Source organism: Streptomyces sp. NPDC012835 (genome assembly GCF_042900885.1).
GTDB lineage: Bacteria > Actinomycetota > Actinomycetes > Streptomycetales > Streptomycetaceae > Streptomyces.
Map to the genome: position 1 here is coordinate 1 of NZ_JBIBBW010000003.1, position 115,343 is coordinate 115,343.

The window sequence follows — 115,343 nt, forward strand, 5'->3', positions numbered from 1 at the left end:
GGGCGGGGGCGGGAGAGGGCGGGGACGGGAGCGGGCGGGGACGGGCGGGGACGGGAGCGGGCGGGGACGGGAGGGGGCTCGTTCTCCGGGCCGCCCCCCCCCCCCCCCCCCACACCCCCCCCCCCCCCCCCCCCCCCCCCCCCCCCCGCCCCCCCCCCGCCCCCCCCCGCCCCAACCCCCGGGCCGCCCCCGCGCGCTCGGCGGGGGGGGCCCCCCCCCCCCGGGCCGGGGGGGGGGCGGGGGCCCCCCCCCCCCCCGGCCCCACCGCCCCGTGCGCACCGGGTCCCCGCCCGGCGGTCAGCCGAGCCGCTTGACCGCCGCCCCGATCCGCTCGTCCGTGGCCGTCAGCGCCACCCGCACGTGCCGCTCCCCCGCCGGACCGTAGAAGTCACCGGGTGCGACGAGGATTCCCAGCCCGGCGAGGTGGGCCACGGTGTCCCAGCACGGTTCGTCGCGCGTCGACCACAGGTAGAGGCTCGCCTCGCTGTGGTCGATACGGAAGCCGTGCCCCTCCAGTGCGGCGCGCAGGGCGGTGCGGCGGGCCGCGTACCGCTCCCGCTGCTCCCGTACGTGCGCGTCGTCACCGAGCGCCGCGACCGTCGCCGCCTGCACCGGCGCGGGGGTCATCATCCCGCCGTGCTTGCGGATCCGCAGCAGCTCGCCCAGGACCTCCGCGTCGCCCGCGAGGAAGGCCGCGCGGTATCCGGCCAGGTTGGAGCGCTTGGAGAGCGAGTGGACGGCGACCACGCCCTCGTACGTACCGCCGCAGACGTCCGGGTGCAGGACGGAGACGGGCTCGGCCTCCCAGCCCAGCTCCAGGTAGCACTCGTCGCTGAAGACCAGCACATCGTGCTCGCGCGCCCAGGCCACGATCCGCGCCAGCTCCTCGCGCGGCAGCACCGCTCCCGTCGGGTTCGACGGCGAGTTGAGCCACAGGAGCTTCAGCCCGGCCGGGTCCAGCTCGGTGGGGTCGGTGTACGGGACGGGCTCGGCGCCGCAGAGCCGCGCCCCCACCTCGTACGTCGGGTACGCGAGCCGGGGGAAGGCGACCCGGTCGCCCGCGCCGAGTCCCAGCTGCGTCGGCAGCCAGGCCACCAGCTCCTTGGAACCGACCACCGGCAGCACGTTGGTGTGCGCCACCCCTCGCGCGCCGAGCCGTCGCTCCACCCAGCCGGTCAGCGCGTCCCGCAGCCGCGCCGTGCCCCACACCGTCGGATACCCGGGCGAATCGGCGGCGGCCGTCAGCGCCCGCTGGATCAGCGCGGGAACGGGGTCGACGGGCGTACCGATGGACAGGTCCACGATGCCGTCCGGGTGGGCCGCCGCCGTCGCTTTGTACGGCTCCAGCTTGTCCCAGGGAAAGACGGGAAGGCGCGAGGAGACTCGCGGGGAGACTGCGGACACGTGCTCACTCTTTCTCGTACTCGTGCGGCCCCGTACTCGTGCGGGCCCCTATCCGTGCGGCCCAACCGGCCGGCCGGGAGGCCAGGGCCGTCCGGCGGGCCGGGAAACACCTCGGTCCCGCACAGCGGCGAGCCGTACGGGACCGGGGGGCGCGCTGTCAGCCGTTCTGGGGCGGCAGCGCGGCGACGAAGGGGTGGTCGCGCTCGATCAGGCCGAGCTTGGAAGCACCACCGGGCGAGCCCAGCTCGTCGAAGAACTCGACGTTCGCCTTGTAGTAGTCCTTCCACTCCTCCGGGGTGTCGTCCTCGTAGAAGATCGCCTCGACCGGGCAGACCGGCTCACAGGCTCCGCAGTCGACGCATTCGTCCGGGTGGATGTACAAGGACCGCGAGCCCTCGTAGATGCAGTCGACCGGGCACTCCTCGATGCACGCCTTGTCCTTGACGTCGACACAAGGCTGCGCGATGACGTAGGTCACGCTGTCGTTCCTCCTCGATAGGGCGCGGCGGGCCGATCTGCGGCTCCGTCCACAGGCGCGCGGGAGCGCGGCGTCGTCGATGCCCACAACTAGTATCTCCGTTCTTGGGCGCGATCCGAACAGGAGGGGCGGACAGAGCTGTGGAATTCACTACGGGCGGACGGCTTGAGGTCCGGGTGACACCCGCTGACGTGGGCAAACGGGTATCAGTCAGACAGCTGACGAGCGGTGGTCCCGGTACGGAGAAGTTCACCGACACGGTCGGCGTTCTCACATCCTGGGACAGCGGTGTGCTGCTCATCACACGGCGTACCGGTGAACGCGTCCGCGTCCCCGAGGCCGCCCTGGTCGCGGGCAAGGTGGTGCCGGCCGCCCCGGCCAGGCGCCGGGGCCCCGCCGCGACCTTCGAGGAGCTGGCGCAGGCCGGCGCGCGCGCCTGGCAGCCGGTGGAGAGCGAGCGGCTGGGCGGGTGGACGCTGCGGGCCGCTGCGGGCCCGGCGCCCGGCGGCCGGGGGCGGGTGGGCTTCACCCGCCGGGCCAACTCCGTACTGCCGCTCGGGGACCCCGGGATGGAGCTGGACGCGGCGCTGACGCGTGCCCGCCAGTGGTACGGCGTACGCGGGCTGCCCGCGTACGTCCAGGTCGCGACCGGCGCCGCGGGCACCCAGGAGCAGCTGGGCACGGAGCTGGAGCGGCGCGGCTGGCGCTCCGAGGTGACGGCGGAGGTGCGGACCGGCGCGCTCGCGCCGCTCGGGGACCGCGACGCCGACGTGGCGCGGGTCCGCCTGGACCGGGCCTTCGACGAGAGCTGGCTGCGCCGCTACCAGCGGACCGGGACGCCGGGGCCCCAGGTCCGCCAGGTGCTGGGCGCGGGACCGTCCGTCTGGTTCGCCACCATGCCCGGCGAGGGCGACGTTCCGGCGGCGATCGGCCGGTGTGTGACCGACGGCCGCTGGGCGGGGTTCATGGCCGTGGAGGTCGGCCCCGAGTACCGCCGCCGGGGTCTGGCGGGCGCCGTGATGACCGCGCTCGCCCGCCGCGCCCTGGAGGAGGGCGCGTCCGCCGCCTGGCTCCAGGTCGAGACGGACAACGACCCGGCGCGCGCCCTGTACGACGGTATGGGTTTCACGGTCCACCACCACTACCAGCACTTCCGATCGCCCTGAACGGGTACGAGGCCGGTATGCACCCCGAATCCACCGAACCGCGCCGCCGCTTCGCCGAGGAGGCCCGCGCCCGGCGCCCCGACCTGGCGGCGCTCTGCCTGCTCGTGGGCGCTGAGGGCGAGCCGTCCCTCGGCGAGGCGGGGCTCGACGAGGCCGAGGAGGAGCTGGACCGGCTGGCCGGGCTGCTGCCGCACGGGCTGTCCGGGCCGCGCGCCTGGGCGGCGGCGCTCGCCGAACTGCTCGGTGCCCGCTGCGGCTTCCACGGCGGACCCGCCGACTACGGGCGGCTGGAGTCCTCGCTGCTGCCGGAGGTGCTGCGCCACCGCCGGGGGCTGCCCATCCTGCTCTGCGTGGTGTGGATCGAGGTCGCCCGCAGGGCCGGCGGGCGGGTGTACGGGGTGGCGCTGCCGGGCCACTTCGTCGTCGGCTTCGGCGACCCGGAGGGGCCCGGCGAGCGGGTGCTCGCCGACCCGTTCGCGGCGGGCCGGCTGCTGACCGGCCAGGAGGCGGACGCGTTGGTGGCGGGGGCGCCCGGAGCCGGCGGCCCGTCGCCGGACGGACCGGGGTTCACGCCCGCGGGGCCGCTCGACATCGTCCAGCGCGTCCTGAACAACATCCGCGCCTGGGCGGCGGCCCGGCCCGAACGCACCGATGTGGCCCTCTGGGCGGTGGAGCTGGCCCTGTTGCTGCCCGCCCATCCGGCGCGGCTGCGCTACGACCGCGCGCAACTGCTCGTACAGCGCGGGGAGTTCCTGCGCGGGGCGGCGGAAATGGAGGAGTACGCGCGGGTGGTGGCGGCGGTCGAGCCGTCCACGGCGGAGGCGATCCGCCGCCGGGCGCGGGCGGCGCGGGCCCGCCTGAACTGACCGGGCCGCCGTCGAACGGCTCCCCCCCTGGAAACCGGGGGGCCCGGCATCCGGACGAGCGGCCCTACAACCAGCCCTTCTCGCGCGCGATCCCTACCGCCTCCGCCCTGTTGCGGGCCGCCAGTTTCTGGATCGCCGTCGAGAGGTAGTTGCGCACGGTGCCCGGCGAAAGGTGCAGCGCGACGGCCAGTTCCGCGTTGGTGGAGCCGTCGGCCGCCGCCCGCAGGACCTCGCGCTCCCGCTCGGTGAGCGGATTGGCGCCCTCGGCGAGCGCGGCGGCGGCCAGGGTGGGGTCGATGACCCGCTCACCGGAGAGGACCCGCCGCACCGCGTCCGCGAGCTGCGCGGCCGGGGCGTCCTTCACCAGGAAGGCGGCGGCCCCCGACTCCATGGCGCGGCGCAGATAGCCGGGGCGCCCGAAGGTGGTGAGGACGACCACCTTGAGCGCGGGAAGCGCCTCGCGCAGGGCGGCGGCGGCCTCGATGCCCGTCATGCCCGGCATCTCGATGTCGAGCAGCGCGACATCCACGTCCCCCGCCAGCGCGGCGTCCACCACCTCGTCGCCCCGCGCGACCTGGGCGACCACCTCGATATCGGGTTCGAGCCCGAGCAGCGCCGCCAGCGCCTCCCTGACCATGGACTGGTCCTCGGCGAGAAGAACCCTGATCGTGTCCCCGACCGTGCCGCTCATGCACCGGATCCTAGGTCCTGGCCGTCCGGCGCCCCGGTCACCCCGGTCGCCCCGGTCGCCCCGGTCACCCCGGTCGGCGCGCGTGCGACGAGGAGGAAGCCCTTGCGGGAGGTCCGGGTCTCCAGGGTGCCGTCCACCGCCGCGAGGCGTTCGCCCAGGCCGGTGAGGCCGTTGCCGTACGGGGTGGCGGCTCCGCCGCTCCCGTCGTCCTCCACGGTGAGTTCGAGGACCGGCCCCTTCAGGGTCTGGCGCGGGGTGAGGGCGATCACGCAGCGTCGGGCGCCGCTGTGCCGGACGACATTGGTGACGGCCTCCCGCAGCGACCAGGCGAGCGCCGCCTCGCTCTCCTCGGCGAGCCGACCGCCGGACAGCGCGGCGGGCGGGCCGGCCGGGACGTCGGCGGCGACCCCGGCCGCCGCCAGCGCCGTACGGGCACCGGCCAGTTCGCCGGGGAGCGTGGGCCTGCGGTAGCCGGTGACCGCCTCCCGTACGTCCTTCAGCGCCTGGCGGCTGACCCGTTCGATGTCCGCGACCTGTTCGGCGGCCCGGTCCGGCCGACCGGGGAGCATCCGTCCGGCGAGTTCACTCTTGAGGGTGATCAGGGACAGGGAGTGGCCGAGGAGGTCGTGCAGATCGCGTGCGAGCCGCAGCCGCTCCTCGTTGGCGGCGAGTTCGGCCACCGTCGCCCGTGCCTGGCGCAGATCGACCGACGTACGGATCAACTGCCGGATGCCCGACATGGCGAAGCCGCCGAGCAGCGCCGGGATCACCAGGCCGGTGAGGAAGTCGGTCGCGTCGTCCTGGTGCAGACCGAGCAGGGCCATCAGGCCGGTGACGGCGACGATGGTGACCCAGGCGATCGGTCCCGGCAGGGCCGCCCCCGCGGTCACCGAGACATACACGAACAGCACCAGCCACGTGGGCCCCATGGTGAGGCAGAGCAGAACCGCCAGCGCGCACAGCAGGACCAGGGTGGTGCAGACCCTGCGCGGCCGGAACGGCTTGCTGGTGTGCCGGAAGACCATGAGCAGATAGGCCGCCACGAAGACGAGCAGCCCGACCCCGCCGAGCGCGTCGGCCCACGTGGTGTGGTGCGGGCCGAGGAGATCGCTCAGCGGGGCGCCGAGGAAGGTCAGCCAGATGAGGATCCACATCAGCTTGGCGAGGGACTGACGGCGGTTCACCGGTGGCCGCCCCACGGGGACGACGGTCTCGTTGCTCACGCCTTCAGTGTGTCCTTCCGGTACAGCCAGGCCGCGCCGCCCGCGAAGACCAGGAAGTATCCGACCAGGATGGCCACGTCCTCCGGATGCGGAGCGGCGCCCAGCTCGATGGCCTGGCCCAGGCCGGCGTAGGCGTGGGTGGGCAGCCACTCCGAGATGTTCTGGAGCCACCGCGGATACGTGGTGACCGGCAGCCACAGGCCGCCGAGTATGGAGAGCCCGAAGTACGTGATCATGGTGACGGGGCGGACCGCGTCGCCGGAGACCAGATAGCCGAGCGCCACCCCGAGCGCGGCGAAGCACAGGCTGCCCGCCCAGATGACCCCGGTGAGGGCGAGCCACTGCCACAGGTCGAGCCGTACGTCCTTGGAGACGCTCGCGACGACGAACACCACGACGATCGACGGCAGGGTGACCACGGCCGCAGCGGCCATCTTGGCGAGTACGTAGCCGCGTCCGGGCAGCGTGGTGAGCCGCAGCTGGCGCACCCAGCCCTTCTCACGCTCCTTGGCGATCTTCTCGCTGTTGCCCATGAGCACGGCGGTGAGCGCGCCGAACGACGCCATCGCGACCATGTAGAAGGCCCCCATCGGCAGGCCGGTGCCCGGGACCTCGCTGTTGCCCTGCGGGCCCGCGATCATCAGGAAGAGTGCCGAGGGATAGACCACCGAGAAGAACATGAACTTCTTGTTCCGCAGGGTGCGGGCGATTTCGAGCTTGATCAGGGTGTTCACGCGGTCCTGGCCTCCTCGGCCTCGGTGATGGCGACGAAAGCCTGCTCCAGGCCGAGCCCCGCGACTTCGAGGTTGCGCGGGTAGAGCCCCAGCCCGTACAGCGCGTGGACGGTCGCGTCGGCGTCGTGCGACTGGATGCGCACGGTGCTGCCGGAGACCGACAGGGCGCTGAGGAACGGCAGGGCGCGCAGGGCGCTCTCGTCCACCGCGCCGCCGTGCGGGGGTTCGAGGTCGAAGGAGATCCTGCGCGCCCCGGCCCGCGCCTTGATCTCGGCGGCGGTGCCGTCGGCCAGCAGCCGGCCCCGGTGCAGGACCAGCACCCGGTCCGCGATCGCGTCGGCCTCCTCCAGGTAGTGGGTGGCGAACAGGACCGTGCGGCCCTCCCGCGCCCGCTCGCGCATGGTGGCCCAGAAGGCGTGGCGGGAGGTGACGTCCATACCGGTGGTCGGCTCGTCCAGGACGATCAGGTCGCCGGCGCCCGCGGTGGCGAGGGCGAAGCGCACGCGCTGCTCCTGGCCGCCGGAGAGCTTGTTGACCATGCGGTCGGCTATCTGGGTGATCCCGGCCCCGGCCATCACCTCGGAGACGGGGAACGGCCTGGGGTGGAGCGCGCAGGCGAGCGCGACGAGTTCGCGGACCCGCACGTCCTCCATCAGGCCGCCGCTCTGGAGCATCGCGCCGACCCGTCCGGCGGCGATGGCCTCGCGCGGGGTGGTACCGAAGAGGGTGACGGTCCCGGAGTCGGCCTGGCGCAGACCGAGCAGCAGATCCAGGGTGGAGGACTTGCCCGCGCCGTTCGGCCCGAGGAGCGCCACGGTCTCGCCGGGGCGGAGCGTCAGGGTGAGGCCGTCGACGGCGCGTACGTCCCCGTAGCTCTTGCTGACCTTGTCGAAGCGCACCACGTCGGTGGTGCGCACTGCCGTTGTCGTCATACGGCAAGCCTCCACCGGGGACGGCTTCCCCCGGCAGTGCCGCACATCGTGGACCCGGCATGACATCCGTCATCCGGCGGACATGACGGTGCCCCCGCCGGACGGGGCGGGGGCACCGATGCTGCCGAGAACAAGGCCGGTCCGGTCGGCCGGGGCCGGGTCGCCCGGTGCCCGGTCGGCCGCCTCGGATGAGACGGGCGTCGGATCAGCCGGGCGCCCGATCAGCCGGACGCCGGATCAGCCGGACGCCCGATCAGCCGGACGCCGGATCAGCTGGGGTCGAGATCGATCGTCTGCGTGCGCTCGACGGGGGTCTTGCCCCGCAGCGCCTTCTGCATCGCCTGCGCCACGTCGGCGGAGGAGACGGGGTACTGCTTGCCGTCGCCCTTGGTGATGGTGATGCCGTCGAAGACGCCTTCGAGGAGCTGGTCGATGGCGTTCCTGTCGTAGACCTCGACCAGTTTTCCGTCGACCGGCTTCATGGAGAGGATCTTCGGCAGGGACCGGGAAGGACCGAACTGGATCTGTTTGCCACCGGCCTGGATGGTGACCAGACCGGACATCGCGGGCTTGGCGAACTCGTTCATGGCCCGGTCCAGCTCCGCCTGGCCGACCGTCGGCTCACGGGTGGTGACGGGCAGCTCGACCGGGTTCGTCCGGCCCGTCTGGACCTGGGTGCGGTAGGCGTCCCGCGTCGAGATGATCGAGTGGTTGACGTCCAGCGCCTTGCCCGACTTGCCGGGTACGGCGACGGCCTTGTCCGGCTCGAACGTGATCGTCCCCTCGGTGGCGGACCCGGAGGTACCCGCCAGATCGGAGAGCGCGGCGCTGAGCTTCTCCTCGTCCACGAGGATCACCGGCTCGGCGACACGCGCGGCGCCGAAGAGGGAGCCGATCACCGAGACGGGGTTGTAGTCGCTGCCCGCCGCGTCGCGCACGGTGGCCTGGCTGTCGAAGCTGAGTCCGGCCCTGTCCGGGGACAGCTCCTCCGTCTTGCCGCCGATGTCGAGCCGCAGGGGCTTGGCGGCGCGCTCGCCGAGGGTGCTGTCGAGCTTGGCGACGGCCGCCTCGCGGGTACCGCCGCCGATGTCGACGCCGAGGACGGTGGTGCCCTTGGGCACTTCGGAGTGGTTCACCAGCAGGCCCGCGCCGTAGGCGCCGCCGCCGAGGACGACGACGGCCGCGCCGAGGAGGGTCAGCTTCGAGCGGCCCTTCTTCTTGGCGGGCGTGGTCGCCGGGGCCGCCGCGTCCGGGGCGGGGCCGGCGGGCGGGGTGCCCTGAGCGGAGCCGACCGGGCCGGGGAAGTCCGGCGCGGAGAAGCCCTGCTCCTGGCCCGGCCCGTCGGCGCCGGGCCGGGCGCCGGCGCGCGGAGCGCCACCCGGCCCGCCCGTTCCGGGGCCCGAGCCGGGGAAGTCCCCGTGGTGCTCCGGCGGCACCACCGGGATACCGCTGGTGAGGGTGTCACCGGAGACGTGGCCGCCGGGCACACCAGGGCCGCGCTCGGGTACGGGGGCGTGCTGCTGCGGGGTCAGTACGGCGGTGTCGTCGGACATCCGGGGCGCGCCGCCGGCGGGCGGGGTGCCCAGGGAGGCGGGCGGGGTGCCCAGCGAGAGCCCGCCGGTGACCGGCCCGGTGGTCGGACCGCTGGGTCCGCCGTCCGTGCCGGGCGGACGGGTGCCGGGCGGCGGGGTGATCGGGCCCGGTGTGAAGCCGTTGGACGCGGCGCCGGAAGCGCCCGCTTCCGAGCCGGGTCCGTCGAGCGGACCGCCGGTCCCGGACGGGCCGTCCTGGGCGGAGCCCCGGGACGGGTACGGCTCCGAGGGATACGGCGACTCCGCGCGGGCGCCGCTCCCGGAGACGGCGGCGGCTCCCGCGCCCATACCGGCGGCCGAACCGGCTCCCGTGCCGGTGCCCGTACCGGCGGCGGGGGCCGGCTTGCGGGGGGCGAACCAGTCGCTGGTGGGCGTCGCCTTCTCCTCGGCCGGCTCCTGCGGCGCGGGTTCGGGCCGCAGGGGCTCGGCGGCGTCCGCCGGCACCTCGGGCCGGGGGATGCTCGCCGTCCGCTCGGCGGCCGGGACGCCCCGGCCGTTGGTGCTCTCGCCCTCGGCCACGGGCGTACGCATCACGACGGGCGGGATCGGCCGGGATCCCGGGATGTTGATCCGGATACGCGTGGTCAGCGTGGTCTCGGTTCTGGGCTCGTCGGGCTGTGGCGCGGGCCCGGTCTCCGTCTCCTCCGGAGCGTCCTGCTGGGGATGCAGCGACGGATACTGGCGGGTGCCGTACGGCGGCGTCCCCGAGGGGTACGCGGCTCCGCCGCGCCCCTGGGGCCCGGAGGACGAACTGTCAGTTTCACGACTCAAAGCAGGTTCTCCCGGTTGGCTCCGCCGCCCGTTCTTACTGGTACTCAGCTGTTCAGGTCCCCCACCGCCGGTGGCGGAGGGGAAGGCCCGGAGCGCGCACCACCATACTGGCCTCCACCGACAGAGACCCGACGGCCGAGGCAAGCGATGCTCCGCCGACCGTACGGCCGAGGTCAATTCGGCGGCGGCCGGACGCGTCACATCCCAATACGGCCCGACTGAGTGCCCGGTTGCGGCAACCGCGACATCGTGGCACACATCACAGCCACCGCCATCCCGCCGAGCAGGTAGACGAGCGGTCCGACGCCCGCGAGGAAGTAGACCGCGTCCCCCTCGGCCCGGCCGAAGCTCAGCCGGATCACGGCGATCAGCCAGCCGGCCGCCGGGGCGCCCACGCCCATCTGGGTGCCGGTGGCCCGCAGTCCGCCGTAGAAGAGCCCGGCGGTGGCGAGCAGTGCGAGCACCAACCCGCCAGGGAACCAGCCGCCTTGGACGAGCGATCCCGCGATCGCGACGAGCACCCCGAGCACGGCGAGGCCGAAGTACGCGGCGATCCGGGCGGGTTTGACCGGTCCGGCCAGGAACGAGCCCGGCTGCTGCCCGCTCATCCGTTCGCCCCGCGGTTCCCGGCGATTCCGGCGAAGAGGTCGCTCTCACGTTCTCCCGCCGCCGCTCCGGAGGCGCCGTGGACCAACTGGTAGTACTCGGTGGCGAAGATCGGCTGCCCGAGGTCGTTGGAGAGCGCGAAGAACGGGCCGTCCACGGCGATCTGCGTGGCATGGGCGCGCATGGCGGCGGTCTTGCGCTCCCGGTGGGCCGTGCCGTCGATCGCGGCGGTGATCTCCGTGTCGGGGACCACGCCCGGGAGGTCGTCGATCTCCGCGACGCCGGGGAAATCCGCGCCCGACGCGCGCAGCCGGGCGAAGCCCTCCTCGGCGACGGAGCGCGGCACCCGGTTCCAGTAGATCTTGTCGATGGCGTGCGGGGCGCCGGAACCCGGCCGGAAGCCGCCGTCGGCCGCCAGGGCCGCGGCGCGCGTCGCGACGCGGTGGGCCTGGATGTGGTCGGGGTGGCCGTAGCCGCCGTTCGGGTCGTAGGCGACCAGGACCTGGGGGCGCACTTCGCGGATCACCTCCACGAGGTACCCGGCGGCCTCGTCGAGGTCCGCCTGCCAGAAGGCGTTCTCCCGGTCGTTCTGCGCGACGCCCATCATCCCGGAGTCCCGGAAGCGGCCGGGGCCGCCGAGGAAGCGGTGGTCGGTGACGCCCAGCTCTCCCATGGCGGCGGCGAGTTCGCCGACGCGGTGCTCGCCGAGACGGTCGTCGCGGTCGGCCGCCAGATGGGCGAGGTCGGCCACGACGACCTCGCCCTCCTCGCCGAGGGTGCAGGTCACCAGGGTGACAAGGGCGCCCTCGGCCGCGTACTTGGCCATCGTGGCGCCGTTGTTGATCGACTCGTCGTCGGGGTGCGCGTGCACGAGCAGCAGACGGCGGGCGGGTAGATCGGTCATGGGGACAGCCTACGAGGCAGGACGAGCCGGCCCCCCGGCCAGTGGGCGACGGCGTCGGCCGAGGGGCGGTGACCCGGGACGGCGCGTGGCGCTGAACCCGTCCGGGGCGTTCCGGTGCGCGAGGCGCACTAGAACTTGATGCCACCGATCATCCCCGCCACGTTCGTGGTGAGTTCGCTGATGGTGGGGGCGATGGAGGAACTGGCGATGTAGAAACCGAGCAGCATGCAGACCACCGCGTGTCCCGCTTTCAGCCCGGATTTCCGGACCAGCAGGAAGACGACGATCGCCAGCAGCACCACCACGGAGATCGAGAGTGCCACGGCGGTTCACCTCCATAGATATTCGGCCGGGAAAGCACAGCATGCATGTGCCCGGCAGATTCCTACCCACCTATCGCTACGGATCATAACTATCCGTGCGTACGCATCGATCGGTGCACGGCAGCACATGGGGGCGCACGGACCGTCGCGCTCCGGCTAGGTTCGCCCGTATGACTTCGCCGCAGCAGCTCTCGTTCCCACGTCAGCACGCCAGAACCCAGCGGTTCACCCTCGGTGCCCCGCGCTCGTTCACTGTTTCCCCGGACGGCGCGCGCGTGGTCTTCCTGCGCTCCGGATCCGGTACGGATCGCGTAAACCGCCTCTGGGTACAGAATCTCGGCGACCCGGACGGGGAGGCCCGGATCGCCGCCGATCCCGAGGTACTGCTGAGCGGCGCGCGGGAGCACCTGTCGGCCGAGGAGCAGGCGCGGCGGGAACGGTCACGAGAGGGCTCTGGAGGCATCGTCGGGTACGCGGTGGACGCGGAGGCCGAACTCGCCGCGTTCGCCCTCTCAGGGCGCCTCTACGCGGTCGGGCTGCGGGCCGGGGAGCCGCGCCGGCTCACCGTTCCCGGTCCGGTGCTCGACCCCCGGCCCTCGCCGGACGGCCGGCACATCGCGTACGTGGCCCACGGCGCGCTCCGGGTGACGGGCGCGGACGGCGAGGGGGACCGGGAGCTGGCGGGGCGCGCGGAGGGCGAGGGTGCCGATGTCGCCTACGGTCTCGCGGAGTTCATCGCGGCCGAGGAGATGAGCCGCTCGCGCGGCTTCTGGTGGTCCCCCGACTCCGACCGGCTGCTGGTCGCGCGGGTCGACACGGCGGAGGTGCGGCGGTGGTGGATCAGCGACCCCGCGCATCCGGACCGGGAGCCGGTCCGGATCGCCTACCCGGCGGCCGGCACGCCCAACGCCGATGTGCGGCTCCTCCTCGTCGGCCTGGACGGATCGCGGACGGAGGTGGTCTGGGACCGGGCCCGCCACCCGTATCTGGCGCGGGTGCACTGGTCGGCGGCGGGCGCGCCGCTGCTGCTGGTGCAGAGCCGTGACCAGCGCGAGGCCGTGTATCTGGCGGTGGACCCCGCCACCGGCGCCACCACCCCCGTGCACCGGGACGAGGACGCGGCGTGGCTGGAGCTGTTCGCCGGGGTGCCCGCCTGGGCGCCGGACGGGCGGCTGGTCCGGATCGCCGACGAGGGCGGCGCGCGGGTCCTGGTGGTCGGCGACCGGCCGCTGACCGGGGCGCGGTTGCACGTGCGCGCGGTGCTGGACATCGGCGAGCGGGATGTGCTGGTCTCGGCGTCGGCGGGTGAGGAGGCCGAGGCTCCCGAGACCGGTGAGATCCATGTGTACCGGGTGAACGAGCTGGGCGTCGAGCGGCTCTCGGCGGGTGCGGGGGTGCACACGGCCGTCCGTACGGGCGCGGTGACCGTCCTGGTGTCCGCGCGGCCGGACACCTCCGGGGCCCGCGTGCGGGTGCTCAGGGAGGGCCGGCGGCCGGTCGCGATCGACTCGTACGCCGAGACGCCGGTGCTCACGGCGCGTCCGCGACTCACCGAGGCCGGCCCCCGGCGCATCCCGTGCGCCGTCCTGCTGCCCCGCGGCCACCAGGAGTCGGACGGCCCGCTTCCGGTCCTGCTCGACCCCTACGGCGGCCCGCACGGGCAGCGGGTGGTCGCCGCGCAGAACGCCTATCTGACCTCGCAGTGGTTCGCCGACCAGGGGTTCGCGGTCCTCGTCGCGGACGGCCGGGGCACGCCGGGGCGCTCCCCCGGCTGGGAGAAGGCCGTGCACCGCAATCTGCTGCTCACGCTGGACGACCAGGTCGAGGCGGTCCAGGAGCTGGCCGGGCGGTTCCCGTTCGACACCGGCCGGGTGGCGATCCGCGGCTGGTCGTACGGCGGCTATCTCTCCGCGCTCGCGGTGCTGCGCCGCCCGGACGTCTTCCACGCGGGCGTCGCGGGCGCCCCGGTGAGCGATCTGCGGCTCTACGACACCCACTACCAGGAGCGCTATCTCGGCACCCCGCAGGACGAGCCGGAGGTGTACGCGGCCCATTCGCTGGTCACGGACGACGGCCTGTCGGCTCCGGAGAACCCGGCGCGGCCTCTGATGATCATCCATGGGCTGGCCGACGACAACGTGGTGGTGGCGCACTCGCTGAAGCTGTCGGCGGCGCTGCTCGCCGCGGGCAGGCCGCACGAGGTGCTGCCGCTGACCGGCGTGACCCATATGACGCCGCAGGAACAGATCGCGGAGAATCTGCTGCTGCTCCAGGTCGACTTCCTGAAGCGGTCGCTGGAGATGAAGTAGCGGCGACGACGCGGCGCGTACCCGGTCTCCCCGGCTCCCCGGCTCCTCGGCCGGAGGGGGCGCACGGAACGGCGGAGGTACGGGCACACGGGCAACCGGCCGGCGCTCCTGGAAGCCCCGGCCGGTTCACGGCACCCGCACGGCCGTACGTCATTCAGATTGCCGGGTCCGTATATCGGTGACGGGTCGGCGAAGTTGCCTGCGTGTTAAAGAAATTGGTGCGCTTTATCCGTCTTCGCCTCGCTCCGGGGCGGTCGGTGCGACCGGCCGCTCCGCCGCGAAATGACACGCCGAAGGGTGCGCGGCGGGACCGCCCTCACGGCGGAAGACCTCCGGCACCGCCAGCTCCGGCACCTCCACCACGCACCGCTCCCGCGCCTTCCAGCAGCGGGTACGGAACCGGCACCCGGACGGCGGGTTGGCCGGGGACGGAACATCACCCGAAAGAATGATCCGATCGCGGTGCTCGCGCGCCGTGGGATCGGGCAGCGGCACCGCCGAGAGCAGCGCCTGTGTGTAGGGATGCGTCGGATGGTCGTAGATCTCCTCGTCCGAGCCGATCTCCGCGAGCCGGCCCAGGTACATCACGCCGACCCGGTCGGAGATGTGCCGGACGATCGACAGGTCGTGGGCGATGAAGATGTAGGAGAGCCCGAACTCGCCCTGGAGCTTCTCCATCAGATTGATGACCTGCGCCTGGACGGAGACGTCGAGGGCCGAGACCGGCTCGTCCGCGACGATGATCTCGGGCTGGAGCGCGAGGCCCCGGGCGATGCCGATGCGCTGGCGCTGGCCGCCGGAGAACTGGTGCGGATAGCGGTTGATGTACTCCGGGTTGAGCCCGACGACGTCCAGCAGCTCCCGGACCTTGCGCCGCCGGTCGCCCTTGGGCGCCGCCTCGGGGTGGATCTCGTACGGCTCGCCGATGATGTCGCCCACCGTCATCCGGGGGTTGAGCGAGGTGTACGGGTCCTGGAAGACCATCTGGATGTTGCGGCGGACCGCTTTGAGCGCCCGTCCCGACAGCCGGGTGATGTCCTCGCCCTTGTAGCGGATCACCCCGGAGGTGGGCCGCTCCAGGTTCACCAGCATCTTGGCCACGGTCGACTTGCCGCAGCCGGACTCCCCCACGACGCCCAGGGTCTCGCCCGGCGCCAGATCGAAGGAGACCCCGTCGACGGCCCGGACCGCGCCGATCTGCTTGCGGTAGAGGATGCCCCGGGTCAGCGGGAAGTGCTTGACCAGGTCCCGTACCTCCAGGATGGGTTCGGCGGCGGGTGCGGCCGGTGTGGCGGCGGCCGGGGCGGGGTCAGCCATCGCGCGTCTCCTTCCAGAAGAAACAGGCGCTGCGCCGGCCCTCTCCGGCTTCGAACAGCGGCGGCACATCCGTACGGCACACGTCCTGGGCCATCGGGCAGCGGGGGTTGAAGGCGCAGCCGGGCGGGATGTTCAGCAGGCTCGGCGGCAGCCCCTTGATCGCGTACAGCTCGCGGCCCTTCTGGTCCAGCCGCGGGATCGACTCCAGCAGCCCCCGGGTGTACGGGTGGGCGGGTGCCTTGTAGATGTCGTGCACGGGGGCGGTCTCCACGATCCGGCCCGCGTACATCACGGCGATCCGGTCGGCGACATCGGCGACGACGCCCAGGTCGTGGGTGATCAGGATGAGTCCCATGTCCAGCTCGCGCCGGAGTTCGGCGAGCAGTTCCATGACCTGGGCCTGGACCGTCACGTCCAGGGCGGTGGTCGGCTCGTCCGCGATGATCAGGGCGGGTTCCAGGGCGAGCGCCATGGCGATCATGATGCGCTGGCGCATCCCGCCGGAGAACTGGTGCGGGTAGTCGTCCACCCGCTCCTCGGCGGCCGGGATACGGACCCGGTCCATCAGCTCGACGGCCTTGGCCCGCGCCCGCCTGCGGTTCATCCCCCGGTGGACGATGAACATCTCACCGAGCTGGGCGCCCACGGTGAGGACGGGGTTGAGCGAGGACAGCGCGTCCTGGAAGATCATCGCCATCTGGGCGCCGCGGATCCTGCGCCGCTGGTCCTCCTTGAGCGGGAGCAGGTCCCGGCCCTGGAAGAGCACCTCGCCGCCGGTGATCCGGCCGGGCGGCGAGTCCAGAATCCCCATGATGGCCTGGGCGGTGACGGACTTGCCGGAGCCCGACTCCCCCAGCACGGCGAGCGTCTCACCCGCCGCGACCGAGTACGTCACGCCGTTGACGGCCCTGGCGACTCCTTCGCGGGTGTGGAACTCCACCTGGAGATCGCGTACTTCGAGCAGCATGGACGCACTCCTCAGCGCAGCTTGGGGTCGAGGGCGTCGCGTACCGCGTCGCCGAGCATGATGAACGCGAGTACCGTCACGGCCAGCGCGCCGGCCGGCCAGAGCAGCATGTGCGGGGCGTTGCGGATGTACGGGGAGGCGTCCGAGATGTCGATCCCCCAGGAGACGGTCGGCGGTTTGAGGCCGACGCCGAGATACGAGAGGGTCGCCTCCAGCGCGATGAACGTGCCGAGCGCGATGGTCGCCACGACGATCACCGGCGCGATGGCGTTGGGCAGGACGTGCCGCAGCATCATCCGGGGGTTGGAGGCGCCGAGGGCCCGGGCCGCCTGGACGAAGTCGTTCTGCTTGACGGTGATGACGGAACCGCGGGCGATCCGGGAGATCTGCGGCCAGCCGAGCAGCACCATGAAGCCGATCACCGGCCAGACGGTGGAGCTGGTGACGACGGACAGCAGCACCAGCCCGCCGAGGACCACCGGGATGCCGAAGAAGATGTCGGTGATCCGGGAGAGGATCGCGTCCCAGAATCCGCCGAAGAACCCGGCGAGACCGCCGAGGACGGAGCCGACGACGGCGACGCCGAGGCTGGCCAGCACACCGACCACCACCGAGGTCCTGGCGCCGTACACGGTACGGGTGTAGACGTCGCAGCCCTGTCCGTTGAAGCCGAAGGGGTGGCCGGGCTGGGATCCCTGCTGGGCCTTGGCGAGGTCGCAGGAGAGCGGGTTGCCGTCGGCGATCAGCGAGGGCCAGATCGAGATGATCACCAGGAAGGCGATGATCAGTCCCGAGACGATGAAGACGGGGCTGCGCCGCAGGTCCCGCCAGGCGTCCGACCACAGACTGCGCGGCCGGGCCTCGGGCCCGCCGCCGCCGGGGCCTTCGGGGCCCCGCTCCAGGGTGCCCCCTTCGCTGGTGGCGAGGTCCATCGCACCGCCGGCGCCGGTCGGCGCGATGGATTCGTGGCTGCTCTCGGGGCGGGGCCCCTGCGGCTCAGGCATACCGGATCCTCGGGTCGAGCACGGCGTAGAGCAGGTCGACCAGCAGGTTCGCCAGGAGGAAGACGATGACGAGCACGGTCACGAAGCCGACGACGGTCTGGGTGTTCTGGCGCAGGATGCCCTGGTAGAGCTGGAAGCCGACGCCGTGGATGTTGAAGATCCGCTCGGTGACGATCGCCCCGCCCATCAGCGCGCCGATGTCCGTGCCGATGAAGGTGATCACCGGGATCAGCGAGTTGCGCAGCAGGTGCCGGGTGATCACCCGGTGGCGCGGCAGCCCCTTGGCGATGGCCGTACGGACATAGTCGGAGCGGACGTTCTCGGCGATCGAGGACCGGGTCAGCCGGGTGACGTACGCGAGGGAGGTCGAGGCGAGTACCAGTCCCGGCAGGATCAGTTCGTCGAGCGGCGCCGCGGCGGAGACGGACGGCTCGATGACGTGCCAGGTGACGCCGAACAGCAGCTGTGCCAGCAGGCCGGTGACGAAGGTCGGAACGGCGATGACGACCAGGGTCAGCAGCAGCACGGAGGTGTCGATCGGCCGGCCCCGGCGCAGCCCCGTGACCACGCCGAAGATGATCCCGACGATGATCTCGAAGATGATGGCGACGACGGTCAGGCGGATGGTGATCGGGAAGGCGGTGGCCATCAGGTCGATGACCTTCTGGCCGTTGAAGGCGGTGCCGAAGTCCCCGGAGAAGACATGGCCCATGTAGGTGAGGTATTGCTGCCAGACGGGCTTGTCGAGGCCGAAGTCCTTGCGCAGCTGGGCCTCGGTGGCCGGATCGCACTGGCGGTCGCCGCAGAGTCCGGCGATGGGGTCGCCCATCACATTGACCATGAGGAAGATCAGCAGGGTGGCGCCGATGAAGACGGGGATCATCTGCAGCAGGCGCCGGATCACATAACGTCCCATGAACGGCTCCAGGGGTCGTGGTGGCGGGGGCGCCGGACCGTCGGGGCCCTGTCGTCCGCCGGCGTCAGCTGACCTTGATCTCGTTGTAGACGGGAACGCTGAACGGGTTCAGTTCGACATGGGAGACCCGGTCCGAGTACCCGGCGCTGCCGTTCTGGTACCAGAGCGGGATGGCCGCCATCTGGTCCCGGACGACCCCTTCGGCCTGCTGGAACTTCTGGATCGCCGTCTTGGTGTCGGTGTCGGCGTTGGCCTCGTTGACCAGTCTGTCGAACTGGGGGTCGCTCCACTTGCCGTCGTTGGACGAGGCGTTGGTGTAGTAGAACGGCTGGAGGAAGTTCTGGATGAGCGGGTAGTCCATCTGCCAGCCCGCCCGGAACGGTCCGGTGAGCTTCTGCTGGCCGATCTGGTTGCGGAAGTCGGCGAAGGTGCCGACCGGGCTGCCCACGCACGATCTGTCGTTGCCGAGCGTGTTGTTGATGCTGTTGCAGACGGCGTCGACCCATTCCTTGTGGGAGCCGGTGTCGGCGTTGTACGTGATCTTGAGCCGGCCGCCCGGGATACCGCCGCCCTCGCTGACCAGCTTCTTCGCGGCGGCCGGGTCGTAGTCGCACGCCTTGCCGCAGAGCCCCGCCTTGTAGCCGCCGCTCGCGCCGAGGACCGGGGAGGTCCAGTCGGTGGCCGGGGTGCGGGTCTTCTGGAAGATGGTGTCGGTGATCTGCTTGCGGTTGATCGCCATGGAGAGCCCGGTGCGGACCTTGACGGCCCCCGGGGTGTTCCACGCCTTGTCGTAGTAGGGGAAGGCGAGCGTCTGGATGATGCCGGCCGGGGTGTTGATGTAACGGCCGTTCAGGTCGGCCTTCGCGTTCTTCAGCTGGGCGGCCGGAACGTCGTCGACAAGGTCCAGATTGCCCGCGACCAGGTCCGTGTACGCGGTGTTGTTGTCGGTGTAGACCTGGAGGTCCACCCCGCCGTTCCGGGCCTTGTCGGGCCCCGGGTACTCCTTCCAGGTGCGCAGCGACATCTGGGAGCCCTTGGCGTAGCTCCGCACCGTGTACGGGCCGTTGCCGATGGGCTTGGCGAGCCAGGCCGCGTGGTGGTCGTAGAAGGCCCTGGGCAGCGGCGCGAAGGCCGCGTACCCGAGGGTGTCCGGCCAGGTGGAGAAGCGCTGCGACAGCTTGACGGTGAAGGTCCGGGGGCCGGTGACCTTCAGCCCCGAGAGCGTCTGGGCGGTGGGCTGGCCCGTGTCCGGGTGGACCTTGGCGTATCCGTCGATGTACTGGAAGAAGTACGCGTTCTTCTGGTTGTTCTTGAGGTTGGCGCCGTAGTTCCACGCGTCCACGAAGGACTTCGCCGTGACCTTCTCGCCGTTGCTGAAGGTCCAGCCCTCCTTGACGGTGACGGTGAAGTCGGTCGAGTCCTTGGTGTCGATCCTCTCGGCGAGCGCGTTCTCGGCCTTGCCGGTCTTCGGGTTGTACCGCTTCAGTCCCCGGAAGATCATGTCGAGGACCTTGCCGCCCTGGACCTCGTTGGTGTTCGCCGGTTCCAGGGGGTTCTGCGGATCGCCCCACGACGAGCGCACCACACCATCGGCACCTCCACCCCCGCTGTCACCGCTCCCCCCACCACCGCAGCCGGTGGCCGCCAGAGCGACGGCCACCGCGCATGCGGCCCACTTGGCGTGCGTAGCGGCTCCGCGCATCGATGTGCCTCCTCGTCAGACGCGAGTCCTCCTGCCTCCCAAATACACCCCATACGGTGATGAACCGCACCTTTATGGCGACTGTACGAGCGGTCGAACGGCAGCCGTCCCGGTACGGCGGCCGTGCCGTCGGGCAGTACGTCAAGCGGTCCCGCCGCGCCCCGGCCGAGGTCCAGGTGGTCCCGCGCTCGACGGGACCCGCGGCCCCGGCCCGCCCTTCGTCACCCTTTCGCAGTAGACGTCCGCGCCCGTGCCGGGCCGGCCCTGTGCGCGGTCGGTGAGGGCCCCCCGGTGGCGCGCCGGATCCCCGGCCGCCTCGATGTACGGGTTCCTCCCGGCGGCGCTCCCACGAAACGGCGCACGCGAAAGGGCCCGCGCCCCGGGACATCCCCGGGCGCGGGCCCTTCTCGTACCACCGACGGATCACTCCCCGTCGGACAGCCCCTCCATCGACGCCAGCGCCGGGTCCAGGACGACGTCCTCGCGGCGCGCCTCGATCGAGGGCTCCTCCGGGAAGTGGCAGGCCGTCAGGTGCCCGCCGGCGCTGTCCGAGAGCTGGACCAGCGGCGGCTCCTCCGTCGCGCACTTGTCCTGCGCCTTCCAGCAGCGCGTACGGAACCGGCAGCCGGACGGCGGCATGATCGGCGAGGGGACGTCACCGGCGAGCCGGATCCGCTCCCGCTTGTCCCGGTCGATGTCCGTCTCGGGCACGGCCGACAGCAGGGCGTGGGTGTACGGGTGACGCGGCCGGTTGTACAGGGAGTCGCGGTCCGCGACCTCCACCACCTTGCCCAGGTACATCACGGCGACGCGCTCCGAGAAGTGCCGCACGATGGCCAGGTCGTGGGCGATGAAGACGAAGGCGATCCCCAGGTCCCGCTGGAGGCCCTGGAGCAGGTTGATGACCTGGGCCTGGATGGAGACGTCGAGCGCCGAGACCGGCTCGTCCGCCACGATCAGCTTCGGCTCCAGGGCGAGCGCGCGGGCGACCCCGATGCGCTGGCGCTGACCGCCGGAGAACTCGTGCGGGAAGCGGTTGTAGTGCTCCGGGTTGAGACCGACGATCTCCAGCAGCTCCCGCACCCGCGCCTCACGGCCGCCGGCCGGCTTGATGCCGTTGATCTCCATCGGGCTGGAGATGATCGTGCCGACCGTCTGCCTCGGGTTCAGCGAGGCGTAGGGGTCCTGGAAGATCATCTGGATCTCGGACCGGATCGGCGCCAGCTGCTTGCGGCCCGCGTGCGTGATGTCCTGGCCGTTGTACGTGATGGTGCCGCCGGTCGGCTCCATCAGCCGGGTGAGCAGCCGCCCGGTGGTCGACTTCCCGCAGCCCGACTCGCCCACCAGGCCCAGGCTCTCGCCCGGGTAGACGCTCATGGTGACGCCGTCGACGGCCTGGACCGCGCCGACCTTCCGTTTGATCGGAAAGCCGCCGTAGATGGGGAAGTGTTTGGTCAGCCCCTTCACTTCGAGCAGCGGCTCGGCCGAGGTCGAGGCGGATGCGGAGGCGGAACCGCGCTGCGGCGAAATTCCGGCGGCGGCGGTAGTGGTCTTGTTCTTCTCGCTCATGGTCATAGCCCCAGTTGCCGGTACATCAGCCCAGCCGGGGCTGAATCTTCTCGATGAATACCTGCTGCTTGCGGTCCGCGGTCAGATGGCAGGCGGAGCCGCGCCCTGCGGGCAGCAGCGGGCGCTCGTTCAGGCAGCGGCCGCCGTCGACCAGGTCGACGTAGTCGCAGCGCGGGTTGAACGCGCACCCGGTGGGCGGGTTCAGCAGGCTGGGCGGGGTGCCCGGAATGGGCCGCAGCGGCTCGTCCACATCGGAGTTGAGCCGCGGCATCGAGCCGAGCAGACCCCAGGTGTACGGGTGCTGCGGCGCCTTGAGCACCTCGCGTACGGAACCCCGCTCGACGGCCCGGCCCGCGTACATCACCAGCAGGTCGTCGGCGAAGTTGGCCACGACGCCGAGGTCATGGGTGATCAGGATGATCGCGGAGCCGAACTCCTGCTGGAGGTCCTTGAGCAGGTCGAGGATCTGCGCCTGGACGGTCACGTCGAGGGCCGTGGTCGGCTCGTCGGCGATCAGCAGCTCGGGGTTGCACACCAGCGACATGGCGATCATGGCGCGCTGGCGCATACCGCCGGAGAACTGGTGCGGGTAGTCGTCGACGCGGTTCTTGGGGTCGGGGATGCCGACCTTGCCGAGCATCTCGATGGCCCGCGCGCGGGCCTCCTTCTTGCTCGCGCCGGTGTGCTTCATGTACGGCTCGCCGATCTGGCGGCCGACGGTGTAGTACGGCGACAGGGCGGTCAGCGCGTCCTGGAAGATCATCGCCATCTTGTTGCCGCGGAGCTTCTCCAGCTCCCTGCCCGAGACGTCCGTCAGGTCCTGGCCGTCCAGCAGGATCTCGCCCTGGATGTCGGTGTTCTGCGGGTTGTGCAGACCCAGGACGGACAGGTTGGTCACGGACTTGCCCGAACCCGACTCCCCGACGATACCGAGCGTCTTGCCGCGTGCCAGGTCGAAGGAGAGCCCGTCGACGGCCTTGACGATGCCGCCCTCGGTGGAGAAGTGGACCCGCAGGTCGCGCACCGAGAGAAACGCGTCCGATCCGGTGGGGGCGGCGGCGTCCTCGGTCTTGGTGAGTGTGGTCACGGTCGTTCTCCTAGGACAGACGCACGCGCGGGTCGATGACGGCGTACATGGCGTCCACGATGACGTTGAAGAAGAGGATGAAGGCGGCGCTGACGATCATCACGCCCATGGTCAGCGGCAGGTCCTTGAGGATGACCGAGTCACGGGCGAGCCGGCCGATACCCGGCAGCCCGAAGGTGATCTCCGTGACCATGGCACCGCCGAAGAGCGCGCCGAGGTCCATGCCGAGGATGGTGACGATCGGGATCAGCGAACCGCGCCAGGCATAGCGGAAGAAGACGTAGCGGCTGCCCATGCCCTTGGCACGGGCCGCTCTGACGTGCTCCTCCTGAAGCTGTTCGATCATGGTCGACCGGGACATACGCGTGTAGTTGGCGGTGAAGATCACCGACATCACGAGCCAGGGGATCAGCAGACCCATGAACCAGCCGCTCGGGCTCTCGGTGAACGGAACCCACTTGGGCTTGTCCAGCCAGCCGGTGCTGTAGACGAAGAGGCCGAGGACGACCGGGCCGAGGAAGTAGATCTGCATCGAGCTGAGCACCAGCGAGGCGGAGCTGAACACCTTGTCGATGTAGGTGCCCTTCTTCCACGCCGCGATCATGCCCGCGCTCAGGCCGACGATCAGGAAGACGATCAGTCCGCCCACGGAGAGGGAGGCCGTCAGCGGGAAGCGGTCGACGATCGTGTCCCAGACCGGCTGCTGGTTCGCGAAGGAGACACCGAAGCAGGGGGCCGCGCAGTGGCCGACGGCGAAGTCGCGGCCGGCGAAGATGCCGACCATGAAGTTCCAGAACTGCACCGTCACGGGCTTGTCGAGGCCGAGGTTCTGGTGGATGACAGCCAGCGCGTCCGGAGTGCAGTTCTTGCCGCAAGCGAGCAGGGCCGGGTCCTGCGGGATCGCGAAGAACATGAAGAACGTGACGGCACTGATCAGAAACAGTGTCAGAACCGCGCCGAACGTCCGGCGCAGAAGGAATTGAAGCATGGCTGGTCGCTGCTCTCAGGACGGCGGCTGTGAGGGGGTCGAGAGGAGAGGATCGGCGGCCCGGGGGTGCGCACTCCGCCGTGTGCGCACCCCCGGGACCTGCCTACGCGGTGCTTACTTCTTCAGGAACAGACGCGTCACGTCGACGTAGCTGGAGTCCGACGAGTAGCGCGCGCCGCCCACGTTGGAGCCGACGAGCTGGAACACCTTGGTGTAGTAGATCGGCGCGGCCGGGTTGATGCGCTCGACGATGTCGTGGTGCAGGGCGGTCCACGCCTTCTGCGCCTCGGCCGGGTCGGTGAGCTTCAGGACGCGGGCGATCTCCTTGTTGACCTTCTCGTCGTCGATGTGCGAGTAGATCGAGGAGCCGTCCTGGAGCTGCGTGCCGTCGTACAGCGGCGGAATGACGGTGGAGGCGGACGGCCAGTCCTGGCCCCAGCCCGTCATGTAGAGGTCAAGACCGTTGTCGACCTTGCCGACCTGCTCGTACCAGGTGGCCGAGTCGATCTCCTTCTTGACGACCTCCAGGCCGATCGCCTTCAGCCGGTCGGCGATCACGACGGCCTGCTGCTGGCGGACCGGGGTGTTGGCGTACGCGTAGATGACCTTCTTGCCCTCGGCGCCGGCTTCCTTGATCAGCGCCTTGGCCTTCTCGACGTCACCGTTGGGCTTGGCCTTCTTGCCGAACGGGTCGTAGTCGTCCTCGTAGCCCGGAGTGGTCGGGGACATCAGACCGGTCGCGGTCTCGCCACCGTAGGCGCCGCCGTCGAGCTTGTAGATCTGGGCGCTCGGCATCGCGAACGCGATGGCGTCGCGGACCTTCTTGTCCTTCATCCGGTCCAGGTTGAAGTTGAGCTGCCAGACGTAGGGCGCGTAGCCCTCGACCGTGCGCTTCTTCGCCTCGGGGTCGGAGACCACGTTGCGGACCTGGTTGGTGGCGACCTGACCGGTGAACATCGTGGCGTTCTTGGCCTCGCCGCGGTCGGCCAGGATGGTCTTGGTCTGGTCGTCCTTGTCGTGGTTGAACTCGATGTTCCAGCCGTCGACGTACTGGTGGCGGACCGAGTCGGTCTTCGGGTCCCAGTTGGTGTTCTTGACGAGCGTCATCGACTTGCCGGGCTTGAAGTCGGAGATCTTGTACGGGCCGGTGGAGACCGGGGCCGTGTCGTACTTCTCCTTGGTGTCCGTCTTCTCCGGCACGACGGAGTAGCCGGGCATCGCGAGCGCCTGCGGCAGGTCGGGCTGCGGGGTCTTGAACTTGAAGACGATGGTCTTCGCGTCCGGGGTCGCCAGGACCGAGTCCGGCAGGTGCTTGCCCTTGTACGGACCGTCCGGCAGCGCCTTGCGGTACGTGGTGCCGGAGCCGGAGAGCCACTGCTGGATGTAGGTCGGGCCGTCCGTCATGAACGGCGCGTACAGCCGCTCGACGGAGTGGCGGATGTCCTTCGACGTGATCGCGGAACCGTTCTGGTCCTTCAGGCCGTCCTTGAGCGTGAAGGTCCAGGTCTTGCCGCCGTCGGACTCCTTGCCGGAGTCGGTGGCCAGGTCACCGACGACGGTCATCTTGCCGTCGTCGCCTTCCAGGTACTGGGTCAGACCGCGCTGGAGCAGTCGGTCGAGCGTCTTGGCGTCGCTGACGTAGCTCTGTCCCGGGTCCAGGTGCGAGAAGTCCGTCTCCTGGTAGACGGAGATGGTTCCGCCGGACTTCGCGCCGGTGACCTCGGCAGCCGGGCCGGTGGACGCCTTCGCGTCACCGTAGGAGACGGCCGCCGACTGCTTGGCGGCGTCGTCCTTGCTCTTGCCCGTGTCCTTGGTGCCGCTGTCGCTGTTGCCGCCGCAAGCGGTCAGCGCGAGCGAGCCGGCCGCCAGGGCGACGACGACAGCGCGTGTCTTGCGCGTGCCAAAGATGCTCATGGTGATGAGTACCTATCTGTCAGTAGTGATCCAACTGTGCTGCCGGCGCGTCCGGTCCTGTACCGGCGCCCGGGGGCAGCCATCCCGCAACTGGACGTCAGCGTCCGGACTTCGGGTCGAATGCGTCTCGGACGGAATCGCCGAGGAGGTTGAACGCCACCACGAAGATGACCATGGCGACACCCGGGAAGAGCATGTAGAAGGGGTCCTGTTCGTAGATGTCCGCGCCCGTGGCGAACATCCGGCCCCAGTCCGGGGTGGGTTCGACGAAGCCGACACCCACGAAGGAGAGGAAAGCCACCGAGAGGATGGTGGACGGCAGCAGCAGAGTGCCCTGGACCAGGATCGGGGTGACCAGGTTGGGCAGGAGTTCCTTGCGGATGATGCGCCAGGGCGAGGCGCCGGCGATCTTCGCGGCCTCCACGAACTCCCGCTCGCGCAGGGAGAGGGTAGCGGCACGGATCAGGCGCGAGAGGCCCATCCAGCCCAGGATCGACAGCACAAGGATGATCGCGGTGGCCCGGAGGGCCGTGGGGGTCTCCTCGTCGGGCCGCACGAAGGCGGCCACCACAACCGGCATGGAGGCGATGAAGAACAGCTGGCTCGGGAAGCCGAGCAGGAAGTCGGTCAGCCGGCCGAGCCAGTAGTCGACCTTGCCGCCGTAGTATCCGCCGACCAGCCCGACCAGCACCCCGACGATGACCATCAGGAGCGTCGCGGCGAGCGCGGTGTAGATCGAGGTACGCATGCCGTAGACCAGCTGCATGAAGACGTCACGGCCGAGGTTCGGCTCGATGCCGAACCAGTGGTCGCCGGTGATGCCCCCCATGCTGCCGGTCGGCATGTTGAAGTCGTCGAGCAGGTCGAGGTTGTCCTGGCCGTACAGGGTGTAGGGATCCTTGCCGTACACCATCTTGATCACGGGCGCGAGAATCGCGACCACGAAGAAGAAGATGACGACGATGGCCGAAACAACCCCAGTACGGTCCCGCTTGAAGCGGCGCCACATCAACTGGCCGGGAGAGAGTCCGGCAGGCGTCTTGGCCTCGTGGGTCCCGGCGCCCGACGCGTTCTCCGCGTCGGGCAGGGCGGACGCCTCGGCGTCCTCGGTCTGTACTGGACTTGTCACGATCGCTCTTCCCCCAGGGGGATCACAACCGCGTGCCCGACCCATTTGGCGCTTACGGCACCACGCATGGGGTCCTCCTCATGAGTCCACTGGTCACTGCGAGAGGGGCACTGTCTACGCGCGCTGACACCCCTGACAGTGCGCTGTGCCGAGTACCCCTGGTGTGCTTCTGCTCGTGAGTCGGCGCGCCCCCCACAGCGCATGACCCATTGACGCGAGCTCAATGGCCAACTATTAAGTACGACCGGGCCGTAAACCACACTTAAAGTGTCTCGTTTTGGCAACATGCCATGTCGAGCCCGCCCGAAATACGGACAAAGCGAGCGCAGACAGACACCCGCGAAACGGACCGTTAACACATGTTCCGGAGAATCATGTTCGACATCCGGACGTTTGGCCAAGGAAAACCGGTTGCGCGGAGCGCTTCACGTCGGCCGGAAGACGGCGAGCGACGGGGTACGGGACGCCCTCCGGCCGGGCGGGTCCGCCGACGACCCCCGGGCGGCCACCACGAACGGCCCGGCCCGCTCCCCCGGTGGTGCGGGCGGGGAGCGGGCCGGGCCGTGGTCCTGCGGCGTCGTGGCGACGCCGGAGGATCAGCCGTGCTTGGCGCGGGAGGCGGCGCGGCCGCGGAGCTTCTGGTCGAGGACGACCTTGCGGATACGGACGGTCTCCGGAGTCACCTCGATGCACTCGTCGTCGCGGCAGAACTCCAGGGACTGCTCCAGCGACAGCTTCCTGGCCGGCACCACGTTCTCCGTGGTGTCGGCGGAGGCCGCACGCATGTTGGTGAGCTTCTTCTCCTTGGTGATGTTCACGTCCATGTCGTCGGCGCGCGAGTTCTCACCGACGATCATGCCCTCGTAGACCTCGGTGCCGGCCTCGGTGAAGATGACACCGCGCTCCTGGAGGTTGACCATGGCGAACGGCGTCACCGAACCCGAACGGTCCGCGACGAGCGAGCCGTTGTGGCGCGTGCGCAGCTCGCCGAACCACGGCTCGTGGCCCTCGAAGATGGAGTGCGCGATGCCGGTGCCGCGGGTCTGGGTCAGGAACTCCGTACGGAAGCCGATCAGGCCGCGCGACGGAACGATCCACTCCATGCGGATCCAGCCGGAGCCGTGGTTGGTCATCGTCTCCATGCGGCCCTTGCGGGTCGCCATCAGCTGGGTGATGGCGCCGAGGTGCTCCTCGGGGGAGTCGATCGTCATGCGCTCGATCGGCTCGTGCGTCTTGCCGTCGACCTGCTTGGTGACGACCTCCGGCTTGCCGACGGTCAGCTCGAAGCCCTCGCGGCGCATCTGCTCGACGAGGATGGCCAGCGCCAGCTCACCGCGGCCCTGCACCTCCCAGGCGTCCGGGCGCTCGGTGTCCAGGACGCGCAGCGAGACGTTACCGATCAGCTCGCGGTCGAGGCGGTCCTTGACCTGGCGGGCGGTGACCTTGTGGCCCTTGCCGCCCTTGCCGACCAGCGGCGAGGTGTTGGTCCCGATGGTCATCGAGATCGCCGGCTCGTCGACCGTGATCAGCGGCAGCGCGATCGGGTTCTCCGGGTCGGCCAGGGTCTCGCCGATCATGATGTCCGGGATACCGGCGATGGCGCAGATGTCGCCGGGGCCGGCCTTCTCCGCGGGCTTGCGGGTCAGGGCCTCCGTCATCATCAGCTCGGTGATGCGGACGTTGGACATGGTGCCGTCACGCTTGATCCAGGTGACGGTCTGGCCCTTCTTCAGCTCGCCCTGCTCGACGCGGCACAGCGCGATACGGCCGAGGAAGTTGTCGGCGTCCAGGTTGGTGACGTGCGCCTGGAGCGGCGCCTCCTCGTCGTACTCCGGGGCCGGGACGTGGCCCAGGATCGTGTTGAAGAAGGGCTCCAGGTTCTCGCTGTCGGCCGGGACCGTGCCGTCCTCGGGCTTGGTCAGCGAGGCGATGCCGTCCCGCGCGCAGGCGTAGACGATCGGGAACTCGATCTGCTCCTCCGTCGCGTCCAGGTCCAGGAACAGGTCGTACGTCTCGTCGACGACCTCGGCGATCCGGGAGTCGGGGCGGTCGGTCTTGTTGATGCAGAGGATGACCGGCATCTTCGCCGAGAGAGCCTTGCGGAGCACGAAGCGGGTCTGCGGAAGCGGGCCTTCCGAGGCGTCGACCAGCAGCACGACGGCGTCCACCATCGACAGACCGCGCTCGACCTCACCACCGAAGTCGGCGTGGCCGGGGGTGTCGATGATGTTGATCGTGATCGGGTCGCCACCGGTCTTCGGGTGGTACTTCACGGCCGTGTTCTTGGCCAGGATCGTGATGCCCTTCTCACGCTCCAGGTCGTTCGAGTCCATCATCCGGTCGTCGAGCTGCTCAGCGGCGTGCGCGGCGAAGGCGCCGGCCTGCTTCAGCATGGCGTCGACCAGAGTGGTCTTGCCATGGTCGACGTGGGCGACGATGGCGACGTTACGGATGTCGTGGCGCGTGGGCATGCTGGCTGGCGCTTCTCTCGATCGTGGGTGCGGCGTTGTTTTCCTCGTACGCCCGCCGGGCGGAGCGGCCACGGCTCGTCCCATGGTACGGGGCTGAGGCACCGGGGGCTTCCCGGCCCGATCGGAGAGGGGTGCGGTGGGGTGTGCGCGGGAGCGCCGCGCGGGTGGGGTGGTGAGGAGGAGCTGCCCGGGTCGTGGACGGATACGAGCTTGCCCGCCGGACGGGCCGGCGGGCAAGTCAATTGATGGGTTTCTGAGCTTGCGAGGCGCTCTTGACCTGCCTTTTCGTCTCCGGTTACGGCTTCGGCCCCGCGACCTTCGCCTGCTCTTCGCCCGTTCTTCTCACTTCTTCTTCGGGTCCTGGAGATCCGGGCCCGAGGCGCCGGCCTTCCGGTAGCCGATGTCCTGGTAACGCGGTGTCTCGAAGCCGAAGGCGCCCGCGTTCCGCAGCGCCGGTTTCACGGCCACCAGCTGCGGGCGCTGGTAGAGGGGGATGGATCCGGCGGCGGCCCAGATACGGGCGTCGGCCTGCCTGACCAGGTCGCGGGCCTTGCCCTCGTCCAGCTCGGAGGCCGCGTGCTCGAAGAGCTGGTCGATGTGGTTGGTGCCGACGCGGGTGTAGTTCTGCTCCACCAGCAGCGATCCGTCGCTGGCGGGTACGGGCTTGGCGTAGATCGGCCGGCCGTCGGTCGCCGGGTAGGCGGTGGCGGGCCAGGAGTAGAGGGCCAGGTCGTAGTCGCCGGAGGCGATGTGGTCCTTGAAGTAGCTGTCGTCGGAGACCTTGGTGATCTCCGTGGCGATCCCGATGCGGTCCAGCATCCGTGAGATGCGCTCGCCGACGGCGCGCAGCGACTCGCCGCCCTCGCCGGCGGGCAGGACGAAGCGGAGGGTCAGCGGCTTGCCGTCCTTGCCGAGCGGTCCGCCCTGCGGGACGGCTCCCGAGGCTCCGGGGGCGGGGGCGGCCGTGCCGCGCGGGGCGTAGGCGCCCGCCATGCCGCCGGGCTTCTTGTCGTTGCTGTCCTGGGCGGCGTTCACCCTCTGGTCGCGGTCCTCGGAGTCGTCGGCGCGGACCGCCTGGTGGAGCAGCGCGACGCCTTGGACGGCGGCGTTACGGGCGGGGGCGAGGACATGGACGGCGGACTCGGGGCGCGGGCCGGACTGGCGGGGCTTGTCGTCGCCGACGATGTACGTGCCCTCGTCGGACGCGGCGTCGGAGAGGGGGTCGGAGGCGGCGGCCGAGCCGGTACCGGAAGCGGAGGATCCGCCCTTGTCCTGCGACTTCTCGTCCTTCTTCTCGTCCTTGGTCCCGTCCTCCGACTCGTCCGAGGACTCGTCCTTCTTCTTCCCGGCCTTCGTGCCCTCCCCCTCGCTGCCGGCCTTGGTGCCGTCGTCGGCCTTCTTGCCGGCCCCGCCCGGCGTCCAGCCCGCGTCCGCCAGCAGTGCCTGCGCCTCCTGGGTGTCCTGCTTGCCGAGCGCGCGGCTGCTGTCCGCGTACGCCTGCTGTCCGAGCAGCGCCAGGTGGCTGCCCGGTGGCCTGGCCGGCAGCCCGAGCGGCTTGAGCACCGTGTCGGCCAGCTCCTGTCGGTCCAGCGCGCGGGCCACGGCGCGCCGTACCCGCTCGTCGGCGAGCGGGCCGGACTCGCCGTTCAGGGCGAGCTGCGTGTAGGCGGGCTCCAGCGACTTCCGGACGGCGTAGCCGCTCAGCCCCTTCTGCTCCCGGGCGTACTTCCGCACCGCCTCGGCGCTCCGCTCCCTGGCCTCCTGGGCCGCCTCGGCCTTCTCGTCGTCCGAACCGTTGGCCTCCGCCCAGGAGCGGAGGGCGGAGGCCGGGGTGATCTCGGCGCCGGGACCGTGCGTGAGCGGTCGCGCTCCACCCGATCCCTTGTCCTCGTGCGCCAGGGCGATGCGTTTGGCCGATCCGCTGTCGATCTCCGCGATGTCGAGCCTGCCGTCGGCGAGCGCGGCCGCGCGCTTGCCCCTGGGCACGGCGCTCAGCACGACCGAGTCGAGCTTGGCGGGCTCGCCCCACCAGCGGGGATTGCGGACGAGCACGGTCTCCTTGGCCTTCCGGTCCACCTTCTTGACCTGGAAGGGGCCCGCCGTGGCCTTCAGTGCCTTGCGCGCTCCGTCGTTGAAGGCGTTGGGCGTCCCCGTCACGTCCTTGGGGTAGAGGGGGCTGAAGAGGGACTTCCAGTCCGCGTACGGCTTGGCGAAGGTGACCCGGACCTCCAGGTTGTTCGCGCCGCGCTCGATCTTCTCGATCCGCTCGTACCCGGCGTTGCGCGCCGTCCAGTACGCGGAGTCCTTGCCGCGCAGCGCGCGCCACTGGGCGACGAAGTCCGGCGCCCCGATCTCCCGGCCGTCGCTCCACACCGCCTGCTGGTTGAGCTTGTAGAGCACGACCTGCTTGGGCTCGCGCTCGACGGTCTTCGCGGACTCCAGGTAGTCCGGGTTGCTCCGGGGCCGGCCGCTGCGGTCGAGGGTGAAGAGGGACGGCAGTACGGCGTCGGCGATCCGGCCGGTCGTGCTGTCCGCGTCGGCCTGGAAGGTGTTGAGGGTGGCGGGCACGGTGTCGACCGCCCAGCGCACGGTTCCCCCCTGCTCGACCCACTTCCGCGCGGCGGGTGCGACATCGGGCGCCGCGGCGCCCTTGGCACCGTCCCCGTCGCTGTCCGAGGTGCACGCGGACAGGACGGGCAGGGCGAGGACACCGGTGGTGAGGAGCGCGACGGAGCGGAGCGTTCGGGAGCATGTCCTCCCGCGCGGGCCGACGTGGGACATGGCTGTTACCTCTTCGTCCTGTTTGTGGAATTTAGAGATGATCACACCTTTGCCCACCCACTGAAGGCGACCGAACGGGAACCGCCACGCAGACACGGCGGTACGGCCGCGAACGCCACCCGTGCGGCCCAACGCCGGCGCCGGCGCCGTGCGCGCCCGGCGCGGGACCCCCCTGACACCCCCTAAATCCGGACGCGGCCTTCACAAGGGCCGATGTGACGCGCGACACTCTGAGACAGAACAGAGAGCACCCGGGAAGTGACTCTGGGGATCCCCCGTAAGCCAGCGCCGATCGCGGAAATGAGGGCAACTCATGTCCCTGCAGGATGAAATGACAGCGGTCAGGCGTCGCCTGGACGATCTGGTCCGCACGGTGGAGCAGCTGGAGCAGAACCTCCCCCGCACCCCCGGGAGCGAGCCCCGCGTAGCCGGGAGCGAGCCGTACACCGCCGGAAGCGGGCCGCGTCCCCTCGGGGGCGAGCCGCGCGCCCGCGCCACCGCGCGCGTGGAGGACCTGGTCACCATCTCCGACACCCCGTACGACAGCGCGCTGTGGACGGACTCGGACGACGAGGGCCTGGGCGTACGCGACCGGCGCGCGCCCTGACCCCGGTCCGTCCCGGCACGCGAGGCGATCGAAGCACCCGAGGTACCCGAAGCGCCCAGGATCGTAACGGACCGAGGAGACGTCTTTGGCCACCGGAACCGAACCCCCACCGGCCCGTACGAGCGGATCACCCGGCGGTACGGGTGTGCGCGGCGCCTCGCGTGCCGCCATCGCGGCGCGCCATCTGCGGACGGACCGCTGGTGGCTGGCGCCCGCCGGGACCGCCGCCGGACTCCTCGCCTTCGTCGTCTACTCGACCTGGCGCGCCTTCGCCGGCAGCGACTACTACGCGGCGCCCTATGTCTCGCCGTTCTACTCGCCCTGTCTGGCGGAGAGCTGCGCGCCGATGCGGCACGGCCCCAACTGGGAGCTGTTCGGCGGCTGGTGGGGGCTGTCCCCCGCGCTGCTGATCCTGATCTTCCCGCTGGGCTTCCGGCTGACCTGCTACTACTACCGCAAGGCGTACTACCGGGGCTTCTGGGCCTCACCGCCCGCCTGCGCCGTCGCCGAGCCGCACCGGAAGTACACCGGCGAGACCCGCTTCCCGCTGATCCTCCAGAACGTCCACCGGTACTTCTTCTACGCGGCCCTGCTGGTCGCCGGTGTCCTGACGTACGACACCGCGCTGACCTTCCGCGACGAGGAGTACGCCTGGGGCCACCTGGGTCTCGGTTCGCTGATCTTCCTCGTCAATATCCTGCTGATCTGGGCGTACACCCTCTCCTGCCACTCCTGCCGGCACATCGTCGGCGGGCGGCTGCGGCACTTCTCGAAACACCCGGTGCGCTACCGGCTGTGGAGCTGGGCCGGGAAGCTGAACGGCCGCCACATGCAGCTCGCCTGGGCCTCGCTGATCAGCGTCGCCGCGTGCGACTTCTACGTCTATCTGCTCGCCACCGGAGCGTTCGCCGACCCGCGCCTGTTCTGACGGGACGCGTTCCCCGTCCACCCCGTACGCCGTCCGATCCGTACCCCGTCCGATCCGCGCTTCTTCAGACCACCGGGGAGAGCCTTCCGACATGACGCAACTCGAACGCCGGGCCTGGGACGTCGTGGTGGTGGGCGCGGGAGGCGCCGGGCTGCGGGCAGCCGTCGAGGCGCGCGAACGGGGCGCCCGTACGGCCGTCATCTGCAAGTCCCTCTTCGGCAAGGCCCATACGGTGATGGCCGAGGGCGGAATCGCCGCCTCCATGGGCAATGTGAACTCCGGCGACAACTGGCAGACCCACTTCCGCGACACCCTGCGCGGCGGGAAGTTCCTCAACCAGTGGCGGATGGCCGAGCTGCACGCGCGTGAGGCGCCCGACCGGGTCTGGGAGCTGGAGACCTGGGGCGCGCTCTTCGACCGCACCCCCGACGGCCGCATCTCGCAGCGCAACTTCGGCGGACACGAGTACCCGCGCCTCGCTCACGTCGGCGACCGTACCGGCCTGGAGCTGATCCGCACGCTCCAGCAGAAGATCGTCTCGCTCCAGCAGGAGGACTTCCGGGAGTACGGCGACCACGAGGCGCGGCTCAAGGTCTACCAGGAGTGCACGGTCACCCGGCTGCTGAAGGACGGCGACCGGATCGCGGGGACCTTCTGCTACGAGCGGGAGTCCGGCCGCTTCTTCGTGCTGGAGGCCCCCGCCGTGGTCCTCGCCACCGGCGGCATCGGCAAGTCCTTCAAGGTGACGTCGAACTCCTGGGAGTACACCGGCGACGGGCACGCGCTGGCGCTGCTCGCGGGAGCGCCCCTGCTGAACATGGAGTTCGTGCAGTTCCATCCGACCGGGATGGTCTGGCCGCCCTCGGTCAAGGGCATCCTCGTCACCGAATCCGTGCGCGGGGACGGCGGGGTGCTGCGCAACTCCGAGGGCAGACGCTTCATGTTCGACTACATCCCCGACGTCTTCAAGGAGAAGTACGCGGAGTCCGAGGAGGAGGGCGACCGCTGGTACGAGGACCCGGACCGCAATCGCCGCCCGCCCGAGCTGCTCCCGCGCGACGAGGTGGCCCGCGCCATCAACTCCGAGGTGAAGGCGGGCCGGGGCTCCCCGCACGGCGGGGTCTTCCTGGACGTCTCGACCCGGATGCCGGCGGAGGCGATCCGGCGCCGGCTGCCGTCGATGTACCACCAGTTCAAGGAGCTGGCGGACGTCGACATCACGGCGGAGGCGATGGAGGTCGGCCCGACCTGCCACTACGTGATGGGCGGGGTCGCCGTCGACTCGGAGACGGCCGCCACGCCGGACGTCGCGGGGCTGTACGCGGCGGGCGAGGTGGCGGGCGGGATGCACGGCTCCAACAGGCTCGGCGGGAACTCCCTCTCCGACCTGCTGGTCTTCGGACGGCGGGCCGGGCTGTACGCGGCCCGGTACGCGGGCGGACTGGCCGCGCGCCCGGTGCCGGACGAGGGAGGGATCGACGCGGCGGCGGCCGAGGCGCTGCGGCCGTTCGGCGCGGAGGGGTCCGCCCGTCACGACGCCGGGCCGGGCCCGGAGAACCCGTACAGCGTCCATCAGGAACTCCAGCGGACGATGAACGACCTGGTCGGCATCATCAGGACCGAGGACGAGATGGTCCGGGCGCTGGAGAAGCTGGCCGAGCTGCGGCTGCGGGCCGCGCGCGCCGGGGTCGAGGGGCACCGGCAGTTCAACCCCGGCTGGCACCTCGCGCTCGATCTGCGGAACATGCTGCTGGTCAGCGAGTGCGTGGCGCGCGCGGCCCTGGAGCGTACGGAGAGCCGCGGCGGTCACACCAGGGAGGACCATCCCGCGATGGCCGCCGACTGGCGCCGGATCAATCTGCACTGCCGGCTCAAGGACAGCCCGGGCGGCAGGATCGCGCTGACCCGGCGGGCCACCGAGCCCATCCGTCCGGATCTGCTCGCCCTGTTCGACAAGGACGAGCTGGTCAAGTACCTCGCCGAAGAGGAGCTTCACGAGTGAACGCGAGCGCTTCCACCTCCTACGAGGCGACGTTCCGGATCTGGCGGGGCGACACGGACGGCGGGGAGCTGACGGACTTCGCCGTCGAGGTGAACGACGGTGAGGTCGTCCTCGACATCATCCACCGCATCCAGGCGACGCAGGCGGCGGACCTGGCGGTGCGCTGGAACTGCAAGGCGGGCAAGTGCGGTTCGTGCAGCGCGGAGATCAACGGACGGCCCCGGCTGATGTGCATGACCCGGATGTCCGTCTTCTCCCGCGAGGAGCCGGTCACCGTCACCCCGCTGCGCGCCTTCCCGGTGATCCGCGATCTGGTGACGGACGTGTCCTTCAACTACGAGAAGGCCCGGGAGGTACCGGCCTTCGTCCCGCCGCCGGGGGTGGCGGCCGGTGAGTACCGGATGCGGCAGGTCGACGTGGAGCGCTCGCAGGAGTTCCGCAAGTGCATCGAGTGCTTCCTGTGCCAGGACACCTGCCATGTGGTGCGGGACCACGAGGAGAACAAGGCCGCCTTCGCCGGGCCGCGCTTCCTGATGCGGGTGGCCGAGCTGGACATGCATCCGCTGGACGCGGCCGGGGAGTCGGGGATCGACCGCGCGAGGGCCGCGCAGGACGAACACGGGCTGGGCTACTGCAACATCACCAAGTGCTGTACGGAGGTCTGTCCCGAGCACATCAGGATCACGGACAACGCGCTGATCCCGCTCAAGGAGCGGGCGGTGGACCGCAAGTACGACCCGCTGGTGTGGCTGGGCAGCAGGATCGGGCGCCGTCGCGGCTGACGGTACGGCCGGGGGCCCGCTCGTACCGTCCGGGCGACGGCGTACGGGCGGGCCCCCGCCGGGCGGGCGCGGGGCGCGTCAGCCGAGCAGCTTCAGGATCGCCTCGGTGGTGCCGGTCTCGCCGAGCGCCGGGAAGATCTTCTCGACGGAGTTGGTGTGCACGCCCTCGTCCGTGTCGGTGACCGCGTCGGTGGCGATGGTGACGTGGTAGCCGTGCTCGTGGGCGGCGCGGGCCGTGGACTCGACGCCCTTGCTGGTGGCGATGCCCACCACCACGACCTGGGTGACGCCCCTGCGGCGCAGCTGGAGGTCGAGGTCGGTGGCGTGGAAGGCGCCGTACGTGTGCTTGGTGACGACGATGTCGCTGTCCCGCTGCCCCAGTTCGGGCACGAAGTCGGCCCAGTCGGCGGCGGGGAGGCCGCCGCCGCGCGGGGCCGCCTCCGTACGGCCGGGCGCCCTTCCGGTGACCCGTACGAGCACGACGGGCAGGTCCTTCGCCCGGAAGGCGTCGGCGAGTTCGGCCGCGCGCCGCACGACCTCGGCGGCGGGGTGGACGGTGGGCAGTCCGACGATGCCCTTCTGGAGGTCGACGACGACCAGTGCGGTCCTGGGGTCGAGGGTGGTGGCGGTCATGGTGGTGCTCCTTGCGGTGAGGGGGGCGGGGGCCCGGGCGCTCAGTGACGTGCGTCCCGGTCGGGGCGCAGGGCCCGGTCGGTGAGGGTGAGGAGGACGAGGAGCACTCCGAGGAGTGCGCAGGCGCCCGCCATGAGGCGCAGACCGCCGTCGCTCGCCCGCTGGCCGTAGGCGAGGGCGATCAGCCCGGCGGCGGAGATGGCGCCGATGTACTGCGCGGTGCGCTGGAGTCCGGCGGCGGAGCCTATGGACTCGGGCGGTGCGTGGGCCTGTACGGCGGCTTGGTTGCTGGTGCCGATCAGGCCCTGGGGCACGCCGAAGCAGACGCCGGCGAGCAGCAGGACGGGGAGCGGGGTGGCGCCGCTGAAGAAGAACAGCAGGACGGCCCCGCCGGTCAGCGAGAGGCAGCCGAGGGTCAGCGGGCCGCGTATCCCCTGGGTACGGGCGCCGAGCAGTGAACAGGTCAGCGCGGCCAGCGACATCGGCAGCATGAGCAGCCCGGTGTCGCCGGAGGAGAAGCCGCGGGCCTCTTCCAGCCACTGGGTGTATCCGTACATCACGCAGTAGATCAGCAGATAGCTGGTGCCGTGCCGCAGATAGGTGCGGGCCAGCGGGCCGTTGGCGGCGATCATCCGCAGATCGATGAACGGCCGCGGTCGGCGCAGCTGCCACCAGGCGAGCAGGCAGGACAGGGCGGCGAACGGCGCGAGCAGCCACCACGCCGGATGGGCCAGGTCGAGGAGGAAGAAGACGAGGACGGTCAGCGCGGTGGCGAACAGCCCTATGCCGAGCGGATCGAGCGACCTGCCGAGCGATTCGCCACCGGGGACGGCGCCGGGTGCCTGTCCGCGAGGCGGGTCGGCGGGGATCCAGAGGACTCCGACGGCGAAGGCGATCAGCGCGACGGGCAGGTTGACGGCGAAGATGCCCCGCCAGCCGACCAGCATCACCAGCACCCCGCCGAGGGTCGGCCCGACCGCCATGCAGCCGAGCGTGGCGAAGGAGAGCCGGGCCAGCACGGGACGGGGAGCGGGCCGGCCGACCCGGCGGCCCTCGTCGCGCAGGACGGACATGGCGGCGGGATAGGCGGAGGACGTGCCGATGCCCAGGAGCACCCGGGAGACGATCAGCCAGCCGAAGGACGGCGCCGCCATGCCGATCAGCCCGGACGCGAGGACGACGACGAGCCCGGCGAGGAAGATCCGGCGCGCGCCCAGCGTGTCGGCGAGCTTGCCGAGGACGGGCTGGGCGACGGCGCTGGCGAGGTAGAGCACGGAGATCAGCCACGCGGTGTCGGCGGCGCCGACCCCGAAGTGGTGCCCGATCGCCACCAGCGCGGTGGAGATCATGGTGGTGTTGAGCGGGTTGAGTACGGAGCCGATGAGCAGCGGCGCGGTGAGCCGGGCGCTGAACCCGGGGACGGGCGCGGCACCAGGGGCGGGGCCCGGAACGGGCGTGGTGGCCGCCGATTCCGCCGGGGCCTCCGTACCCGTGCCGGGGGTGTCCGTACCCGTGCCGGGGGTGTCCGTACCCGTGCCGGGGGTGTCCGTACCCGTGCCGGCTCGCGCGGGAGCGCCCGTGGTGACGGCATCCGCGGTGGTGGCCGTCTCCGTACGGGCCCCCGCGCCCCGCACCGCGCGGCTCGTCGGACTATCGCCTGCTTCCGTCCGATTCACCCCCTTCGACCAACCGCTCCAGCAGCGCCACGGCCTCGGCCAGCGTGCGGCGTTCGGCGGTGTCCAGCTCGCGGGCCATGACCTCGGTCAGCCATCCCCGCTTGGCCGCCCGCAGTTCGGCGAGCGTGGTCAGGCCGGTCGGGGTGGCCGACACGACGGACTGGCGGCCGTCGTCGGGGTCGGGCGTCCGCTCGACCATGCCCTGCTCCTCCAGGGCGCCGAGGGTCAGCCGCATGGACTGCGGGCGTACGTACTCGGCGCGGGCCAGGGCGGCCGTGGTGGACGGTCCTTCCGCCAGCCGCGCCAGGACCGTGCGCTGGGAGGGCGTCAGCCGGCTGTCGTGGCTCGCGGCCACGCGCATGCGCCGCGCGAGTCTGCCGACCACGGCGGTGACGTCGTCGGCGAGGTCCTCGGCGCTCGGCGCCTTCACCGACTGGTCTGCGGGCGGTTCGGTCATCTGCGCACCGTAGAAGATAGGCAGGCAACCTTGCAAGTTTCCCTGCCTTTCCCCGCCGAGGGGGCTGACCGCTCGCCCCTCGCCCGCCGAACGGTCCGGTCGCGAACCCTTTTACCGGGACATAGCCTCCCGATTGTGACGACTTCCGTGCGCGCCGTCAGGACCCGGATAACCGGCCGGGTCCTGCTCGCCCCGCTGGTCCTGGTGTGGTGGACGGCCGGGCCCGGAGCGGGCGGCGCGCGGGCCGAGGAGCCGGCGGCGCTTCCTCGGCGGTACGCGTACCCGGCGGCCCTCGGCGCGGCCGGTCCGGGCGGGCACGCGGCCGAAGGGGGCGCGACGGACGCGGGCGCGGCCGTCTATCTGGTGCTGCCCGTCGCCGTGCTGCTCGCCGCGGTGGCCGTCGCCTCGTACACCTTCGTCAAGCGCAGGCGGCGGATGGCGAACCGTACGACCCCGGGCGGCGCCCCCGCCGACCGGGGCACGTCCGGCGGCTCGGGGCCGCCACCGCGCAACCCGTCGGCGGAGCCGGCCATCCGGGCGGAGCGGGCGCTGGTCGGGACGGACGACGCCGTGCGCGCCCGCCAGGAGGAGCTGGCCTTCGCGGCGGCGCGGTCCGGGGCGCCCGACGTGGCGCGCCTCACCGAGGCGGTGGCCTTCGCGGAGGGCGAGCTGACCGTGGCGTTCCGGCTGCGCCAGGAGCTGGACGACGCGCCGCCGCCGGACGACCGGGAGCGGCGCGGCGTGCTGGCGGAGATCCTCGCGCGGTGCGCGCGGGCCGACGCGCGGCTGGACGCCGAGGCCGAGGGGTTCGACCGGCTGCGGGCACCGGAGCGGAACGTCCCGGAGGCCCTCGGCTCCGTCGCGCTCATCTGCCGCGCCCTGGCCGGACGGGCCGCCACCGCACGCGAGACCCTCGGCACCCTGCGCGGGCGGTACGCGGACACGGCCGTCGCCCCCGTCGCGGCCGACGCCGACGAGGCCGGGAACCGGCTCATGTGCGCGGGCTCGGCGCTGGACGAGGCCAGGGGCCTGGTCGACGCCGGGGACACCGGCGGGGCCGCCGCGCGCGTGCGCGCCGCCGGGAGCGCGGCCGGGCAGGCGGCCGTCCTGGTCGAGGCGGTCGAGCGGCGGGCCCGGGAGCTGGCGGAGGCCGCCGGGATGCTGCCCGGCGCGCTCACCGGGACGGAGACGGACCTGGCGGAAGCCCGCGGCCTGCCGAAGGACGGCACACAGGGCGCGCCCGTCGCCGATCTCCAGGGCCGCATCGGCCGCGCGGAGGCGATGTTCGCGGACGTACGGCGGGAGGTGGCCGGCGGGCGCTACGACCCGATCGACGCGTTGCGCCGGATCGGGGAGGCGGACACGCTGCTGGACGGGGCGCTGACCGGGGCGCGCCGGCCCGACGCCGACCGTCCCAGGACCGGCGCGCTCCTCGATCAGGCGATGCTCACGGCCCGCTCGGCGACCGGCGCCGCCACCGCCTACATCACCGCGCACCGGGGCGCGGTCGGCGCCCCGGCCCGCACCCGCCTCGCGGAGTCGCGCCGCCTGCTGGAGTGGGCGCGTGGCCGCGCGGCGGCGGGCGACGCGCACACCGCGCGGTCCGAGGCGCGGCGGGCGGACGCCCTGGCCCGGCAGGCGCGGGACCTCGCGGAGCGGGACGTACGGTCGCACCGGGGCCGGTCCGAAGAGGGTACGGGCGCGATCGAAGCGGGCAGCGGGGCGGGCGGCGGCGGGGCGGGCGGCCGATCCTGACCGGGGTTCCGGTCCCGGCCGCCGCCGGTCGCTCCCGTACCGGCACAGACCTACCCGTACCCCCTGGCCGTTCTCCCGACCGCGCGCCGTCAGAACATGCTCAGCAGCTGCTCCACCGTCGGCTCCGCCGCCGCCGTCTCCCCGTCCGGCAGGGCGAGTTCGAACCAGACCGTCTTGCCGCGCGGGGTACGGCGCGAGCCCCACGCCGCGCTCAGCAGCCCGACCAGTTGCAGACCCCGGCCGCCCTCGTCGGTGTCGCGGGCCCTGCGGCGCCTGGGCTGCACCAGCCCCGCGTCCCACACCTCGCAGACCAGGGTGCGGTCGCGCAGCAGCCGCAGCCTGATCTCGCCCTCGCCGTACCGCAGCGCGTTGGTCACCAGCTCGCTGACGAGCAGTTCGACGGTGTCGACCAGCGGTTCGAGGTCCCAGGCGAGCAGTTGCGTGCGGGAGAGTTCCCGGGCCCGGCCGACCGAGCGGGGCTCGCGCGGCAGCTGCCAGTCGCCGACCGCCTCGGTGGGCAGCCCCTGGATGCGGGCCATCAGCAGGGCGATGTCGTCCTCACCGTGCCGGGTGTCCAGGGTGTTCAGCACATGGTCGCAGACGTCCTCCAGGGGCCGGCCCTGGTTGGCGAGGGCCGCCCGCAGGGCGGTGAGCCCCTCGTCCAGCGGCTGGTCCCGGGACTCGACCAGCCCGTCCGTGTAGAGCGCGAGGAGCGCGCCCTCGGCCAGGTCCACCTCGACCTGCTCGAAGGGCTCGCCGCCCACCCCGAGCGGCATGCCGGGCGGCACGTCGAGCATCAGCGCCTCCTCGCCCGGTTCGACCACGGCGGGCGGGAGATGTCCGGCGTTCGCGAACGTGCAGCGCCGGGTGACAGGGTCGTAGACCGCGTACACGCAGGTGGCGAGGTAGACCTCGGAGAGGTCGGCGTCCCGTGACTTGTGCGCGACGCGCGACGCCTGCTGGGCGCCGCTGGGGGTGCCGAGGCCACGGGCGATCTCGTCCAGCGCGGAGAGCACTTCGGCGGGCTCCAGATCGAGCAGCGCCAGGGTGCGTACGGCCGTACGGAGTTCACCCATGGCGACCGCGGCCCGCAGTCCGCGCCCCATGACGTCGCCCACGACCAGCGCGGTCCTGTGGCCCGGCAGCTCGATCACGTCGAACCAGTCGCCGCCGACCTCGGTGGCCGTGGTGCCCGGCAGATAGCGGCAGGCGATGTCCAGACCGGCCGCCTCGGGATCGCCGGGCGGCAGCAGGCTGCGTTGCAGGATCAGTGCCCGCTCGTGCTCCCTGCGGTAGAGGCGGGCGTTGTCGATACAGACGGCGGCGCGGGCGGCGAGTTCCACGGCGAGGAACCGGTCCCGCTCACCGAACGGCTCGCTGCCCTTCGTACGGGAGAACTGGACCAGCCCGATGACGGTGTCGTGCGCGACCATCGGGACGGCGAAGCTCGACTGGACCGGACTGCCCGCCTCGCCGGGGATGGTCTGCACCTGTCCGGTGCGCAGGGCGTTCGCGCTGAGCGAGCTGAAGGGGAAGCGGTGCACCACGCCGACGTCCGGCGGTACGTACCCCGCGTCGTCGGTGCCGACGGGGCCCGTCAGCGGCCCGTCCGAGACGGCGCTCGCGAAGCCGACCCGGCGCAGCCGGGCGCTGCCGCCGCCGGACTCGGCGCCGGAGGACTCCCAACGCCCCGGCGGCGTCTCCTCGCCGGTGAGCAGCGACTGGTAGAGGTCGACGGAGGCGAGGTCGCAGAAGCCGGGCACGGCGACGTCGAGCAGCTCGCGGGCGGTGGTCTCCAGATCCAGCGAGTTGCCGATCCGGGCGCTCGCCTCGTTGAGGAGCGCGAGATTGCGCCGGGCGCTGGCGGCCTCGCGGGCCGCCGCGTGCCGGTGCGTGACATCGGTGCCGACCCCGGCGATACCGAGGACGTTCCCGGAGCCGCTGTGGACGCGGTAGAGGTTCATCGACCAGTTGCGGCGCTCCTGGTCGGCCGGCCTGACGCCGACGATCGGCAGGTCGGTGACGGACTCCCCCGTCTCCAGGACCCGCTGGAGCGCGGCGGTCAGCCGGTCGGCCTCGGAGCGGGAGAGGTAGTCGTACGCCGTACGGCCCCGGTGGTCGGTGACCCCGCCGCCGAAGACCGTGGCGAAACGCTGATTGGCGCGCCGTACTTTGAGGTCCGTACCGAACAGGAGAAACCCGAAGGGAGATTGGCCGAAAATAGCCTGCGAAGAGGCCAGGTCGGTTTCGATCCGGCGCAGCGCGCGGACGTCCACGACGATGCAGAGCGCGGCCCGTTCGCCGCTCTCCGTCTCGCTGGGCATCACATAGACCTCGGCGAGCCCCGTCTCCCCGCGCCCGCCGGGCGCGCGGAAGGGGAGCAGCCCGGTCCACTCCTTGCCGTCGAGGATCTCCCGCACCTTGCGGCGTCCACGCGACCGCAGGTCGGCAGGCATGAGCACCTCGACCGGGTCCTTGCCTCTGACCTCGTGCGCGTCCATGCCGAACAGCTCGCCGGCCCGTTGGCTCCACTGATCCACCAGCCCATCGGGGCCGATCGAGAACGATGCGGCCCTGATGTAGTCATAGATCGAGCCGGGCGGACTGCTCTGCCATACGACGTCGCCCGTCGCCCCAGATATTTCGCTCACGCGACCGTCCCCTCCAGCTCACGCACCGGACCGGCCCTTGCCCGCAGTATTCAGCACTACGGCCCCGGCCGGCACGCCGTTCACGATCACAGCACAGTCTCGCTCTTTTTGAGCCGAGCGGGGCGTGATCGTTGTCCCTTCACACTTCTAACCAGAGAGGGGCAGCTCGAACCACACGGTCTTACCTGTCTTCCCACGTCGCGTCCCCCAGCGTCGTGCGGAACAGGCCACGAGGCGCAGCCCCCGGCCCCGTTCGTCGTCGGGTCCGGGGGCGCGCTCGACGGGAGGATCGGGGAGCGGGTCGGAGACCTCCACCAGCAGATCACCGTCGGGCACGGCGGCTTCCGGGACCTCGGCGGCTCCGGCTTCCGCTCCGGCCTCCGCCCCGGCCTCCGCTCCGGCGAGCGGGCCGGGGGGACGGCGCGGGGCGGGCTCGGTGCTCCCGGACGGTACGGGCGGGGGCGCGCCGCCGATCGCCAGCCGCACCCCGATCGGCCCCGAGGCGTACCGCAGGGAGTTGGTCATCAGCTCGCTGACCAGCAGAACCGCCATCTCCGCCGCAGCGACGGGCAGGCTCCAGCGGTGGAGCGTGTCGCGCACGACATGGCGGGCGGTGCGGACGGCGTCGGGTTCGGCGGGGAAGGTCCACTCGGCACACGCGCCGCTCTCCGTGTCGATCAAGCCGACCACATCCCGGAACGACGGCGGACCCGCACCTTGTGGGCGGTACGTACTTACATACCCGACAATCGGGACAATTACCGCCCCACGGTGGGGAACCGGCGGGCGGCTTCGGTCACCGCCGGGCGGTCCTGGTCGAGCCAGTCCACCGTATGGATCTCGTCGGGGCCCAGCCAGCGCAGTTCGTCGTGGTCCTCAAGCGGCCGGGGCTCACCGGAGAGCAGCCGGACCGTCCACACCCGGAGCACCAGGCCGGGTTTCAGCGGCCACTCGCCGGGAATCCGCTCCACCGGCCGCGCCTCCACGCCCAGTTCCTCCCGCAGCTCCCGCACGAGGCCCTGTTCCGGCAGCTCCCCCGGCTCCAGCTTTCCGCCCGGCAGCTCCCAGCGCCCGGCCAGCTCGGGCGGCGCGCTGCGGCGGGCGGCCAGCAGCCGCCCCCGGTCGAACACCGCGCCCGCCACCACCACACGATCAGCCATGCGCCGGAGCGTAACGCGGCGGCGGCCGGCGCGACCGGGCGGGCAGGCCGGGCGCACAGCCGGGCCGTACGGGACGCCCGGCCGGGGGGCCGCACGGACTGGATCGCGAGGGCCGCACGGCGGGGGAGGGCCGCACAGACTGGACTGCGAGGGCCGCACGGCCGGGGAGGGCCTACCGGGCCGCCGGACTCACCCGCTCCACCGAGTAGAGCTGCTGGTGACCGCGCCCGTGCAGGCTGTCGGCTATCTTCTGCGCCTCGTCCTGCGTGGCGTACCGGCCGACGCGGTAGCGCGCACCGTTGTCGTCCTGCCGTATCACCAGCCAGGGCAGCGCGGCTCCACCGTCGTTCATCGCACCCCTCCCGCCGTCGGCCCGCAACTCTCCGATGATCTCCAGGAAACCGCAATCCGCATATGCCCGAGCGTACGCCTGACCTTTACGGAGCGGATACGTGTTTTTACGAAGAGGTACGCATCCGGCCAACAAAACGCCGGAAACAGGGGGGCGGAAAACCGCTGTTCACGCCCCCCACTATGAAGGCGCTCCCCACTCAGCCGCCCCGTACGCCCCGCCAAGTCCCCACGAGCACCATGAAAACGGACATTCCGAGCCCGTCGAGAGACCGGCTCGGGGTCACCCGGGCGGACCAGAACGGCCGATATGAGTCACTTGACCGCGCGTCACTTCACGGAGAGGTGGTACGCGATGCGATAGCGGTCGGCGGGGATCACCACGTCCGCCGTCTCCACCGCCCGCCCGGAGGCGAAATACGTCCGCTCCAGGACCATCACCACATGGCCCGGCACCCCGCCCAGCGCCATCAGCTCCTCCGCCAGCCCCGGACGCGCGCCGACCTCCTCCAGGACGTTGTCCACCACGATGTCGATGGCCGCCATCCGCTCGACCACCCCGCAGCCGCCGAGCGGCCCCTCCTCCGGGAGCATCACCGGGGTGCGCCCGGTGACCGTGAGCGGCTCCCAGGAGGTGGAGAGCATCATGGGCTCGCCCCCGTCCCGGAAGACGTAGCGCGTCCGCATCACGCGCTCCCCCTCCTCGATCCCGAGCCGGTCGGCGATCTCGGCGCTCGCCTCCTCCTGCTGACTCCTCGACTCCCAGGTGCCCCGCGCGCCGGCCTCCGTCTGCTCCTGGCGGAAGGGGCTGGAGCCGGACGGCGGCCGGTAGCCGGAGCGGGCGATCCGGCGCGGCACGGGGCGCTCGCGGACATATGTGCCGGACCCGGAGCGGCCCTCGACCAGGCCCTCGGCCATCAGCACCTTGCGCGCCTCCAGCGCGACCGTGTCCGAGACGCCGTACTCCTGCCGGATCCGGGCCTGCGAGGGCAGCCGGGCGTGCGGCGGCAAGGCTCCATTGACGATCTTCTCGCGTAGATCGCTCGCAACGCGCAGATAGGCGGGCTGCTCACCGAAGGCCACGGGCCACTCCCATCAGCTTGACAGACAGCAACAGCCTGGCAACCGTCGGTTGATATTCGCAAGCATGGGCCATGGTTTCACTCGAAGTGATGATCATGGGTTTACATCCGGATCTCCCTGTACGGCTGCCATGCTGGCGGCCATGCCCATGACGTATCAATGCCCGGCGGACGGCACCCGCGCACCCGTCGAGACGGCCGACTGGTGCTGCCCCGGCTGCGGCGGCCCCTGGGATCTCGACTTCAACGCCGGTTCTGTAGAGCTGGATTCGCTGCCCCGGCGGGTCAACTCCCTCTGGCGGTACGCGGAGGCGCTGCCGCTCGCCGAGCCGTCGGCCGGCCTCGGCGAGGGCCGTACCCCGCTCGTCGCGCTGACGCCCTCCGTGACCGCCAAGCTGGACTTCCTGATGCCGACGCTGTCCTTCAAGGACCGGGGCGCCGTCATGCTCGTGGAGCTGGCGCGCCGGCTGGGGCCCGAGCGGGTGCGGCGGGTGATCGCCGACAGCAGCGGCAACGCGGGGACGGCTGTCGCGGCGTACTGCGCGCGGGCCGGGCTGCCCTGCACCGTGTACGTGCCGGAGGCCACCTCTCCTAAGAAGACCGAGCAGATCCGGGCGCACGGCGCCCGCCTGGAACGTGTCGCGGGCGACCGTGAGGCCACCGCCCTGGCCGCTCGCGCCGCCGCCGGCGAACCCCGCACCTTCTATGCGAGCCATGTCCACAACCCGTACTTCCTGCACGGCACGAAGACCTATGTATACGAACTGTGGGAGGAGTACGGCGGCCGCCTCCCCGAGACGATCGTCGTACCGGTCGGCAACGGCACGCTGCTGCTCGGCGCCGCCCTCGCCGTCGCCGAGCTGTACGGCAACGGGTCCATCGCCGAACGTCCCGCCCTGGTGGCCGTGCAGGCCGAGGCCGTCTCGCCGCTGGCGGCGGCCTTCCACGCGGGTGCCGACGAGCTTCTCCCGGCGCGGGCGGCCGGGCCCGCGCCCACCCTCGCGGAGGGCATCGCCATCCCGAACCCGCCCCGGGCCCGGCAGATCCTGCGCGCGGTCCGCGCGTCCGGCGGCACCTTCCTCACCGTGACCGAGGACCAACTGCGTTCGGCCCAGCGGGACCTGGCCGCACGCGGCCTCTTCGTGGAGTCGACGGGCGTCGCCTGCTGGGCGGCCGTGCGCGACCGGACGGACGGCGCCGCGGTGGTGCCGCTCTGCGGCGCGGGGGCGAAGACAGGGCTGAGCGCGTGAGCCGGCGCGGCCGGGGCGCGGCCTCCCGGAATCAGCCGTTCACCACGCGCGCCGCGCCCCGGTCGCCCCGGCCGCGTTCGTAGCGTCCTGTCCGTGAGCCTCTCGCGAACGCGCCTTCTCGCCCCACTCGTCGCCGGCACGCTGCTCGCCGTGGTGCCGCCGCTCACGTACGCCGACAGCCGGACGCCGGACCCGGCGCCCGCCCCCGCTCCCGCCTGCGGCACGGAGCCCGGCCCCGGCTGGACCCCCGCGGCGACCCGGATCGACCCTGCCGACAGCTATCACGCGTACACCGGCAACGGCTACCTCGGCACCCGCGTGCCCCCCACGGGCGCCGGCTACGCGGAGAGCGGCGCCGCCACCGGCTGGCCGCTGTACACCCCGCGCTACGACGGCGCCTTCGTGGCGGGCCTCTACGCGCACGAACCGGGCACGACCGCCGACCGCCAGGTCATCGCCGCGCTGCCCAGCTGGACGGCCCTGGACGTGCGGGTGGGTGACGAGACGTTCGGAAGCGGCGCCCGCCTCTCCCACTACCGCCAGAGCCTGCTGCCGCGCTGCGGCGTGGTCGTCACCAGCCTGCGCTGGACCGCGGCAGACGGGCGCGTCACCGATCTGACGTACGAGGTCCTCACCGACCGCTCCGACCCGCACACCGGCGCCGTACGGCTGCGCCTCACCCCGCGCTGGAGCGGCGAGGCCGCCGTGACGGGGGACCTCGACTGGCGCGGCGCGCGCCGGATCACCCGGACCGACCGGGCGCGTACGGGGCAGGGGGGCGGCGTCGCCACCTTCCGTACGAACGGTACGGCGACGGCCGGCGCCATCGCCTCCGTCCTGCGGCCGTCCCCGGGGAACGCGGGCGGCACCGGCGGCAGGGCGGGCAGGGTCGGCACGGTCGCCGTCCGCGCGGACCGTACGTACACGTTCGAGAAGTACGTCGGCGTCGACACCGCGCTCACCTCCCCCGATCCCCGTGCCGCCGCGCTCGACGCGTCCCGGCGCGCCGCCGCGCGCGGCTGGCGGGAGGTGTTCGCGGCCAACGCGCGCGCGTGGGCGCCCCTCTGGAACGCCGACATCGACGTGGCGGGCCGGGAGGAGGAGCAGACCGACCTGCGCGCGTGGCTGCGCGCCGCGCGGTACGGGCTGCTGACCGCCGTCCGCCCCGGCACCGCCGACAGTCTGGCGCCGACCGGGCTGAGCAGCGACAACTACGCGGGGCTGATCTTCTGGGACGCCGAGATCTTCATGTACCCGGCGCTGCTGGCCACCGGGCCGGAACTGGCGCGCGGGGTCGTCGAGTACCGCTACCGCACCCGCGGGGCGGCGGCCGAGAACGCCGCCAAGCTCGGCTTCAAGGGGCTGTTCTATCCGTGGACCAGCGGCGGCGATGGCTACCTCTGGTCGGAGTGCCAGAGCTGGAATCCGCCGCACTGCGTCACGCAGAACCACCTCCAGAGCGATATCGCACTGGCCGCCTGGCAGTACTACCTGGCCACCGGGGACCGGGACTGGCTGCGCGAGCGCGGCTGGCCGCTGATGCGCGGGATCGCGGAGTTCTGGGCCTCGCGGGTGACCGCCAACGCGGACGGCAGCTACTCGGTGAAGGAGGTCGCGGGCCCCGACGAGTACAGCAACGGCGTCACCGACGGCGTCTTCACCAACGCGGGCGCCGCGACCGTCCTGCGCGACGCGGCGCGCGCCGCCGCGCTCGTCGGGGAGGAGGCGCCCGCCGCGTGGACGCGGATCGCCGGCCGTCTGCGCATCCCGTACGACGCGCGGCGCAAGGTCTTTCTCCAGTACGCGGGGTACGACGGCTCACGGATCAAGCAGGCGGACACGGTCCTGCTGACCTATCCGCTGGAGTGGCCGATGCCCGAGGGCGCGGCAGCCGCGACGCTCGACTACTACGCGGAGCGCACCGATCCGGACGGGCCGGCGATGACGGACGCGATCCACGCGATCGACGCGGCGGCGATCGGGGAGCCGGGCTGCTCGACGTACACCTACCTCCAGCGGGCCGTCCGGCCGTTCGCGCGCGGGCCGTTCGCGCTCTTCTCGGAGGCGCGCGGCGACAAGGCGGGCGCGGACGATCCGCTCTCCGGCTCACCCGCGCAGGATTTCCTGACCGGAAAGGGCGGTTTCCTCCAGGTCTTCACGCACGGGCTGACGGGCCTGCGGCTGCGCGAGGACGGCGTACGGCTCGATCCCGCGCTGCCGCCGCAGCTGGCGCGGGGAGTGACCCTGCGGGGGCTGCGCTGGCAGGGGCGTACGTACGACGTGGCCATCGGCGCGACGGAGACGACGGTACGGCTCACCTCGGGCGCCCCCTTCACGGTGCACACGCCGCGGGGCGACCGCCTCCTGACCTCCACCCTCACGCTGCCCACCCGCCGCCCCGATCTCACCCCGACCGACAACGCGGCCCGCTGCCGCCCGGCGAGCGCCACCTCGCAGGAGCCGGGCCTGTACGCGTCCGCCGCCGTGGACGGCAGCCCGGCGACCGCCTGGGTGCCCTCGGACGCCACGGCCACGCTCACCGTCGACCTGGGCCGCCCGGTCCGGGTCGCCTCGGTCACCCCCCGCTGGACGGACCCCCGCCCGGCGTCGTACACGATCGAGACCTCCACGGACGCGACGCACTGGCAGCCCCTGAAGCCGGGTGCGGAGGCCGGCGGGGTGCGGGTGACGGTCCACGCGCCGGCGGGGCGACAGCGGGCGGGGATCAGCGAACTGACGGTACGGGAGGACGGTTGACCGGAGGGCGCGGGAACCCGGTCACAGCGGCCCTTCCCGCTGGTTGACGGCCGGGGCGGTCCGCGACTCCAGCCACTGCGTACCGCCCCACGCGCCGAGGGCCAGTGCCCCCACCACCGCCAGCGCCGCGACGCCCTCACGCCATCGGAGCGCTCCGGCGACGAGCGCCCAGACGGCCAGGCCGAGCGCGGGCATCCCGAACACCATCAGGGGCAACTCGACGCAGAGCAGACTGAAGTCCTGCCCCTCCCCCTCGAACCCGCCGGTCAGCCCCGGCGCGGCCCCCACCCCCCACACCACGAACCCCACGGCGGCCCCGCCCAACACGGCGACGGCGGCGGCCCATCCACGTGTCTCCATACCCGGGGGACGCGGTGGGTGGTGGGGGCGGTTCCGGCAGGAGAGCGCGGGCGGCGGCCCCGGCGGGGTTCGCGGACGGCGACGGAGACGGCCCGCGTGTCCGGCCGCGTGTCCGACCGTGCTGACCGCGCGTTCAGCCGGTCAGCCGGTCAGCCGTTCAGGCGTTCAGGTGGGCGAGTGCGGTGATGATGCGGTCGGCGATGTCCTCCGGCCAGGGGAACGCGGGGCTGACGGCACGCTGGTGCGCGAGTCCGTGCAGGCCCAGCCAGAGCGCGACCGCGTCGCTGGGCGGGTCGGTGCTGGCGGACTGCCCGTCGGCGGCGCAGGCGGCGAGGGCGTCGACGAGAATCCGCATGGTCTCGTCGCCGAGCGCGGCCAGATCCGCCTCGGTCAGGGAACTGCCGTCCAGGTCCGGCATCCAGAGGCCGCCGAACATCGTGCGGTAGCGCTCGGGATGAGCCCCGGCGTAATCGAGATAGGTGCCGCACACGGCGTACAGCCGCTTCCGGGGGTCGGCCCCGGCCTTCTCCACAGCGGCGCGCAGGCTGTCGCGCAACTCGGCGAACTCCCGCTGCACGACGGCGAGCATGATGGCCGGCTGGTCGGGGAAGTGCGGGTAGATCGACGGGGCGGCGATTCCGACCCGGCGCGCGACCGACCGCAGGGTGATGGCGCGTTCGTCGCCCGCTTCGTCGAGGAGTGCCACCGCCGCCGCGACGATGTCCTCGCGCAGGCGTCCGCCCTCGCCTCGGCGGTTGCGCGCGCGGGCCCGTTTCGGTGTGGCCGAGGCCGCTGTTCCGACGTTCTCCATGCCGTCACCTTACGCCGCGAAGGTTATCGCCGTATCCCTGTTGCGCACGCTCGACTTACACCTGTAGCGTTACGACTGTAAGCAAACGAGCGAAGCCCATGAGGGAGTACGCCATGACCACCAGCACCGCCACCGTCCGCGCCACCGAGATCGTCCTGCCCGGCGCGGTCGAGCCGGACGGTCTCGAAGTCCGGGTCCGTGATCTTCCGGCGCCGGCCGCGGGGCAGGTGGCGCTGCGGATGGAGGCGACCGGTGTCGCGTTCGCCGAGCAGCAGATGCGCCGGGGCAAGTACTACGACCAGCCGCCGTTCCCCTTCGTCCCCGGCTACGACGTGGTGGGTACCGTCACCGCCACGGGGCCCGGCGTGGACACCGGGCTCATCGGCAACCGGTTCGCCGCCGTCACCAAGACCGGCGCCTGGGCCAGCCATCTGCTCGTCGACGCGGCGGAGTTGCTGCCCGTGCTCGACGGTGTGGAAGCCGCCGCCGCCGAGACCGTACTCGTCAACGGGATCACCGCCTGGCAGATGCTGCACCGGACGGCCAAGGTCCGACCGGGCGGGACCGTCGTCGTGCTCGGCGCCAACGGCGGTGTCGGCTCCACCCTCGTACAGCTGGCCCGGCACGCGGGCATCACCGTGATCGGTACGGCGTCGCCGCGCCACCACACCACCGTGCGCGAACTCGGCGCGACTCCGGTCGACTACCGCGACCCCGACATGTACGCCCGGATCCGGGAGATCGCGCCGGACGGCGTGGACGCGGTCTTCGACCATGTCGGCGGCGCCGGGCTGGAGGAGTCGTGGCGGCTGCTGCGCCACGGCGGCACGCTGGTCTCGTACGGCACCGCCGCCACGAAGGACGAGGAGGGCAACTCGCAGCTGCCGGTGCTGAAGCTGTTCGCGCGGCTGACGGCGTGGAACTCCCTGCCCAACGGCAAGAGCGCGCACTTCTACAACTACTGGGCCGGCCGGCGCCGCCGGGCAGTGTGGCAGCGGCGGCTGAGCGAGGACCTCACCCAGGTGCTGCGGCTGGTGGCCGACGGCTCCCTGGTCCCGCAGATCGCCGCGGAGATCCCGCTGGCGGACGCCGCTTCCGCGCTCGCGCTCGCCGAGTCCCGCACCGTACTCGGCAAGGTCGTCCTCGTCCCCGGAACGTGACGGGATGACCCGCGCCGCCGACGCGTCCGCGCCCCATGGCGCCTTCCGGTCGCGGAACCGCTGGGGCGAGGGCGGCCACCTGCGGGCCGACATCCTGGCCGCCGCGACCGACCTGCTCGATCACGGCGACGAACGAGCCGTCACCCTCCGCGCCGTGGCCCGCCGGGCCGGGATCGCCGCTCCCTCGATCTACGCGCACTTCCCCGGCCGGCCGGCCATCATGCGCGCCGTCGCGCGCGAAGCCTTCGCCGACCTGTCGGCCCGGCTCGGGGCGGCCGTGGACGGTGCGGGCCCGGCGAGTGCCGCGGGCACGGCGGGTGTCGCAGGCACGGCGGGTGTCGCGGGCACCACGGGCACCACGGGCACCACGGGCGACAGCGCCCCGCGGCGGCTGTACGCCGCCTGCCACACCTATCTCGACTTCGCCGCCGCCCACCCCGAGCGCTACCGCGTCATGTTCGGTGCGTTCGTCCATCCCGCCGTCACCGCCGGCGAGGCGGCGGGCACCGATCCGACCTCCCTCGGCGGGGACGCCCTGCGCGTCCTCTCCGGCGCCCTCACCGACTGCGTCACCGCCGGGTACTCGACCAGCACCGACCCCTGTGCCGACGCGATCGCGCTCTGGCTCGGTCTGCACGGACTCGCGCACCAGCGGGCCTCGGCCCACGCCTTCCCCTGGCCCGGCGACCTCGCCGACCTCGTCCGCCCCTTCGTGGCCACGCTGTCGCGCCTCGGCCGGTCCCTTCCCGAACCCGCGCACCGGGCCGTGTGACGCACTCGTGAGCGCACGTCCACGAACGCATGGCCGTGAACGCACGGTCATGAACACCCGGTCATGAACCCACGGTCATGAACCCACGGTCGCGAACGCCCGGCTGTGAATTCACCCACGGAACGAAACCCCGGAGGTTTCCGCCAATGTCCGCCACCGCCACCGCTCCCGCTCCCGCGCCCGCCGCACCGTTCACCCCCGATCCCGTGGCCGCCACGCGTCCCACGGCTGAGGTCGACAACCGCGCGACCTACACGAGCTTCGGACTCGCCTACGTACTCGGTCACGGCAGCGCGGCCGTCTCGCAAGGCGCCGCCCCTCTGCTCGATCTGCCCGGCTGGCTGCCGATGACGCTCCTCGGCACCGGGCTCGCGGTCGGCACCGTCAACGCGACCATCGCCGCAGGCCGAGCCCAGCGGACCGCTACCGACCCCGCCGACATCCTCTCCGGCAAACTGCTCGGCGCCGCCTGGGTCGTCGCCTTCGCCGCCCTGTTCCTCGCCATCACCGGCCTGACGAACAGCGTCGGCGCGCCCGACCTCCAGTCCATGCTCTGGCCCACCGGTTCCGGCCTCGTCGTCGGCCTGCTGTACCTCGCCGAAGGCGCCGCACGCCGGAACCTCCTGCACTACGGCCTGGGCGGCTGGCTCGCTCTCACCTCAACGGCGGCGCTCCTCCTGGGCACCCCCGGCCTCTACTGGATGCTCACCGTCGCCGGCGGCGGTGCCTACGCCCTCGCCGCGGTCCTCGAACGCCGCCGTCTCGCCGCCCGCTGACCCAGCACCACGAAGGCGGGGGCGGAGCGCTCCGAAGCGCTCCGCCCCCGTCAACGGATCAACCGGCAACGAGCAAGGGCCACACGGACACACGAGCAGACGGGCAGACGGGCAGACGGGCAGACGGGCAGACGGGCGCACAGGCACACAGGCACACAGGCACACAGGCACACAGGCACACAGCTACCGTCGGCCGTCGACCACGCCGGATTCCCAGGCCCAGGCGGCGATCTCCACGCGGTTGCGGGCGGGCAGTTTGATCTGCACGTTGGCGAGATGCGTCTTCACCGTGCCCACCGAGATGGTCAGTTCGGTGGCGATCTCCGCGTTGGTCAGTCCTCTGGCCACCAGCCGTACGAGGTCCAGCTCCCGTGCGGAGAGCGCGGTGTGCGGCTCCCGGGGGGCGGGCACCGCGTCGTGGAGGCGCCGCAGCAACCGTACGGTGATCGCCGGACTCACCAGCGCCTCACCGGAAGCCGCCGCCCTGATGGCCTCGACCAGCAGGGCGGGGCCGGAGTCCTTGAGCAGAAAACCGGACGCACCCTCGCCCAGGGCGCGCTGGACGTACTCGTCGTCGTCGAACGTCGTGACCACGACGACCTTCGGCGGATTCACGGTGCCGGGGCGAGTCAGTATGCGCAGTGCCTCCAGCCCGTCCATGCGCGGCATACGGATGTCCATCAGCACCACGTCGGGCCGGTGGCGCCCGGCGAGTTCCACGGCGTGCACCCCGTCCGTGGCCTCCCCGACGACGTCGATGTCGTCCTCCGCCGCGAGGATCATCGCGAACCCGGCACGGACCATGGCCTGGTCATCGGCGATCAGGACGCGGATCGTCATGAGGCCATCACTCCGGCCGTGGACAGCGGGAGCGTCGCCTCGACCGCCCAGCCGCCACCCGTCACCGGGCCCGCCCGAACGCTTCCGCCGATCAGGCCCACCCGCTCGGCCAGCCCCGTCAGCCCGAAGCCACCGTGGGCGACGTGGCGCGGTTGTCCGTCGTCGCCGACCCGTACGGTGACCCGGTTTCCCGAGCGCTCCAGGCGCACCCGTACCTCGGTGCAACCGTGGGCGTGTTTACGTACGTTGGTGAGGGCCTCCATCACCACCCGGTGTGCGGTGGTGGTCACCTCCACCGGCAGGTCGTCGAAGCTCCCTTCCAGATCGAGCCGGGCCCGGGCACCGCCGACGGCCGAGAACTCCTCGACCAGCGACCGCACTTCAGCGATGCCCGCCAGCGGCGTCAGCGCCACCTCTCCGTCGGCGTCGCGCAGCATCCCCACCATGTGCCGCATGGAGGTCAGCGCCTCCGAACCCGCCTGTTCGATCCGCTGGAGCGCGGGCGGCACCAGTTCGGGCCGCCGGCCCGCCATCACCTGGGCGCCCTGGGCCTGCACGACGATGCCGGTCACGTGGTGGGCGACGAAATCGTGCAGGTCCCTGGCGAACGCCGTGCGCTGCTCCAGCCTGAGCGCCGCCGCCTGCCGCCGCCGGTCCGCCATGAGCAGGCGCATCCCGAGACCGACACTCAGCGCCGTGACCGCTCCCAGCGCGAACAGCAGCGCCATGATGATGGTGGACTGCCGCGCGTGGACCGACACCGGCCGCAGCACGATCGCCGCGCACAGCAGGGGGACGGCAAGCGCCGCCCACGACGGCTTCCCCCGCCAGGCGACGAGCAGCAGGAGCGACGCCAGTGCGGCCGGTTCGGCGAATCCCATCGCCTGCGAGCCGGCCGACATCTCCACGTGCAGGAAGACGGAGAGGCACAGCGACACGAACGCGGCGCCACCGCCGACCACCGGCAGCGCCCGGCTGCCGAACCGGGGCCACACCGCGACGAGAACGACGACCAGCACGGCACCGAGGAGCTTGGCGGGGCCGTGGTCCACGAGCCAGTAGAAACCCGCCGCCCAGTCCAGCGCGACGAGGCCGACCAGGCACGCGACCAGCAGCAGCCACCCCGCGACGGGCAGGGGCAGCGGACGCCCCTCGCCCCCGGCGGCCGGGGCTGTGGCCGCTCCGTACGCCGCCCGCGCCAGCTTCCCCACCGGCGTCCACCGCCGTCTCTCCCGCCGACCGGCCGAAAGTCGGAGCCGTCCGCGCATGATCTGCCTTTCGCCCGATCCGCCGCGGGACGCGGCCGAGGAGAGTGGTTCCACCGGGCGGCGTTCGCCGTTCATCACCTGCCGAGCATGTCATGACCACTCCCGGCGCCACCCGGGCGGTGACCCCGGAGCCACCGGAGCCCGCGCCGGCCGCCCCCGGCGGCTCTCATCCTCCTTCCCCTCTCGTTCCCCCTCTCCCTCCCCCCCTCCCCCACGCACAGGAGCCCCACATGGACCACGCGGCGACGCACCACGGAAGCGGAACGGAGTCCGCACGCCCCGCCGGCGAGTCGGCGATCGAGGCCCAAGGGCTCGGCAAGAGGTACCGGCGCGGCTGGGCCCTGCGGAACGTCTCCTTCCGGCTGCCGGCCGGGCGGGTGTGCGGCCTGGTCGGCCCCAACGGCGCCGGCAAGAGCACCCTGATGGGCCTGGCCACCCACATGATCCGGCCGACGACCGGCGCCCTGCGGGTGTTCGGCGCGGCACCGGGGTCGACGGAGGCGGTCCAGCGCACCGCGTTCCTGACCCAGGAGAAGCCGCTGTTCCGGCGCTTCACCGTGGCCGAGACCCTGCGGCTGGGCCGCGAGCTCAACCCCCGCTGGGACCAGGAGGTCGCCGAGGGCATCGTCCGCGCGGGCCAGGTGCCGCTGGAGGCGAGGATCGGGACGCTGTCGGGCGGACAGCGCACCCGCGTCGCCTTCGCCCTGGCTTTCGGAAAGCGCCCTGATCTGCTCATCCTCGACGAGCCGATGTCCGATCTGGACCCGCTGGTCCGCCGCGAGCTGATGGCCACGCTGAGGACGGAGGCCGCCCAGCACGGCACGACGGTGCTGGTGTCGTCGCACATGCTCGCCGAGCTGGAGTACATCTGCGACTACCTCCTCGTCATCGCGAACGGCGGTCTGCGCCTCGCGGGCGAGGTGAACGAACTGCGCGCCGCGCACGCCCTGTTCGCCGTCCCGGCGGACGGCTCGTCCCCCGCTGTCGCCCCGCACCGGGTCATCGAGTCCCGCGGCGGCGAGGGCCGGCCGGGCCTCCTGGTGCGTCTCGGCGTACCGATCGAGTACGGCGGGCCGGCCGAGCCGCCCACCCTGGAGGAGCTGCTGCTCGCCTATCTGCGGTCACCCGACGCGCCCGCGCTGATCGCCCCCGGCGCCCGGGTCGGCGACATCCACGACATCATCACCCACGACCGTACGAAGGCTGTGACCGCATGACCACGCTCACCCGTGAACCGGCCCACGCGACGCCCGCCGGGCACCGGAACGGACAGGGCCCCCGGCAGGCCACGCCCCGGCTCCGCGGTACGGCCTGGCTCGTCTGGCGCCAGCACCGCGCCGCGTTCTGGACCGTCATCGGCCTCACCCTCATCGGCGTGGCGGTCATGGTCTTCCTGCGCGGGCAGATGATGGACTACCTGAACGCGTACGACGGCTCCTCGCCGAAGTCCTTCAGTCTGCCGTCCGACTTCGAGACGTATTCCAGCGACCTGACCCGCGTCGGGGGCTACCTGGGCTTCGTCCCGATCCTGGCGGGCGTCTTCCTCGGCGCCCCGCTCATCGCGGGCGACCTGGAGTCCGGCACCGCCAAGCTGGTGACCTCGCAGTCCGTCAGCCGGCTGCGGTGGCTCACCACGAAGCTCGCCCTGACCGCCGCGCTGATCGCCCTGTCCACCGCCGTGCTCGCCGTCGTCTACGAGTGGTGGTGGAGCCCGATGAAGGGGCGGGTCGGCACCCAGGAGTGGACCAGCGGTGCGTTCTTCGACGTCACGAACGTCATGCCGGTGGCCTACGCCCTGCTCACCTTCACCGTGGGCGCGGCGGCCGGCCTGCTCCTGCGCCGCACGCTGGTCTCGATGGTGGTCACCCTCGGCATCGTCGTGGCGATCGAAGTCGTCTGGGACCGGTTCCGGCTGAACCTGGGGCACGTCCTGTCGGTCAGCAGCGACCAGGGCGTGGGCCCCGACGCCAGGCGCCCGGAGCTGCCCGCCCAGGGCGTGCAGCAGGGCCAGGGCACCTACTTCCTCACCAGCTCCGGAGACCGCCTGGACTGGACCACCTGCCTCGACCAGGGGGACACCGACCAGACGCGAACCGCCTGCCTGGAGTCGAAGCACGTCATCGGCTGGTCCCTGGACTACCTCCCCGTCTCCCAGATGCACCCGATGCAGTGGCTCGGAGCAGGCATCATGCTCACCATCACCGCCGCCGTCGCCGCCTTCATCATCACCTGGGGCCGCAAGCGGCTCCTGTGACCCCCGACCCACGGCCCCCGACGGCCGCACCAGGGCAAGGCCGAACCGGCAACCGCCGTACCGCTCCGCGCTCCCGCTCGCTCCGAGCGGGAGCGCGTTCCCGTGCGGACACGCACGGGCGCCGGGCGCCCAGCAGGCACGGCGCCATCCGGGCACGGCAAATGACCGGCGGCGGCCTCCCGGAAAGAGCCGATTCCATCCGGCCTGATAGTTCGCCACGTCGGGCAGCGCGGGCGTCGATTCAACCGCTCACACTTGAAGCGGGCTCCCTGTTGCAGAACTCGCACCTGCGGAAAAGCTGATTCCGCAGGGGCCATCCCAGCACCATCGGACAGGCGTCCTGTCCAGCACTATGCGGGCCAGACGGCCTTCGCACACACATGGAGATCGGGTGCCAGCGCTCCATCTCACTTCCTTCGGCGGCAGGGACGTCCCTCCCGGATGCGACCTCATGACGCGCTGTGGGGCTTCCCGGCAGCATTCCCACGCGCTGGGCAACAGATGGCTGCAGATATCGACCGTGGTTTCACCGAGTGGCGGCCCAGCCAGCGCGAGCATCGATTGCCACACACGGTTGGCCAGAGAGGTGGTGGCGAAGTAGTGCCACAGACTACGAGACTCGTGCTTGGCATTGTCGTCCAGATCGACCAGGCCGACCGACCGCATGCCTACTTCTACGGCCCGATTTCAAGGGCCAACCGGGAGGGCATTAGACCGGACCTGAACTCGCTCACCGGCGGCCGCGACGACCGGCTGTGCGCCTGGGCTACGGCGGTCAGCGCTCTCCGGTACTGAACTTCGCGAATTACCCTCGTGGCACTTTTGATCAACAGGAGGCGCCGTGCATGGACCTCACAAGGATAGAAAACGTCGAACCGTTTCGTCATCGAGAGTTTCTCGTGGCGTCCGTCGCGTTGGTCCGCTGCACCACCCTCATGCCGCAGCGCCTCCCAGAATCCCCACCACGCTGGCTTCAGCAAGACGAGCGGAGCTTCACATGCCCGCACAAAGAGTGGCGAAATCCCCGAGGATGGTGTCTGACTATCTTCACCGACCGGGACGCCGATTTCGGCAAGCGCACTGCCATCGGCGTCGGTGGCGCTTTCCCAGGGAGACGATCAGGAACCTACGACCGCTCCTTGCTCTCCAAGGGTTTCACCCCACTCACTGGGCCGCTCCCACTCGCAGAGCTTGAAATACCGATGGGAGCAAGCCGGCGCTTTCTTTAAGACGACGGCCGCATGTCGGAAGTAGCCGGCCCACGATTGCTCCATTGCGTACGTCAGCTACGGTCCGAGCTGGCCTTGACGCTTTCCACTCTGGAGCAGTCATCTGGGATGCACCTACCAGCAGGCGCCGTCGGCGAGAAACTGAACCTGGAGAAGGACTCCGTGGGCATGCTGCTCGAGGCTGCGGCGTGGAGCGTTACGTGGTCGAGTCCTGGCAGTCTCCCGTTGCGTCCGAAGTCCTGGAAACACACTCTGTTCCATTTTTCGCGGGGCTACCCGACCTCCGGCAGATCGAGGACCAACAGATCGTGCACGACTACCGCCGTTTCCCAGGGATAACAGGCATGGACGCGATCGAGGTGGGGTGCGCATCTACCGTCACAGCGGCGGACCGTCCAGCCATCGCCTCTTCGCACATAACGCCAACTGCCATAAAGTGGAGACTGTTACCCAGGGTCAACATGGTCTGCGTGAACGAGTTCACCGGGAGTGTCACCACAGTCCAGTAGAAGCGAATGCGCAGGGAGGCGGACCTCTGGACATACCGGTACGACGCGAGCGCAGAGCGCAAGCTGGAACGCGTGGCGATGGTGGACAAGGAGTGCGAACAAGTCGACGACGGCTTGGATCCTCGGCTCGTCACCGCTCCAAGCAGGCCAAGCTGTGCCGGAACTTACCCTTCCTCACGAGCTCCACCGCGCTCGTCGCCGGCATGTACCTCACCCGTCCTCACTACAAGGTGCTAATCGGCAGCCCGCTCGCTCGGGGTCCTCATGATGGCAGGCACCTTAGGGACGAAGACCTGCCCAGGTATCTGAACAACACCACGTTCGCCACGCTCCTCAAGGACGGGTGGCTTGGTATGCGAGGCGCCAGCAGCGACTAAGTCATCGACTTGATCCTCCGCGTACCTGATGGCCCGGGGTCCGTCGCGGTCGGTCCATGGGAGCTCCGTAGCTCCTGGAACCGACGCTCCCCTTCGTGACTGCGGGTCGCTCTGTAGGTAGATGGCAGCATCTGCTTCCTGGTCCTGCATGCCGCCATGGAGGTGAACCCTCGGCACACCCTCCTCCGCGCCTACGGGGTGCGCCTGTTCGGGCCGCGAAACAGGAACATCGCTTCCCGGATCGACTCCAGGCCGAGCATCACCATCAGTTCCTGCTCCCATCATGCTTCCGGGGCAATGATGCAGCTTCGATGAGCATGAGCAAGTGGGTGACAAGTTCGCAGGCCTCGACACGATCACTCAGTCGATGTGCATCTGATCTCCGCCTATTACTTCCGAAGCTCTGGCAGGAGTCGGATGCCCTGAGGCCTTGGACGCATCCCCATCCAGCGCATACGCGAGCGCGAGCGCAATCCGCTCGATCCAGTTGAGGGCGTCCGTGACATCAGCCTCGCCGATCTGGCGGCGCTGCTTGAGGTCGCCGTCGATCAGATCCGCGTCGTGTGCGATCTGGTTGCGGCGGCGCAGCAACAGGATGTACTGGCCGCGCAGCCGTTTCTCGTCGTAGGAAGTCCGTCGCTGGTTCCACCGGTTCACCCACTTTGCCGCCTCCCGCCACACCTTGACATCAGTGACGAGCGCCATCACCTTTGCGATGGCGTCGGGGTTCTGCAGGGTCTGGCGGGAGATGTCCTGGCGCACCCGCTCCGCGACCACCTCGGCGGTGGTCGTTTCGCCCCGCTGCACCTTCTCCACGCAGTGCAGCGGCAAGAGATAGTCACGGAGCTTCCGCGGCATGTCTGGGTCGTCCTTGGCAGCTTCCTCAGCGACTCGGCGCAATACCTCCTCCTGCACCCAGTGTTCGAGGGCGGCGATGGACTGCACCCAGGCAGCCCGGTAGAAATCGCCGGTGTCGATGCCCTTGGGGCTGAGTACCTCCAGCGCCTGCCCAGCTCGCACCATCTGGCGTGCGTAGGACAGGTTCGTGACGAACGACTCGAACTGACGGGTCTGAGGGTGTTCGATGGCCATGCATACCTCTGTACGGCGCGTGGGAGGACGGGGAACCTAGAGACGTGAACTCTTGCATGTTCCTTGAACCGGGCAGACTCCGGTCAAGCGGCCGCGGATCAGGGTCAGTTTGTGGCTCGATCTGATCGGTTGTCTGCGGATCAGGCCCTTCACTCGCGCGGCAGGATTCTGAGGCCCTCCGCGATACGTACGAAGTCGGCCAGGCTGACGACTAGTGCCGCGAACGTGCCCGCTGGGCGATGCGAAGGGGGCAATGCTTGCCGGGAGGGGCACTAGGCACCCACCCATGTAGCGAAGCCCGTTCGCTACCTGCCGTGTGGCCCGTGAGCGTCGCCTCAGGGCTCCGCAACAGGCGGGCGAGCTACCATGACCAGTTGCGGGGCCGCGTGTTGCCCTGTCAGCCATGAAGCCATTTCACCGCCGGAGCCAAAGATGAGGTAGCAGGATTTGCCGTCCCCAGCGAGTTCGCGGGGCTGACCGAAGGGGATCCGCCGTTGTGACTGTCCCGGCTGCTCCATAACCGGCAGGACGCGTTGTACAGACAGTTCGAAGGGAACCTTCTGCATTGCCGTCCCGGAAGAGTAGTCGGCAGCGGCCGCGCGGGAGAGCAGGAGGGCTATAACGTACTTGGCATTTGTGGCCCTCCGACGCAGTGACGACGCCCCTTCCGGCCGTCCTCATACCTCTTCCGCTTCCGGCACGTCCACATCCGCGCCCAGCGACTTCGCGATGGCCGTGAACTCGGCCAGGGCGGACTGGAGGTCGCGCACGATCTCCTCGGCGATTACCTCTGGGTCCAGGTCCCTGTCCGCGTCCTCCAGCGCGGGGTCTTTCATCCAGGTGATGTCGAGGTTGACCTTGTCGCGTCCGATCAAGTCCTCGTAGGTGTACGCCTTCCAGCGGCCGTTGTCGTCCTCGTCGGCAACGCGGGCAGTCAGCGCCTCGCCCGTCTTGTACTTGGCGACGAAGTCGTCCAGGTGGGGGCGGGTCAGCGGGCGCTGTTTCATGGTGAAGTGCTGGCCGGTGCGGAAGTCGTAGACCCAGGTGATTGTGGTGTGCGGTTTGCCATCGGCGCGCGGGGGCTTCTTGTCGAAGAAGAGGACGTTGGCCTTGACGCCACCCGCATAGAAGATGCCGGTGGGCAGGCGCAGGATCGTGTGCAGGTCGAACTCGTCGAGCAGCTTGCGGCGGACCTTCTCGCCCGCGCCGCCTTCGAAGAGGACGTTGTCCGGGAGGACGACGGCCGCCCGGCCTTTCACCGCGGTCAATGACATGATGTGCTGGAGGAAGTTGAGCTGCTTGTTAGTCGTGGTGGCGGTGAAGTCGTCACGGTCGTACTGGACGTCCTCCTTCTCCAGGTTGCCGTCCTGGCCGATCACCGTGATCGCGGACTTGCGCCCGAAGGGCGGGTTGGCGAGGACGAGTGAAGCGTGCCGCCCACTCGGCTTCTCGGCGAGCGCGTCGCGGACGTCGATCAGGCTGGGGCCGTCGCTCTTGCCGATGCCGTGGAGGAGCATGTTCATGGCTGCGAGGCGGGCAGTACCAGTGACCAGCTCGTTGCCCCAGATCTTACGGCCGCTGTCGTACGCCTTGCGGGCCTCAAGGTCCATGTCCTTGATGTGGTGCCGGGTGATGTACGCGTGCGCAGCGATCAGGAACCCGCCGGTGCCGCAAGCGGGATCAGTGATGGTGTCGTCCGGACCGGGCCGGGTCACGTCCACCATCGCGTCGATGAGCGCGCGCGGTGTGAAGTACTGGCCGGCGCCGGTCTTGGTGTCGGACGCCCCCTTGGCGAGCAGCCCCTCGTAAGCGTCACCCTTGAGGTCGGTGCCGGTGACTGTCCATTCCTCGCGACCGATCAGCTCGACGACCAGCTTTTCGAGCAGCGCGGGCTTGGTGATCCGGTTTTGCGCGTCGGCGAAGATCGTGCCAATGGTGGTATGGGGCTTACGGCCCAAGTGCTCCAGAATAGCGCGGTAGTGCGCTTCGAGTTCCGCTCCGCGCTTGCTGACGAGGGACTTCCAATTGTAGTCCTCCGGCACGATGCCGCTGAGGTCGCGCCCCTCCCACGGGTCGTTCTCGATCTCGTCGACCATCTTCAGGAAGAGCAGGTACGAGAGCTGCTCTACGTACTCGATGGTGGACATGCCGTTGTCGCGGAGGACGTTGCAGTAGTTCCAGAGCTTGGCGACCAGAGTGTTGGTCTGGGCGGCAGCTTTCTTGGACTTGGGAGTCTCGGTGAGGGGGACACCTTCGACGGGGGGGGTGGCTGCGTCGTCTGTAGCGGGGGCGGTCACTGGAAGAGCTCCTGCTGAACGGTATTGACGGGATGAGGAGTTGGGACGGGGGCGGCGGCCTCGGTCGCCTTGGCCGTGGGGGCCGTCTTGCGGGAGCGCGCGGCACGCTTGGATTTTCGGGCGGGCTTGGCGGTGTCGCGCTCGACGGCGATGCGGGCGAGGAGGGCGGCGGCGGGTTCGTCGGTGGGGTCTTGGCCCGTCAGTCGCCCCTCGAGGGCAGTACGCAGAAGGCTGACGCGAAGCTGGTGCGCCTGGCGATCGGAACGCCGGAGAACGCTCCTCACTCGCTGAACTTCCTCCGACTGCGACTCCGCCTGCTCGACGATCGACCTCTGCTCGTCGAGCGAAGGAAGCGGAATCGGAAGCTCCGCCAAACGTGAGGCGTTCAGATTGAACTGACCAGCGGAAGACGCCGCAACTCGCTCGATATGCCTCCGCCAAATCCCGCTCTGCGTCACCAGTCGGACCCATCGAGGATCCACGACTTCGAGGTTGAGTCGAAACCTAATGAGATACGAAGCGAACGCAACGTCAGTATCTTCCTCAGCTACACCGACTCGCCCGATGAGACTCGGGCTTCCATTAGTGCGAACGAAAAGAACATCTCCGGAGCGTACAAAATAATCCGAGAGATCCACGGCAGGATCCTCGGCGAATTTCATATCCTCAGGATCAATTCCCCCATTCTGCACATTTGGAATTCGCAGAACAGGAGACCCAGAACCTTCATAGGAAGACTTAACGGATGTCCCATACCCTCGATCAACGGCAAGGTCACCGAGACTGACCGTCGGCCATCGCGAAGACTCGACGAAGCCAGGAATGCTGATCGGATCCGTGGCTTTCCATTTTCTGCCAGCTGAATCTTTAGTGCTTCTGCGCACTTCGTCCAAAGCCAACGGACGAGCAAACTCACTCCTGGAATCGGCATCGGCCACCGCACGGCTGTCAAGCAACTTTCCGAGCGCCTCGGCTCGCCGTGTTGCGGCTTCGACAGACCTAGCAGCCGCATCGAGCCGAGAGAGCTGCTCTTCAAGGGCCTCGACGATGCGGTGTTGTTCGGCGAGCGGCGGCACCGCGACGCCGACATCCTCGAACTCGCCACGTGTGACATGTACCATCCCAGACCCTTGAGTCCGGGACTGAATCACCTGCATCTTGTGCTGCAAAAGGTACCGAAAGAACTTCTGGTCCACGTAGGGCTTCACTTTGAAGATGTGCTGGTTCAAAGCGCCTTCTGGGCCTGTCCACTCGTACACACCCAGCGTGGCGGCCCACGAGAGCAGCAAGTCGCCAGTCTTCACAGTGTGGCGATCTTCCAACTCACCGTCGAAGTAGTTGAATGCGCTATTTGAACCGGTCAGATTCTGGATCCGAATGATTGGCCACCCGCTCTTGGACCACTCGGCCTTCCGGAAACCCCGACCATTCACGTACTCAGCCAGATCTCCCAGCGTTGAGGGGGCCCACCCCTCCGGCAACTCGCCCATACCCATGCTCAAGCCAGTTCCTGATTCAGTTCATCCAGCAGTTCCAGCGCCCGGCCCTTGTCACCGAAGGCGGTCGCGAAGCCGCGGCCGCCGCCCTTCGCCGAGAAGGGCAGGTGGCTGAAATCCTCGCGTTCCATGCCCACGTCCACCGCGATGGCATCCTTGATGCGGTGCAGCCACCACTGTTGGTCCTCGGTGAATCCGACGCCCGCCTGGTCCTGCCGCAACAACCAGCCCTCGAAGCGCTCCTCGACCACCGTACGGTACGGACGGAGTTGGTCGTCTACGCCGAGCGTGTAACGGACCAGGTTCATGAGGTCGCCGAGACCGGCCGACTTCGACAAGGATTCCGATGCCTTGCCGAGCAGCTCGTAGTGGTCCCAGATGATCTTCGGGGTCCAGGTCCGGTTGGTGGCCTTGATGGTGGCGAGCAGCTCGCGGAGATGAGCCCGTGCCTCTTGTGGACGGACCCGGGATTCGCTGCCGAGAATAACCTGGAGGGCGATCGCCTCCGCCGCCTGCTCGTCACGCCGACGGCTGTCCAGCAGTCGTCGCCACTCGGCGAGTTCCTTCTCCGCGCGTTCTTCTCGCGGAACCTCCGTCAGCCGTATCCCGACCTCGGTCGTCGCGTCGTACGTCAAGTCGTGTTGCTGCTTTATGCCGACAATCAGCTTGCGGAGGTCCGGGTGCGTGGTCAGGACTTCGACCGCGTCCTGAACGAGGCGCCGGGCTTGGTCCGCGCCGCCCTCCCGGTACGCCCGGTCTTGGGTGTCGACATCCACCGCGTCCGAGATTCGGCGGACCAGCTCGCCGAATGGGACGCCGCCCGATGCATGCTTGATCTGCTCACGCTCCTCCTCGGTGAGCTTGCGGTCCAGGCGGGCTAGGCGACGACCGAGCGTCTCGGCCTGTTCGGCGGTGATGGAGCGGCTGCCCGCCTTGTCCATGAGCTTGTCCGTGCTGAGGGTACCGGTGTCCGGCGGCAACATCGGCCGGGTGTCGACCAGCGGCGACGCGGTGACGCCCACCGCGTCGACTAGGACGAAACGGTCCTTGGCGAGGTCGGTCGCCGCCTCCGGCGTCACTGCCTTCAGCTCGTCGGCGTCGATTGTGCGGGAGCCGCGCCCCTTCATCTGTTCGAAGAGGACTGGGCTGCGTACGGCCCGCAGGAATATCACGCACTCCAGGGCGCGGACATCCGTCCCCGTGGCGATCATGTCGACTGTGACGGCGACCCGGAGCAGCGGCGAGTTCCGCAGGTCGTTGACGAGCTGCTCAGGGTCGTCGCCCTTGTCCCGGGACCGGTAGGTGATCTTATTGGCGAAGGCGTCACCGCGTCCGAAGACCTCCTTGACCTGCTTCAGAACCTCGTCGGCGTGGTCGTCGCTCGCCGCAAAGACAAGCGTCTTGGGTAGTTCGGCACGACCTGGGAACCAGCGCTGCCAGTTGTTCTTATAGGCGGTGAGGACGGCCCTGATCTCGTCCTCAGTGATCACCGTGCGACCGATCTGGCCGACCGTGTACGCGAAGTCCTCGTCCAGCTCCTCGTACCGCTGGGTGCGGGTCTTGCGGTCGCGGATACGGACCGTGGTGCCCTTGTCGATCTTCGCACCGCCAGCCTCCCGTACCGAGGTGTCCATGGTGACCACGTCGAAGTCGACGTTGACGCCGTCGGCGACAGCCTGCTCGTACGTGTATTCGGAGACCAGGTTATTACCGAAGAAGCCCTTGGTCTGGCGGGTGGGGGTGGCGGTGAGGCCGACCAGGTGGGCGTCGAAGTAGTCGAGGACGCCGCGCCACAGGCCATAGATGGAGCGGTGGCATTCGTCAATGACGATCACGTCGAAGGACTCAATGGGAACGTCCGCGTTGTACTCGACACTGATCGGGCGGTCGGTCATGTAATTCTCGTCGAGGGTGGAGGCGTCCTCGCGATCCTCGATCTCGCCCGTGTCCTCCAGCGGCTCGCCCTTGAGGAGGGAGTACATGCGCTGGATGGTGGAGACGACGACAGCGGAGGTCTCCTGGAGTCCGGTCCCTCCGAGCGTGTCGACATTGTAGAGGTCTGTGAACTTACGGTTCTCGTCCGGGGCACGGTACTTGTCGAACTCGGCCTTGGCTTGGCGGCCAAGGTTGTTCCGGTCCACGAGGAAGAGAATGCGACCCGCGCCCGCGTGTTTGAGCAGCCGGTACGCCTCGGTAACGGCGGTGTATGTTTTGCCCGCGCCGGTGGCCATCTGGATCAAGGCGCGCGGCTTGTCCTGGCTGAGGGAGTGTTCCAGATTGGTGATCGCTTCTTCCTGGGCCGCGCGAAGGTCGTGGGTTTCCAGGACCGGGAGCCCTGTGCGCAGGGCGGCGCGGAAGGTGGGAGCCTCCGGGCGCTCAGTGGCCCGCTTCATCCAGGCGGCGAAGGTCTCGGGCCGGTGGAAGGCGAACACCAGGCGGGAACGGGCATGCGGATCGAGGAGGTTGACGAAGAACGTCTCCGAGCCGGTGGTGGCGTAGCGGAAGACGAACGGTTCCTGCTTGCGCCAGACCGCCAGCGAGTGCTCCTTGAGGACGCCGGCCGCGTACCGCTCGTTCTGGGCAAGAGCCCCGGCCAGAGCGGTGCCCTCGCGCTTGGCCTCGATGACGCCGACGATCATGCCGTCGACGTAGAGGACGTAGTCGGCGCGGCCGGTGGCCAGGGTGAACTCGCGGACCGCAACGCCCTGGGAGGCGAGCGGGTTGAGATCAGCCCTGTCTTGGACAGTCCAGCCGGCCGTGGCAAGCATTTCGTCGATACGGACGCGGCCCTGTACCTCGTTGAGCGGTTCGGGCCGCTGCGCACGGGCGACGATCGCCTCGCGGGCGGCGGCGGCGACCGGGCGGGGCTTGAGGCGCTCCTGGTCGTAGCGGCTCCGCTGCTCACTCCGGAGCCGCTCGATCTCCTCCCGGTAGCTCGCCGCCTGGGCTTCCGACTCGGCGCGGGCCTGCTCGGCGGCCGCCGTCAGTTTCTCGGCTTCCTCCCGGCCGCGCCGCGCGGCCTCCAGGCGGTCGCCCGCCTCGCCGAGGCGGGTGCGGGACTCAGCGAGAGTGCGCTGGTGGTGGCCGAGCGCCTCGCGGAGCTCTTCGAGCTCGGCGGGCCCGGCCGCCACGTCACTCGGCAGCCGCGGTGGTACGAACGCGGAGATCTCGCGGACGCCGTCGATTGCACGGGAGAAGAATTGCCCGAGCCGGAAGCAGAGTTCGACGGCCTTGAGGGCCTTGCTGGTGTCGAAGAGGTGGTTGTGCGCGGCGTCGTTCCGCCCCCGGCGGAGAGTGTCGAAGGCGTCCCGGGTACGGCCCGGCAGCAGACCGGCACGTTGGAGCCCGACGAGCCGGTCGACCTGGCGGGCGCCCTCGACCCGCACCCCTGCCCGCTGGACCAGCTCCTCGGCGAGCACCTCTCCGAACTGGCCGGACGCGACATACGAGACGTTGGGGTTGGTGAAGACCGACTGTTCGGCCTGGGAACCGTAGATCGCGAGCAGGGGCTGCATCGCATAGAGACGCCCGAAGTTGGGAGACCTTCGGGCCGCTAGCCTCAGCTGCTCCGGGACCTGCTCACGACGCCGTGCCTGCCCGCTCATACGCTGCCGCTCCTCCATACGTTGCCACTCCTCGACCAGGCCACGTATGGCCCCCACCTGTGACAAGACCTTTCACCCTACGTCTGGCCGGGCGCTCCTCTTGGACGATTGAATCGATCACGTTGTCCAGCACTCGATAGAGCCGCAAGAGGGGTCCGTCCCAGATTGACGGCCCCCTCTTGGCCTCTGAACATCTTTACAGGGGTATTTGATTGAAGGATCAATTAAACATTGAAGCGGAACTCCACCACGTCCCCGTCCTGCATCACGTACTCCTTGCCCTCCATGCGCGCCTTGCCGGCCGCGCGGGCGTCGGCAACCGAGCCGGTTTCCACCAGGTCGGCGAAGGAGATGACCTCGGCCTTGATGAAGCCCTTCTGGAAGTCGGTGTGGATCACACCGGCCGCCTCGGGGGCCGTGGCGTTCTGCTTGATCGTCCAGGCGCGGGATTCCTTGGGGCCGGCCGTGAGGTACGTCTGGAGGCCGAGGGTGCGGAAGCCGACGTGGGCGAGGGTGGCGAGGCCGGGTTCTTCCTGGCCCACCGACTGGAGGAGTTCCAGGGCCTCCTCGTCGTCCAGTTCCGCGAGGTCGGACTCCAGCTTGGCGTTGAGGAAGATCGCCTCGGCGGGGGCGACCAGGGCGCGCTGTTCGTCCTTGAAGGAGTCGTCCGTCAGCTCGTCCTCGTCCACGTTGAAGACGTAGAGGAACGGCTTGGTCGTGAGCAGGTGCAGTTCGCGCAGCGGCTCGGACTTCTCCGTGCCCTGGACGATGCCGGCCGAGAAGAGCGTCTCGCCGGTCTCCAGGATGGCCTGGGCCTCCTCGATGGCCTTGACCTGCGCCACCACGTCCTTCTTGATGCGCGACTCGCGCTGGAGGCGCGGCAGGACCTTCTCGATGGTCTGGAGGTCGGCGAGGATCAGTTCGGTGTTGATCGTCTCGATGTCGTCCTTGGGCGAGACCTTGCCGTCGACGTGCACGACGTTCTCGTCCTTGAAGGCCCGGATGACCTGGCAGATCGCGTCCGACTCGCGGATGTTCGCCAGGAACTTGTTGCCCAGGCCCTCCCCCTCCGAGGCGCCGCGCACGATGCCCGCGATGTCGACGAAGTCGACCGTGGCCGGGAGGATCTTCTGGGAGCCGAAGATCTCCGCGAGCTTGTTCAGCCGGGGGTCGGGGACGCCGACGACGCCGACGTTGGGCTCGATGGTGGCGAACGGGTAGTTGGCCGCCAGCACGTCGTTCTTGGTCAGGGCGTTGAACAGGGTCGACTTGCCGACATTCGGCAGGCCGACGATTCCGATCGTGAGCGACACGTTGGCGACTTCCTGGAGTAAGGGCTGCTGGAGTACAGGGCGGAAAGGGGCCGGCCGGTAGGTCGCGGGCCCCGGCCCTGGGCGGGGACCGATCCCCCAGTTTACGGGCGCGCCGCCACGCTCCACGACGGGCTCCGCGCGGTCGCCCCCGGCGCCCGCCGGCCGCCCGTACGCGTCGAACCGCACGCGAAGGTCCGCCAAAGGGCGTGTCCCGCACCTGTTTCGTCCCCCTCGGCCGCCTACGTTGGTCGGGTGGAGCAGCAAAGGACGTATCAGCCCCCGCGCCGTCACCGGCAGCAGCGCCCCCTCGCGGCGCAGCGCGCCGTCGCCGGGGCCGCCGGCGTGCCCCAGGTGCCCGCGGCGCGGCGACGGCGGGTCGCCCCCGTGGTGGTGCGTCTGCGCAGACTGCCCAATCCCCGGTTCACAGGGCTCGGCGCCGGTCTGTTCGCGACCGCCACCATGCTCTTCTTCGCCTTCCTCGACCAGCTCCTCTTCGACGGTGCGCCGCTCGTCTACGGGCTGCTGTTCCTGCCGGTCAGCGCGGTGACGGCGCTCTGGGTCCGTACGGCCGATCTGGTGACGGCGCCGATCGCCGTGCCCATCGCCTTCGCGATCGGGGTGCTGCCGATCGCCGGGGGCGGCGAAGGATTCGGCGGGCAGGTCATGGGGCTGGTCACCACGCTGGCGGTGCACGCCGGGTGGCTGTACGGCGGGACGCTCGTCGCCGGGGTCATCGCCTCCGTGCGCAAGGTGCGGCAGATGGGCCGGCGGCAGATCGCGCGGGACGCCGCGGCCCGGGGCGGCGCGGGCAGGGGCCCCGCCGCCAGGACCAGCGCCGCGCCGAACGGTGGCGCCGCCACCGGTGGCGCCCCGCGCACGCCCCACGTCCCCCGGACCGGAACCGCCGGCTCGCGGAGCGCGCGACGGGCCTGAACCCGGTCGGCCCGGGCCCGAGCCCGGTCGAGGCAGGGGAGGGGCGACCCCGGCCCCCTCGGGAGGCGCGGTCCCGGCCCTCCCCCCTCGGGAGGCGCGATCCCGGCCCTCCCTACTCGGGAGGGGCGGTTCCGGCCCGCCCGAAGCTTCGGCGGCCCCGCCCCGGTGTCAGTGGCCCGCCGCCGCCATGGCCGCTCCCACGATGCCCGCGTTGTTCTGCAGCTCGGCCGGGACGATCTCGGCCCTGATCCCCTCGATCAGCGGCAGGAACTTGTCGGCCTTGCGGCTCACCCCGCCGCCGATGATGAACAGCTCGGGCGAGAACAGCATCTCCACATGGGCCAAATATTTCTGCACCCGGTGCGCCCAGTGGTGCCAGCTCAGGTCCGCGTCATCCTTGGCCTTCGTGGAGGCGTGCTTCTCCGCCTCGTGGCCGTGCAGCTCCAGATGGCCCAGCTCGGTGTTGGGCACCAGCTTGCCGTCCACGAAGAGCGCGCTTCCGATGCCCGTGCCGAAGGTGAGCAGGAATACGGTGCCCTTGCGGCCCTGGCCGGCGCCGAACGCCATCTCGGCGACGCCCGCCGCGTCCGCGTCGTTGAGGACCGTCGCCCGGAGGTTCAGCCGGTCGCCCAGGACCTGTCCCGCGTCGGTGCCGATCCACGCCTTGTCGACATTGGCGGCGGTACGGATCACGGAGCCGGTGACCACACCGGGGAAGGTGATGCCGACCGGGCCCGACCAGCCGAAGTGCCGGACGACCTCGACCACGCCGTCGGCCACGGCCTCGGGCGTCGCGGGGTGGGGCGTGAGTACTTTGTAGCGCGGCTCGACCAGATCGCCGCGGTCCAGGTCCACGGGTGCGCCCTTGATCCCCGAACCGCCGATGTCCACTCCGAAGACGTTCATGGACACAACGTTACGGCCAGCCGCTGACAGCGACTCCCGGTACGGGCGGACGGGGCATCGGGCGCGGTCGGTACGGGCCCGGGGCGGGAGGTACGGGTCCGGGTACGGGTACGGGGCCGATCGGCGGCCCGGATCGTACCCGTACCCGTACCCGCCTCACTTCTCCGAGAGCGCCGCCGCCTCGGCCCGCAGGTCGCGGCGCAGCTCCTTGGGGAGCGAGAAGGTGATCGACTCCTCGGCGGCCTTGACGATCTCGACGTCCTCGAAGCCGCGCTGCGAGAGCCACTCCAGGACGCCCTCGACCAGGACCTCGGGGACGGACGCGCCCGAGGTGACGCCGACCGTGGAGACCCCGTCGAGCCACGCCTCGTCGATCTCGTCCGCGGCGTCGACCAGATGGGACGCGCCGGCTCCGGCGCCGAGGGCGACCTCGACCAGCCGTACCGAGTTGGAGGAGTTCTTGGAGCCCACCACGATCACGAGATCGGCGTCGGCGCCCATCTGCTTGACCGCGATCTGGCGGTTCTGGGTGGCGTAGCAGATGTCGTCGCTCGGCGGCGCGATCAGCTGCGGGAACTTCTCCTTGAGGGCGTCGACCGTCTCCATCGTCTCGTCGACGGAGAGCGTGGTCTGGGAGAGCCAGACGACCTTCGACTCGTCGCGGACCTCGACGTTGGCGACATCCTCCGGGCCGTCGACCAGCGTGATGTGGTCGGGGGCCTCGCCCGAGGTGCCGATGACCTCTTCGTGGCCGTCGTGGCCGATCAGCAGGATGTCGTAGTCCTCGGAGGCGAAGCGCACGGCCTCCTTGTGGACCTTGGTGACCAGCGGGCAGGTCGCGTCGATGGTGGCGAGCCTGCGCTCGGCCGCCTCCTCGTGGACGACGGGCGCGACACCGTGGGCGGAGAACATGACGATCGACCCCTCGGGGACCTCCGCCGTCCGGTCCACGAAGATGGCGCCCTTGTTCTCCAGGGTTCTGACGACGTATTTGTTGTGGACGATCTCGTGACGGACGTAGATCGGCGCCCCGTACTGCTCCAGGGCCTTCTCCACGGCGATCACGGCGCGGTCCACACCCGCGCAGTAACCGCGGGGGGCGGCGAGGAGGACGCGTTTGCCGGCGCGGCGCGCGGCGTCTCCACTGGGGGTGGCGGCGGGCGACGGGCGGGACGTAGCAGTCATGCCTCCCATCGTAAGGCCGCGCGCGGAGCCGACCGTAAGGCCGTCCACAACAGGCGGAAGTCCCCCCGGCTGCCGAGACTGGCTCTACGCGATCAACGGAGGAGCGCGATGGCCCACACCGACACCGATATCGGCTCCGGAGCGAACAGCGGCGGGGGCGGGAGTGGAAGCGGGGCCGGGGGCGGGGGCGGACTGCGGCGGACGCTGGGCTTCCGCGACCTGGTCGTCTACGGCCTGCTGTTCATCGCGCCCATGGCCCCCGTCGGGGTGTACGGCACACTCGACGCCAGGTCGCACGGGGCGGTGGCCCTGGTCTACGCGGTGGCGACCGTCGCGATGGCCTTCACCGCCTTCAGTTACGCCCAGATGGTACGGGTCGCCCCGCAGGCGGGTTCGGTCTTCGCGTACGCCCGGAAGGGGCTCGGCGAGGGGCCCGGGTTCATCGCCGGGTGGATGGCGATGCTCGACTATCTGCTGATCCCCGCGGTCGCCTATCTCTTCTCCGGGATCGCGATGGAGGCGCTGGTGCCGTCCGTCAACCGGTGGGTGTGGACGGCCATCGCCGTCGTGGTCACCACGCTGCTCAACCTCTGGGGCGTACGGGCGGCCGCGCGGGTCGGGTTCGCGGTGCTCGCGATGGAGATCGTGGTGCTGCTGGTGTTCGTGGTGTCGGCGCTCGTCGTTCTGACGCGCGACGGGGCGACACGCGGCTGGGCGTCGCCGTTCACCGGTGACACGGGGTTCTCGGTGGCGGCGGTGCTGGGGGCGGTGTCGGTCGCGGTGCTGTCGTATCTGGGCTTCGACGCCATCGCCTCGTTCGCGGAGGAGGTGACCGGGGGGTCGCGGCAGGTGGCGCGGGCGGTGCTGTTCTGCCTGGTGCTGGCGGGCGCGCTGTTCATCGCGCAGACCTATCTGGTGGCGCTGCTGGAGCCGTCGACCTCGGCGGAGCTGGCCGCCGACCCCGCGAAGCAGGGGTCGGCCTTCTACGACGCGGTGAACACCTCGGTCGGTACGTGGCTGCACGACCTGGTGGCGGTCAGCAAGGCGATCGGCGCGGCGTTCGCGGCGCTGGCGGGGCAGGCGGCGGCGGGGCGGCTGCTCTTCGCGATGGGGCGGGAGCGGCGGCTGCCGCGCGTGCTGTCGCGCACGGACTCGGGCGTGCCGCGCGTGGCGCTGCTGCTGGCGGCGGTGGTGACGCTGGTGGCGGCGGTGTGGGCGGCGCGGCGCGACGACGGGCTCGACCGGCTGGTCTCGGTGGTGGACATCGGGGCGCTGACGGCGTTCGTGCTGCTGCACGCGTCGGTGGTGGGGTGGTTCGCGGTACGGCGTATGGAGGGGCCGCCGCGCTGGTTCGTTCATGTGGTGCTGCCGGTGATCGGGGCGGGGATTCTGGTCGCGGTGATCGTGGAGGCGGCGGGCTCGGCGCAGTTGGTGGGCGGGATCTGGCTGGTGGTGGGGCTGGTGGTGTTCCTGATCCAGTGGAGACGTGGCGGGCTCGGCGGACCGGGCGGACCGGGCGGACCTGGCGAGTCGGGTGGACCTGGCGAGTCGGGTGAGCCGGGTGCGCTGGGTGCGCCGGGTGCGCCGGGTGATGACTTCCCGGCCGTCGGCAGACCGTCCCCGTAGCGCGGGCCGCGTGACCCCGGCGCCCGTCCCCCGCCCCTGACCCCGGCGCCCGACCCGGTGCGTGCACCCTGTGCGTGATGCTGTGCCGTGATCCCGGTGGCTGTCCGGTGGCGCCGTCCGCGTAGCCGCTCCGGCCGCTTTCCGGGGCGATGTCACAGGCGGCCGATACGCTCCTTCCCATGGCTCTCCAAACGTCCGCAGAAGCCCCGCTGCCCGTGGGCGAGGTGTCGCGGCTCATCGGTGGGTGGATCGACCGGCTCGGCGGCATCTGGGTCGAGGGGCAGATCACCCAGCTCTCGCGCAGACCGGGCGCGGGGGTCGTCTTCCTGACCCTGCGCGACCCGTCGCACGACATCTCGGTGAGCGTCACCTGCTATCGGCAGGTCTTCGACGCGATCGCCGATGTGGTCTCCGAGGGCGCCCGGGTCGTGGTGCGGGCCAAGCCCGAGTGGTACGCGCCGCGCGGGCAGCTGTCGCTGCGGGCCACGGAGATACGGCCGGTCGGTATCGGCGAGCTGCTGGTGCGGCTGGAGCGGCTGAAGAAGTCGCTCGGCGCCGAGGGGCTGTTCGCCGCCGACCGCAAGAAGCCGCTGCCGTTCCTGCCCCAGCTGATCGGGCTGGTCTGCGGGCGGGCTTCGGCGGCCGAGCGCGATGTGCTGGAGAACGCGCGCCGGCGCTGGCCGGCCGTGCGCTTCGAAGTGCGCAACACGGCGGTGCAGGGGGTCAACGCCGTGGCGCAGGTGATCCAGGCGGTGGAGGAGCTGGACGCGCTGCCGGAGGTGGACGTCATCATCGTGGCGCGCGGCGGCGGCAGCGTGGAGGATCTGCTGCCGTTCTCGGACGAGGAGTTGGTACGGACGGTGGCCGCGTGCCGTACGCCGGTGGTCTCGGCCATCGGGCACGAGCCGGACGCGCCGCTGCTGGATCTGGTCGCCGATGTCCGGGCCTCGACCCCGACCGACGCGGCGAAGCGGACCGTGCCGGATGTCGGGGAGGAGCTGGACCGCGTCCAGGCGCTGCGCGACCGCGCGCTGCGGACGGTCCGGGGGCTGCTCGACCGGGAGGAGCGCGGCCTGGCGCACGCGCTGGCCAGACCCGTGATGGAGCGGCCGCACCGGATGGTGGAGGAGCGGGAGGCCGAGGTGACCGCGCTGACCGACCGGAGCCGGCGGGTGCTGCGGCATCAGCTGGACCGGGCGGATTCGGAGCTGTCGCACACCCTGGCACGGGTGGTCGCGCTGTCCCCCGCGGCGACGCTGGAGCGGGGGTACGCGGTGCTCCAGCGGCCGGACGGCACGGTCGTGCGGTCCCCGGAGGAGGTCGGCGCGGCCGAGGAGCTGCGTGCCAGGGTGGCGGAGGGCGAGTTCACGGTGCGGGTCACCGAGTGAGCGGGGCTCCCGCCCCGGCCGCCGGGTGAGCGGCGGTCCGGTGGCGGTCCGGGCCCCCGGCGGGAGGCCGATGTTCCGTCGTCCGCGCGTGGGCGCGGACTCGGCGGATTCACACCTACCAGCGCCCAAACACTGACATGGCCGACGCGGTCGGCACGGTCGGCGCGGCAGAGGCAACCGAGGTAGCAGAGGAAAGGGTCGGACAGTGGCCGATACGGACGAAGGAGCCGCGACGCTCGGTTACGAGCAGGCGCGGGACGAGTTGATCGAGGTCGTACGCAGGCTGGAGGCGGGCGGCACCTCGTTGGAGGACTCGCTGGCGCTGTGGGAGCGTGGCGAGGAGCTGGCGAAGGTGTGCCGGCGCTGGCTGGAGGGCGCGCGCGCCCGGCTGGACGCCTCGCTGACCGGCGAGGCGCCGGAGGCGGACGCGGCGCGGGAGTCGTAGAGGCGCGGCGCGGGAAGCCCGGGGGCGTGGGGAGCCCGTGCGTGCGGGACGGGGCTCGGGCGGCGCGGGGGGCTGTGAAGAGGATCACCAGACCCCATTTTTGTTGAATCTTCACATAACCGCTTGTAGGGTGAAGCCGATCAATTGATCCCCATGCCTCCGGAAGGTGCTTCACACGATGTCCCTCGTACTCGACCCCGCAGCTCAGGACCTCCTCTTCCGCGAGGCCCACACCGCCAACAAGTTCTCGGACGAGCCGGTGACCGAGGAGCAGGTCCAGGCGATCTACGACCTGGTCAAGTTCGGCCCCACGGCCTTCAACCAGTCGCCGCTGCGCGTCGTCCTGGTGCGCTCCCCCGAGGCCCGCGAGCGCCTCGTCGCGCACATGGCCGAGGGCAACCGGGCCAAGACCGCCGCCGCGCCGCTCGTCGCGATCCTCGCCGCGGACAACGAGTTCCACGAGGAGCTGCCCCGCCTCTTCCCGGCCTTCCCGCAGGCGAAGGACGCCTTCTTCAGCGAGCGCACCTCCCGCGAGCAGGCCGCGACCCTGAACGCGTCCCTCCAGGCCGGCTACTTCATCGTCGGCATCCGTGCCGCCGGTCTCGCCGCGGGCCCGATGACCGGCTTCGACCCGGCCGGCCTCCAGAAGGAGTTCCTGGACGGCGACCACACCCCGCTGGCCGTGGTGAACATCGGCAAGCCGGGCGACGACGCGTTCTACCCCCGCTCCCCGCGCCTCGCCTACGACGAGGTCATCACCACCGTCTGAGCCGCGGACCCACCGGACCACCGCCCTGCCGGACCTACGGACCCCCGCGCCACCACTCCGCCGGACCCCCGCGCCACCGGCCGGAAGTCACGGCCCGACAGGCGCGGCCGACCGTCACGGCCCGACAGGCGCGGGACCCACGGCACGACGAGGCCGCCGCACCCTCCGCTCAAGCTCAGGAGGGGCGGCGACCTCGTCCGCGTCCCGGTGGCATCTCACCGGCACGGCGGGCTCAGGACTTGCCGGACTCCAGCGCGGCGGCCATCTCCGCCAGCCGCTCGTACGAGGCGGTGCCGGTCACCACCGTCGTCGCGTCCCCGTCCACGCGGACCAGGGCGTCGTACTTCGGCCCCTTCCAGCGCTGCCAGGTCTCGCCCGCCACCTGCTGCGTCCCGCCGGTGTCCTCGGCCTGCTGGGTGACCTCGGTCACGTACTTCGCCGCGGGTGCCGTGGACTGCTCGACCGCGACGTACTGCCCGTCCGGGGCCAGATAACCGATGTGCCACGCGTCGGCGCTCTGCCTCTTGTACGAGACGGACGTCGGCTTCCAGGTCTCGGCCAGACCCGCCGGCGCCACCACCGGATACGGGGCGGCGCGCCGGGCGGTCGCCAGCTCGACCCGGTAGTCGACGGCCTTCACCGGGTCGGCCTTGTCGTCGTGCGGAATGAACATGTAGATGCCGGCGACGACGAGTCCGATGACCGCCATCGACAGGAACATGTCCCGCACCGTCTGCGTACCTCGCTTGCCTGCCACGCCCCCATCGTCCCATCACGCCGTCGCGCTCATCCGTGGGGCCCTCTGCTCAATCTGACGCGGTGCGGATACAGTCGTATCACCCTCTTTTCCGGCCGTCGCCGTACAGAAAGGTGCGCTCGATGACCGAGCATCAACTGCCCTCACCTCTTGAGGTGTCTCCCGAGGCCCCCGACCGCAACCTCGCCCTGGAGCTGGTCCGGGTCACCGAAGCCGCCGCGATGGCGGCGGGCCGGTGGGTGGGGCGCGGCGACAAGAACGGCGCGGACGGCGCCGCCGTGAACGCGATGCGCACGCTCGTCTCCACGGTGTCGATGAACGGTGTCGTCGTCATCGGCGAGGGCGAGAAGGACGAAGCGCCGATGCTGTTCAACGGCGAGCACGTCGGCGACGGCACCGGCGCCGAGGTCGACATCGCCGTGGACCCCGTGGACGGCACCACGCTGAACGCGAAGGGCATGCCCAACGCGATCGCCGTCCTGGCCGCCGCCGACCGGCACGCCATGTTCGACCCGTCCGCGGTCTTCTACATGGACAAGCTGGTCACGGGCCCCGAGGCCGCCGACTACGTGGACATCAACGCGCCCGTCGCGGTCAATATCCGCCGGGTCGCCAAGGCCAAGCGCTGCGCCCCCGACGATGTGACCGTGGTCGTGCTCGACCGTCCCCGCCACGAGAGCATGGTCAAGGAGATCCGGGAGACGGGCGCCCGGATCAAGTTCATCTCCGACGGCGACGTCGCCGGTTCGATCATGGCCGCGCGCGAGGGCACCGGCGTCGACCTGCTGATGGGCATCGGGGGCACCCCCGAGGGCATCATCTCGGCGTGCGCGATCAAATGCCTGGGCGGCGTCATCCAGGGCAGGCTCTGGCCCAAGGACGCTACGGAGCGGCAGCGCGCGATCGACGCCGGGCATGACCTGGACCGCGTCCTGTCGACCGAGGACCTGGTCGGCGGCGACAACGTGTTCTTCGTGGCGACCGGCATCACCGACGGCGAGTTGCTGCGCGGGGTGCGCTACCGCTCGGAGACCGCCACCACCCAGTCCCTGGTGATGCGCTCCAAGTCGGGAACGATCCGGCAGATCGACTCGACCCACCGGCTGTCGAAGCTGCGCGCCTACAGCGCGATCGACTTCGACCGCGCCAAGTAGCCACCGTACGGACGAAGAGGCACGGGTACGGGTTTCACCGGTACACGCGCCACGAGCACACAGGCGCAGCCAGCGGCACCGGCACAGGAACAGCTACAGCTACAGCTACAGCTACAGCTACAGAAACAGGCACAGGGAAGGGGCACCCCCGTTGTGCGGCGGGGCGCCCCTCCCTGTGCCGCCGGTCCACCGATGGCTCAGCCCGCGGCGGCGATTCTCTCGCCCGCCGAGGCCGCCTTCCTCAGCTCCACCTCGCGCCTCCTGCGGCGCGCCAGCGCCACCCGGCGCTCGGCGGCCGTCAGCCCGCCCCACACCCCGTACGGCTCGGGCTGGAGCAGCGCGTGCTCGCGGCATTCGACCATTACCGGACACCGGGCGCAGACCCGCTTGGCGGCCTCCTCGCGCGCCAGCCTCGCGGCTGTCGGCTCCTTGGAGGGGGCGAAGAACAGCCCGGCTTCGTCCCGGCGGCACACCGCCTCCGAGTGCCAGGGGCCGGCCTGATCCTCCCGAGCGGGACTCCGCTGCGGCGGAACGGCGGCGACCTGCAAGGGCTGATGCGGCAGTTGCAGCACGGTCTACTCCTGACGACGGCTTCGCGAGCGAGAGACGATGAGGCTTTCCCTACCCGCTGTACGCACTCCTATGCAGTGAGTGGTACCCACATCCGGCGTCCTGAACGCGGCACGGAATTGAGGCGCGCGGCTCACGCTGTGGAAATTGGCCTGAAACAACCGAAAACAGCGGGGCCCGTCATGGCGGTAAAAGTTGAAAGCGAAAATTCAACGGCCTAAGGCTCTCCGCGTACCGGTAGCCCCCTCGTACCGGTAGCTCTCCTCGCACCGGAGGCTCTCCTCGCACCGGCGGCTCTCCCCGTAACCGGAGAGACCCGTCAGGAACCGAGATGCTTACGGAGCCGCTCGTTGATCAGATTCGCGATCCGCTTGCCGCGCTTCGGCTTCGCCTCCACATTGCCGAACACCGAGCAGCCGTTCACGATCACGGTCGGCGCGTCCGGATCGGCGGCCTCCAGTGTGACCACCTCGAAATTGCCGAAGACCCCCGTCCCGTTGCCGCGCAGGGAGATGTTCTCGGGGACCCGGATCTCGACATTGCCGAAAATGGACGTCGCGTCGATCACGGTGGTCCGCTGACTGAACAGCGCCTCGGTCAGATCGATCTCGATATTGCCGAAGATCGCGAAGGCGCGGGTCCTGCGGCCGATGCGCCAGCGGCCCTTGCGGGTCGAGCTGCTGAAGACCGCGACCAGGTTCTCCGGGGTCGTGGAATCCTCCGGGCCGTATCCGTACCCGCCCGGCGCGCCCGACGGCACGGCCTGGTGGGGGTGGCCGCCGACCGCCGGCAAGTCACGTACCAGCGGCTCCAGTTCACCGATGGTCTTCGCGCGGTAGACGGAGTCGATCCGCTCGGCGTGCTCGTCGGCGTCGAGGCGCCCCTCCGCCAGGGCCTCCCGGAGGATGTCCGCGATCCTGTCCCGGTCGGCGTCGGAGGCACGGATATCCGCGGGCTCCATCGGCGCGACCGGCTTCTGGGGCTGCTTTTCGAAGTCCACGGCACCAGAGTAGCGAAACGCGATAGATCGCGACCAGGCCCTGTCCCGACGACAGTGCCACGAAGCGTCGAAGCCCGCCCGCAGGGGCACCGGCCGCCCGGCCGAGCCCCCGCCCCCGGCGACTGAGTCCTACCTCACCGGGGCCTCCCCGGGGCATGGCCGGCGCGGCGGCCTAGGCTGGTGGGCGCCGCCGCCAATGGAGGCCGCGTCGCCGTCTGTCGAGTGAGGAATGGCCGTAATGCCAGAGTTTGCGTACTCCGATCTGCTCCCGCTGGGAGAGGACACCACGCCGTACCGGCTGGTGACCGCCGAGGGTGTCTCGACGTTCGAGGCCGACGGTCGTACGTTCCTCAAGGTCGACCCGGCGGCGCTGCGCGAGCTGGCCGCCGAGGCGATGCACGACATCTCGCACTATCTGCGCCCGGCCCATCTGGCCCAGCTGCGCAGGATCGTGGACGACCCCGAGGCTTCCTCGAACGACAAGTTCGTGGCGCTCGACCTCCTGAAGAACGCGAATATCGCCGCGGCGGGGGTTCTCCCCATGTGCCAGGACACCGGTACGGCGATCGTGATGGGCAAGCGCGGGCAGAACGTGCTGACCGAGGGCGGCGACGAGGAAGCTCTCTCACGCGGAATCTACGACGCGTACACGAAGCTCAATCTGCGCTATTCGCAGATGGCCCCGCTCACCATGTGGGAAGAGAAGAACACCGGTTCGAACCTGCCCGCGCAGATCGAGCTGTACGCGACCGATGGCGGCGCCTACAAGTTCCTCTTCATGGCGAAGGGCGGTGGCTCGGCGAACAAGTCGTTCCTGTACCAGGAGACGAAGGCGGTCCTGAACGAGACCTCCATGATGAAATTCCTGGAGGAGAAGATCCGTTCGCTGGGAACCGCGGCGTGCCCGCCGTACCACCTGGCGATCGTCGTCGGCGGCACCTCGGCCGAGTTCGCGCTCAAGACCGCGAAGTACGCCTCGGCGCACTACCTGGACGAGCTGCCCACCGAGGGCTCCCCCACCGGCCACGGATTCCGCGACCAGGAGCTGGAGCAGAAGGTCTTCGAGCTGACGCAGAAGATCGGGATCGGCGCCCAGTTCGGCGGCAAGTACTTCTGCCACGACGTGCGGGTGGTGCGGCTGCCGCGCCACGGGGCGTCGCTGCCGGTCGCCATCGCCGTCTCCTGCTCGGCCGACCGCCAGGCCGTCGCGAAGATCACTGCGGAGGGCGTGTTCCTGGAGCAGCTGGAGAAGGACCCGGCGCGCTTCCTGCCCGACACCACCGACGAGCACCTCGGCGCGGACGACAGTGTGGTGCGGATCGACCTCAACCGGCCCATGGACGATGTCCTGGCCGAGCTGACGAAGTACCCCGTCAAGACCCGGCTCTCGCTCACCGGACCGCTGGTGGTGGCCCGTGACATCGCGCACGCCAAGATCAAGGAGCGGCTGGACGCGGGCGAGGAGATGCCCCAGTACCTGAAGGACCACCCGGTCTACTACGCGGGCCCGGCGAAGACTCCCGAGGGGTACGCCTCGGGGTCCTTCGGGCCGACGACGGCCGGCCGGATGGACTCGTACGTGGAGCAGTTCCAGGCGGCGGGCGGCTCGAAGGTGATGCTCGCCAAGGGCAACCGCTCGAAACAGGTGACCGACGCGTGTGGCGCGCACGGCGGCTTCTACCTCGGCTCGATCGGCGGCCCGGCGGCGCGGCTGGCGCAGGACTGCATCAAGAAGGTCGAGGTCGTCGAGTACGAGGAGCTGGGCATGGAGGCGGTCTGGCGGATCGAGGTGGAGGACTTCCCCGCGTTCATCGTCGTGGACGACAAGGGGAACGACTTCTTCACCGAGCCCGCCCCGGCCCCGACCTTCACCAGCATCCCGGTACGCGGCCCCGGCCTCGCCTGACCGCACGGCTTCCCGCACAGCTCCGACGCACCGGCGCCCGCACCCGAAAGGTGCGGGCGCCGTCGCGTCGGGTGGGCGCCGTCGCTCCGGGCGGGCGTCGCCCGCCCGGCACCATGGCACGGGAACACAATCGATCTCCCGGACGCTCCCCCCAGCAGGAGGTACGAGCACGATGACGACCGACGAGAACCAGTACCGGACCGAGCACGACTCCATGGGCGAGGTACGGGTGCCCTCGTACGCCAAGTGGCGCGCCCAGACCCAGCGCGCGGTGGAGAACTTCCCCGTGTCGGGACAGCGTCTGGAACGCGCCCACATCGAGGCGCTGGCCCGGATCAAGGCCGCCGCCGCCAAGGTCAACGCCGACCTCGGCGTGATCGACCGGGACATCGCGGACGCCATCGGGGCCGCCGCGGCCGAGGTCGCGGAGGGCCGCTGGGACGAGCACTTCCCGGTGGACGTCTTCCAGACCGGCTCGGGCACCTCGTCCAACATGAACACCAACGAGGTGCTCGCCACCCTCGCCACCGAGCGCCTCGGCCGCGACGTCCATCCGAACGACCACGTCAACGCCTCGCAGAGCTCCAACGACGTCTTCCCGTCCAGCATCCACATCGCCGCGACCGCCGCCGTCACCGGCGAGCTGATCCCCGCGCTCGACCATCTCGCCGCGGCGCTGGAGCGCAAGTCCGTCGAGTTCGCCGAGGTCGTCAAGTCGGGCCGTACGCACCTGATGGACGCCACACCCGTCACGCTCGGCCAGGAGTTCGGTGGGTACGCCGCGCAGGTGAGGTACGCCGTGGAGCGGCTGACCGCGTCGCTGCCCCGGCTGGCGGAGCTGCCCCTCGGCGGTACGGCGGTGGGCACCGGCATCAACACCCCGCCCGGCTTCTCCGCCGCGGTCATCGCCGAGGTCGCCCGCGCGACCGGGCTGCCGCTGACCGAGGCCCGCAACCACTTCGAGGCCCAGGGCGCGCGGGACGGGCTGGTGGAGACCTCGGGTCAGCTCCGTACCCTCGGCGTCTCGCTCACCAAGATCGCCAACGATCTGCGCTGGATGGCCTCGGGACCGCGCACCGGGCTGGCCGAGATCAGCCTCCCCGATCTCCAGCCCGGCTCCTCGATCATGCCCGGCAAGGTCAACCCGGTGATCCCGGAGGCGGTCCTGATGGTCGCCGCGCAGGTCACCGGCGCCGACGCGACGGTCGCCGCGGCCGGCGCCGCCGGGAACTTCGAGCTGAACGTGATGCTCCCGGTGATCGCCAAGAACCTCCTGGAGTCCGTGCGGCTGCTCGCCAACGTCTCCCGGCTGTTCGCCGACCGCACGGTGGACGGCATCGTCGCCCATGCCGAGCGGGCCCGTCAGTACGCGGAGTCGTCGCCGTCCGTCGTCACCCCGCTCAACAAGTACATCGGGTACGAGGCCGCCGCCAAGGTGGCCAAGAAGTCGCTCGCCGACGGGACGACGATCCGCGAGACGGTACTGGCCCTCGGCCATGTGGAGCGCGGCGACCTCACCCTGGAGCAGCTCGACGCGGCGCTGGATGTGCTGCGGATGACACGCCCGTAAAATCCCGGTCGCGCGCGCCGGGCGCCGTCGGCCCGTCCTCCGGGCGGACGGCGCCACGGCGCTGACACGCCCTAGGATCTGCGCATGACAGCGACGGTGACCACGGCGGGCGGGCAGGCGGAGGGCGGGCGCTGGGCGCCCGGCGAGCGGATTCTGTGGCGGTACCGCGAGAACGCCGGGGACCGGGTCCACATCTGCCGTCCGGTCACCGTCGTGCAGGACACGGACGAGTTGCTCGCCGCCTGGCTGGCGCCGGATACGCCATGCGTGCGACCGGTGCTGGCGGACGGCACGCCCGTCCACCACGAACCGCTCGCCACCCGCTACACCAAGCCGCGCACCGTGGTGCGCGACCGGTGGTACGGCATGGGCGTGCTGAAGCTGGCGCGGCCCGGCGAGCCGTGGTCCGTGTGGCTGTGGTGGGAGCGCGGCTGGCGCTTCCAGCACTGGTACGTGAATCTGGAGGAGCCGCTGACCCGCTGGTCGGGCGGTGTCGACTCCGAGGACCACTTCCTGGACATCGACGTCTATCCGGACCGCAGTTGGCGCTGGCGCGACGAGGACGAGTTCGCGCAGGCGCAGCGGGACGGGCTGATGGGGCCGGACCAGGCGCGGCGGGTGGAGGCGGCGGGCCGGGCGGCGATCGAGACGATCACCGCGTGGGGCGCGCCGTTCGACGCCGGCTGGGAGCACTGGCGGCCGGACCCGGCGTGGCCGGTGCCCGAGCTGCCCAAGGGCTGGGCGCGGGCCCCGGCACGGCCCGGGTCCGGCGCGCCGGGGAGCCCGTCCGCACCGCCCGGCGCTGAAGCCGGTTCCTCCCCGACGGGGGCTGCCCGACGGCGTGATCGCACGGCACGGCCGCAGCTGCCATGAGACCCTTGATAAGCCCCCAGGGTGCAACCGTAGGATCGTCCTCCGGAACACCGCAGTGGGCAACTGGTGTGCGCCGTAACCCAACTGACCGGTGGTCACAGCGCTTTCACACCACACGTCACACTGTTGACCGGTACGACCGCAGAGCACAACGACCGCACAACACAACGACCGTGAAGTCACTACGAGGGGGTGGAGCCGTGCGTTTCGGCCACCACCCTGTCGATGCCGCCTGCCGAGGGGTAGTTTCACCTGGTGAACGGGGAGGGAGCGGCACCGGCCGCTGCCGGTACGGTCCCCGGTCCACCGTGTCGCCAGTCGAAGCGACCGCCTCGCAGCCCCGGCCCGGACGGACGGAACCCCACGCGTGACGGAGCACCCCCCCTCCCACGAAGGCCGGCAGCCCCTGGTTGCCCGGCCCCAGGAACGTACCCGGCCGCGGCAGGAGGCGGTGCCCGCCTCCGCTCCCGCGCCGCAGCCCGCGGTGCCGGCCCAGGCACCCGACCCCGCCGGGACGGCGCGGCGCGAGGGCGACCGGCTGCGCTTCGTGGGAGCCGCCACCCGCCGGATCGCCCGGGGGATAGACCTGGACGAGATCGTGCTGGGGCTGTGCCGGGCGACCGTACCGACGTTCTCGGACGCCATACTCGTCTATCTGCGCGATCCCCTGCCGGTGGGCGACGACCGTCCCGTCTCGCCGTTCGTGCTGCGGCTGCGCCGCACCGACCGGCTGCGGCTGACCGACGACGACCCCGAGAACGCGCTGGGCGCGGGCGGGCTGCCGCTCCAGATCGCCGAGGGGGTCAGGCTGCCGCTGCTGGACCCGCAGTCGGATGTGATGCCGGCCGCCGAGCTGTGCGAGGTGCGCTCGGGCGGCGCGCTCTCCGAGGTGCTGCGGGGGGTGCGGCCGGTCTTCGGCGACTCGGCGGCGGCGCGGGCCGCGCTGCCCGAGCTGCTGGGCGCGGATCGCACCGTACCGGGCGGACACCGCGCGATCCTCGCGCCGCTGCGCGGCCGGCGCCGGGTCATCGGCGCGGCCGTCTTCCTGCGCAGGCCGGACCGCTCCGCCTTCGAGGCGAACGATCTGCTGGTCGCGGCGCAGCTGGCGACGCACACGGCCCTGGGCATCGACAAGGCGGTGCTGTACGGCCGCGAGGCGTACATCGCCGACGAGCTCCAGCGCACGATGCTGCCGGAGAACCTTCCGCAGCCGACGGGGGTGCGGCTGGCCTCGCGCTATCTCCCGGCCGCCGAGACGGCCCGGGTCGGCGGCGACTGGTACGACGCGATCCCGCTGCCCGGCAGCCGGGTCGCCCTGGTCGTGGGTGATGTCATGGGCCACTCCATGACATCGGCGGCGATCATGGGCCAGCTGCGGACCACCGCGCAGACCCTGGCCGGACTCGATCTGCCGCCGCAGGAGGTCCTGCACCATCTGGACGAGCAGGCGCAGCGGCTCGGTACGGACCGGATGGCGACCTGTCTCTACGCGGTGTACGACCCGGTCGCGCACCGCATCACCATCGCCAACGCCGGCCATCCGCCGCCCATACTGCTGCATCTGGGCGGCCGGGCCGAGGTGCTCCGGGTGCCGCCGGGGGCGCCGATCGGGGTCGGCGGGGTGGACTTCGAGGCGGTCGAGCTGGACGCGCCCGCCGGGGCGACGCTGCTGCTCTACACGGACGGGCTGGTCGAGTCGCGGCTGCGGGACGTCTGGACGGGGATCGAGCAGCTGCGGGAGCGGCTCGCCGCCACCGCCCAGCTGACCGGGCCGGACCACGCGCCGCCGCTGGAGGCGCTCTGCGACGATGTGCTCGATGTGCTGGGCCCCGGTGACCGGGACGACGACATCGCGCTGCTCGCCGCCCGTTTCGACGGGATCGCGCCGAGCGACGTGGCGTACTGGTCGCTGGATCCGGAGGACGCGGCGCCGGGCCGGGCCAGGCGGCTGGCCAGACGGGCGCTGGCGCGCTGGGACCTGGAGGAGCTGAGCGACTCGGTCGAGCTGCTGATCAGCGAGGTGGTGACGAACGCCGTGCGGTACGCGGAGCGTCCGGTGACGCTGCGGCTGCTGCGTACGGACGTACTGCGCTGCGAGGTCGGGGACGATTCGCCGCAGCTGCCCAGGCAGCGGCGGGCCCGTGACACCGACGAGGGCGGGCGCGGTCTGTTCCTGGTCAACCGGCTGGCGCGGCGCTGGGGCGCGACCCGGCTGTCCAGCGGCAAGGTGGTCTGGTTCGAGCTCACGACCAGGCCGCCGTCGCCGACGTAGCCGGCCGGACTCCGCACCCCGTATCGGACACCTGGCGACAAGCGGCACAGAGCCGTACATATGTTGCCGACAAGGTGTCGGGGAGGTTAGCTGGGGCAGGCGGCCGTAGTGACCGCTGCCTCAGCCCGGGCCCGGCCCGGGCTCCTCACGACGGGAGGACACTCGTGACCGCGTCATCCCCCCAGCCCCCCAAGGCGCCTTACACGACCAACAACGTCGGTATCCCGGTGGAGAGCGACGAACACTCGCTCACCGTCAGTCCCGACGGCCCCATCCTGCTCCAGGACCACTACCTCATCGAGAAGATGGCCCAGTTCAACCGGGAGCGGGTACCGGAACGGGTGGTCCACGCGAAGGGAGCCGGTGCGTACGGCGTCTTCGAAGTGACCAATGACGTCAGCCAGTTCACCAAGGCGGACCTCTTCCAGCCGGGCAAGCGCACCGAGATGCTGGCCCGCTTCTCCACGGTCGCCGGTGAGCTCGGCTCGCCCGACACCTGGCGCGACCCCCGCGGCTTCGCGCTGAAGTTCTACACGGAACACGGCAACTACGACATGGTCGGCAACAACACGCCGGTCTTCTTCGTGCGCGACCCGATCAAGTTCCAGGACTTCATCCGCTCGCAGAAGCGCCACCCGGCCACCGGGCTGCGCAACAACGACATGCAGTGGGACTTCTGGACGCTGTCGCCCGAGTCCGCGCACCAGGTGACCTGGCTGATGGGCGACCGGGGCATCCCGAAGTCCTTCCGCCACATGAACGGCTACAGCTCGCACACCTACATGTGGGTGAACGGCGCGGGCGAGCGGTTCTGGGTGAAGTACCACTTCAAGACCGATCAGGGCATCGACTGTCTCACCCAGGCGGACGCCGACGAGATGGCGGGTTCCGACGCCGACCATCACCGCCGCGATCTGTACGAGTCGATCGAGTCGGGGAACGCGCCGACCTGGAGCCTGAAGGTCCAGATCATGCCGTTCGAGGCGGCGGCCGACTACCGGTTCAACCCGTTCGACCTCACCAAGGTGTGGCCGCACGGCGACTACCCGCTGATCGATGTCGGCCGGATGACCCTCAACCGGAATCCGGACAACTTCTTCGTCCATATCGAGCAGGCCGCCTTCGAGCCCTCGAACCTGGTGCCGGGCATCGGCCCGTCGCCGGACAAGATGCTGCTGGGCCGCCTCTTCTCGTACCCGGACACGCACCGCTACCGGATCGGTCCGAACTACACCCAGCTGCCGCCCAACAGGCCCCATTCGCCGGTGAATTCGTACGCGAAGGACGGGCCGATGCGGTACGAGGCGTCGAACGCGGCGATGCCGTACGCGCCGAACTCGTACGGCGGCCCGGCGGCGGACACCGAGCGGTTCGGTGAGCCGGCCGGATGGGAGTCGGCGGGCGAGATGGTGCGCGAGGCGTACAAGCTGCACCGCGAGGACGACGACTGGGGCCAGGCCGGCACCCAGGTCAGGCAGGTGCTGGACGACGTGCAGCGCGAGCGGCTGGTGTCGAACGTCAGCGGGCACCTGAAGCAGGGCGTGTCGCGGCCGGTGCTGGAGCGCGCGTTCCAGTACTGGCGCAACATCGACAAGAACATCGGTGACCGGATCGCCGCGCAGGTGAACGGCGGCTGAGCCGCGCCGGGAGAGGTACCCGAGCGGTGGGTACGACGGTGGTACGCAGACGGGCCCCGCGCATCTCGTGCGCGGGGCCCGTCGTCACCACAGGTTCGGCCCCCGGTCCTGGCCGGCCCCCTCCGTGCCGCCGTCGCCGCCGCCGGTCTCCTCGCCGCCGCCCGGTTCGGTGGGCTCGCCCGTCTCCCCCGGATCGGGGTCGGGTGCCGTGGGCGACGTGGTGGTCACCGGCGGGGAGGTGGTCGGGGTGCTCGTCGTCGGGGTGGGGTCCGGCTCCGGCTCGTCGCTCTCGCTCGGCGAGAGGGTGGGCGTGGGGGTGGTCTCGGGTGTCGAGGTGCTCGGGGTCACCGACGGGAGGATCTTCTCGGGCTCGGCGATGTCGAGGTCGAACGCGGCGTCCGAGCCGCCGTTCAGCGCGCCGAGGGTGTAGTCCGCCCAGATCCTGGCGGGGAAGCCGCCGCCGTTCGCCCGGCCGGAGTTGGCGGTGCCGGTCAGGGTGACCTGTCCGCCGCCCTCCTTGGTGGCCTCGCCGAACAGCGCCACGACCGTGGTGAGCTTGGGGGTGTAGGCGGCGAACCACGCGGACTTGTTGTTCTCCGAGGTGCCGGTCTTGCCCGCGGCCTGGTAGTCGGTGGTGTTCGCCTCCTGGCCCGAGCCGTTCTTCACGACGCCCTGGAGCACATGGGTGACGGTGTCGGCGGTCTGGCGGCTGACGACCTGCTTGCCGACCGCTTCGGGCGTGGTGAGCGTCTCGCGGTCCTTGTGCTCCGCGGACTTCACGATGACCGGGGTGACCTTCTTGCCGTGGTTGTTCAGGGTCGCGTACGCCCCGGCCATGTCCCAGGTGGAGGCGTTCATCGTGCCCAGGGTGATCGCGGGCCGTTCGGGGAAGCCCTTGTCCGGCATGCCCAGGTCCAGGGCGGTCCGCTTGACCTTCGCGGGGCCGACGTCCACGACCATCTGCGCGAAGACGGAGTTGATGGAGAGGTTCATCGCCTTCTGGACGTCGACGGTGCCGTAGTCGCGGTCGTCCTCGTTCTGCGGGGCGAAGGGGGTGTCGCTGCCGACGACGGGCCGCTTGCTGGTGCCGTCGTACGTCGTGGCCGTTCCGATCCTGCGGCCGTCCTGGGTCTCGGAGCCGTTCTCCAGGGCGGAGGCGAACACCAGCGGCTTGAAGGTGGAGGCGGGCTGGTAGTCGGAGCGGGTGGCGTTGGATATCCAGTGCTCGGTGGCGCTGACCCCGCCGTACAGCGCGACGACGTGGCCCGTCCCCGGGTCGACGGAGGTGGCGCCCGCCTGGACGGTCGCGTCCGTCTTGTTCTTCTTGCGGTCGATCTTGCTTTCGAGCTGCTCGTCGACGGCCTTGACCAGTGCTTTCTGCTTCTTCTTGTCGACGTTGAGCGTGATGGTCCAGCCGCCCTTGGCGATCTGCGCCTTGTCGACGCCCCGCGCGGCCAGTTCGTCGTCCGCGGCCTCGACCAGATAGCCGGTCTGGCCCTCCATCCCGGGGGCCGCCTTGGGCTCGTCCGGTACGGCGAACTTCAGGCCCGGGCGCTCCGAGGCGCTCAGCCAGCCCTTCTCGACCATGTTGTCGAGGACGTAGTTCCAGCGCTGCCCGACGAGCTTCCTGGAGTGGGGGGTGGCCGTGGTCCAGTCGTACTGGTTGGGCGCCTGGAGGAGCGCGGCGAGGTACGCGCCCTGCGAGACGCTGAGGTCGACGGCGTCGACACCGTAGTACGCCTGCGCGGCGGCCTGGACGCCGTACGCGCCGCGGCCGTAGTAGCTGGTGTTGATGTAGCCGGCGAGGATCTCGCTCTTGGTCATCTTCCGGTCGACCTTGAGGGAGATCACCAGCTCCTTGAGCTTGCGGGTGACCGTCTGGTCCTGGGTCAGGAAGTAGTTCTTGACGTACTGCTGGGTGATGGTCGAGCCGCCCTGCTTGCCCTTGCCGGAGAGGGTGTTGAGGACGCCGCGCGCCGTGCCCTTGAGGTCGACGCCGTTGTCGCTGTAGAAGCTCTTGTTCTCGGCGGCGACAAAGGCGTGCTGGACCTTGGCGGGTATTTTGTCCAGCCCGACTATCTCGCGGTTGACCTGGCCGGTGCGGGCCAGGATCGTGCCGTCGCTGTACTTGTAGACGTTGCTCTGCATCTCGGCCTGGGCGTTGGCGTCCGGCACCGGGACCATCAGATAGACCACGAACAGACCGCCCATGGCGAGCAGGGACAGACCGAAGAACGTCCCGAGCATCTTCTTCCACGTGAAGAGGCGGCGTATGCCGCCCTTCCTGGCCGTGCGGGGCGCAGCGTGCTGCCCCGCCCGTCTGGCTTCCGCTCGGCCCATCGCCGTGTCGCTCCGCTCTCGGTTCTCGCCGTCAGGTCTCGTGCGCCGCTCACCCACCGGAATCAGCTCAGAAAGCTAACACCGCTCCCTATGACAAAGGGCGACCGATCCGATCTTTTAGGACGTGACAATCAGCACCCATCACACCGGAACCGACTCACGGCAGGCCGGGAGGGTTGCGGAGTGCGTTAATGTGTAATCACAATGCTAGCTACCGCCGAAGGGCGGTACAGGCGAGGAAACGGGGTACGCAGATGACTTCCACCAGCACGTCCACAGCCGTGAGGGCCGACGAGGCACCCGAGATGCCCGCGCCGCGTGTGCGCGAGGTCTCCGCCCACAGCGTCGGCGGCGGACTGGCCCTGCTGCTCGGGCTGGCGGGGCTCGCCGGGGCGGCGGGGCTGATCGCGGCGGGCTCCACGATGAGCTCCGCAGCGCCGAAGGGGATTCTGATCACGCTCGGCGTGCTGATCGGGATCGTCGCCTTCTTCGCGATGTGCGGGCTGAACACGGTGGCACCGGGCGAGGCGCGGGTCGTCCAGCTGTTCGGCCGCTACCGCGGCACGATCCGCACCGACGGGCTGCGCTGGGTCAACCCGCTCACCTCCCGCGCCAAGATCTCGACCCGGGTGCGCAACCACGAGACGCCGGTCCTCAAGGTCAACGACGCCTACGGGAACCCGATCGAGCTGGCGGCGGTCGTGGTCTGGAGGGTCGAGGACACCGCGCAGGCCCTGTTCGAGGTGGACGACTTCCTGGAGTTCGTCTCCACCCAGACCGAGGCCGCCGTGCGCCACATCGCCATCGAGTACCCGTACGACGCCCATGACGAGGGCGGCCTCTCGCTGCGCGGCAACGCCGAGGAGATCACCGAGAAGCTGGCGGTCGAACTGCGCGCCCGGGTCGAGGCGGCCGGGGTCCACATCATCGAGTCCCGCTTCACGCACCTCGCGTACGCCCCGGAGATCGCCTCGGCGATGCTCCAGCGCCAGCAGGCGGGCGCCGTCGTCGCGGCCCGCCGGCAGATCGTGGACGGCGCCGTCGGGATGGTCGAGGCCGCGCTGACCCGGCTGACCGAGGAGGACATCGTCGAGCTGGACTCCGAGCGCAAGGCGGCGATGGTCAGCAATCTGCTGGTCGTGCTCTGCGGGGACCGGGCGGCCCAGCCGGTCGTGAACACTGGCACGCTTTACCAGTGAGCGAACGCAAGCAGGTCCTCCTGCGCCTGGATCCGACGGTGTACGACGCGCTGGCCCGCTGGGCCTCGGACGAACTGCGCAGCGCCAACGCGCAGATCGAGTTCGTGCTCCGCCGGGCCCTGGCGGAGGCGGGCCGGCTGCCGTCGAACGCAGCGCCGATCCCGCGCCGGGGCCGGCCGCCGAAGAACGCCCCCGGCGGCGGGGAGCGGGACCGCGAGCAGCCCTGAGCGGCCGGCGCGGAGGGTCCGGGACGGCCGCCGGGCCGGCGGCCATGGGCCCCACCCTCTTCTATACATCGAGTGTATAGACGGCGTGTAGGGTGCCCGGTATGTCAATCGGTCACACCCTCCTCGGGCTCCTGGAGTCGGGACCGCGCCACGGCTACGACCTGAAGCGCGCCTTCGACGTCCAGTTCGGCCACGACCGCCCCCTCCACTACGGGCAGGTCTACTCGACCATGTCCCGGCTGCTGAAGAACGGCCTCGTCGTCGTCGACGGCGTCGAGTCCGACGGCGGTCCCGAGCGCAAGCGGTACGCGATCACCGACGCCGGGATCACCGACGTCGAGCAGTGGCTCGCGCAGCCGGAGAACCCGGACCCGTACCTCCAGTCGACCCTCTACACCAAGGTCGTCATCGCCCTGCTCACCGGCCGCGGCGCCGCCGAACTGCTGGACATCCAGCGGGCCGAGCATCTGCGGGCCATGCGCGACCTGACCGCGCGCAAGCGCGTCGGCGACCTCGCCGACCGGCTGATCTGCGACCACGCGCTGTTCCACCTGGAGGCGGATCTGCGCTGGCTGGAGCTGACCGCCGCCCGGCTGGAGCGGCTCGCGGCGGAGGTACGCCGATGACGCCCGACGGCTCCCTGCTCGTGGCGGACGGCCTGCGCAAGGCGTACGGGCCCACCCCCGCGCTCGACGGCGCGACGTTCTCCATCCATCCCGGCGAGGTCGTCGCCGTCATGGGCCCCTCGGGCTCCGGCAAGTCGACCCTGCTGCACTGCCTGGCCGGGATCGTCCGCCCCGACTCCGGCACCGTCACCTACCGGGGCCGCGAACTGACCGCCCTGTCCGACGCCGATCGCTCCGCCCTGCGCCGTACGGAGTTCGGCTTCGTCTTCCAGTTCGGCCGCCTCGTACCGGAGTTGACGTGCGTGGAGAACGTGGCGCTGCCGCTGCGCCTGGCCGGTGTGAGGCGCCGGGCGGCCGAGCGCACCGCGCTGGAGTGGCTGGAGCGCCTGGAGGTCGACACCCTGGCCGCCAAGCGGCCCGGCGACGTCTCCGGCGGCCAGGGCCAGCGCGTCGCGGTCGCCCGCGCCCTCGCCACCTCCCCCCGCGTGATCTTCGCGGACGAACCCACCGGCGCGCTCGACTCCCTCAACGGCGAGCGGGTGATGGAGCTGCTGGCCGAGGCGGCGAGATCCACCCACGCCGCGGTCGTCCTGGTCACCCACGAGGTGCGGGTCGCCGCCTACTCCGACCGCGAAGTCGTCGTACGCGACGGGAAGCTCCGCGACCGGGAGTACGCGATATGAAACCGCCCGTCGACCCCGCCGCCCCCCTCGCGCCCCCGGCGGGCCCGCCCGTCGGCGGCGGGCCGCGCGCCTGGTGGCGCGAGCTGGGGCTCGGGGTACGGTTCGCCGTCACCGGCGGCCGGGAGGGATGGACCCGCACCGCGCTGGTCGCCCTGGGCGTCGGACTGGGCGTCGCCCTCCTCTTCATCGCCTCGTCCGTACCGCATCTGATCGAGGAGCGCGCCCGGCGCGCGGACGCGCGGGTCTCCGCCGTGGACGCCCCCGGCACGAAGGCGGAGCGCTCGGACACCACACTCCTCGTGGCCGACGCGTCGACCGAGTACCGGGGCGACACCGTCAACGGCCGGCTGCTGCGCCCGGACGGCTCGCGTCCCTCGCTGCCGCCCGGAGTCGCGCGGCTGCCGGGACCGGGCGAGATCGTGGTCTCCCCCGCCCTGCGCGACCTGCTGGACTCCCCCGAGGGCGCCCTCCTCCAGGAGCGGCTGGACCGGCGGGTCACCGGCACCATCGGCGCCGAAGGACTGCTGGACCCCGGCGAGCTGTACTACTACGCGGGCAGCGACACCCTCACCGAGGGCGGCGGAGCACAGCGCACCGACGGCTTCGGATTCCTCTCCGTGCAGGAGCCGACGGACCCGCTGCTGGTGCCGCTGATCGTCATGGTCTGTGTGGTGCTGCTGGTCCCGGTGGCGATCTTCATCGCCACCGCCGTCCGCTTCGGCGGCGAGAGCAGGGACCGCGGGCTGGCCGCGCTGCGGCTGGTGGGCGCGGACATCCGGATGACGCGGCGGATCGCCGCGGGGGAGGCGCTGTTCGGCGCGGGGCTCGGGCTGCTGGTCGGGCTCGGGCTGTTCCTGGCCGCCCGTCCGCTGGCGGGCGGGGTGCGGCTGTGGGGCGTCAGCGCCTTCGCCGCCGATCTGGTGCCGGGCGCCGCGCTGGCCGGGCTGGTCGTGGTCGCCGTACCGGTGGCCGCCGTGGCGGTGACGCTGATCGCGCTGCGCTCGGTGACGATCGAACCGCTCGGGGTGGCACGGGGCTCCGCCGCCCGGGGGCGCAGGCTGTGGTGGCGGCTGCTGATGCCGGCCGCCGGAGTGGGACTGCTGTACCTGATCGGGTCGACCCACGACCGGCGTTACGGGATCGACCCGTACCCCCTCGCGCTCGGCGCGACCCTGGTGCTGGTGGGGCTGGCCACCCTGCTGCCCTGGCTGGTCGAGTCCGTCGTCCGCGGACTGCGCGGTGGTCCGGTGCCCTGGCAGCTCGCCGTGCGCCGGCTCCAGCTGGGCAGCGGCTCGGCGGCGCGGGCGGTCAGCGGGATCACCGTGGCCGTCGCCGGGGCCATCGCCCTCCAGATGGTGTTCGGCGGGATGCACGAGGAGTTCGTCCGGCCCACCGGCCAGGACCCGGCACGGGCCGACATCTCCGTCATCGCGGACGTCGGCAGCGCGGAACTGACCCGGCGGATGGCCGATGGCCTCCGCGCCACCGAGGGGGTCGCCAGGGTCATCGTCACGGCCGAGGGCTATGTCGTCCGGCCGGGCCCGGTGCGCGGGGACATCCAGCCCACCACCGGCGTGACCGTCGGCGACTGCGCCACCCTGCGCGAACTCGCCCGGCTGCCGTCCTGCGCGGACGGCGACACCTTCGTCTCGCACCTCCCGCACGACAAGGAGCAGAACGACTGGATGGACCGGACGGCCCGGCCGGGCAAGCCCGTCGACCTCAACGCCTCCTCCGGGGACGACGGCTCGAAGCCGGAGCTGTGGACGCTGCCAGCGGCGACCCCGACGGTGGTGGCCAGGAAGGACGGGCTCGGCCGCGAGACCCACGGCATCCTCGCCACGCCCGGCGCCCTCGACCCGAGCCGGCTGGCCCTGGGCAGCACGACCGCGGCGCTGCGGGTCGACCCCGGGGTCCCGGACGCCGAGGAGTACGTACGCAACACCGTGGCCCGTATCGATCCGGCCATACGGGTGGCCACGGTCAAGGCCGTGGACCGCGACAAGCAGTACGCCAGCATCCAGACCGGCCTGCTGGCCGGCGGCACCGCCACGATGGCGCTGATCGCCGCGAGCCTGCTCGTCTCCCAGATCGAGCAACTGCGCGAGCGCAGAAGGCTGCTGTCGGTGCTGGTCGCCTTCGGCACACGCCGGTCGACGCTCGCCTGGTCGGTGCTGTGGCAGACCGCGGTGCCGGTGGCGCTCGGTACGGCGCTGGCGATCGCCGGCGGGCTGACGCTCGGGAGCGTCGTCCTCGGCATGCTCGGCAAACCGCTCGCCGACGGATGGGTCTTCCTGCCTTTCGCGGGCGCCGGCGTGGCGGTGATCACGCTGGTGACGCTGGTCTCCCTGCCGCCGCTGTGGCGGATGATGCGGCCCGACGGGCTGCGCTCGGAGTGACACCCGGTGGCGTCGCCACCCGGACCGGAAGCTCCCGCAGCGCCTCGCGCAGGGCGGCGGCGAACTCCTCGAACTCGGCGGCCCGCGCCGCGCCCGTCCGCATCGCCAGCGCGATCCGGCGTGCGGGCGCGGGGTCGGCGAAGTACCCCGTCGCGAGCCGGTCGGCGCGGCCGGTCTCGACCCGTACCGCCGTACGCGGCAGCAGCGTGACGCCGAGGCCGCCCGCGACCAGCTGGACGAGGGTGGACAGGCCCGCGGCCGTGGTGGTCACGGGCGCCCCGTCGGCGCGGCCCGCCTCCCGGCAGATGTCGAGTGCCTGGTCGCGCAGGCAGTGTCCTTCGTCGAGCAGCAGCAGCGGCAGCTCGCGCAACGCGGCGCGCGGCAGGTCGCGGCGCCCGCCGAACTCATGGCCGTCAGGGGCGACCAGGACGAAGTCCTCTTCGAACAGGGGCAGTTCGGTGACGGCGGGCTGTCCGAGCGGCACGGCGAGCAGCAGCAGGTCCAGCCGCCCGGCCGTCAACCCCTCCAGCAGGGACGACGTCTGTTCCTCGTGCACCTGGAGATCGAGCGCCGGATAGCGCTCCTGCACCAGCCGCAGCACCGAGGGCAGCAGATACGGCGCCACGGTCGGGATCACGCCGAGCCTGAGCACCCCGGTGAAGGGCGCCCGTACCGCCTCGGCCTCGTCCAGCAGCGCCCCCACCGCGTGGAGCACCGCCTGCGCCCGCGCCGCGAGCCGCTCACCGGCCGGGGAGAGCAGCACCCTGCGTGTCGTACGCTCCACGAGCTGCACGCCGAGCACCTCCTCCAGCGCGGAGAGCGCCCCGGAGAGCGCGGGCTGGCTCATCCCGATCGCGGCGGCCGCGTCCCGGAAGTGCAGGTGTTCGGCGACGGCGGCGAAGGCGCGCAGCTGGGAGAGGCTCGGCTGCTTGGCGCGCGGGAGGGCCTGCGCCGGGGGGCGGCCGGTGTGCCCCTGCTTTACGACCATCGTCCTGCCACCACTGCGTCACCCTCACTGATAGGTACCTCCGATCACGGCACCCGAGTCTAGCTATTTCTATGATCAATGCTCTCTGTGCCACCATCAGTAACCTGTCCAACCCCCCGGAAGACCTTAAAAGGGACTTCCCTCCCCTCACAAGGAGCGCGCGTGCTCACCGTTGGTGACAAGTTCCCCTCGTTCGATCTGACCGCCTGTGTCTCCCTGGAGAGCGGCAAGGAGTTCTCGCAGATCGACCACAAGACCTACGAGGGCAAGTGGAAGGTCATCTTCGCCTGGCCCAAGGACTTCACCTTCGTGTGCCCGACGGAGATCGCGGCCTTCGGCCGGCTCAACGACGACTTCGCCGACCGCGACGCCCAGATCCTCGGCTTCTCCGGTGACTCCGAGTTCGTGCACCACGCCTGGCGCAAGGACCACCCGGACCTGACCGACCTGCCGTTCCCGATGCTCGCCGACTCGAAGCACGAGCTGATGCGCGACCTCGGCATCGAGGGCGACGACGGCTTCGCCCAGCGCGCCGTCTTCATCGTCGACCCCAACAACGAGATCCAGTTCACGATGGTGACCGCCGGTTCCGTGGGCCGTAACCCCAAGGAGGTCCTGCGGGTGCTGGACGCTCTCCAGACGGACGAGCTGTGCCCGTGCAACTGGACCAAGGGCGAGACCACCCTCGACCCCGTCAAGCTCCTGTCGGGCGAGTGATATCCCATGTCACTCGATGAGCTGAAGTCCGCGCTGCCGGACTACGCCAAGGACCTGCGGCTGAACCTCGGCTCGGTCATCGGCAACAGCGAGCTGCCCAAGCAGCAGCTCTGGGGCACGGTGCTGGCCTGCGCGATCGCCTCCCGCTCGCCGCGGGTGCTGCGCGAGCTGGAGCCGGAGGCCAGGGAGAACCTGGAGCCCGAGGCGTACACGGCCGCCAAGTCGGCCGCCGCGATCATGGCCATGAACAACGTCTTCTACCGGACCCGGCATCTGCTGTCGGACCCCGAGTACGGGACGCTCCGCGCCGGTCTGCGGATGAACGTCATCGGCAAGCCGGGCGTGGAGAAGGTCGACTTCGAGCTGTGGTCGCTCGCCGTCTCCGCCGTCAACGGCTGCGGCCAGTGCCTGGACTCGCACGAGCAGGTGCTGCGCGGGGCCGGAGTGGACCGCGAGACGATCCAGGAAGCCTTCAAGATCGCCGCGGTGATCACGGCGGTCGGCACGACGCTGGACGCCGAAGCGGTCCTGTCCGAGGGCGTCTCCGCCTAGCACGGCCGGTACGAGAGGCAGGCCCCGGGGCCACGGTGTGCGAACACCGCGGCCCCGGGGCCTCTGCCGTACCCGCCGTCACTCCCGCCCGGCGGCTGTCGGCTTCCTCATGTCCTGTCCGCTCCTGCCCGCTCCCGTTCGCTCCTGTCCGTTCCTGTCCGCGATCGGATCCGGCGCGGTGATCACACCGCGCCGTCCCCGCCCTCGGCCGTGGCGGGCCGCACGGACGGCGCGGGAGGCGCCTCGGGAGCGGGCGCGGGCACCGGCGCCGGGTCGGGCTCAGGTGCCGGAGAGGCACCGGCAGCGGCGGGAGCGGCGACCGGCGCGGCGGCGGGCTCCGGGTCGGGCGGCGGCGTCGGCGCCGTACCGTGCGCCGTCGCGCCGTGCGGCGGGGGCGAGTCCCGCAGGTTCTGTTCCTGGCTGTACGCGCGCAGATAGCCGACGACGGTGTTGGTGACCGCCACCAGCGGCACCGCCACCACGGCGCCCGCGATCCCCGCCACCAGGCTCCCGGTCGCGACGGCGAGGACCACGGCCAGCGGGTGCACCCGTACGGCACGGCCCAGGATGAAGGGCTGGAGCACGTGTCCCTCGATCTGCTGCACCCCGAGCACGACCAGCAGCACCATCAGCGCGGTGAACACGTCCTGGGTGACCAGCGCCACGACGACGGCCAGCGCGCCGGAGACCAGCGCGCCGACCAGCGGGACGAAGGCACCGAGGAAGATGAAGACGGCGAGCGGCACGGCCAGCGGGACATCGAGCAGATAGAGCCCCAGACCGATGAACACCGCGTCGATCAGCGCCACCAGCACGGTCCCGCGCACATAGGCGGTGAGCGTGTGCCAGGCACGCGGCCCGGCCCCGGCGACGCCCTCGCGGGCCTGGGCCGGGACGAGCTTGAGCGACCAGCGCCAGATCTTGCTGCCGTCGTACAGCAGGAAGAGCGTCGAGAACATCGCCAGGAACATGCCGGTCAGCACCTCGATCATCACCGTCAGACCCTGGAGCCCGGCGGAAGTGATCTTCTCGGTGTTGGAGCCGACGGCGTCGCTGAGTGTCTTGGCGATGTCGTTGATCTGCGCCTCGGTGACATGGAACGGGCTGTTGAGCAGCCACGCCTTCAGCTCGTTGATGCCCTGGGTGACCCGGCTGGAGACATCGTCGATGTTCTCCATGACCTGCCACACCACGAACCAGCCGACCAGCCCCATGACGACGAAGCCGGCGATGGCGGTGAGGGCGGTGGCGAGCCCGCGCGGCACGCCGTACCGCTTGAGCCACGCGACGGTCGGCTGGAGCAGCGCCGTGATGAGCAGCCCGAGGACGAACGCCAGCACGACCAGCTGTACGGCGCCGATGACGCGCATCAGCACCCAGAGCATGCCCGCGAGGACGAGCAGCCGCCAGGCCGCCTCCCCCGCGACCCGCATGCCCCAGGGGATGGCGGCGGCCGGGTCCGGTTTGGGTGCCACGGCGGGGGCGTAGGCGGGGGGCGGCGGAACACTGTCCCGCGCGGCGCCCCCGGTGGGGCCGTCCTCGGCTTCGGCTTCGGCGCGGCGCTGTTCCAGGCGCTCCCCCATACGGGTGAGTTCCGCGCCCACTTGACCGAGCCACGATGGCACTCTCGACATGAATCTTCCTCTTCCCCCCGCCGGTCTCCCCACTCACCCTCCCCCCGGAGTGGTTCGCATCGAACCGTACACGGGCGGCTCGCGGGAGGGACCGGCGCCGGACACGGCAGCGGGCCGTGCCTCCGGGTGGGAGGCACGGCCCGCGGCCGGATCTCGGGTCGGACGGATACGTCCTAGTACCAGTGGTTGGCCTGCCAGAACGACCAGGCACCGCAGGGGCTCTGGTATCGGTCGTTCATGTAGCCGAGGCCCCACTTGATCTGGGTGGCCGGGTTGGTCTGCCAGTCGGCGCCCGCCGAGGCCATCTTCGACCCGGGCAGCGCCTGGACGAGGCCGTACGCGCCGGAGGACGCGTTCTGCGCCCGGTAGTTCCACGTCGACTCGTGGTTGACGATGTTGCTGAAGCACTGGAACTGGTCGGCCGGCACGATCTGCCGGGCCATGGCCTGGACCTCGGCCACCGTGTACGAGCCCTGGACGGGGAAGGAACCGGCGCTCGCGGTGGTCCGCACCTCGCTGCGGCTCGCGCGCTCCTCCGCTTCCTTCTTCTTCTTCTCCTCGTCGGCCTTGCGCTGGACCTCGTCCTCGGCGGCCTGCTTCTTCGCCGTGGCGTCCTTGGCGGCCTGGATACGAGCCGATTCCTCGGCCGACTTCCGCGCGGAGGAGTCGGCAGCGGCGGCCTGGGCGTCCGCCTGCTGCGTCAGCGACGCGGTCTGCACCTGGGCCTGCTGGCCCGCGGGGATGTCTGCGAGGAGCGTCATGTCGGCTGCGGTCGCCTCGAAATTGTCGCTCGAGGTCGTCTGGGGGTCGCCCGAGGCAACTCCCACGACAGCGCCGACGGTGGTGACCGCAGTGGCAGATGCCACAGCAAATCCCCGGACCGAGATCCGGCTCACACGGTGTCCTTCCAGCATCGCCCGCCCTCGTGACCTCACGGGCGCGATCGTGCCCCTGGCACTGGCCTCCGCACTACTTGGTCACGGGGAGACACGGGCCCGGTGGGCAATCCCCTGACGGGGAGAGCCGCGTGGTGCACGGGCGGCATACGGCGGCGGCTGTTGAGTTGTGTGGTGCCGCACCTCTGGAGGTGCGCGTGTGCCGCATGCGGGGCCTGACGGAAGCAAGACTCTGCCGGAAGGTCACGCCGGTAGGCAATTCTTCCTTGCGTGGGAAAGCTCACACCCCGTTTGCCGCAACGGTTCGCTGGAAATACCCGCGCAGCACGGCGCCGTCCGGCTAAGCTACTGCGCTCGCGCCGGACGGCGCCATCTGGGGTGATACGCGGTCAGATCTGGCCGTCCTCCAGCATTTCGGTCACGAGCGCGGCGATCTGCGAGCGCTCCGAACGGGTCAGCGTGACATGCGCGAACAGCGGATGGCCCTTGAGCTTCTCGACGACGGCGACGATCCCGTCGTACCGGCCCACCCGCAAGTTGTCCCGCTGCGCCACGTCATGGGTGAGCACCACACGGGAGTTGGCGCCGATCCGGGAGAGAACGGTCAGCAGAACGTTCCGCTCCAGGGACTGGGCCTCGTCCACGATCACGAACGCGTCGTGCAGCGAGCGGCCGCGGATGTGCGTGAGCGGCAGCACTTCGAGCATGCCGCGCCCCAGCACCTCCTCGATCACGTCACGGCCCGCGACCGCGGAGAGCGTGTCGAAGACGGCCTGCGCCCAGGGGCTCATCTTCTCAGCCTCGGTACCGGGGAGATAGCCCAGCTCCTGCCCGCCGACCGCGTACAACGGCCGGAAGACCATGACCTTCTGATGCTGTCTGCGCTCCAGGACGGCTTCCAGACCCGCGCAGAGCGCCAGCGCCGACTTCCCGGTGCCCGCCCGGCCGCCCATGGAGACGATGCCGATGTCCGGGTCGAGGAGGAGATCGAGGGCGATGCGCTGCTCGGCGCTGCGTCCGTGGATCCCGAACGCCTCACGGTCGCCGCGGACGATCCGCACATTGCCCTCCGGGGTGACCCGGCCGAGCGCCTTGCCGCGCTCGGACTGGAGCACCAGACCGGTGTGCACGGGCAGCTCGGCCGCCTCGGGCACATGGATCGACTCCTCGGTGAAGAGAAGGTCGACCTGATCGGCGGCGAGCGTCAGCTCGCTCATGCCCGTCCAGCCGGAGGAGCTGGTGGCATCGGTGATGGCGAGTTCGGCGCGGTACTCCTCGGCGAGGAGGCCGACCGACGACGCCTTGATACGCAGCGGCAGGTCCTTGGAGACGACCGTGACGTCGTACCCCTCGGCCTGGAGATTGCGCGCGACGGCGAGAATCCGTGAGTCGTTGTCCCCCAATCGGAAGCCGGCGGGCAGGATGCCGGGATCAGAGTGGTTGAGCTCGACGCGCAGCGTGCCTCCCAGGTCGCCCAGGGGGATGGGGGCGTCGAGACGGCCGAACCGGACACGGAAGTCGTCGAGCAGGCGCAGGGCCTGCCGGGCGAAGTAGCCGAGCTCCGGATGGTGCCTCTTGGCCTCCAACTCCGTGATCACCACGATCGGGAGCACCACTTCGTGCTCGTCGAAGCGGGACATGGCGTTCGGATCGGCCAGCAGGACGCTGGTGTCGAGAACATAGGTGCGCCTGTCGGGCATGCGGCGCTTTGTGCTGGTCACCACGGAAGGACGTACCCCCTCGGATGAGGTCGGGGTGCGACGGCGTCGCGGGCGGATGGCCGGGCTCCGGCCCCATGCGCGGGCCGGCGCTCCGGCCCTCCACGTCGCCCGTACGACTTGACGCACGGTCGTCCTGGTGCAAAGGGCCTCCCGGGCGGACGGCCCCATGCCGCCCGCTGAGATGCGATGTCCTCCGACTGTTCTTTTCGGACATCGACCTGGAGGAGGTATTCCCTCGAACACGCGCCGCCATGCCAGGTCGTACGGCGGACGGTGGGTGAACCGAGGGTGAAGGGGCCGCGCCGCGGGGCCGTCCCGACCGGTACGCCAGGTGGCCCCGGTGAGGCGGGGCGGAGCCGGTCCGAGGGGAGAACGCCGAGGTCAGCTTCCGTAGCGGCGGTGGCGCGCGGCGTAGTCGCGCAGGGCGCGCAGGAAGTCGACCTTGCGGAAAGCCGGCCAGAAGACTTCGCAGAAGTAGTACTCCGAATGGGCGCTCTGCCAGAGCATGAATCCGGAGAGCCGCTGCTCTCCGCTGGTCCTGATGACCAGATCCGGGTCGGGCTGGCCGCGGGTGTAGAGATGGGAGGAGATCAGGTCGACGTCGACGATGCCGGCGAGGTCCTCGAAGGAGGTCCCCTTGCTCGCGTGCTCCATCAGCAGGGAGCTGACGGCGTCGGCGATCTCCTGACGGCCGCCGTATCCCACGGCGACGTTGACGAGTATCCCCTTGTTGTCGGCGGTGGCCTGTTCGGCCTCCTTCAGCACGGTCTGGGTCCGGGCGGGCAGCAGGTCGAGCGTGCCGACGTGGTGCACCCGCCAGCGGCCGTCGGCGGCCAGATCGCGGACCGCGTTCTCGATGATGGAGACGAGGGGCGCCAGCTCGTTCTCGGGACGGTCCAGATTGTCCGTGGAGAGCATCCAGAGGGTGACGACCTCGACATTGGTCTCGGAGCACCAGCCCAGCAGTTCCTGGATCTTGCTGGCGCCCGCCTTGTGTCCCTGCTCGGCCGTACCGCCCGAGGCCCGCGCCCAGCGGCGGTTGCCGTCGAGGATGACCCCGATGTGCTTGGGCGCCTGAGCGAGGTCGAGACGCCGTTCCACCCGGCGTGCGTAGAGCCCATACACCAGGTCGCGCAAGTTCACTGAGTCCACCTCTCGATTCCATGGGGACCGGCGCGTCCGCTGACGGGATCCTGGGGCCGGCCCGGGGACCCCGAAGCCGTCACATTACTGCGCGCCCGCCGCTGCCACCCAACCCGGTCCGTCACAAGTCCGTGATAAGGAGGGAAGCATGAGCAATTCCCCCTCCTACCTCGCGGCCGATGACCGGTACGACTCCATGGAGTACCGCCGCACCGGCCGCAGTGGCCTGAAACTGCCCGCGATCTCCCTGGGCCTCTGGCACAACTTCGGTGACGACCGGAGTCTGGCTTCGCAGCGCGCGATCCTGCGCCGCGCCTTCGATCTCGGGGTGACGCACTTCGACCTGGCGAACAACTACGGGCCGCCGCCCGGATCGGCCGAGCTGAATTTCGGCAAGGTCTTCGCGCAGGACTTCCCGGCCTACCGTGATGAACTCATCATTTCGACCAAGGCCGGTTATTTGATGCATTCCGGCCCTTACGGCGAATGGGGCTCCCGCAAGTATCTGCTGTCGTCCCTGGACGCGTCCCTGAAGCGGATGGGGCTCGATTACGTCGACATCTTCTACTCGCACCGCTTCGACCCCCACACTCCGCTGGAGGAGACGATGGGGGCGCTGGCCTCCGCCGTGCGGAGCGGCAAGGCGCTGTACGCCGGGGTGTCCTCGTACAACGCGGAGCAGACCGCCGAGGCGGCGAGGCTGCTGCGGCAGATGGGGGTCCCGGCGCTCATCCATCAGCCGTCGTACTCGATGCTCAACCGCTGGACCGAGGACGACGGGCTGCTGGACACCCTGGAGACGGCCGGCATGGGCTGTATCTCCTTCGCGCCGCTCGCCCAGGGGCTGCTGACGGACAAGTACCTGTCGGGCATCCCCGAGGGGTCCCGGGCCGCGCAGGGCAAGTCCCTCGACCCGGGCCTGCTCTCGGACGAGGTGGTGCGGCGGCTGCGCGGGCTGAACGACATCGCGGGGCGGCGCGGGCAGTCGCTGGCGCAGCTGGCGCTGTCGTGGGTGCTGCGCGATCCCCGGATGACCTCGGCGCTGATCGGCGCGTCCAGCGTGACGCAGCTGGAGCAGAACATCGCGGCCCTGGCCGGGCCGGCCCTCTCGGCGGAGGAGCTGGCGGAGATCGACACTTTCGCGGTGGACACGAAGGGCACGAACATCTGGGCCGACCGGAACTGACGGCGGCCGGCGCCGGTGGACGGTTCGGTGACCAGGGCGCGCGGGCCGGGAGCCGAGAGCCGGTAGCGGGGTGCCGGGTGCCGGACAAAAAACGGGCCGGTCCGTGGGGGGGGATACGGACCGGCCCGAGGGGGGGTTTCCACCATAACCCTTTGTGAGCGCCGATGGGGGCCGCAACGCGCCAGGACGGTGTTTCGCGGCTCGGCGCGCACCTCGGCGAATCGGATAAGCCCAGCAAGAGCGGGCTTTTCACGGCTCAGGACCCCGATATGGCGAGTAGTTGCCATTCTGTGTCGTAACACTCAGGAGTGAAGTGGCTCCGGTTTGACCGCCTCGATCAGAAAGCGTGTGGTGGTGGCCACGAAGGGCCCGTCCGTCTCGATAAGGCGGTGCAGTTCGGCCAACCGGTCGCGGTATCGCTCGACCGTGAAGCCGGGCACCATCCAGATGACCTTGCGCAGGAAGTAGACGACGGCCCCGATGTCGTGGAACTCGGTGCGCAGTGCCGCCGTCCGCAGATCGACGACCCGGAGCCCGGCCCGGGCGGCGGCCCGCGCGGCTTCCTCGGGGTCGCGCGCGCGGCGGGTCCGGGCGGGCTGCGGGCCGAGGAAGAACTCGACCAGTTCGAAGACGCTGGCCGGCCCGACCTCCTGGGAGAAATAGGTGCCGCCCGGGCGCAGGACCCGGGCGATCTCCTCCCACCACGCCGTCACCGGATGGCGGCTGACCACCAGGTTGAAGGCGGCGTCACCGAAAGGCAGCGCGGGCTCGTCCGGCGCCGCGACGACCGCCACCCCCAGCGGGTGGAGCAGTGCGGTGGCGCGGGCGACGTTGGGCGGCCACGACTCGGTGGCCACGGTGAGCGGGGGCCGCTCCGGGACGGCGGCGAGCATCTCGCCGCCGCCGGTCTGGAGGTCCAGGGCCGCGGTGGCCCGGGCCATCCGCTCCCCCATCGACCGGGCGTACCCCCACGGGGGACGCTCCTCGGTGGCCCGGCCGTCCAGCCAGGAGAAGTCCCAGCCGTCGACCGGGACCGCCTCGGCCTCGGCGATCAGCTCGTCGAAGGTACGGGCCGGACGCGGGGGTAGGGGCTCCGAGGGCCCTGCGCTGGAATCCATGGGGCGATGGTGACAGGGGGTACGCGGGGCCGCGAAGGATTTTCGGGGGGTGTCAGACGGCGGCGAGCGCGCCCAGGAGGACGGCGAGCAGCGCGCCGACGATCATGAAGGGCCCGAAGGGAATGGCGGACTTGCGGTTCGCCCGGCGCAGCAGGATCAGCCCGAAGCCGTACACCGCGCCGAGCACGAACCCGGCGAAGGCGCCGGCGAACAGGACCAGCCAGCCGTACCAGCCGAGTACGACTCCGAGCGAGAGCGCGAGTTTCACATCGCCGAAGCCCATGCCGTTCGGGTTGATCAGGAACAGGACGGCATAGGTGAAGCCGAGTACGAGCCCGCCGAGCAGCGCCGTCGGCCAGGACCCGGCGCTGCCGGGGATCAGCTCGGTCGCGCCGAGCAGTACGGCGGCAGCGGCGGCGAGCGGCAGCGTCAGCTGGTCGGGGAGGCGGTGCACCCGGCTGTCGACCAGGGCGAGGAGCACGGCGAACGGTGCGACCAGCAGCCAGACGGCGAGTTCGGGGCGCGGCCCGGTGGCGGTGGCGAGGGCCGCGCAGACGAGGGCGGTGAGCAGGGGGACGGCGACGAGTCCGCCGAAGCGCGCGGCGGCGGAGCGGGGTGTGTCGGGGGTGCCGGAGGCGGGGGACGGAGTGGGGGCCGAGGGGTCCGGGGTGCCGGCGGCGTCCGGGGTACGGGTGCCCGGGGTGACGTCGGCGGGGCTGCCGTCGGGGGTGGGGGGTGCGGCGTGGCCGGTGCCGGGAGTGCCGCCGGGGGCGGGCGCCGTACCGGCGGGGACGGGCACCGAGGTGGCGCAGCGCGCGCACACCGGGAGCCCCAGCCATCCGCGGGCGGGCCCGGTGAACCGGTGGCCCGCCGGGCAGCCGTCGCGCCAGGGGTCCTCGGGCTCGACCGAGAGCCGGTACGCGGCGCGCGGCAGCAGAAGTCCGGTGGCCGCACCCCAGAGGGCGGCGACGACGATCAGCGTGACGTACACACCACCGACCCTAGAGCCGCCCGCCGGGCCCGGTCGTGGGTCCAGGGGCCCAACTCCCGGCGTCCAGGGCCCAGAAGATCCCGGCGGCGGACACGGGGAGCCCGGCGGGCGCTACCGTCTACGGCCATGGGCACATGGCGCAACGGCAGCGGACGGCTGACAGTCGAGGGACCGGACGGCTCCGGCGCGGAATCGGTGGCTGTGGAGATCGCCGCCTCGTACGGAACGCGGCGGCGCGGGCTGCTCGGGCGGGACGGCGTCGAGGGCGCGCTGCTGATCACGCCGTGCAACAGCGTCCACACCTTCCGGATGCGCTTCGCGATCGATGTGGCCTATCTGGACAAGGAGTTGAGGGTCATCGACCTGCACACCCTCAAGCCGGGCCGGCTTCCGCTGCCGAGGTGGAAGGCTCGCCATGTGCTGGAGGCCGAGGCGGGCGCGATGGAGCGCTGGGGGCTGTGCCGCGGCGCCCGGATCACGGTGAGAGCCCCGGACGCCACCTGAGTTCGCCGGTGAGGGCGGACGGTGGCCCGAAGGACGCGCCGGTGGTGCGGGACGCGGATGGCGCCGCCCGGGCCCCTTCGCCCTCCGCCGCTCCCCCGGTCCCGCCGCAGGCGCCGGCGAGCCCCAGTGCGAGCGCGGTGGCGACGGCGGCCAGCAGGACGCGGCGCGCGAGTCCCGGCGCCGCCGGGCCGTGCATCCTGGTCAGGTTCCTGTCCAACGGTCCTCCCTCTCTCGTGTCGGCCCGCTCTCTCGTGCCGGCCGACGGCCGGTGACCGGCCACGGCAGCCGTACGGGCACTCGCCGCCGGCGCGGCCCCTCGCCGCGTACCCCCACGGCGCGCGGCGCGGCCCCGGTGTCCTCCACCGTGTACGTACGGAACAGCTCGTCCGGTTCAGTGACGGCGCCGAGCAGTGCCCCGCGCTCGGACGTGGCGCGGTGGGCCAGTTGCCGGTCGGCCCGGTCGCGGTCGCGGTCGGTGTCGGTCGGTGTCGGTGTCGGTGTCGGTGAGTGTCGGTCTCGGTGGGGCGGACGTCGAGGTGACCGGGGACCGGCCGTACCGCGTCCGCGAGCCCGGCGGCGGGTTCGGCCGGCTCCGGGGGCCGAGTCCTACGTCGTGGGGGCGGCGGCCCCGGCCGGTCAGGTCGTGGGTCGTGCGCTGCCGCACGGAGTGGCGGGTGCCGAGGGTTGCGGGCGGCGCGCCCCGCCCGGCCGGCCGGAGGGCACCCGGCGCGATGTCCCCGGCGTCGCGCAGACGCCGAAGGGGGCCCGGTTTCCGGCCGAACTCGCCGTGCGCCGGGCCCCCTTCGTCGGGTCAGCTCTGGGAGCCACCGCTCTCGCCGCGCGGGAAGGAGACCTCCACGCGACGGTTCTTCTTGCGGCCCTCTTCGGTGCTGTTGTCCGCGATCGGGTAGTCCTCGCTGTAGCCGCGGACCTCGTAGGTGATGCCGGCGTCGTCGAGCTGCTGGTTGAGCACCCTCTGCACCGCGTCCGCGCGCTGCTTGGAAAGCACCTTGCCGTGCGCGTAGGTGCCCAGGTTGTCGGTGAAGCCGAAGACCCGGACCTTGCTCGCGCCCTGCTTCTTGATCTCGTTGGCGATGGCGGCGATACGGCCGTTGGCCCGGCTGCTGAGCTTCGCGCTGTCCTTGCCGAAGAGGACTTCGGCCTGGAGCGCGAACTTCACGTTCTCGTTGGTGTCCTCGCGACGCTCCTCGCCGCCCTCGGACTCGATGACCGAGATGATGTCGAGCACCTTCGCCGGGGCGAGGGTGGCGCCTTCGCGGAGCTTGAGCCCGGGTGCGTCGCCGTTGACCTGGGGCGGTGGCGAGGTGGAACCGGTGCCGGGCGGCGTGCTGGGCGACTCGTCGGCCCGGGCGCCGGGAGCCAGGGTGAGCTGCACGCCGGCGAGAAGCACGGCCGCCGCGAGGACCGTTGCCGCCGGGCGCCTGGCCGCGCGGGGGGCGCGGGGCGTCGTGGCAGCCATCAGGAGATCTCAATCGTGGCGGTGGGCATCATGGGGACCTGGAAGTCGACCTCGGTCGTGGAGGCGGGCGGGGCGGGGAACTGGGCGAAGAACGAGACGCTTCCGCCCGCCGGCACCAATGACACGCCCGTGGTCGTCAGTGGATAGCCGTCGGTGTCGCGCAACACGTAATAGCGCTTCTTACCGGCCTTGTCCACGAGGGTCGTACCGGCGAGCGACGGTCCTGTCCGCTTGACTTGAGACTCCTGACCGCTCCAGTTGGTGGGGGCGGCAAGCTGCTTGTTCGTAGTGTTCTTGATACTCCCCGACACGGTGAGGAACCCGCCCTCGTCGCGGTCCGCGGTGTTGATGACGAACTGGAACCCGTTGGCGCCGTTGATAGTCGCCAGGGTCTTGCTGGCGTCAGGGACCGTCGTGCCCCCACCATCACTTTCTTCCTTCGGCTTGTCGTCGCCAGGTGCGGAAGACGACGCACTGGTACCCGGGTCCCTGTCCTGCCCGCCATCGCCCCCGCAGGCGGTCAGAGAGGCGCTCAGCGCCACCGTGGCAAGGATGGCTCCCGCCGCCCTGCGCACCTTAACTCCATGCCACACACTCATGAATTCTGTTCCTTTGCGTTCGCTCGCGGTCCGGTCAGTCCTTGGCCAGTCGGACGGAGAAGAGGTCTGCAATGTCGGGAAGCAGATCAAGATGCTCCGGATCGATCGGCACGTACGTGCCGCCGCACACGAGCGTCCCCGGAGACGGCTGTCCACCGCTATCGGAGTCGTCCTCGTTCTCCGGATCGTCCCCGTTCCCCGGCGGCTCCTCTTCCCCTTCTTCCTCTTCAGCGGCCTTGAACGTGCACCGAGGCTGAACTACCGCCGTGGCCTGTGCCTTGGCGTACTTCGTCTCCGTACCCGGCAGGATGCTGGAACCCATGGGCTTCTGGGTGATGACGTTTACGCTGAAGCCCCAGTGATAGGCGTTGGACCGGCCGCATCCCCGGCCGTCGGCCGTGTTGTCCAGGTCGGCCTTGTTCTCATCCGCGAAGCGGGCCGCTGCGGCGCACCCGTCGGCGGTGCCGATCGGGTTGCCGTTGAAGACGTCGTCAAGGAATCCGGGCTTCAGCAGGTTCGTCAGCAAGTCCTCCCGGAACAGGTCACGGGATTCCTGGGCCGCCGCCAGGGCTGCGGCGTCCGCCGCCGACTGGGCGCTGCCGCGGGTCGCGCCGGCCTGACCGACCGCGAAGAACGCGAGCGCGAGAAAGAGCAGGCCCGCCACCATCGTGATGTAGATGGGGGCGGCCTGCCCTGACTCGCTGGTCCTACGAGCGATCACTCGCCGCCACCACCGCCGAGGATCTCGCCGACCTTGGTGGTGAGACCGGTCGCGATGGTGTCCGCCACACCCGAGCCCACGATGGCCGCGATGATCAGGGCAACCAGGACGATCACACCGACGTACTCCACAGCGCCCTGACCGCGGTCCCGGCGGCTCTTCATCGCAGTGATGGCGGTGTTCGCCCAGGTGCCGACGTAGACCTTGGTGGCGGTCGTGGCCTTCAGCGTGATGTTCGACATGGCGTTCTCCTCCGGTGTCGGCCGGCCGCGTTCCGGCCGACTCGTGCGAGTCTGTGGCGTCGCTCGCGATTCCGGCTTCCTCCTGGCCGGTCTCGCTGGCGACATGAGAAACGTACGCCGGGGAGAAGGCGGTCGCCATGGGTCTGTGGGCCCAACTGCGGGCCCAAGACGACGATTGGGCCCGTGCGGGGACCTGGGTGCCGTGAGGGGTGGGCCGGGTGCCGCGGGGAGCGGGGGTGCTGCGCTCAGGCATGGTCGGCGGCCCTCCCCCGCGCGTTTCCGTTCCAGAGCGCGATGGCCTCGCCGCGGCTCGCCGCGTTCAGCTTGGCGAAGATGCGGTTGATGTGGTTCTTGACCGTCTTCTGGCTGATGAAGCAGGCGGCGGCGATCTGCTGATTGGTCATACCGGACGCGATCAGGTCCATGATCTCCACCTCCCGCTGGCTCAGGTCCGCGTACGGATTCGCGCGGGACACGGCGAGCCCGGAGGGCGCCGCCTGCTGCCGCCCCTGCAATGAATGTGCCATATTCGCTTGCGAAAGCGAAGCACCTTGAGCAAATTGTTGCCCGTTCAACCCTTGGTCAACTGGCCCGTCCTGCGCGTTCGTTGCTGGCATCGGCGGCGAGTAGGGCGGGTGCCCCGGAGGTGAGGAGTGTGCGGATGCAGACGCGTGTTCGGATATGACGGGGGTGTAGCCGGGGCCGGTGAAAGCCGTACCCAGCCCTTCCGGCAGGGGCGCGTGGCCGTCCTCCGGGCCGCCGTCCCGCACCGTCGCCAGGAGCGCGCTGGAGGCGGAGTAGGTGAAGTGGGCCCGGCCCCGCTTGATGTCCCTGACCGCGTCGACCAGTTGGTCGGCGGTGAACTCCCCGTGTACGAGATAGCCGCCCGCGCCCAGTCTCAGCGCCTCGTGGACGATCCGGCTCTCGCGGCTGTACGTCATCATCAGCACCGGTGCCAGCCGCACCAGGTGCGGCAGGGCGGATATCCCGTCGACACCCGGCATGCGTACGTCCAGCAGGATGACGTCCGGGCGGGCGTGCGTGGCGAGTTCGTACGCCTGCCGGCCGTCCGACGCCTCCGCGACGACCTCGATGTCGTCGCGGCCGGAGAGCAGCACGGTGAGCCCGGCGCGTACCACCGGGTTGTCGTCGGCGACCACGACCCGCATCGGCGGCTGGGCGGGCATCGCGTGCGGGAGGGTGGGGAACTCCCCCGCCGCCGTGGGGGGCATCGCGGGTGCGGGTGGCGTGCGGGGCACGGGGCCAGTGGGTGCCACAGAGTGCGCCGAAGATACGAACGGTGAAGTACTGGGGCTGTAGTCCGGCATGGCTGCGGCCTCCTCTCGGGGTGGGTGGGAACGGGTTCCGGTTCAGGCCCGTTTCAGGTCCGGTTCGGTCAGTTCAGCAGCGGCGCGGAGGGCCGCGCCGGTGGTGGCGGGGCGGTCGGCGGCCGGTCGCCCGGCCGGCCGGGGTGGTGCGGCGCGCGCAGCGCCATGGCCGGCAGTTCCAGTCGTACCTCGGTGCCCCTCGCCGCCCTGCCCCGGCCGATCCGGATGCGGGCCCCGAGGGAGGCCGCCCGTTCGACCATCCCGACGAGGCCGAAGTGCCCGGCGCGGCGCAGGTCGTCGAGGGTCGTACCGGGCGGCAGGCCGGAACCGTCGTCGTACACGCTGATCCGCAGCACGTCGCCCACGATTCCGGCCGCGACGATCACATAGGTGGGATGGGCATGGCGCTGCGCGTTCTCCATCGCCTCGGTGGCGATCGTCAGCGCCTGGCGTGCCACCGCGTGCGGTACCGGCGGCACCGGGGTTTCACCGAGTTGCCGGAAGGACGCCCGCACGTGGTGGCGGCGCGCGAAGTCCTCTGTCCGGCTGGCCAGTTCGGCCAGTACGTCGACCCCGCCGTCCAGCCCGGACTCCCGGCGGAGGTCGGAGAGCAGCTCACGGGACTCGGCGGCGGCCCGGCGCGCGGAGCGCGCGACCAACTCCGCCTGGCGCTTGACGGTCCGCGGATCCAGCCGGTCGGCGGAGCCGGCCAGCCCGTCCGCCGCCATCGCGAGGCCGTGCAGGGTCTTGGCCACCGAGTCGTGCATCTCCCGGGCGAGGCGCGCGCGTTCCTCCTCGACGGCGCCGCTGACCGCGAGCCGGGCCCGTGCCTCGGTGAGCGCCTGGCTGGCGGCGCCGAAGCCCAGCATGAGGTTGCGCAGCGTACTGCCTATGGCGCCCGCGATGACGCAGAGTCCGGGCAGGAGCAGGGCGGTGAATCCGGCCTCCGCCTCGGTGTTGACGAGATAGGCCCCGCCGATGATCAGGGATTGGAGTACGGCGAAGAAGGCGGCGCCGCGCCAGCCGTACACCAGCCCGGCGAGGAGCGGGGTGCAGATGGTGACGTAGGCGAGCGTCGAGTCGGGAGAGGCCGTGATCAGGAGCAGCGCGCCGAAGATCATGTCGGCGGCGAGCAGCGCGGGGTGGCGCAGCAGGATGGGGCCGAACCGTTCCCAGTCGCGCAGCAGCACGTACGAGACCATGAAGGTGACGAGCACCGCCGAACTGACCAGCCATGTGCCCAGGCCGGGGGACGTGCCCGCGAGAGCGAAGGGGGCGGCGAGCGCGATCATCGCCAGGCGGAAGCCGAAGGTCTGCCGGCACAGCGCCTGGAGGGCGTTGACCTGGATGGGCAGTGAGGGCTCCTGACGGGGGACGGCGGCGGCCGAGCGCGGCACTTCACTGCTGTTGCCGCCCGTGAGAGTGAGCGTCTTCCGGGCCATGGGGGTCACCTCCCGTTCGAGCGGACGTGCGCGGACGTGTCTGTGGGGGACGCGGGTGCGGGGCGCCGGTGTCGCCCGGCCGTACGGGTGATCCGGGTGACGGCACGTGCGCCGGTCGCTGCGGCCGTCTCCTCGGAGCCCGCTGTCGTCGCGGCCCTCGCCGTCTCCTTCATCTCGGCTTTCCCGGTCATCCGGAGAGGATGCTTCCGAAATCGACACCCGACCCGTAGTAGAAACTGAGCACGATCAGAATCATGGTGGCCGGCAGCATCACCATGGTCACCACAAGCGTGCTCTTCGGAACCGCCTGGGCCGCGCTGCGCCGCGCGCTCTGGGCGTCCGCCCGGCGCATGTCGTTGGCGATCTGGATCAGCGTGTCGACGATCGGGGCGCCCAGCTCCTCGCCCTGCTGGAGCGCCGTGACGAACATCGACACCTGCTCGGAGGCGTTGCGGCGGCGCAGTTGCTCGAAGGCTTCGCGTCGGCTGACGCCCATGTCCATCTGACGCAGGGTGACACTCAGCTCGTCGGCCCAGGGGCCGCTGTACTTGTCCGCGACGCGCTCCAGGGCCTGCCGGAATCCCAGGCCGGCGGAGACGACGACGGCGAGGACGTCGAGGAAGTCCGGCAGGGTGCGTTCGATGTCCGACTTGCGGCGGCGGACGGCCGCCCGGATGATCACGTCGGGCCAGACCAGTCCGTACGCCAGCGCGACGAGCCCGATCACCGGCTGCCCCCTGGAGAGCATCGCCAGGGCGGCGAGCGCGCCCAGGGCGCCGTACACGGCCCGGCGGGCGGCGAAGCGGTCGACGGTCATGCCGCCCGGGTTGCCCGCCATGTCGAGCCGGCGGCGCAGAGCGTCGACGCGCTTGGGGCCCATCATCCGGAGCACGCTGGGTGCCCACCGCATGCCGAGCCGGTCGATTCCGGAACCCACGGCGGTCGTACGGGTGGAGCCGACCTCCAGGGCGATCGCGAGGTCGCCCGGAAGCCGGGCGTCGGCACGGTACATGCGGACGCCGTGGAAAGCTCCGTACACGCCGAGCCCCACGAGGACCGCGTAGAGAAGTCCCGTCATGTGTCTGTCTCCTGTCTTCTCAGACCTGGACCCGGGACATACGCCGGATCAGCAGGTAGCCGACGGAGTACAGGGCGAACGCGACGATGGTGCCCACCTGTCCCACCACCGAACCGGTCATCTTGTCGAGCGCCCCGGGGGTCATGCTGTTGATCAGCAGCAGGAAGCCGAGGCCGAGCAGGGGGACCGCCAGTGCGGTGACCTTCACCTGGGAGAGCATCGTCTTGACCTCGCGGCGGGTCTCCTTGCGCTCCTCCAGCGTCTCCGTGAGGTTGCGCAGCGAGCTGACCACCTGGCCGCCGGCCCTGCTGGAGAGCACCAGGGTGGTGACGAGGACGACCAGTTCGCGGGAGGGCAGCCGGTCGGCGAGTTCACCGAGGGCGTCGTCCAGGGAGTGTCCGATGGCGAGCTGGTCGGCGACCCGGCGCAGCTCCTCGCCCGCCG

At 70.9% G+C, this 115,343-nt stretch carries 96 protein-coding genes (1 of these 96 running past the window's edge); 35 read left to right on the plus strand and 61 right to left on the minus strand.

Features of this window, described 5'->3' with window-relative positions; translation table 11 throughout:
- Window positions 1-297: 297 nt before the first annotated feature.
- Both dapC and fdxA read right to left on the minus strand, forming a co-directional pair.
- Window positions 298-1,404, minus strand: a complete 1,107-nt coding sequence (dapC, locus tag ACFY6S_RS13345; RefSeq protein WP_388815380.1) for a succinyldiaminopimelate transaminase — start codon at window positions 1,402-1,404, stop codon at window positions 298-300.
- Window positions 1,405-1,561: 157 nt separating this feature from the next.
- A complete protein-coding gene (gene fdxA / locus ACFY6S_RS13350; RefSeq protein WP_114622457.1) occupies window positions 1,562-1,882 on the minus strand; it encodes a ferredoxin in 321 nt (106 codons plus the stop codon).
- Window positions 1,883-2,022: 140 nt separating this feature from the next.
- Between fdxA and ACFY6S_RS13355 the strand changes: the two genes are divergently transcribed.
- Window positions 2,023-3,048: a GNAT family N-acetyltransferase gene (locus ACFY6S_RS13355; RefSeq protein ID WP_388815383.1), complete on the plus strand. Its 1,026-nt coding sequence runs from the start codon at window positions 2,023-2,025 to the stop codon at window positions 3,046-3,048.
- A 17-nt stretch (window positions 3,049-3,065) separates the two neighbouring features.
- Entirely contained in the window at window positions 3,066-3,914 is an 849-nt protein-coding gene (locus ACFY6S_RS13360) for a transglutaminase-like domain-containing protein (RefSeq protein ID WP_388815385.1), read from the plus strand.
- A 64-nt stretch (window positions 3,915-3,978) separates the two neighbouring features.
- Here ACFY6S_RS13360 and ACFY6S_RS13365 read toward each other — a convergent pair whose 3' ends face one another.
- The 8 genes from ACFY6S_RS13365 to ACFY6S_RS13400 all read right to left on the minus strand — a co-directional run bounded on the left by ACFY6S_RS13365 (window position 3,979) and on the right by ACFY6S_RS13400 (window position 11,690).
- Window positions 3,979-4,605 (minus strand): response regulator, encoded by a 627-nt coding sequence (locus ACFY6S_RS13365; RefSeq protein ID WP_388815387.1) that lies wholly within the window; start codon window positions 4,603-4,605, stop codon window positions 3,979-3,981.
- Window positions 4,602-5,759 carry a sensor histidine kinase gene (locus ACFY6S_RS13370; protein ID WP_388817887.1) on the minus strand — a complete coding sequence of 386 codons (1,158 nt, stop codon included), beginning with the start codon at window positions 5,757-5,759 and terminating at the stop codon, window positions 4,602-4,604. Before ACFY6S_RS13370 ends, ACFY6S_RS13365 begins: the two co-directional genes overlap by 4 nt.
- 65 nt (window positions 5,760-5,824) lie before the next feature.
- A complete protein-coding gene (locus ACFY6S_RS13375) occupies window positions 5,825-6,562 on the minus strand; it encodes an ABC transporter permease (protein WP_388815389.1) in 738 nt (245 codons plus the stop codon).
- On the minus strand, window positions 6,559-7,494 hold the full coding sequence (locus ACFY6S_RS13380; RefSeq protein ID WP_388815391.1) for an ABC transporter ATP-binding protein: 936 nt from the start codon (window positions 7,492-7,494) through the stop codon (window positions 6,559-6,561). The genes ACFY6S_RS13375 and ACFY6S_RS13380 overlap by 4 nt, the downstream gene beginning before the upstream one ends.
- Before the next feature lie 269 nt (window positions 7,495-7,763).
- Window positions 7,764-9,857, minus strand: a complete 2,094-nt coding sequence (locus tag ACFY6S_RS13385) for a hypothetical protein (RefSeq protein ID WP_388815393.1) — start codon at window positions 9,855-9,857, stop codon at window positions 7,764-7,766.
- 197 nt (window positions 9,858-10,054) lie between these two features.
- Complete coding sequence (locus ACFY6S_RS13390) at window positions 10,055-10,465, minus strand: DUF6113 family protein (protein ID WP_388815395.1); 411 nt, start codon at window positions 10,463-10,465, stop codon at window positions 10,055-10,057.
- Window positions 10,462-11,367, minus strand: a complete 906-nt coding sequence (mshB, locus tag ACFY6S_RS13395; RefSeq protein WP_388815397.1) for an N-acetyl-1-D-myo-inositol-2-amino-2-deoxy-alpha-D-glucopyranoside deacetylase — start codon at window positions 11,365-11,367, stop codon at window positions 10,462-10,464. The genes ACFY6S_RS13390 and mshB overlap by 4 nt, the downstream gene beginning before the upstream one ends.
- A gap of 128 nt (window positions 11,368-11,495) precedes the next feature.
- Window positions 11,496-11,690: a hypothetical protein gene (locus tag ACFY6S_RS13400; protein WP_388815399.1), complete on the minus strand. Its 195-nt coding sequence runs from the start codon at window positions 11,688-11,690 to the stop codon at window positions 11,496-11,498.
- 170 nt (window positions 11,691-11,860) lie between these two features.
- Between ACFY6S_RS13400 and ACFY6S_RS13405 the strand changes: the two genes are divergently transcribed.
- A complete protein-coding gene (locus tag ACFY6S_RS13405) occupies window positions 11,861-13,999 on the plus strand; it encodes a prolyl oligopeptidase family serine peptidase (RefSeq protein WP_388815401.1) in 2,139 nt (712 codons plus the stop codon).
- Window positions 14,000-14,224: 225 nt separating this feature from the next.
- On the opposite strand, the gene ACFY6S_RS13410 is transcribed toward ACFY6S_RS13405, so the two are convergent.
- The 12 genes from ACFY6S_RS13410 to ACFY6S_RS13465 form a co-directional block, all read right to left on the minus strand.
- On the minus strand, window positions 14,225-15,316 hold the full coding sequence (locus ACFY6S_RS13410; RefSeq protein WP_388815403.1) for an ABC transporter ATP-binding protein: 1,092 nt from the start codon (window positions 15,314-15,316) through the stop codon (window positions 14,225-14,227).
- On the minus strand, window positions 15,309-16,283 hold the full coding sequence (locus ACFY6S_RS13415) for an ABC transporter ATP-binding protein (protein WP_388815405.1): 975 nt from the start codon (window positions 16,281-16,283) through the stop codon (window positions 15,309-15,311). The genes ACFY6S_RS13410 and ACFY6S_RS13415 overlap by 8 nt, the downstream gene beginning before the upstream one ends.
- 11 nt (window positions 16,284-16,294) lie before the next feature.
- Window positions 16,295-17,287, minus strand: coding sequence for an ABC transporter permease (locus ACFY6S_RS13420; RefSeq protein WP_388815406.1), 993 nt, complete (start codon window positions 17,285-17,287; stop codon window positions 16,295-16,297).
- The gene (locus tag ACFY6S_RS13425) at window positions 17,280-18,203 is read right to left on the minus strand and encodes an ABC transporter permease (protein ID WP_388815408.1); all 924 of its coding nucleotides are present in this window, start codon (window positions 18,201-18,203) and stop codon (window positions 17,280-17,282) included. The genes ACFY6S_RS13420 and ACFY6S_RS13425 overlap by 8 nt, the downstream gene beginning before the upstream one ends.
- A 64-nt stretch (window positions 18,204-18,267) precedes the next feature.
- Window positions 18,268-19,905 (minus strand): ABC transporter substrate-binding protein, encoded by a 1,638-nt coding sequence (locus ACFY6S_RS13430; RefSeq protein WP_388815410.1) that lies wholly within the window; start codon window positions 19,903-19,905, stop codon window positions 18,268-18,270.
- A 423-nt stretch (window positions 19,906-20,328) separates the two neighbouring features.
- On the minus strand, window positions 20,329-21,474 hold the full coding sequence (locus ACFY6S_RS13435) for an ABC transporter ATP-binding protein (RefSeq protein WP_388817889.1): 1,146 nt from the start codon (window positions 21,472-21,474) through the stop codon (window positions 20,329-20,331).
- Window positions 21,475-21,499: 25 nt separating this feature from the next.
- Complete coding sequence (locus tag ACFY6S_RS13440; protein ID WP_388815412.1) at window positions 21,500-22,561, minus strand: ABC transporter ATP-binding protein; 1,062 nt, start codon at window positions 22,559-22,561, stop codon at window positions 21,500-21,502.
- Between the two features lie 10 nt (window positions 22,562-22,571).
- Window positions 22,572-23,549, minus strand: coding sequence for an ABC transporter permease (locus ACFY6S_RS13445; protein ID WP_388815414.1), 978 nt, complete (start codon window positions 23,547-23,549; stop codon window positions 22,572-22,574).
- 114 nt (window positions 23,550-23,663) lie between these two features.
- Window positions 23,664-25,463, minus strand: a complete 1,800-nt coding sequence (locus tag ACFY6S_RS13450; protein ID WP_388815416.1) for an ABC transporter substrate-binding protein — start codon at window positions 25,461-25,463, stop codon at window positions 23,664-23,666.
- A 97-nt stretch (window positions 25,464-25,560) separates the two neighbouring features.
- Window positions 25,561-26,592 (minus strand): ABC transporter permease, encoded by a 1,032-nt coding sequence (locus ACFY6S_RS13455; protein WP_388815418.1) that lies wholly within the window; start codon window positions 26,590-26,592, stop codon window positions 25,561-25,563.
- 596 nt (window positions 26,593-27,188) lie between these two features.
- On the minus strand, window positions 27,189-29,063 hold the full coding sequence (gene typA, locus ACFY6S_RS13460; RefSeq protein ID WP_388815420.1) for a translational GTPase TypA: 1,875 nt from the start codon (window positions 29,061-29,063) through the stop codon (window positions 27,189-27,191).
- Window positions 29,064-29,405: 342 nt separating this feature from the next.
- Complete coding sequence (locus ACFY6S_RS13465) at window positions 29,406-31,844, minus strand: ABC transporter family substrate-binding protein (protein WP_388815422.1); 2,439 nt, start codon at window positions 31,842-31,844, stop codon at window positions 29,406-29,408.
- Between the two features lie 313 nt (window positions 31,845-32,157).
- Here ACFY6S_RS13465 and ACFY6S_RS13470 point away from each other — a divergent pair, with 313 nt between their 5' ends.
- From ACFY6S_RS13470 to ACFY6S_RS13485, 4 genes are all read left to right on the plus strand, one after another.
- Window positions 32,158-32,451, plus strand: a complete 294-nt coding sequence (locus ACFY6S_RS13470; RefSeq protein WP_388815424.1) for a hypothetical protein — start codon at window positions 32,158-32,160, stop codon at window positions 32,449-32,451.
- 85 nt (window positions 32,452-32,536) lie between these two features.
- On the plus strand, window positions 32,537-33,379 hold the full coding sequence (locus tag ACFY6S_RS13475; protein WP_388815426.1) for a hypothetical protein: 843 nt from the start codon (window positions 32,537-32,539) through the stop codon (window positions 33,377-33,379).
- Window positions 33,380-33,470: 91 nt separating this feature from the next.
- On the plus strand, window positions 33,471-35,381 hold the full coding sequence (locus ACFY6S_RS13480) for a fumarate reductase/succinate dehydrogenase flavoprotein subunit (RefSeq protein WP_388815428.1): 1,911 nt from the start codon (window positions 33,471-33,473) through the stop codon (window positions 35,379-35,381).
- Complete coding sequence (locus ACFY6S_RS13485; RefSeq protein WP_388815430.1) at window positions 35,378-36,163, plus strand: succinate dehydrogenase/fumarate reductase iron-sulfur subunit; 786 nt, start codon at window positions 35,378-35,380, stop codon at window positions 36,161-36,163. Before ACFY6S_RS13480 ends, ACFY6S_RS13485 begins: the two co-directional genes overlap by 4 nt.
- Window positions 36,164-36,241: 78 nt before the next feature.
- On the opposite strand, the gene ACFY6S_RS13490 is transcribed toward ACFY6S_RS13485, so the two are convergent.
- Genes ACFY6S_RS13490 through ACFY6S_RS13500 form a run of 3 tightly spaced genes read right to left on the minus strand, consistent with a single transcriptional unit; the run spans window position 36,242 to window position 38,929 of the window.
- Window positions 36,242-36,796 (minus strand): isochorismatase family protein, encoded by a 555-nt coding sequence (locus tag ACFY6S_RS13490; protein WP_388815432.1) that lies wholly within the window; start codon window positions 36,794-36,796, stop codon window positions 36,242-36,244.
- A 41-nt stretch (window positions 36,797-36,837) separates the two neighbouring features.
- The gene (locus tag ACFY6S_RS13495; RefSeq protein WP_388815433.1) at window positions 36,838-38,430 is read right to left on the minus strand and encodes an MFS transporter; all 1,593 of its coding nucleotides are present in this window, start codon (window positions 38,428-38,430) and stop codon (window positions 36,838-36,840) included.
- A gap of 16 nt (window positions 38,431-38,446) precedes the next feature.
- On the minus strand, window positions 38,447-38,929 hold the full coding sequence (locus ACFY6S_RS13500; protein WP_388815435.1) for a MarR family winged helix-turn-helix transcriptional regulator: 483 nt from the start codon (window positions 38,927-38,929) through the stop codon (window positions 38,447-38,449).
- 135 nt (window positions 38,930-39,064) lie between these two features.
- On the opposite strand from ACFY6S_RS13500, the gene ACFY6S_RS13505 reads away from it, so the two are divergent.
- Window positions 39,065-40,684, plus strand: a complete 1,620-nt coding sequence (locus ACFY6S_RS13505; RefSeq protein WP_388815437.1) for a TPM domain-containing protein — start codon at window positions 39,065-39,067, stop codon at window positions 40,682-40,684.
- 89 nt (window positions 40,685-40,773) lie between these two features.
- Here the strand turns inward: ACFY6S_RS13505 and ACFY6S_RS13510 are convergent, their stop codons facing one another.
- The 5 genes from ACFY6S_RS13510 to ACFY6S_RS13530 form a co-directional block, all read right to left on the minus strand.
- Window positions 40,774-43,335, minus strand: coding sequence for a SpoIIE family protein phosphatase (locus ACFY6S_RS13510; protein ID WP_388815439.1), 2,562 nt, complete (start codon window positions 43,333-43,335; stop codon window positions 40,774-40,776).
- A 147-nt stretch (window positions 43,336-43,482) separates the two neighbouring features.
- Entirely contained in the window at window positions 43,483-44,025 is a 543-nt protein-coding gene (locus ACFY6S_RS13515; RefSeq protein ID WP_388815441.1) for an ATP-binding protein, read from the minus strand.
- A 68-nt stretch (window positions 44,026-44,093) separates the two neighbouring features.
- A complete protein-coding gene (locus tag ACFY6S_RS13520) occupies window positions 44,094-44,495 on the minus strand; it encodes a (deoxy)nucleoside triphosphate pyrophosphohydrolase (protein WP_388815443.1) in 402 nt (133 codons plus the stop codon).
- A 172-nt stretch (window positions 44,496-44,667) separates the two neighbouring features.
- Entirely contained in the window at window positions 44,668-44,847 is a 180-nt protein-coding gene (locus tag ACFY6S_RS13525; RefSeq protein WP_388815445.1) for an SPOR domain-containing protein, read from the minus strand.
- A gap of 329 nt (window positions 44,848-45,176) precedes the next feature.
- A complete protein-coding gene (locus ACFY6S_RS13530) occupies window positions 45,177-45,929 on the minus strand; it encodes a GntR family transcriptional regulator (RefSeq protein WP_388815447.1) in 753 nt (250 codons plus the stop codon).
- Between the two features lie 148 nt (window positions 45,930-46,077).
- On the opposite strand from ACFY6S_RS13530, the gene ACFY6S_RS13535 reads away from it, so the two are divergent.
- Together ACFY6S_RS13535 and ACFY6S_RS13540 are read left to right on the plus strand one after the other, a co-directional pair.
- Window positions 46,078-47,178 carry a pyridoxal-phosphate dependent enzyme gene (locus ACFY6S_RS13535; RefSeq protein WP_388817892.1) on the plus strand — a complete coding sequence of 367 codons (1,101 nt, stop codon included), beginning with the start codon at window positions 46,078-46,080 and terminating at the stop codon, window positions 47,176-47,178.
- 93 nt (window positions 47,179-47,271) lie between these two features.
- Window positions 47,272-49,935 carry a discoidin domain-containing protein gene (locus ACFY6S_RS13540; RefSeq protein ID WP_388815449.1) on the plus strand — a complete coding sequence of 888 codons (2,664 nt, stop codon included), beginning with the start codon at window positions 47,272-47,274 and terminating at the stop codon, window positions 49,933-49,935.
- Between the two features lie 21 nt (window positions 49,936-49,956).
- Here ACFY6S_RS13540 and ACFY6S_RS13545 read toward each other — a convergent pair whose 3' ends face one another.
- Both ACFY6S_RS13545 and ACFY6S_RS13550 read right to left on the minus strand, forming a co-directional pair.
- On the minus strand, window positions 49,957-50,295 hold the full coding sequence (locus tag ACFY6S_RS13545) for a hypothetical protein (protein ID WP_388815451.1): 339 nt from the start codon (window positions 50,293-50,295) through the stop codon (window positions 49,957-49,959).
- 157 nt (window positions 50,296-50,452) lie between these two features.
- Window positions 50,453-51,106, minus strand: a complete 654-nt coding sequence (locus tag ACFY6S_RS13550) for a TetR/AcrR family transcriptional regulator (RefSeq protein WP_388815453.1) — start codon at window positions 51,104-51,106, stop codon at window positions 50,453-50,455.
- Between the two features lie 113 nt (window positions 51,107-51,219).
- Between ACFY6S_RS13550 and ACFY6S_RS13555 the strand changes: the two genes are divergently transcribed.
- From ACFY6S_RS13555 to ACFY6S_RS13565, 3 genes are all read left to right on the plus strand, one after another.
- Entirely contained in the window at window positions 51,220-52,266 is a 1,047-nt protein-coding gene (locus ACFY6S_RS13555) for a medium chain dehydrogenase/reductase family protein (protein WP_388815455.1), read from the plus strand.
- A gap of 4 nt (window positions 52,267-52,270) precedes the next feature.
- Complete coding sequence (locus ACFY6S_RS13560) at window positions 52,271-53,038, plus strand: TetR/AcrR family transcriptional regulator (protein ID WP_388815457.1); 768 nt, start codon at window positions 52,271-52,273, stop codon at window positions 53,036-53,038.
- 146 nt (window positions 53,039-53,184) lie between these two features.
- Window positions 53,185-53,814, plus strand: coding sequence for an ABC transporter permease (locus ACFY6S_RS13565; protein ID WP_388815459.1), 630 nt, complete (start codon window positions 53,185-53,187; stop codon window positions 53,812-53,814).
- A gap of 183 nt (window positions 53,815-53,997) precedes the next feature.
- Here the strand turns inward: ACFY6S_RS13565 and ACFY6S_RS13570 are convergent, their stop codons facing one another.
- Both ACFY6S_RS13570 and ACFY6S_RS13575 read right to left on the minus strand, forming a co-directional pair.
- A complete protein-coding gene (locus tag ACFY6S_RS13570; RefSeq protein ID WP_388815461.1) occupies window positions 53,998-54,654 on the minus strand; it encodes a response regulator in 657 nt (218 codons plus the stop codon).
- Window positions 54,651-55,865 (minus strand): sensor histidine kinase, encoded by a 1,215-nt coding sequence (locus ACFY6S_RS13575; RefSeq protein WP_388815463.1) that lies wholly within the window; start codon window positions 55,863-55,865, stop codon window positions 54,651-54,653. Before ACFY6S_RS13575 ends, ACFY6S_RS13570 begins: the two co-directional genes overlap by 4 nt.
- Window positions 55,866-56,152: 287 nt before the next feature.
- Here ACFY6S_RS13575 and ACFY6S_RS13580 point away from each other — a divergent pair, with 287 nt between their 5' ends.
- Both ACFY6S_RS13580 and ACFY6S_RS13585 read left to right on the plus strand, forming a co-directional pair.
- Window positions 56,153-57,139, plus strand: a complete 987-nt coding sequence (locus ACFY6S_RS13580) for an ABC transporter ATP-binding protein (RefSeq protein WP_388815465.1) — start codon at window positions 56,153-56,155, stop codon at window positions 57,137-57,139.
- Entirely contained in the window at window positions 57,136-58,176 is a 1,041-nt protein-coding gene (locus ACFY6S_RS13585) for an ABC transporter permease subunit (protein ID WP_388815466.1), read from the plus strand. The genes ACFY6S_RS13580 and ACFY6S_RS13585 overlap by 4 nt, the downstream gene beginning before the upstream one ends.
- A gap of 2,475 nt (window positions 58,177-60,651) precedes the next feature.
- On the opposite strand, the gene ACFY6S_RS13590 is transcribed toward ACFY6S_RS13585, so the two are convergent.
- The 5 genes from ACFY6S_RS13590 to ychF form a co-directional block, all read right to left on the minus strand.
- A complete protein-coding gene (locus ACFY6S_RS13590) occupies window positions 60,652-61,383 on the minus strand; it encodes a hypothetical protein (protein WP_388815468.1) in 732 nt (243 codons plus the stop codon).
- A 677-nt stretch (window positions 61,384-62,060) separates the two neighbouring features.
- A complete protein-coding gene (locus ACFY6S_RS13595) occupies window positions 62,061-63,680 on the minus strand; it encodes an N-6 DNA methylase (protein ID WP_388815470.1) in 1,620 nt (539 codons plus the stop codon).
- Window positions 63,677-65,176 carry a restriction endonuclease subunit S gene (locus ACFY6S_RS13600; protein ID WP_388817895.1) on the minus strand — a complete coding sequence of 500 codons (1,500 nt, stop codon included), beginning with the start codon at window positions 65,174-65,176 and terminating at the stop codon, window positions 63,677-63,679. The genes ACFY6S_RS13595 and ACFY6S_RS13600 overlap by 4 nt, the downstream gene beginning before the upstream one ends.
- A 2-nt stretch (window positions 65,177-65,178) precedes the next feature.
- Window positions 65,179-68,691 (minus strand): DEAD/DEAH box helicase family protein, encoded by a 3,513-nt coding sequence (locus ACFY6S_RS13605; RefSeq protein ID WP_388815472.1) that lies wholly within the window; start codon window positions 68,689-68,691, stop codon window positions 65,179-65,181.
- A 314-nt stretch (window positions 68,692-69,005) separates the two neighbouring features.
- Window positions 69,006-70,094, minus strand: a complete 1,089-nt coding sequence (gene ychF, locus ACFY6S_RS13610) for a redox-regulated ATPase YchF (protein WP_388815474.1) — start codon at window positions 70,092-70,094, stop codon at window positions 69,006-69,008.
- A 351-nt stretch (window positions 70,095-70,445) separates the two neighbouring features.
- Here ychF and ACFY6S_RS13615 point away from each other — a divergent pair, with 351 nt between their 5' ends.
- A complete protein-coding gene (locus ACFY6S_RS13615) occupies window positions 70,446-71,027 on the plus strand; it encodes a DUF6542 domain-containing protein (protein ID WP_388817898.1) in 582 nt (193 codons plus the stop codon).
- 168 nt (window positions 71,028-71,195) lie between these two features.
- On the opposite strand, the gene ppgK is transcribed toward ACFY6S_RS13615, so the two are convergent.
- Together ppgK and ACFY6S_RS13625 are read right to left on the minus strand one after the other, a co-directional pair.
- A complete protein-coding gene (ppgK, locus tag ACFY6S_RS13620; RefSeq protein ID WP_388815476.1) occupies window positions 71,196-71,933 on the minus strand; it encodes a polyphosphate--glucose phosphotransferase in 738 nt (245 codons plus the stop codon).
- Window positions 71,934-72,089: 156 nt separating this feature from the next.
- Window positions 72,090-73,118 carry a 4-hydroxy-3-methylbut-2-enyl diphosphate reductase gene (locus ACFY6S_RS13625; protein ID WP_388815478.1) on the minus strand — a complete coding sequence of 343 codons (1,029 nt, stop codon included), beginning with the start codon at window positions 73,116-73,118 and terminating at the stop codon, window positions 72,090-72,092.
- A gap of 108 nt (window positions 73,119-73,226) precedes the next feature.
- On the opposite strand from ACFY6S_RS13625, the gene ACFY6S_RS13630 reads away from it, so the two are divergent.
- The 4 genes from ACFY6S_RS13630 (at window position 73,227) to ACFY6S_RS13645 (ending at window position 77,346) form a co-directional block, all read left to right on the plus strand.
- On the plus strand, window positions 73,227-74,744 hold the full coding sequence (locus tag ACFY6S_RS13630) for an APC family permease (protein WP_388815480.1): 1,518 nt from the start codon (window positions 73,227-73,229) through the stop codon (window positions 74,742-74,744).
- Window positions 74,745-74,923: 179 nt separating this feature from the next.
- Window positions 74,924-76,132: an exodeoxyribonuclease VII large subunit gene (xseA, locus tag ACFY6S_RS13635; protein WP_388815482.1), complete on the plus strand. Its 1,209-nt coding sequence runs from the start codon at window positions 74,924-74,926 to the stop codon at window positions 76,130-76,132.
- 205 nt (window positions 76,133-76,337) lie between these two features.
- Entirely contained in the window at window positions 76,338-76,577 is a 240-nt protein-coding gene (locus tag ACFY6S_RS13640; RefSeq protein ID WP_388815484.1) for an exodeoxyribonuclease VII small subunit, read from the plus strand.
- 178 nt (window positions 76,578-76,755) lie between these two features.
- Entirely contained in the window at window positions 76,756-77,346 is a 591-nt protein-coding gene (locus ACFY6S_RS13645; RefSeq protein ID WP_388815486.1) for a malonic semialdehyde reductase, read from the plus strand.
- 232 nt (window positions 77,347-77,578) lie between these two features.
- On the opposite strand, the gene ACFY6S_RS13650 is transcribed toward ACFY6S_RS13645, so the two are convergent.
- Window positions 77,579-78,103, minus strand: coding sequence for a DUF4245 domain-containing protein (locus tag ACFY6S_RS13650; RefSeq protein WP_388815488.1), 525 nt, complete (start codon window positions 78,101-78,103; stop codon window positions 77,579-77,581).
- Between the two features lie 122 nt (window positions 78,104-78,225).
- On the opposite strand from ACFY6S_RS13650, the gene glpX reads away from it, so the two are divergent.
- Complete coding sequence (gene glpX / locus ACFY6S_RS13655) at window positions 78,226-79,257, plus strand: class II fructose-bisphosphatase (RefSeq protein ID WP_388815490.1); 1,032 nt, start codon at window positions 78,226-78,228, stop codon at window positions 79,255-79,257.
- 197 nt (window positions 79,258-79,454) lie between these two features.
- On the opposite strand, the gene ACFY6S_RS13660 is transcribed toward glpX, so the two are convergent.
- On the minus strand, window positions 79,455-79,829 hold the full coding sequence (locus tag ACFY6S_RS13660) for a WhiB family transcriptional regulator (protein WP_114621584.1): 375 nt from the start codon (window positions 79,827-79,829) through the stop codon (window positions 79,455-79,457).
- Window positions 79,830-80,146: 317 nt separating this feature from the next.
- A complete protein-coding gene (locus tag ACFY6S_RS13665; RefSeq protein ID WP_388815493.1) occupies window positions 80,147-80,827 on the minus strand; it encodes a DUF1707 domain-containing protein in 681 nt (226 codons plus the stop codon).
- Between the two features lie 238 nt (window positions 80,828-81,065).
- Here ACFY6S_RS13665 and ACFY6S_RS13670 point away from each other — a divergent pair, with 238 nt between their 5' ends.
- From ACFY6S_RS13670 to ACFY6S_RS13690, 5 genes are all read left to right on the plus strand, one after another.
- Window positions 81,066-82,733, plus strand: coding sequence for a fumarate hydratase (locus ACFY6S_RS13670; RefSeq protein ID WP_388815495.1), 1,668 nt, complete (start codon window positions 81,066-81,068; stop codon window positions 82,731-82,733).
- A 172-nt stretch (window positions 82,734-82,905) separates the two neighbouring features.
- Window positions 82,906-84,303 carry a class II fumarate hydratase gene (locus ACFY6S_RS13675; protein ID WP_388815497.1) on the plus strand — a complete coding sequence of 466 codons (1,398 nt, stop codon included), beginning with the start codon at window positions 82,906-82,908 and terminating at the stop codon, window positions 84,301-84,303.
- A gap of 84 nt (window positions 84,304-84,387) precedes the next feature.
- Window positions 84,388-85,176 (plus strand): DUF402 domain-containing protein, encoded by a 789-nt coding sequence (locus tag ACFY6S_RS13680; RefSeq protein ID WP_388815499.1) that lies wholly within the window; start codon window positions 84,388-84,390, stop codon window positions 85,174-85,176.
- A gap of 367 nt (window positions 85,177-85,543) precedes the next feature.
- A complete protein-coding gene (locus tag ACFY6S_RS13685; RefSeq protein ID WP_388815501.1) occupies window positions 85,544-87,448 on the plus strand; it encodes a SpoIIE family protein phosphatase in 1,905 nt (634 codons plus the stop codon).
- Window positions 87,449-87,612: 164 nt separating this feature from the next.
- The gene (locus ACFY6S_RS13690) at window positions 87,613-89,085 is read left to right on the plus strand and encodes a catalase (protein ID WP_388815503.1); all 1,473 of its coding nucleotides are present in this window, start codon (window positions 87,613-87,615) and stop codon (window positions 89,083-89,085) included.
- Window positions 89,086-89,169: 84 nt separating this feature from the next.
- Here ACFY6S_RS13690 and ACFY6S_RS13695 read toward each other — a convergent pair whose 3' ends face one another.
- Window positions 89,170-91,425: a transglycosylase domain-containing protein gene (locus ACFY6S_RS13695; RefSeq protein WP_388815505.1), complete on the minus strand. Its 2,256-nt coding sequence runs from the start codon at window positions 91,423-91,425 to the stop codon at window positions 89,170-89,172.
- Window positions 91,426-91,679: 254 nt separating this feature from the next.
- Here ACFY6S_RS13695 and ACFY6S_RS13700 point away from each other — a divergent pair, with 254 nt between their 5' ends.
- From ACFY6S_RS13700 to ACFY6S_RS13720, 5 genes are all read left to right on the plus strand, one after another.
- Window positions 91,680-92,624, plus strand: a complete 945-nt coding sequence (locus ACFY6S_RS13700; RefSeq protein ID WP_388815507.1) for an SPFH domain-containing protein — start codon at window positions 91,680-91,682, stop codon at window positions 92,622-92,624.
- Window positions 92,621-92,851, plus strand: a complete 231-nt coding sequence (locus ACFY6S_RS13705; RefSeq protein WP_388815509.1) for a hypothetical protein — start codon at window positions 92,621-92,623, stop codon at window positions 92,849-92,851. The genes ACFY6S_RS13700 and ACFY6S_RS13705 overlap by 4 nt, the downstream gene beginning before the upstream one ends.
- 101 nt (window positions 92,852-92,952) lie before the next feature.
- The gene (locus tag ACFY6S_RS13710; RefSeq protein WP_388815511.1) at window positions 92,953-93,477 is read left to right on the plus strand and encodes a PadR family transcriptional regulator; all 525 of its coding nucleotides are present in this window, start codon (window positions 92,953-92,955) and stop codon (window positions 93,475-93,477) included.
- Complete coding sequence (locus ACFY6S_RS13715) at window positions 93,474-94,160, plus strand: ABC transporter ATP-binding protein (protein ID WP_388815513.1); 687 nt, start codon at window positions 93,474-93,476, stop codon at window positions 94,158-94,160. The genes ACFY6S_RS13710 and ACFY6S_RS13715 overlap by 4 nt, the downstream gene beginning before the upstream one ends.
- Window positions 94,157-96,559, plus strand: coding sequence for an FtsX-like permease family protein (locus ACFY6S_RS13720; protein WP_388815515.1), 2,403 nt, complete (start codon window positions 94,157-94,159; stop codon window positions 96,557-96,559). Before ACFY6S_RS13715 ends, ACFY6S_RS13720 begins: the two co-directional genes overlap by 4 nt.
- Here the strand turns inward: ACFY6S_RS13720 and ACFY6S_RS13725 are convergent.
- Entirely contained in the window at window positions 96,486-97,547 is a 1,062-nt protein-coding gene (locus ACFY6S_RS13725; protein WP_388815516.1) for a LysR substrate-binding domain-containing protein, read from the minus strand. The two genes, ACFY6S_RS13720 and ACFY6S_RS13725, sit on opposite strands and share 74 nt — an antisense overlap.
- Before the next feature lie 162 nt (window positions 97,548-97,709).
- On the opposite strand from ACFY6S_RS13725, the gene ACFY6S_RS13730 reads away from it, so the two are divergent.
- Together ACFY6S_RS13730 and ACFY6S_RS13735 are read left to right on the plus strand one after the other, a co-directional pair.
- On the plus strand, window positions 97,710-98,264 hold the full coding sequence (locus tag ACFY6S_RS13730; RefSeq protein ID WP_388815518.1) for a peroxiredoxin: 555 nt from the start codon (window positions 97,710-97,712) through the stop codon (window positions 98,262-98,264).
- 6 nt (window positions 98,265-98,270) lie between these two features.
- Window positions 98,271-98,816, plus strand: a complete 546-nt coding sequence (locus ACFY6S_RS13735) for an alkyl hydroperoxide reductase (protein ID WP_388815520.1) — start codon at window positions 98,271-98,273, stop codon at window positions 98,814-98,816.
- Between the two features lie 182 nt (window positions 98,817-98,998).
- Here ACFY6S_RS13735 and ACFY6S_RS13740 read toward each other — a convergent pair whose 3' ends face one another.
- From ACFY6S_RS13740 to ACFY6S_RS13755, 4 genes are all read right to left on the minus strand, one after another.
- Window positions 98,999-100,450, minus strand: a complete 1,452-nt coding sequence (locus tag ACFY6S_RS13740) for an AI-2E family transporter (protein WP_388815522.1) — start codon at window positions 100,448-100,450, stop codon at window positions 98,999-99,001.
- Between the two features lie 173 nt (window positions 100,451-100,623).
- The gene (locus tag ACFY6S_RS13745) at window positions 100,624-101,346 is read right to left on the minus strand and encodes a transglycosylase SLT domain-containing protein (protein ID WP_388815524.1); all 723 of its coding nucleotides are present in this window, start codon (window positions 101,344-101,346) and stop codon (window positions 100,624-100,626) included.
- A gap of 389 nt (window positions 101,347-101,735) precedes the next feature.
- Entirely contained in the window at window positions 101,736-103,070 is a 1,335-nt protein-coding gene (locus ACFY6S_RS13750) for a PhoH family protein (protein WP_388815526.1), read from the minus strand.
- A 378-nt stretch (window positions 103,071-103,448) separates the two neighbouring features.
- Window positions 103,449-104,210 (minus strand): isoprenyl transferase, encoded by a 762-nt coding sequence (locus ACFY6S_RS13755; RefSeq protein WP_388815528.1) that lies wholly within the window; start codon window positions 104,208-104,210, stop codon window positions 103,449-103,451.
- 148 nt (window positions 104,211-104,358) lie between these two features.
- Between ACFY6S_RS13755 and mgrA the strand changes: the two genes are divergently transcribed.
- Window positions 104,359-105,396, plus strand: coding sequence for an L-glyceraldehyde 3-phosphate reductase (gene mgrA, locus ACFY6S_RS13760; RefSeq protein ID WP_388815530.1), 1,038 nt, complete (start codon window positions 104,359-104,361; stop codon window positions 105,394-105,396).
- 302 nt (window positions 105,397-105,698) lie between these two features.
- On the opposite strand, the gene ACFY6S_RS13765 is transcribed toward mgrA, so the two are convergent.
- Together ACFY6S_RS13765 and ACFY6S_RS13770 are read right to left on the minus strand one after the other, a co-directional pair.
- Window positions 105,699-106,514, minus strand: a complete 816-nt coding sequence (locus ACFY6S_RS13765) for a class I SAM-dependent methyltransferase (RefSeq protein WP_388815531.1) — start codon at window positions 106,512-106,514, stop codon at window positions 105,699-105,701.
- A 52-nt stretch (window positions 106,515-106,566) separates the two neighbouring features.
- A complete protein-coding gene (locus tag ACFY6S_RS13770) occupies window positions 106,567-107,505 on the minus strand; it encodes a prepilin peptidase (protein WP_388815533.1) in 939 nt (312 codons plus the stop codon).
- A 126-nt stretch (window positions 107,506-107,631) separates the two neighbouring features.
- On the opposite strand from ACFY6S_RS13770, the gene ACFY6S_RS13775 reads away from it, so the two are divergent.
- On the plus strand, window positions 107,632-108,009 hold the full coding sequence (locus ACFY6S_RS13775; protein ID WP_388815535.1) for a DUF192 domain-containing protein: 378 nt from the start codon (window positions 107,632-107,634) through the stop codon (window positions 108,007-108,009).
- Here ACFY6S_RS13775 and ACFY6S_RS13780 read toward each other — a convergent pair.
- From ACFY6S_RS13780 to ACFY6S_RS13820, 9 genes are all read right to left on the minus strand, one after another.
- The gene (locus tag ACFY6S_RS13780) at window positions 107,981-108,226 is read right to left on the minus strand and encodes a hypothetical protein (RefSeq protein ID WP_388815536.1); all 246 of its coding nucleotides are present in this window, start codon (window positions 108,224-108,226) and stop codon (window positions 107,981-107,983) included. The genes ACFY6S_RS13775 and ACFY6S_RS13780 overlap by 29 nt on opposite strands.
- Window positions 108,227-108,820: 594 nt before the next feature.
- The gene (locus tag ACFY6S_RS13785) at window positions 108,821-109,489 is read right to left on the minus strand and encodes an OmpA family protein (protein ID WP_388815538.1); all 669 of its coding nucleotides are present in this window, start codon (window positions 109,487-109,489) and stop codon (window positions 108,821-108,823) included.
- Window positions 109,489-110,088 carry a hypothetical protein gene (locus ACFY6S_RS13790; RefSeq protein WP_388815540.1) on the minus strand — a complete coding sequence of 200 codons (600 nt, stop codon included), beginning with the start codon at window positions 110,086-110,088 and terminating at the stop codon, window positions 109,489-109,491. The genes ACFY6S_RS13785 and ACFY6S_RS13790 overlap by 1 nt, the downstream gene beginning before the upstream one ends.
- A gap of 34 nt (window positions 110,089-110,122) precedes the next feature.
- Window positions 110,123-110,809 carry a pilus assembly protein TadG-related protein gene (locus tag ACFY6S_RS13795; RefSeq protein ID WP_388815542.1) on the minus strand — a complete coding sequence of 229 codons (687 nt, stop codon included), beginning with the start codon at window positions 110,807-110,809 and terminating at the stop codon, window positions 110,123-110,125.
- A complete protein-coding gene (locus ACFY6S_RS13800) occupies window positions 110,806-111,051 on the minus strand; it encodes a hypothetical protein (RefSeq protein ID WP_388815544.1) in 246 nt (81 codons plus the stop codon). The genes ACFY6S_RS13795 and ACFY6S_RS13800 overlap by 4 nt, the downstream gene beginning before the upstream one ends.
- Window positions 111,052-111,296: 245 nt before the next feature.
- Complete coding sequence (locus ACFY6S_RS13805) at window positions 111,297-112,379, minus strand: response regulator (protein ID WP_388815546.1); 1,083 nt, start codon at window positions 112,377-112,379, stop codon at window positions 111,297-111,299.
- Between the two features lie 68 nt (window positions 112,380-112,447).
- The gene (locus tag ACFY6S_RS13810) at window positions 112,448-113,821 is read right to left on the minus strand and encodes a sensor histidine kinase (protein WP_388815548.1); all 1,374 of its coding nucleotides are present in this window, start codon (window positions 113,819-113,821) and stop codon (window positions 112,448-112,450) included.
- 187 nt (window positions 113,822-114,008) lie between these two features.
- Window positions 114,009-114,899 (minus strand): DUF5936 domain-containing protein, encoded by an 891-nt coding sequence (locus ACFY6S_RS13815; RefSeq protein WP_388815550.1) that lies wholly within the window; start codon window positions 114,897-114,899, stop codon window positions 114,009-114,011.
- A gap of 19 nt (window positions 114,900-114,918) precedes the next feature.
- Window positions 114,919-115,343, minus strand: partial view of a type II secretion system F family protein gene (locus ACFY6S_RS13820; protein WP_388815552.1) — the final stretch only. Its footprint extends 517 nt past the window's final position; 425 of the gene's 942 nt are visible here — the last part of the coding sequence; its start codon lies beyond the right edge, outside the window — the gene reads right to left on this strand; the stop codon is at window positions 114,919-114,921.

What these genes read in the sequence shown, in the direction of transcription:
- ACFY6S_RS13360 (WP_388815385.1), top strand. Translation starts at nt 3,066, where the DNA reads ATGCACCCCGAATCCACCGAACCGCGCCGCCGCTTCGCCGAGGAGGCC.
- ACFY6S_RS13365 (WP_388815387.1), bottom strand. Translation starts at nt 4,605, where the DNA reads ATGAGCGGCACGGTCGGGGACACGATCAGGGTTCTTCTCGCCGAGGAC.
- ACFY6S_RS13370 (WP_388817887.1), bottom strand. Translation starts at nt 5,759, where the DNA reads ATGTGGATCCTCATCTGGCTGACCTTCCTCGGCGCCCCGCTGAGCGAT.
- ACFY6S_RS13380 (WP_388815391.1), bottom strand. Translation starts at nt 7,494, where the DNA reads ATGACGACAACGGCAGTGCGCACCACCGACGTGGTGCGCTTCGACAAG.
- ACFY6S_RS13390 (WP_388815395.1), bottom strand. Translation starts at nt 10,465, where the DNA reads ATGAGCGGGCAGCAGCCGGGCTCGTTCCTGGCCGGACCGGTCAAACCC.
- mshB (WP_388815397.1), bottom strand. Translation starts at nt 11,367, where the DNA reads ATGACCGATCTACCCGCCCGCCGTCTGCTGCTCGTGCACGCGCACCCC.
- ACFY6S_RS13405 (WP_388815401.1), top strand. Translation starts at nt 11,861, where the DNA reads ATGACTTCGCCGCAGCAGCTCTCGTTCCCACGTCAGCACGCCAGAACC.
- ACFY6S_RS13410 (WP_388815403.1), bottom strand. Translation starts at nt 15,316, where the DNA reads ATGGCTGACCCCGCCCCGGCCGCCGCCACACCGGCCGCACCCGCCGCC.
- ACFY6S_RS13415 (WP_388815405.1), bottom strand. Translation starts at nt 16,283, where the DNA reads ATGCTGCTCGAAGTACGCGATCTCCAGGTGGAGTTCCACACCCGCGAA.
- ACFY6S_RS13420 (WP_388815406.1), bottom strand. Translation starts at nt 17,287, where the DNA reads ATGCCTGAGCCGCAGGGGCCCCGCCCCGAGAGCAGCCACGAATCCATC.
- ACFY6S_RS13425 (WP_388815408.1), bottom strand. Translation starts at nt 18,203, where the DNA reads ATGGGACGTTATGTGATCCGGCGCCTGCTGCAGATGATCCCCGTCTTC.
- ACFY6S_RS13430 (WP_388815410.1), bottom strand. Translation starts at nt 19,905, where the DNA reads ATGCGCGGAGCCGCTACGCACGCCAAGTGGGCCGCATGCGCGGTGGCC.
- ACFY6S_RS13435 (WP_388817889.1), bottom strand. Translation starts at nt 21,474, where the DNA reads ATGAGCGAGAAGAACAAGACCACTACCGCCGCCGCCGGAATTTCGCCG.
- ACFY6S_RS13445 (WP_388815414.1), bottom strand. Translation starts at nt 23,549, where the DNA reads ATGCTTCAATTCCTTCTGCGCCGGACGTTCGGCGCGGTTCTGACACTG.
- ACFY6S_RS13450 (WP_388815416.1), bottom strand. Translation starts at nt 25,463, where the DNA reads ATGAGCATCTTTGGCACGCGCAAGACACGCGCTGTCGTCGTCGCCCTG.
- typA (WP_388815420.1), bottom strand. Translation starts at nt 29,063, where the DNA reads ATGCCCACGCGCCACGACATCCGTAACGTCGCCATCGTCGCCCACGTC.
- ACFY6S_RS13465 (WP_388815422.1), bottom strand. Translation starts at nt 31,844, where the DNA reads ATGTCCCACGTCGGCCCGCGCGGGAGGACATGCTCCCGAACGCTCCGC.
- ACFY6S_RS13470 (WP_388815424.1), top strand. Translation starts at nt 32,158, where the DNA reads ATGTCCCTGCAGGATGAAATGACAGCGGTCAGGCGTCGCCTGGACGAT.
- ACFY6S_RS13480 (WP_388815428.1), top strand. Translation starts at nt 33,471, where the DNA reads ATGACGCAACTCGAACGCCGGGCCTGGGACGTCGTGGTGGTGGGCGCG.
- ACFY6S_RS13490 (WP_388815432.1), bottom strand. Translation starts at nt 36,796, where the DNA reads ATGACCGCCACCACCCTCGACCCCAGGACCGCACTGGTCGTCGTCGAC.
- ACFY6S_RS13500 (WP_388815435.1), bottom strand. Translation starts at nt 38,929, where the DNA reads ATGACCGAACCGCCCGCAGACCAGTCGGTGAAGGCGCCGAGCGCCGAG.
- ACFY6S_RS13520 (WP_388815443.1), bottom strand. Translation starts at nt 44,495, where the DNA reads ATGGCTGATCGTGTGGTGGTGGCGGGCGCGGTGTTCGACCGGGGGCGG.
- ACFY6S_RS13525 (WP_388815445.1), bottom strand. Translation starts at nt 44,847, where the DNA reads ATGAACGACGGTGGAGCCGCGCTGCCCTGGCTGGTGATACGGCAGGAC.
- ACFY6S_RS13535 (WP_388817892.1), top strand. Translation starts at nt 46,078, where the DNA reads ATGACGTATCAATGCCCGGCGGACGGCACCCGCGCACCCGTCGAGACG.
- ACFY6S_RS13545 (WP_388815451.1), bottom strand. Translation starts at nt 50,295, where the DNA reads ATGGAGACACGTGGATGGGCCGCCGCCGTCGCCGTGTTGGGCGGGGCC.
- ACFY6S_RS13550 (WP_388815453.1), bottom strand. Translation starts at nt 51,106, where the DNA reads ATGGAGAACGTCGGAACAGCGGCCTCGGCCACACCGAAACGGGCCCGC.
- ACFY6S_RS13555 (WP_388815455.1), top strand. Translation starts at nt 51,220, where the DNA reads ATGACCACCAGCACCGCCACCGTCCGCGCCACCGAGATCGTCCTGCCC.
- ACFY6S_RS13560 (WP_388815457.1), top strand. Translation starts at nt 52,271, where the DNA reads ATGACCCGCGCCGCCGACGCGTCCGCGCCCCATGGCGCCTTCCGGTCG.
- ACFY6S_RS13565 (WP_388815459.1), top strand. Translation starts at nt 53,185, where the DNA reads ATGTCCGCCACCGCCACCGCTCCCGCTCCCGCGCCCGCCGCACCGTTC.
- ACFY6S_RS13570 (WP_388815461.1), bottom strand. Translation starts at nt 54,654, where the DNA reads ATGACGATCCGCGTCCTGATCGCCGATGACCAGGCCATGGTCCGTGCC.
- ACFY6S_RS13580 (WP_388815465.1), top strand. Translation starts at nt 56,153, where the DNA reads ATGGACCACGCGGCGACGCACCACGGAAGCGGAACGGAGTCCGCACGC.
- ACFY6S_RS13585 (WP_388815466.1), top strand. Translation starts at nt 57,136, where the DNA reads ATGACCACGCTCACCCGTGAACCGGCCCACGCGACGCCCGCCGGGCAC.
- ACFY6S_RS13590 (WP_388815468.1), bottom strand. Translation starts at nt 61,383, where the DNA reads ATGGCCATCGAACACCCTCAGACCCGTCAGTTCGAGTCGTTCGTCACG.
- ACFY6S_RS13600 (WP_388817895.1), bottom strand. Translation starts at nt 65,176, where the DNA reads ATGGGTATGGGCGAGTTGCCGGAGGGGTGGGCCCCCTCAACGCTGGGA.
- ACFY6S_RS13605 (WP_388815472.1), bottom strand. Translation starts at nt 68,691, where the DNA reads ATGCAGCCCCTGCTCGCGATCTACGGTTCCCAGGCCGAACAGTCGGTC.
- ppgK (WP_388815476.1), bottom strand. Translation starts at nt 71,933, where the DNA reads ATGAACGTCTTCGGAGTGGACATCGGCGGTTCGGGGATCAAGGGCGCA.
- ACFY6S_RS13625 (WP_388815478.1), bottom strand. Translation starts at nt 73,118, where the DNA reads ATGACTGCTACGTCCCGCCCGTCGCCCGCCGCCACCCCCAGTGGAGAC.
- ACFY6S_RS13630 (WP_388815480.1), top strand. Translation starts at nt 73,227, where the DNA reads ATGGCCCACACCGACACCGATATCGGCTCCGGAGCGAACAGCGGCGGG.
- xseA (WP_388815482.1), top strand. Translation starts at nt 74,924, where the DNA reads ATGGCTCTCCAAACGTCCGCAGAAGCCCCGCTGCCCGTGGGCGAGGTG.
- ACFY6S_RS13645 (WP_388815486.1), top strand. Translation starts at nt 76,756, where the DNA reads ATGTCCCTCGTACTCGACCCCGCAGCTCAGGACCTCCTCTTCCGCGAG.
- glpX (WP_388815490.1), top strand. Translation starts at nt 78,226, where the DNA reads ATGACCGAGCATCAACTGCCCTCACCTCTTGAGGTGTCTCCCGAGGCC.
- ACFY6S_RS13670 (WP_388815495.1), top strand. Translation starts at nt 81,066, where the DNA reads ATGCCAGAGTTTGCGTACTCCGATCTGCTCCCGCTGGGAGAGGACACC.
- ACFY6S_RS13675 (WP_388815497.1), top strand. Translation starts at nt 82,906, where the DNA reads ATGACGACCGACGAGAACCAGTACCGGACCGAGCACGACTCCATGGGC.
- ACFY6S_RS13680 (WP_388815499.1), top strand. Translation starts at nt 84,388, where the DNA reads ATGACAGCGACGGTGACCACGGCGGGCGGGCAGGCGGAGGGCGGGCGC.
- ACFY6S_RS13695 (WP_388815505.1), bottom strand. Translation starts at nt 91,425, where the DNA reads ATGGGCCGAGCGGAAGCCAGACGGGCGGGGCAGCACGCTGCGCCCCGC.
- ACFY6S_RS13700 (WP_388815507.1), top strand. Translation starts at nt 91,680, where the DNA reads ATGACTTCCACCAGCACGTCCACAGCCGTGAGGGCCGACGAGGCACCC.
- ACFY6S_RS13710 (WP_388815511.1), top strand. Translation starts at nt 92,953, where the DNA reads ATGTCAATCGGTCACACCCTCCTCGGGCTCCTGGAGTCGGGACCGCGC.
- ACFY6S_RS13715 (WP_388815513.1), top strand. Translation starts at nt 93,474, where the DNA reads ATGACGCCCGACGGCTCCCTGCTCGTGGCGGACGGCCTGCGCAAGGCG.
- ACFY6S_RS13720 (WP_388815515.1), top strand. Translation starts at nt 94,157, where the DNA reads ATGAAACCGCCCGTCGACCCCGCCGCCCCCCTCGCGCCCCCGGCGGGC.
- ACFY6S_RS13725 (WP_388815516.1), bottom strand. Translation starts at nt 97,547, where the DNA reads ATGGTCGTAAAGCAGGGGCACACCGGCCGCCCCCCGGCGCAGGCCCTC.
- ACFY6S_RS13735 (WP_388815520.1), top strand. Translation starts at nt 98,271, where the DNA reads ATGTCACTCGATGAGCTGAAGTCCGCGCTGCCGGACTACGCCAAGGAC.
- ACFY6S_RS13740 (WP_388815522.1), bottom strand. Translation starts at nt 100,450, where the DNA reads ATGTCGAGAGTGCCATCGTGGCTCGGTCAAGTGGGCGCGGAACTCACC.
- mgrA (WP_388815530.1), top strand. Translation starts at nt 104,359, where the DNA reads ATGAGCAATTCCCCCTCCTACCTCGCGGCCGATGACCGGTACGACTCC.
- ACFY6S_RS13765 (WP_388815531.1), bottom strand. Translation starts at nt 106,514, where the DNA reads ATGGATTCCAGCGCAGGGCCCTCGGAGCCCCTACCCCCGCGTCCGGCC.
- ACFY6S_RS13775 (WP_388815535.1), top strand. Translation starts at nt 107,632, where the DNA reads ATGGGCACATGGCGCAACGGCAGCGGACGGCTGACAGTCGAGGGACCG.
- ACFY6S_RS13785 (WP_388815538.1), bottom strand. Translation starts at nt 109,489, where the DNA reads ATGGCTGCCACGACGCCCCGCGCCCCCCGCGCGGCCAGGCGCCCGGCG.
- ACFY6S_RS13790 (WP_388815540.1), bottom strand. Translation starts at nt 110,088, where the DNA reads ATGAGTGTGTGGCATGGAGTTAAGGTGCGCAGGGCGGCGGGAGCCATC.
- ACFY6S_RS13800 (WP_388815544.1), bottom strand. Translation starts at nt 111,051, where the DNA reads ATGTCGAACATCACGCTGAAGGCCACGACCGCCACCAAGGTCTACGTC.
- ACFY6S_RS13805 (WP_388815546.1), bottom strand. Translation starts at nt 112,379, where the DNA reads ATGCCGGACTACAGCCCCAGTACTTCACCGTTCGTATCTTCGGCGCAC.
- ACFY6S_RS13810 (WP_388815548.1), bottom strand. Translation starts at nt 113,821, where the DNA reads ATGGCCCGGAAGACGCTCACTCTCACGGGCGGCAACAGCAGTGAAGTG.
- ACFY6S_RS13815 (WP_388815550.1), bottom strand. Translation starts at nt 114,899, where the DNA reads ATGACGGGACTTCTCTACGCGGTCCTCGTGGGGCTCGGCGTGTACGGA.